The organism is Xanthomonas sp. LF07-6 (genome assembly GCF_034105445.1).
Taxonomy (GTDB): domain Bacteria; phylum Pseudomonadota; class Gammaproteobacteria; order Xanthomonadales; family Xanthomonadaceae; genus Xanthomonas_A; species Xanthomonas_A sontii.
Map to the genome: position 1 here is coordinate 113656 of NZ_JAXGGI010000007.1, position 112095 is coordinate 225750.

The window sequence follows — 112095 nt, forward strand, 5'->3', positions numbered from 1 at the left end:
GGGTGAGCGCTCAGTCGCGCTCGTAGAAGTCGCTGCGGCCGCCGGGCTGGCGCTTGAAGCGGCGGTGGATCCACAGATACTGCGCCGGCGCTTCGCGCACCATCGCCTCGATGGCGGCGTTGACCCGCGCGGTGTCGGCGACCATGTCCTCCGACGGGAAGTCCTGCAGCGGCGGCGCGATGCGCAGCACGTAGTCGGCGCCTTCGCGGCGGTGGAAGTACGGCACCACCGCGCAGCCGGTCAGCCGCGCCAACTGATGGGTGGCGGTGATGGTGGCCGCGGGCATGCCGAAGAACGGCACGAACACCGTGTCCTTGCCGCGCATGTCCTGGTCCGGCGCGTACCACAGGAAACCGCCGCGCTTGAGATGGCGCACGCTGCCGCGCAGGTCCTCGTTGGCGAACATCGCGGTGGCGTAGCGCAGACGGCCGCGCTTGACCGCCCATTCGAACACCGGATTGCGGTGGCGCCGGTACATGCCGGCCAGCGGCACGTACTGGCACAGCAGCCGGCCACAGATCTCCAGGGTCATGAAGTGGCCCGACACCAGCAGCACGCCGCGGCCCTGCGCCTGCAAGGCCTGCAGGTGTTCAAGGCCCTCGATGCGGGTGCGCCGGCGGATCGCGCCGATGCCGCCCCACCAGGCGCGGGCGAATTCGAACACGCCCACGCCCAGCGCATCGAAGCTGTCGCGCAGCAGGCGTTCGCGCCAGGCATCGCTCTGCTCCGGGAAGCACAGTGTCAGGTTCACCTCGGCGGCGTGGCGGCGGGTGCCGGCCAGGCGCAGCGCCAGCCAGCCGATGCCGCGACCCAGGGCGCGCTGCAACAGCCAGGGCAGGCGCGCGGCGATCACCGCCAGGCCGAGCAGCAGCCAGGTGGGCCAGTGGCGGGGCGAGCGTGGCGGCGGTGCGGCCTGGGTGGCGGACGCGGGCGGAGTGGGGGCGGCAGACATGCGCCAAGTTTAGCCGGGCGCGCGCACGACCGCGTCGGCGTGCGCTGCGGCGCGCGTGGCGATCGTCTGCCGCCGCCTGCTTGCAACCGGCTATGCTGTCCGGATGCGCAACGATTTCATCGAGCGGCTGCTGCGCGGCCTGTACTCGGCCGTGCTCTATCTGCTGCTGCCGGTCACCGTCTATCACCTGGTCTGGCGCGGTTTCCGCGTGCGCCAGTACTTCCAGCGCTGGGACGAGCGCTACGCCTCGTATTCGCAGGCGCGCGGGCGGCCGCGGGTGTGGCTGCATGCGGTCTCGGTGGGCGAGGTCAACGTCGCCGCGCCGGTGGTCAATGCGCTGCGCGCGCAGCGCCCGGACATCCGCTGGGTGATCACCACCATCACCCCGACCGGTTCGGAGCGGGTGCGCGCGCTGTGGGGCGACGCGCTCGATCATGTGTATCTGCCCTACGACGTGCCCGGCAGCGTCGGCCGTTTCCTGCAGCACTTCCGCCCCAGCCTGGCGCTGATCCTGGAAACCGAGCTGTGGCCGAACATGCTGTTCGGCTGCCGCGACCGCGGCATTCCCGTGTACGTGCTCAATGCGCGGCTGTCGGCGCGTTCGTTGCGCGGCTACCGGCTGCTGCGGCCGTTGATCGGGCGCGCGCTGCGCACCGTCACCTGCGTGGCGGCGCAGTCGCAGGAGGATGCCGAGCGCTTCGTCGCGCTGGGCGCGCGTGCCGAGCAGGTGCGCGCGTTGGGCAACCTGAAGTTCGACATCGCCGCGCCTGCGCACTTGCCGGAGGTCGTCGCCGCGTTCCGCGAGCGCGTGCCGGCGACGCGTCCCGTGTGGATCGCCGCCAGCACCCACGACGGCGAGGAAGCGGCGGTGATCGAGATGCACCGGCAGTTGCGCCGGCAGTGGCCGGACCTGCTGCTGCTGTGGGCGCCGCGGCATCCGGAGCGCTTCGCCAAGGTCGAGGCGCTGGCGCGCGACCAGGGCTGGCGCGTGGCCACGCGCCGCCAGCAGCAGTGGCCGGGCACCGAGGATGCGGTGTTCGTGATCGATACGTTGGGCGAGCTGATGGGGTTCTATGCGTGTGCCCAGGTGGCTTTCGTCGGCGGCAGCCTGCAGCCGATCGGCGGCCACAATCTGCTGGAGCCGGCGGCGGTCGGCACGCCGTCGGTGACCGGCCCGCACCTGCATAATTTTTCCGAGATTTCGCGGCGCATGCGCGAAGCCGGGGCGGTGGCCATCTGCGAGGACGCCGGCGCCGTGTGCGCGGCGCTGCAGTCCCTGCTGGGCGATGCCGAGGCGCGCACGCGCATGGCCGAGGCCGGCTGCGCGCTGGTCGCCAACGGCCGCGGCGCGCTGCAGCGGACCCTGCAGTTGATCGCGCCGCACCTGCCGCCGTTGGCGGGCGATGCGGGCGTGGAGGACTGACGCGTCGTAGAGGTGCGCGGGCATATCCGTCGCAGCGGGTATCGCCATGACGGGCTGTTCATGGGAAGTCCCGTCGCGGCTGAAGCCGTTCCTGCGGCTCCTGCGCATGACATGCGTCGTTACTCGAGGTGCCCTGCAAGTCGCGACGCATGGCTCTCGCCATCCCTCTCCTCCCATCGCGCAGCGCGTCGGGACTAAAGTTCCTCCCACAGGAGGCTGCCGCCATTCGCCCCACGCCTCCATAAACAAAAACGGCGGACCCGAAGGCCCGCCGTTTCGGCGGCAAGCGCGTGTGCGTGCGCTTACTGCGTGCTGTTGGCGGAGTTGAGCTTGGATTCGGCGCTCTGGGTCAGCAGCGCGTTGATCGACTGCACCTCGGCCACGTCCAGCGAGCCGAGCGCCTGGCTCAGCAGCAGACGGTTCTGCAGGAAGTTGTAGCGTGCCTGCGCGTAGGCCAGCTGCGCCTGGTACAGGGTGCGCTGGTTCTGCACCACGTCCAGCACGGTGCGGGTGCCCACTTCCAGGCCGACCTGCGAGGCATCGAACGCGGCCTGCGCCGAGACCACCGCCAGGCGCCGCGCCTCGATCTCGCTGATCCCGGCCACCACCGTCTGGTAGGCGTTGCGGGTGTTGCGGTCGAGCGCGCGCTTCTGCAGTTCGTAGGTGTCCTGAGCGATGTCGCGCTGCGCCAGCGCCTGGCGCACGCCGGACTGGGTGGCGCCGCCGGCGAAGATCGGGATGTTCAAGGTCAGGCCGATGGTGTTGCTGTCGGCGCGCGGGGTGCTGCCGCTGCCGGAGACGCTGTTGCCCCAGTTCGCATCGCGGCCGGCGCTGGCCGACAGGCTCAGCGTCGGCAGGTGCCCGGCGCGTGCCGCCGAGACGCTGGCCTCGGCCGCCTGCACCTGGTACTGGTAGGACCGCAGCGACGGGTTCTTGTCCAGCGCCGAGGCGATCAGGCTGTCGATGTCGCCGCCGGTGGCCGGCAGCTGCGGACGGAAATCCTCCGGCAGGCCGCGCAGGTCGCGCACCGGCTGGCCGGTGATCTGGGTCAGCGCCTGGTACAGGTCCTGCAGCGAGTTGCGCGCATTGATCGTGTCGGCGCGGGCCTGGTCGTACTCGGCGCGGGCTTCGTGCACGTCGGTGATCGGCGCCAGGCCCACTTCCAGGCGCTTGTCGGCATAGTCGAACTGCTTCTTGGCGGCGGCTTCGTTGGTCTCGGCGGCGACCAGCGATTCGATCGCCACCAGCACGTTGAAGTAGGCCGCCGAGGTGCGCACGATCAGGTCGTCGTTGGCCGAATCCAGGGTGTAGTCGGCGGCCAGACTGCGCGCCTTCTGCGCGCGCAGGTTGGAGAACTGGGCGAAGTTGACCAGGGTCTGCTGGCCCTGCACGGCGTAGCTGCGGCTCTTGCCGGTGCCGGCCAGTTCGCCGCCGCCGCGCTCGACTTCGCTATGGTTGCGTTGCAGCGACGCGCTGCCGTTGATCTGCGGCAGCAGGGCGGCGCGCGCCTGCACTTCGCCTTCCTTGTCGTACAGCCGGGTCGATTCCGCGGAGGCCAACTGCGGGTCGCTGTTGCGGGCCATTTCGTAGACTTGCAGCAGGTCCGTGGCGTTGGCGGCCAACGGAAACAGCGCGGCGGCCAGCGCCAGGACGAGGGATCGGCGGATCATTGCGGCTTCCTTGATGGATCAGAATGTGAACTGGGGGACTGGCGCTGCGCCTCGCAGGTAGTACGCCAGGTCGGTTTCGAACAGCGATTCCGTGCGCGGCGCGCCCGCTTCGGCATGCACCAGCACCGCTTCCATGACCGGCGCGCGGCCGCGGATCGCGAACAGGCGGCCGCCGGGGCGCAGCCAGGCCAGGAACTGGGCCGGGATCTCGGTGACCGCGGCGGTGACGCAGACCACGTCGAAGCGGCGCTCGCTGTTCCAGGCGAAGGCGTCGGCGGTCTCGATGCGGACGTTGCTGCCCAGGCCGGCGGCGTCCAGGTTGGCGCGCGCAGCGGCGGCCAGGGCCGGCTCGATCTCCAGGCTGACCACTTCGCGGCCGAGCTCGCCCAGGCAGGCGCTGACGAAGCCGCTGCCGGTGCCGATCTCCAGCACGTCCTCGCCCGGCTGCAGGTCCAGGGCCTGCAGCATGCGGCCTTCGATGACCGGCTTCATCATGAACTGGCCGTGGCCCAGCGGAATCTCCAGGTCGGCGTAGGCCACGGCGCGGTGGGCCGGCGGCACGAAGGTCTCGCGCGGCAGCCGCGACAGCACGTCGAGCACGCGCAGGTCCAGCACGTCCCAGGGACGGACCTGCTGTTCCACCATTTTTTCGCGGGCTTGGGAGTAGTCGATCGTCATTTCGGGCATCCAACGCGGAGGGCCGGGCATTTTAGCCGGCACGGAGGCCGGGCGTATGCCGCAGCATCGCCGCCGGACGGTCCGGCGCGCAGTGCCGGAAGTCATCGGCCGTCGCGGACAGCCCCACGGCCGGGCTAGCGCGCCGCATAGGCACGCAGGAAGAAGTCGATGCTGGCCTCGACATGGGCGCGGATCCGCTCCTGGCTGGCGTCGCGGCACAGCCCGCACATCATCAGCGAGTACAGCTCGCCCTTGACCAGGCAGAAGAACTGCGAGGCGGCCAGGTCGAGGTCGGCGATGTCCAGCGCGCCGGCGGCGACGTGGGCCTGCAGCAGTTGCGCCAGGTGCTGCTGGGTGCGCTTGGGACCGGCATTCCAGAACATCTCGCGGACGTGGTCGTCGCCGGTGCCCGGGGTCAGCATCATGCGGTGGGTGGCCATCGCCGCCTCGCTGCTGATCATGGCGAAGAAGGCCTGGCCGATGTCCAGCAACTGGGTGCGCAGCGGTCCTTTCAGGGCGTGCCCGAACAGGTCGTCGGGCAGCAGCGCCTGGCATTGCGCGCGCACCGCCTCGGCGAACAGGGTTTCCTTGTCGCCGTAGTGGCTGTAGACGGTGAGCTTGGAGACGCCGGCGCGGGCGGCGATGCCGTCCATGCTGACCCCGCCGAAGCCCAGTTCGGTGAACATTTCCCGTGCCGCTTCCAGGATCGCGGCGCGTTTGCCCATGTCCTTGGGGCGACCGGGCCCGGCGGGACGCGAGGAGGATTTGGCGGAGGCGGCGGACGATTTGCTGACCATGGGTGGCAATACTAGACCAGTCGGTTCGATATTTATACTAGACCCGCTGGTTCATTATTGTGACGCTGCGTTCGGCGGGCGTGGGGGCCGGGCTGCGCAGTGCGCCGGCGGGCACGGGCCGCAGGGCCACGGCATCCAATGCTTTGCTTATGCGCGGCTTACATTTGCCTAACATCGGGCTCATGGTCGCCTAATCGACTGCCCCGACGATGCCGCCATGGCCATCGTCCCCCTCTCCGCTGCTTCCGGTTTCCGCTTCGCCGATCCTGTGCTGGTCGATGCCCTGCATCCCGATCGCGCGCAGGTGGAAGCCTTCATCGCCCGGGTCTACCGCGAGCGCTACGGCGCGGTCCTGCGCGGCTTTCTTCCGCACCTGCTCGCCTACCACGGCGCCGACGGTCGCCTGCAGGCCGCGCTGGGGCTGCGCTGCGCCAGCGAGGGTCCGCTGTTCGTCGAGCAGTACCTGGCGCAGCCGGCCGAGCTGGCGATCGCCGAGCGGATGCCGCGACGGGTGGTGCGCACGGAGTTGGTGGAGGTGGGCAATTTCGCCGCCGAGCACGCCGGCGACGCGCGGGCGATGATCCGCGCACTGACCTGCACTCTGCATGGTGCGGGCCTGCGCTGGGTGCTGTTCGTGGCGACCCGGCAACTGCGCAACGCCTTCGACCGCCTGCACCTGGCCACTGTGGAGCTGGGCGAGGCGCGCGGCCAGGACCTGCGCGACGATCCCAGCGACTGGGGCGACTACTACGCGGCGCAGCCGCGGCTGATGTTCGGCGACATCGCCGCCGGGCACGCCTTCCTGCAGCGCGAGGCGGAACCCCGCCACGGCGTGCTGCCCACGTTCCGCGCCTGCCTGGCGGGGGCGCCGTGAGCACGCCCGGCGTCGCCGACCTGCTGGCCGGCTTGCGCGGCGACGACGCGCGCGTGCTTTACGCCGATGGGGCGCTACGCGAGCGCGATCTGCTCGAGCGCGCACAGCGCCTGGCCGATGCGCTGCAGGGGCATGGGGTGCATTGCGTCGCCAGCCGCCTGGACAACGGCCCCGAGTGGCTGCTGCTGGACCTGGCGATCCGCCTGAACAGCGGCGTGCACGTGCCGCTGCCGACCTTCTTCAGCCCGGCGCAGGTGCAGTACGCCCTGGCCAGCAGCGGTGCGCAGGGGCTGATCGCGGCGCCGGGTCCGGCCCTGGCCGACCTCGGCGGCGAGGCGTTGCGCCTGCCGGAGCCGGGACTGGCCGGCCGGCGCCTGACGCAGGCGCCGGTGGCCCTGCCCGCCGGCACCGGCTGCATCACCTATACCTCCGGCACCACCGGCCAGCCGAAGGGCGTGTGCCTGAGCGCCGACGCGTTGCTGCAGGTCGCCGACTCGCTGGCCGACGCCGCCTCGGCGCTGGCGCCGCGCCGGCACCTGTGCCTGATGCCGCTGTCGACGCTGCTGGAGAACGTCGGCGGCCTGTACGCGCCGCTGCTGTCCGGCGCGCAGATCGCGCTGCCGTCGCTGGCCGAGATCGGCTACAGCGGCGCTGCCGGCCTGGATATCCCGACCCTGATCGCCTGCCTGCACCGCTACCAGCCGCACAGCGTGATCCTGGTGCCGCAGTTGCTGCTGGGGCTGGTCATGGCCGCCGAGCGCGGCGTGCCGCTGCCCGCCTCGTTGCGCTACCTGGCGGTCGGCGGTGGCCGCGTCGGCCCGGGCCTGCTGCGCCGTGCGGCGGCGCTGCAGTTGCCGGTGTTCGAAGGCTACGGCCTGACCGAGTGCGCCTCGGTGGTGGCCTTGAACCGGCCCGAGGCGCAGCGCCTGGGCAGCGTCGGACGGCCGCTGCCGCATGCGCGGGTGCGGGTGGTCGATGGCGAACTGCAGGTCGAGGGCGTGCGCTGCCTGGGCTACCTTGGCGCGCCCGGCCCGGCACCGGGGCCGATCGCCACCGGCGACCTGGGCCATGTCGATGCCGACGGCTTCGTGCACATCACCGGCCGCCGCAAGCATGTGTTCATCACTGCGTTCGGCCGCAACGTCTCGCCGGAGTGGGTGGAAAGCGAACTGCTGCAGCATCCGCTGATCGCCCAGGCGGTGGTGTGCGGCGAGGCGCGCGCGCACAACCTGGCGGTGCTGTGGCCGCGCCGCGCCGGCGAAGACGACGCCGCGCTGCAAGGGGCGCTGGCCGAGGTCAATGCCGGCCTGCCCGATTACGCCCGCGTCGCCGGCTTCGTGCGCGCCGCCGCGCCGTTCAGCGCCGCCGACGGTCTGCTCACCGGCAACGGCCGCCCGCGCCGCGACGCCATCCTGCAGCGCTACGCCGACGCCGTGGCGCAGCGCTACGCCGAACTCGAACCCGATCCCGCCCCAGGAGCCTTCCAATGAGTTTCCATGCCCGGCTGCTCGCCGAGACCCAGGCCGAACGCGCCGACCTGATTGCCATCCCGATCATCCAGACTGCCCTGGCCGGGCAGATCGCCGGCGCCGACTACGTCGCCTTCCTTGGCCAGGCCTATCACCACGTGCGCCATACCGTGCCCCTGCTGATGGCCTGCGGCGCGCGCCTGCCGGCACGGCTGGAGTGGCTGCGCAGCGCGGTGGCCGAGTACATCGAGGAAGAACTGGGCCACCAGGAGTGGATCCTCGACGACCTGGCCGCCTGCGGCGCCGACCGCGCCGCCGCCGCCGCCTCGATGCCATCGGCGGCGACCGAACTGATGGTGGCCTACGCCTACGACACCATCGCCCGCGGCAATCCGGTCGGCTTCTTCGGCATGGTGCTGGTGCTGGAAGGCACCAGCGTGGCGCTGGCCACGCGCGCGGCCGAGAGCATCGAGACCTCACTGGGCCTGCCGCGCAACGCCTTCAGCTACCTGCGCTCGCACGGCGACCTGGACATCGAGCATGCCGGCTTCTTCGAAGGCCTGATGGACCGGCTCGACGATGCCGACGACCAGCGCGCCGTGGTGCATGCGGCCAAGCGCTTCTACGGCCTGTACGGCGACATTTTCCGCAGCCTGCGCGCACAGCCGGCGCTGCCCATGGCGGAGGCCGCATGATGGATCTCAACGGACGCAGTGTGATTCTCACCGGCGCCAGTGGCGGCATCGGCGCCGCCCTGTGCGACGAACTGGTGGCCGCCGGTGCCTGCGTGCTGGCGGTCGGCCGCGACCCGGTGCGCCTGGCGCAGGTCGCCGGCCGGCATCCGCAGGGGCGGGTGCTGCCGCTGCCGCTGGACCTGTCCACGCCGGCGGGGCGCGCGCAGTTGCTCGCCGCCGCCGGGGCCTTGCCGATCCGTCCCTCGTTGCTGCTGATCGCGCATGCGCAGAGCGGCTTCGGCCTGTTCGCGGAGCAGTCCGAGCAGGATCTGCGGCAATTGCTCGACACCAACCTGATGGCGCCGATGTTGCTGGTGCGCGCGCTGCTGCCGTTGCTGCAGGCGCAGCCGCAGGCCACGGTGGTGGCGGTGGGCTCGACCTTCGGCAGCCTGGGGTTCCCCGGTTTCGCCGGCTACAGCGCCAGCAAGTTCGGTCTGCGCGGGCTGTTCGAGGCACTGGCGCGCGAGTACGCCGACAGCCATGTGCGTTTCCAGTACCTGGCGCCGCGCGCCACCCGCACCGCGTTCAATACCGCGCAGGTGGATGCGATGAACCAGGAGCTGAAGGTCGGCGCGGATACGCCCGAGCGGGTGGCGCGCGCGCTGCGCCAGGCGATCGAACGCGGCGACCGGCGCCTGCAGATCGGCTGGCCGGAAAAGCTCTTCGCCCGCCTCAACGGCGCCTTGCCGGGGCTGGTGGACCGCAGTTTGAAAGCGCAGTTGCCCGTGGTGCGCCGGCATGCCGCGCGCGCTCCTTCCCGATTTGGAGATGCCCGATGAACGTCCGTATGCGTGCGCTGTCGTTGTTGCTTGCGCTGTCGCCGCTGGGGGCGGCCGTCGCCGCCGCGCCGATGACGCCGGCGGTGGTCGCGGTGCGCGACCAGTGGGCCCAGGTTGCCTACCAGACGCCGAAGCCGCAGCGCCTGCAGGCCTATGCCAGCCTGGCCGCGCAGGCGGCCGCCGCCCGCCAGGCGGCGCCGCGCGATCCGGCGGCGCTGATCTGGGAGGGCATCGTGCTGTCCAGCGAAGCCGGCGAGCGCGGCGGCCTCGGTGCGCTGGGCCTGGTCAAGCGCGCCCGCAGCGATTTCGAGCAGGCGCTGGCGCTGGACCCGGCCGCCCTGAACGGCGCCGGCTGCACCAGCCTGGGCGCGCTGTACTACCAGGTGCCGGGCTGGCCGGTGGGCTTCGGCGACGACGCCAAGGCGCGCGCGCTGCTGCAGCAGGGCCTGCAGTACGACCCGGACGGCATCGACGCCAATTACTTCTACGGCGATTTCCTGCGCGCGCAGAAGGACTGGAGCGGCGCCGCGGCGGCGCTGCGCAAGGCCCTGGCGGCGCCGCCGCGGCCCGGCCGCGAGGTGGCCGACCACGGCCGCCGCCAGCAGATCCAGGCGGCGCTGCACGAGGTCGAAACGCATCTTGCCAGCCGCTGAGCGGCCGCCCACACTGCGATCATGCGCATCCTGCTGGTGGAAGACGATCTGTCGCTGGGAGAGGGCATCCGCACCGCCCTGCGCCGCGCCGCCTATTCGGTGGACTGGGTGCAGGACGGTGCCGCCGCGCTGGCCGCCATCGGCGATGGCGAGATCGACCTGGTGCTGCTGGACCTGGGGCTGCCGCGGATGGACGGGCTGGAGGTGATCCGGCGCACCCGCCAGCTCGGTGCCGACGTGCCGATCCTGGTGCTCAGCGCGCGTGAGCGGCCGGCCGACCGTGCGCTGGGCCTGGACGTGGGCGCCGACGATTACCTGGGCAAGCCCTTCGACACCACCGAACTGCTGGCGCGCACGCGTGCGCTGCTGCGGCGCAGCGCCGGCCGCGCCACGCCGCAGCTGGAGATCGGCGCGCTGCACCTGGACCCGGAGCGCCTGGCGGTGCGCTGGCGCGGCCGTGCGCTGGACCTGACCCGGCGCGAGTTCGCCCTGCTGTGGCTGCTGGCCGAGCGCCACGGCCGCGCCATCGCCCGCGATTCGATCCAGCAGCGGCTGTACGGCTGGGACGAGGATGTGGCCAGCAACGCGGTGGACGTGCACGTGCACCAGTTGCGGCGCAAGCTCGATCCGGCGCTGATCCGCACCGTGCGCGGGGTCGGCTACGCGCTCGACACCCAGGCCGCGACGGCGGCGCCATGAGTTCGATGCGGCGACGCTTGCTGGGCGGCCTGCTCGGCGTGGTGGTGCCGGTGTTCGCGCTGACCGCGCTGCTGAGCTACCGCGCCGGGCTGCAGGAGGCCGGCGAGATGTTCGATGCCAAGCTGGTGCAGTCCTCGCGCGTGTTGCTGAGCCTGGTCGACGAGCCGCTGGACGATCTGTCGCGGCTGGGCCCTGCCGGCGATGCCATCGTGATCCGCGGCTGGCATGGCCAGGCGCAGGGCGTGGGCGAGGCGCTGGCGTTTCGCACCGGGCACGCCTACGAAAGCAAACTCGCGTTCCAGGTGCGCGACCGCAATGGCCATCTGCTGCTGCGCTCGGACAGCGGGCCGACCCGGCAGCTGGCGCCGCTGCGCGCCGGTTTCGCCGACGTCACCCTGGACGGCGACCGCTGGCGCACCTTCAGCCTGCGCTCGCCGGGCGGGCGCTGGTTCCAGACCGGCGAACAGGCCGATATCCGCGAGGAACTGGCCGAGGACATCGCGCTGGGCACGGCCCTGCCGTTGCTGCTGGCCCTGCCGGTGCTGGTGGTGCTGGTGTGGCTGGTGGTGAGCTGGGCCAGCGGTGCCCTGAGCCGGGTCTCGCAGGCGATCGGCGAGCGTGACCCGCAGCGGCTGGAACCGCTGCCGCTGCAGGGCGTGCCGCGCGAGATCCTCGGCCTGGTCGCCGCGGTCAACGGACTGATGCGGCGCCTGCAGACCGCGCTGGAGCGCGAACGCCGCTTCATCGCCGATGCCGCGCACGAACTGCGCACTCCCATCGCCGCGCTGAAGGTGCACGCCGACAACCTGCGCCAGGCCCGCGACGCCGACGAGCGCAGCGAATCGCAGCGGCACCTGGACGCCAGCGTGCGCCGGGTGGAGCGGCTGGTCGCACAGTTGCTGACCCTGAGCCGGGTCGAGCCGGGGGCTGCCGCCGCGGCGCTGTCGCCGCTGGCGCTGGACGCGCTGGTGGCGTTGCAGGTGGAGGAGGCGCGCGACCAGGCCGCGCGCCGCGGCCAGCACCTGCACCTGCGCCGCAACGACCCGGCACGGCTGCCGGCCAACGAGGCGGCGCTGTCGGCGCTGGTGCGCAACCTGATCGACAACGCGCTGCGCTACGCGCCGCCGCAGGGCCAGGTCGAGGTGGCGCTGTGCGCCGGCCGTGACGGCGTCTGCTTCAGCGTCGAGGATTCCGGCCCCGGCATCCCGGCCGAGGCGCGCGAGCGGGTGTTCGCGCGCTTCCACCGCGAGCTGGGCAGTGGCGTGGAAGGCAGCGGCCTGGGCCTGGCGATCGTGCGCGAGGTGGTGACCGCGCACGGCGGCGAGGTGACCCTGGACGCCTCGCCGACCCTGGGCGGCCTGCGCGTCTGCGTGACCCTGCCGCTGCCCCCGTGAGCCAGGCCTGGGCGTCAGGAACACCCTGACATCGGCGCCGAACAGGCGGTGATAGATTAGCCATCTGCCCACAGGGGGTACCCGCGCGCCGTTGCAGGTGTGATTCGGAAAGGGATGGAACAGGGGGATCGGCGTCACGATAGTCGCGACGGCGCGCACGCGCTGTGTCGCCGCCTGGGCGTGGTGATATGCCTGCTGCTGGCGCTGTGCTGCGCCAGTGCCGCCGCGCGCGCCGAACCGGCCGCGCCGCTGACCGAGCGCGCCGTGCTCGACCGTCCGGTGATCGCGCGCTGGACCATGGAAGAGGGGCTGCCGCACAACCTGGTGCACGCGCTGGCCCAGGACCGCGACGGCATGATCTGGGTGGGAACCTGGGAAGGCGTGGCCCGCTTCGACGGCCGCGCCTTCACCGTCTTCGATCGCCAGAACACCCCGGGCATGGAGTTGTCGGGCGTGTTCGCGCTGCTCGCCGAAACCGATGGCGGCATGCTGGTCGGCACCGCCTACGACGGCGTGTTCCGCTACGCCGCCGGGCGCTGGGAGCATCTGGGCGATGCGCGCGCGCAGCGCCTGCGGGTCACCGCGATGCTGCGCGATGCCGACGGCGCGCTGTGGGTGGGCAGCGAGGACGGCCTGTTCCGGATCGAGGCCGACGGCCGCCTGGTCGATGTCGGCACCGCCGCGGGGCTGCGCCGGACCCGCATCGCTGCGCTGTTGCGCTACCGCGATGCGGTGCTGGTGGGCACCTCGCAGGGGCTGTTCCGCCTGACCGCGCACGACACGCAGGCGCAACGCTGGGGCACGGCGGCGATGCGCACCGCCTCGATCCGGCGGCTAACCCCCGACCGTCACGGCGGCCTGCTGGTGGCCAGCGACGAGGGCGTGTTCTGGCTCGGCGGCAACGGCGAGCTGCAATGGCTGCGGCGCGGCCAGCGCGTCGATGCCGCGCTGCAGGACCAGGACGGCCAGCTATGGATGAGTCTGTCCAGCGGGCAACTGTTGCGGCGCACCGCCAACGGCGCCAGCGACGAAGTCCTGTCGATCTCCGGCGTGGTCAGCCCCGCGCTGATCGAGGACCACGAGGGCCTGGTGTGGGCCGGCAGCACCGACGGGCTGTTCCGTGTCGCCAAGGGCGACGCCGGCGGCCTGACCCGCCAGGACGGGCTCGGCAGCGACTACGTGCGCGTGGTCGAGCAGAACGCCGATGGCACGATCTGGATCGGCCATGCCGCCGGCGTGGACCGCTGGGAGGGCGGCCGTATCCGCGCGGTACGGCTGAGCGAGCGGCCGGGCCGCGATCCATCGGTGCTGGCGCTGGCCGCCGCCCGCGACGGCGGCATGTGGGTGGGCACTTACGACCAGGGCGTGCTGCTGCTGTCGGCCGACGGCACGATCCGGCAACGCCTGGGCGTGGCCGCGGGCGTGCCGCGCTCCATGGTGCGCACGCTGCTGGCCGATGCCGACGGCGGCCTGTGGATCGGCGGCAACGAGGGGCTGCTGTACCGCAAGGGCGATCGCACGCGGGCCTACGGCAGCGCCGACGGCCTGCCCGGGCGACAGGTGCAGGCACTGTACCGCGACCACGCCGGCGTGCTGTGGATCGGCACCAATCAGGGCGTCGCCACGCTCGCGGGCAACGGCACGCTGCAGGCGCGGCCAAGCGGGCAGGGCTTCCCGGCGCAGAACGCCTTCGACTTCCTCGAAGATGCCGACGGTACCCTGTGGGTCGCCAGCGACCGCGGCCTGCTGCGGCTGCGCGGCGGGCAGTGGCGCATCTACGACCATAGCGTCGGTCTGCCGCGCGACAAGCTGTTCCGGCTGCTCGACGACGGCAACGGCAATCTTTGGGCGAACAGCAACCGCGGCGTGCTGCGCATCGCGCGTGCGCGGCTGGCGGAACTGGACGCGGGCCAGCGCAGCACCCTGGCGGTGGACGTGGTCGACCGCAGCGACGGCATGCCCGGCGGGCAGGGCAACGGCAGCAGCGCACCGGCCGGCTGGCGCAGCCGCGACGGTGTGCTGCTGATCCCGACCTCGGCCGGGCTGGCGCTGATCGATCCGGCCCTGCCGAGCCGGCGCAACGTGCGTGCGCCGCCGCTGGTGATCTCGCATGTACAGGTGGATGGCATGGCGCAGCCGCTGCGTGGCGAGTACCGCCTGCACGGCGGTGTCGCCCGGCTCGCGGTCGGCTATGCCGGGCTGAGCTTCCGCTCGCCGGACAAGGTGCGCTACCGCTACCGCCTGCAGGGATTCGACCTGCAGTGGGTCGATGCCGGCAGCAACGAGGAAGCCGTCTACACCAACCTGCCGTCGGGCAGCTATCGCCTGGACGTGCAGGCGATGACCAGCCCGCTGGACTGGTCGCGCAGCGAACGCATCGGCAGCGCCTCGCTGCAACTGCAACTGGTGCCGCCGTTCTGGGAGCGCTGGCCGTTCGTGGTGCTGGCGGCGCTGTGCGCGACCGGTCTGATCCTGTGGTGGTACCGCGGCCGCAGCCGTCGCTACCGGCGCCGCCAGCGCCGGCTCAACACCATCATCGCCGAGCGCACCCACGAGCTGAAGGCCAAGAACCTGGCGTTGAAGCTGGCCAATCTCGAACGCGAGGACCTGGTGCGCAAGCTCGCCTACCAGGCCGGGCACGATGCGCTGACCGGCCTGCCCAACCGGCGCACCGGCGATCCCTATCTCAACACGGCGCTGGAGCGGGCGCTGAGCGCGCGCACGCCGTTGTGCGTGGCGCTGCTGGACATCGACCACTTCAAGAAGATCAACGACGCCTACGGCCACGAGATCGGCGACGAGGTGCTGCGCCGGGTCGGCGAGGCGCTGCGCGACAGCCTCGGCGAGCAGGCGTTCGCCGCGCGCCATGGCGGCGAGGAATTCCTGCTGGTGCTGCCCGGCCTGGACCAGGAGGCGGCGCGCGCGCGCCTGGACGCGCTGCGCCTGCGCGTGGCCGACCTGGTGCTGTACGCCGACGACGGTCGCGCGGTGCGCTTCACCGCCAGCATCGGCTTCGCCTGCCTGTCGCCGGCCCTGCGCACCCGCCGCGACCTGCTGGTGAAGGCCGACAAGCACCTGTACCAGGCCAAGCGCGAAGGCCGCGATCGGGTGGTCGGCTAGGCCGCTGCCGCAACCCGGACGCAGCGCGTCGGTGGCGCGGCGACGAACGTTGCGTGGGAAGCGCGCGCAGGCGCCAGGCAGGCGCCGCGAAGCGCGTGGGGCTTTGCAGTGGGGCGTTGCGCACCGCCGCATCGCTGCGGCGGGCGGGAGACGGCCGGCGCGGGTGCGCCGCCGCGGATCAGGCCTGCAGGCGCTGCAGCACCGCCTGCGTGGCGGCTTCGGTGGAGATGCCCTGGCCGGGCGCGGCGAGATCGGCGGTGAACGCCTGCGCGTCGAGCGCGGCATCCACCGCCTGCTCGATCGCCGCCGCCTCGGCTTCCAGGCCCAGCGAGTGGCGCAGCAGCAGCGCCGCGCTGAGGATGGTCGCGTAGGGGTTGGCGATGCCCTTGCCGGCGATGTCCGGCGCCGACCCGTGGATCGGCTCGTACAGGCCGATGCGGCCGTCGCCCAGCGAGGCCGACGGCAGCAGGCCCAGCGAGCCGGCCAGCATCGAGGCTTCGTCGGTGAGGATGTCGCCGAACATGTTCTCGGTGACGATCACGTCGTACTCGCGCGGCTTGGCCAGCAGGTGCATGGCCATCGAATCGACCAACTGGTGTTCCAGGCGCACGTCCGGGAATTCCTCGCGGCCGATGCGTGCGGCGACGTCGCGCCACAGCCGCGAGGTTTCCAGCACGTTGGCCTTGTCCACCGAGACCACGTGGTTGCGGCGCTGCCGGGCCAGGCGGAACGCGCTGCGCAACACCCGTTCGATTTCCGCGACGGTGTAGCGGCACAGGTCGCTGGCGTCGCTGGCGCTGCGGGTCTTGTCGCCGAAGTAGATGCCGCCGGTCAGTTCGCGCACCACCACGATGTCCACGCCCTGCAGCAGGTGCGGCTTGATCGGAGAGGCGTCCAGCGCCGCCTTGTGCGGCTTGACCGGGCGCAGGTTGGCGAACAGGCCCAGGCCGCGGCGGATCGCCAGCAGGCCCTGTTCGGGGCGCACCTTGGCGTTGGGGTCGGACCACTTCGGCCCGCCGACCGCGCCCAGCAGCACCGCGTCGGCGCCCTGGCAGGCGGTCAGCGTCGCCGCCGGCAGCGGCTCGCCGTGGCGGTCGATGGCGATGCCGCCGATGTCGTGTTCGTGGAACTGGAAGTCGTGGCCGTGGCGCGCGGCGACGGCGCGCAGCACCGCGACCGCGGCGGCGGCGACTTCCGGACCGATGCCGTCGCCGGGCAGGACGACGATGTCAGCGTGCATGGGTGGCCTCGTAGCGTTCGATGTCGGGTTGGCGCAGCAACAGGTAACCCATCTCGTCCACGCCTTCGAGCAGGCAGGTCTGCGAGAACGCATCGAGCGGGAAGGCGTAGACGCGGCCGTCGGGCGTGCGCAGCTCGCGCGCGGCCACGTCCACGGTCAGTTCGTCGTCCGGGCGTTGCATCAGCGTCTGCACGTCGTCCTCGGCCAGCACGATCGGCAGCAGGCCGTTCTTGAGGCTGTTGTTGCGGAAGATGTCGGCGATCTCGCTGCTGACGATGGCGCGCAGGCCAAGGTCGGTCAGCGCCCACGGCGCATGCTCGCGCGAGGAGCCGCAGCCGAAGTTGCGCCCGGCTAGCAGGATCTGGCGGCCGGCGTTGTGCGCCTGGTTGAAGGCGAACTCCGGGTTCGGCGTGCCGTCGGCTTGCCAGCGCCAGTCGTTGAAGGCGTGGCGGCCGAGGCCGGCGCGTTCGGTGGTGGACAGGAACCGCGCCGGGATGATCTGGTCGGTATCGATGTTGGTCTGGCGCAGCACCACGCTGCGCGAGGTGAGGGTGGCGAAGCCGGCCATCACGGGGTCTCCTGGGAAGCGGCGGAGTCGGGGGCGGGCGCCGCGGCGTCGGCCACCGGCGGCAGCGCCGCAGGCGGCACGTGCGGCGGCAGCAGCGGCTGGTGGCGGTGCGCGAAGGCGCGGGTGGTGGTGGCGACGAAGGTCAGCGTGGCCGCGAACGCGGCGATGTGCGGCGCCATCACGCGACCTCCGCGAACAGCGCGCGCGGATCGCTGACCTGGCCGTTGACCGCCGCCCAGGCCGCAGTCAGCGGCGAGGCCAGCAGGGTGCGCGACCCCGGGCCCTGGCGGCCTTCGAAATTGCGGTTGCTGGTGCTCACCGCCAGTTGCCCCGGCGCCACCAGGTCGCCGTTCATGGCGATGCACATCGAGCAGCCGGATTCGCGCCATTCCGCACCGGCCGCGCGCACCACCTCGTGGATGCCCTCGGCCTCGGCCTGGCGCTTGACGATCTCCGAGCCTGGCACCACCAGCATGCGCACGTGCGGCGCCACCTTGCGCCCGCGCAGCACCTGCGCCACCTCGCGCATGTCGCTGAGCCGGCCGTTGGTGCAGGAGCCGACGAACACCACGTCCACCGGCGTGCCGATCAGCGCGTGCCCGGCTTCCAGGTGCATGTAGTGCAGACCCTTCTGCGCCGCCGGATCCTGCGCGGCCGGGATCGGCATGTCCACCGCGATCGCGGTGCCGGGGTGGGTGCCCCAGGTCAGGGTCGGGCGGATGTCGCGCGCGTCGATGCGCACCTCGGCGTCGAAGCGCGCGCCGGGATCGCTGCGCAGCTGCGACCAGCGCTGCACGGCGGCGTCGAAGTCGGCGCCCTTGGGGCCGCGCGGGGTGTTGGCGACCCAGTCGAAGGTGACCTGGTCCGGCGCGACCATGCCGGCGCGCGCGCCGGCCTCGATCGACATGTTGCACAGGGTCATGCGCTGCTCCATGTCCATCGCTTCGATGGTGGAGCCGCGGTATTCCAGCACGTGGCCGGTGCCGCCGTTGACCCCGATCACGCCGATGATGTGCAGGATCACGTCCTTGGCGCCGACGCCCGGCGCCAGCGGCCCGTCGACGGTGATCGCCATGGTCCTGGCCTTGCGCTGCAGCAGGCACTGGGTGGCCAGCACGTGGCCGACCTCGCTGGTGCCGATGCCGAACGCCAGCGCGCCGAACGCGCCATGCGTGGAGGTGTGGCTGTCGCCGCAGACGATGGTCATGCCGGGCTGGGTGAAGCCCTGTTCCGGCGCGATCACGTGGACGATGCCGCGGTTGTCCGAGCCCATGTCGAACAGTTCGATGCCGTAGTCGGCGCAGTTGCGCGCGAGCATGTCCACCTGCGCCTCGGAGGCCGGGGTGTAGTACGGCAGCTTGCCGTCGGCGCCGCGCGGCAGGGTCGGCGTGGAGTGGTCCATCGTCGCCTTGGTGCGGTCGGGCCGGCGCGGCGCCAGGCCGCGCGTCTTGAGTTCGGTGAAGGCCTGCGGCGAGGTCACTTCGTGGATCAGGTGCAGGTCGATGTACAGCACCGCCGGGGCGGCGGCGCTTTCGGGGACGACGACGTGCGCGTCCCACAGCTTGTCGTACAGGGTGCGGGGAGTGGCGGACATTGCGGAACTACCTGGCAGGAAAGCTGGGCGGGGAAGGGGAACGAAGGCGAGCGTGCACGAGGACGATGACCGCGCTGTGGCCGCTCAGGCCAGCGCGTCGGCCGCGGCCGGCGCGCCCTGGCGCTGGCGCAGCACGCGGTTGGCCACGTCCAGCCAGGCCAGCGCGCTGGCCTCGATGATGTCGCGGCTGGTGCCGGTGCCGTCGTACTCGACCTCGCCGTGGCGCACGCTGAGATTGGCCTCGCCGCGCGCGTCGGCGCCGATGCCGACGCTGTGCACCTGGTAGCTGTCCAGTACCAGCTGCACGCCGGTGGCGGCCGACAGTGCGGCGAACAGCGCGTCCACCGGGCCGTCGCCCTCGGCGCGCTCGCTGACCCGCTGGCCGTCCGGATCGGACAGCTCGACCTGCGCGCTGGCGCGCTGGCCGCGGTCGCTGACGGTCATCGACGACAGGCGGTAGCCCTGGCTCTCCGGCGCGTCCTGCATCATCGCCTGCAGGTCGGCGTCGTTGACCACGCGCTGCTGTTCGCACAGCGCCTTGAACGCGTCGAAGGCGATGTTCAGTTCGGCCTCGTCCAGCACGTAGCCGAGCGCACGCAGGCGCTGCTCGACCGCGGCGCGGCCGCTGTGGCGGCCCAGCACCATCTGCGAGGACTCCCAGCCCACGTCTTCCGGGCGCATGATCTCGTAGGTGCCGCGGTGGCGCAGCATGCCGTGCTGGTGGATGCCCGACTCGTGGGCGAAGGCGTTGCCGCCGACGATCGCCTTGTTGCGCTGCACCGGCATGCCGACCAGGCGCTGCAGCAACTGCGAGGTGGCGACGATGCGCGGGGTGTGGATCGCGGTGTCCAGTTCGTAGAACGCGTTGCGCACCTTCAGCGCCATCGCGATCTCTTCCAGCGCGCAGTTGCCGGCGCGCTCGCCGATGCCGTTGATGGCGCATTCCACCTGCCGCGCGCCGCCTTCCACCGCGGCCAGCGAGTTGGCCACGGCCAGGCCCAGGTCGTTGTGGCAGTGCGCGCTGAATACCACGCGGTCGGCGCCGGGGACGCTGGCGATGATCCGCGCGAACATGCCGCGGATCTCTTCCGGGGTGGTGAAGCCGACCGTGTCGGGCAGGTTGATGGTGGTGGCGCCGGCGGCGATCGCCACGCTGGCGACCTCGGCCAGGAAATCCTCCTCGGTGCGGGTGGCGTCCTCGGCCGAGAACTCCACGTCGTCCACGTACTGGCGCGCCAGCGCGACGTGCTTGCGCACCGACTCCAGCACCTGCTCGCGGGTCATGCGCAGCTTGTGCTCGCGGTGCAGCGGGCTGGTCGACAGGAACACGTGCAGGCGCGGATTGGCCGCCGCTTCCAGCGCCCGCGCCGAGGTCTCGATGTCGGCGGCCAGGCAGCGCGACAGCACCGCCAGGGTCGGGCCGCGCACTTCGCGGCCGATCAGCGCCATCGCCTCGCGGTCGGACTGCGAGCTGGCCGGGAAGCCGGTCTCGATGATGTCCACGCCCAGCTCGGCCAGGGCGCGCGCCATCACCAGCTTCTGCGGCGGGGTCATGCTGCAGCCGGGGGATTGCTCGCCGTCGCGCAGGGTGGTGTCGAAAATGCGGATGCGGGGGGTCTGGGAAGAAACGGAAGTGTTCACCAGATGGGTTCCTCTACGGCGGCGTTGGCTTGCGGATGGGGATGCGGGGACGCGGCGATGCGGGCAGGAGCGGGCGGGGCGGGACGTTGGCTACGAAGTCGCTCGGCGCTGCGGCGGCGCGGCTTGCGCGGCGGGCGCGGGCGCACCTCCGACAGCAGCGTCGCCAGCACGCCGGCGTCGATGTTGCCACCGGACACCACCGCGCACTTGCGCTTGCCGGCGACGCGGCGCCCGGCCGCCAGGGCCAGCGCGCCGGCGCCCTCGGCGATGACGTGCTCCTCCAGCGCCAGGCGGACCAGCGTTTCGCGCAGTTCCGCCTCGCGCACGATCACCACATCGTCGAGCAGGCTGGCGCACAGCCGGCGGGTGATGAACCCGGGGATTTTAACCTTGACGCCGTCGGCCAGGGTGGGCACCGGATCCACGGCGCGGACGTCGCCGCGGATCGCCCGCGCCATCGAGTCCACGCCTTCGACCTGGGCGCCGACCACGCGCACGCCCTGCGAGCGCAGCGCCAGGGCCACGCCGGAGGCCAGGCCGCCGCCGCCGATCGGCACGATCACCACGTCCGGGGCGTGCGCGGCCAGCTCGATGCCGACGGTGCCCTGGCCGGCGATCACGTCCGGGTCGTCGAAGGCGGACAGGAAGCGGTAGCCGTTCTGTTCGGCCAGCTCGCGGGCGAAGGCGAAGGCCTCGTCGTAGCTGTTGCCGTGCTGGCGCACCGTGGCGCCCCAGTGCGCGACGCCGGCGATCTTGGTCTGCGGCGCGCCATGCGGCATCACCGTGATCGCCTGCACGCCCAGGCGGTGCGCGGCCCAGGCCACGCCTTGCGCGTGGTTGCCGGCGGAGGCGCAGATCACCGCGCGCTCGTCGCCGCGTTCCAGCCCGGCCAGCAGCGCATTGAGCGCGCCGCGGACCTTGTAGGAGCCGGTGCGCTGCAGGTTTTCCAGTTTCAGCCAGACGCCGAAGCGCTCGGCGTAATGCACCGGCGTCGGCGGCAGATAGCGGCGCAGCCGCGCCTGCGCGGCCAGTACGTCGGCCACGCTGACCGCGACATGGCCTACGTCCGGGTCCTGCGGGGCGGGGATGTTAGACATGCGCTCGGGACCCGGGGCCCGGGACCCGGGACCCGGGAAAAGCGGGTTCCCGGAGAAGAGACCTCCGTGGAAGAAGACACCTCCGCGCAGTCCTGGCTTTCGCGCGTCTCGCGCTGCGCCTGACGTCCGCGGCGACCGCCACGGGTCCCGAGTCCCGGGCCCCGGGTCCCGACCGCCTCATACCACCCCATCCAGCGCGGTCACGCGCACCGATTCGCAGTCGTAGACCTTCTCCATCTGCAGGCGCAAGGTCTCGCCGGGGCGGTTGCCGTCCACCACCAGTTGCAGGTGCCAGCGGCCGGCGTCCTCGGCCACCGGTGCGCCGCTGATCGAGATCGGCGCGAAGCCGCGGCGTTCGGCCATGCCGATCGCGCGCAGCAGGGCGCCGTCGATCGGTTTCAGCACCAGGTCAAGCTGGTAACGCATGTGTCGTCTCCTGGCGCTGGGCAGCGGGATTGCTTTCCAGCATGGTGCTGTTGGCGGTATTCGGCGGCACCAGCGGCCACACGTTGGCGCGCGCGTCGATGGCCACGTGCAGCAGCGCCGGGCCCGGCTGCGCCAGCAGCTCGGCCAGCGCGTCGTCGACCTGGCCACGCGCGGTGATGCGCTTGGCCGGGATGCCGAACACCTGCGCCAGCGCGGCGAAATCCGGGTTGTCCGAGAGGTCGATCTCGCTGTAGCGCTCGGCGAAGAACAGTTCCTGCCATTGCCGCACCATGCCCAGCGAGCTGTTGTCCAGCAGCACGATCTTCACCGGCAGCTTGCAGCGGGCGATGGTGACCAGCTCCTGCACGTTCATCATGAAACTGCCGTCGCCGCTGACCAGCACCACGGTGCGGTCCGGGCAGGCGAACTGCGCGCCCATCGCCGCCGGCAGGCCGAAGCCCATGGTGCCCAGCGCGCCGCTGGTCAGGTGGTTGCGCGGGTGGTTGAAGCGGCAGTGCTGGGCGACCCACATCTGGTGCTGGCCGACGTCGCAGGCGATCACGGTGTCGGCCGGGGCCAGTTCGCTCAGCCGCTTCAGCAGGCCGGGCGCATAGATGTCCTGCCCGGGCGCGTCGTAGCGCGCGCCGAACTTCTCGCGATGGCCGACGCAGCGCGCGTGCCAGGCCTCGCAGGTGCTGGTCGCCGCGGCCAGCGCACGCAGCGCCTGCGCCACGTCGCCGGGCACGGCGATGTCGGCCTGGCGCAGCTTGGAGATCTCGCAGGCGTCGGCGTCCAGGTGGATGACCCGTGCGAACGGCGCGAACTCGGCCAGCTTGCCGGTGGCACGGTCGTCGAAGCGCGCGCCGACCACGATCAGCAGATCCGACTCCTGCACCGCCATGTTGGCGGCGCGGGTGCCGTGCATGCCGAGCATGCCCAGGTAATGCGGATGCGCGTGCGGCAATGCGCCCAGGCCGCGCAGGGTCAGCACGGTGGGGATGCGGGTGGCCTCGACGAACGCGCGGAACGCGTCCACCGCATCGCCCAGGGCGATGCCGCCGCCGCCGTAGATCACCGGCTTCTCGGCGCCGGCGATCGCCGCCAGCGCCTCGGCCAGCACCGCGTCCTGCGGCGCCGGCGGGGTCGGCACCGCCGCCGGCACGTGCGCCGGCAGATGCGCGGCATCGGCCAGCTGCACGTCCTTGGGCAGGTCGATCAGCACCGGCCCCGGCCGCCCTTCGCGGGCGATGCGGAACGCGTCGCGCAGCACCTGCGGCAGGTCGTCCACGTGCCGCACCAGGAAGCTGTGCTTGACGATCGGCAGGGTCAGGCCGAACACGTCCAGCTCCTGGAACGCGTCGGTGCCCAGCAGCGGCGTGGCGACCTGCCCGGTCAGGCAGATCATCGGCACCGAGTCGAGCATCGCATCGGCGATGCCGGTGACCAGGTTGGACGCGCCCGGGCCGGACGTGGCGACGCACACGCCGACCCGTCCGCTGGCGCGGGCGTAGCCGTTGGCGGCCAGCGCCGCGCCCTGTTCGTGGCGGACCAGGATGTGCTTGAGCTGGCTGTCTACCAGCGCGTCGTAGAACGGCATGATGGTGCCGCCCGGATAGCCGAACAGCGTGTCCACGCCTTCGGCTTCCAGGGCCTGCGTCAGCCAGCGCGCGCCGTTGCGGGGCGTGCCGTGAGCGGAGGAGTTCATACGGTGGCGACCTTTCGGTGGAAGCGGGTGGGGGAGCCGCGGATTACGCGGCCTTGGTGCCGCCGGCGGCCGGTGCGGCAGCGGCGTCGCCGTTGAGCCACACCATCTTGGCGCGCAGCTGCTTGCCGACCGTTTCGATGGGATGGTCCAGATCGGCCTGCTTGAACTTCTTGTAGTTCGGCAGGCCGGCGTCGTATTCGGCCACCCAGTTCTTGGTGAAGGTGCCGTTCTGGATGTCGGTCAGCACGTCGCGCATGCGCTCCTTGGTGGCCGCGTCGATCACCCGCGGGCCGCTGACGTAGTCGCCGTACTGCGCGGTCTCGGAGACGAACTCGAGCATGCGGGTGATGCCGCCTTCGTAGAACAGGTCGACGATCAGCTTCAGTTCGTGCAGCACTTCGTAGTAGGCGATCTCCGGCTGGTAGCCGGCTTCCACCAGCACTTCGAAGCCGGCCTGCACCAGCGACGAGGCGCCGCCGCACAGCACCGCCTGCTCGCCGAACAGGTCGGTCTCGGTCTCTTCCTTGAAGGTGGTCTTGATCAGGTTGGCGCGCGCGCCGCCCAGGCCGGCGGCGTACTCCAGCGCGAACTGCTCGGCCTTGCCGCTCTTGTCCTGGTACACCGCCCAGATGCACGGCACGCCGCGGCCGATCTCGTACTCGCGGCGCACCAGCGCGCCCGGGCCCTTCGGCGCGACCAGCACCACATCCAGGTCGGCGCGCGGCTTGATCATGTCGAAGTGCACGTTCAGGCCGTGCGCGAACAGCAGGCACGCGCCCTGCTTCATGTTCGGCGCCAGCACTTCTTCGTACAGCTTCTTCTGCACCATGTCCGGGGTCAGCACCGCGACCAGGTCGGCGTCCTTGACCGCCTCGGCGGGGCTCTTCACCACGAAGCCGTCGGCCTGCGCCTTGGCTTCGGTCGGGCCGCCGGCACGCAGGCCGATGGTGACGTCGAAGCCGGACTCGCGCAGGTTCAGCGCGTGCGCGCGGCCCTGGCTGCCGTAACCGACGATGGCGATCTTGGTGGTGGGCTGGGCGGAACTGGTCATTGTGCGGATGTCCTTGAACGGTGTTGGAGTGGAGAGGGGTCTTGCATTCGTGGTCACTGAAACGAAAAACCCCGCGCCGTTGCCGGTGCGGGGTCTGATCGAATCCTGGCTGCTTGTCGCTTACACGCCGGTTCGTCCCGCACTTGTGGGCGAGGTAATAAGCACGAGTACGAGGAGCGACGCAGCAGCGTCCGCGCGCAATGCGGCGGGCTGGTGGGTCGACTTCGGGCGGGTGTGGCGCTGCAACATGCAGCGAGATAACCATGGGCTTTGCGCGACTGTCAACTGTGTTGCGGGCCTCCGCGGGCGAATGTGCCGAAAGCCGCGCCAGCACTGCATGGTTACGCATGAAACGGAGGTGGAGCAGGCGACGAATGGCGCCAATTGCGCGGAAATCCGGCCTTTGCGATGGCGCGATGTGAGCGCCTGCGCGGCGGCACCCGCCGCACTCGGGTACGGTGGGCGTCCCCTGTTCTCCGGAGAGCCGCGCATGTCCGTTTCGCTTCCTTCCCTGGCGCGCCTGGCGCTCGCGCTGGCACTGGCGACGTCGGTGCCGGCGCAGGCCGCCGACCGCATCACCGGTCAGCCGTTCGCCACGCGCTCGGAAGTGATCGCCCCGCACGCCATGGCCGCCACCTCGCAGCCGCTGGCCACGCAGATCGCACTGGAGACCATGCGTGAGGGCGGCTCGGCGGTGGATGCGGCGATCGCCGCCAATGCCGCGCTGGGGCTGATGGAGCCGACCGGCAACGGCGTCGGTGGCGACCTGTTCGCCATCGTCTGGGATCCGAAGACGCAGAAGCTGTACGGTTACAACGGCTCCGGCCGTTCGCCGAAGGCGCTGACCCTGGCCGAGTTCCAGCGCCGCGGGTTGAAGGAGATCCCGGCCACCGGTCCGCTGCCGGTCTCGGTGCCCGGTGCGGTCGACGGTTGGTTCGCGCTGCACGAACGTTTCGGGCGCAGGACGATGGCGCAGAACCTGGCGCCGGCGATCCGCTACGCCCGCGACGGCCATCCGGTGGCCGAGACCATCGCCTACTACTGGGATCGCTCGGTGCCGCGGCTGTCGCAGTACCCTGGCTTCAAGGAGCAGTTCACCATCGACGGCCACGCCCCGCGCAAGGGCGAGCTGTGGAAGAACCCGAACCTGGCCGACACCCTGCAGCAGATCGCCGACGGCGGCCGCGACGCGTTCTACAAGGGCCCGATCGCGCGCACCATCGATGCCTACTTCAAGGCCAACGGCGGCTTCCTGCGCTACGAGGATCTGGCCAGCCACCACGGCGAATGGGTCGAGCCGGTGTCCACCAACTACCGCGGCTACGACGTGTGGGAACTGCCGCCCAACAGCCAGGGCATCGCCGCGCTGCAGATGCTTAACATCCTGGAGGGCTACGACTTCTCCAAGATCCCGTTCGGCTCGGCCGAGCACGTGCACCTGTTCACCGAAGCGAAGAAGCTGGCCTTCGCCGATCGTGCGCGCTTCTACGCCGACCCGGCGTTCCAGCCGGCGCCGCTGGCGCGGCTGATCTCCAAGGACTACGCCGCGCAGCGGCGCGCGCTGATCTCGATGGACCGCGCGCTGAAGGAAGTGCAGCCGGGCACGCCGAAGCAGTTGGAAGAGGGCGACACCATCTACCTGACCGTCGCCGATGCCGACGGCATGATGGTGTCGCTGATCCAGTCCAACTACCGCGGCATGGGCAGCGGCATGGCGCCGCCGGGGCTGGGCTTCATCCTGCAGGACCGCGGCGAGATGTTCGTGCTGCAGAAGGACCATCCCAACGGCTACGCGCCGGGCAAGCGTCCGTTCCAGACCATCATCCCCGCGTTCGTGACCAAGGACGGCAAGCCGTGGCTGAGCTTCGGGGTGATGGGCGGGGCGATGCAGCCGCAGGGCCACGTGCAGATCCTGATGAACCTGATCGATTTCCACATGAACCTGCAGGAGGCCGGCGACGCGCCGCGGATCCAGCACGATGGCTCCGCCGAGCCGACCGGGCAGGCCACGCCGATGCGCGACGGCGGCGAGCTGAACCTGGAAACCGGCTTCGCCTACGACACCATCCGCGAACTGATGCGCAAGGGCCATCGGGTGATCTTCGCCGACGGGCCGTACGGCGGTTACCAGGCCATCGCGCGCGACCCGGACAGCGGCGTGTACTACGGCGCCTCGGAGAGCCGCAAGGACGGGCAGGCTGCCGGTTATTGAGGGACGCCGCGCGCGGCGGCGTTCATTCCTGTGCGCGGGGCGCCGCCGCGTCTGCGTCGTCCCGCGCCGCCTGTTCGCGCGCGATCCAGGCCTCGATCATGTGCCTGGCGCGTTGCGCCTGGCGGCGTTGGCGGTTGGACTCGGCATCGAGCACGCGGTACAGCGATACGATCACCAGCACCATCAGCAAGGCGAACGGCAGCGCCGCGATGGTGATCACGCCCTGCAGCGCATCCAGGCCGCCGGCCAGCAACAGCACCGCGGCGATCAGCGCCACCGCCACGCCCCACACCAGCTTGCGCGCCAGCGGCGGGTCGCCGGCCTCGTCGGTGGACATGCTGGCCAGCACCAGCACCGCCGAATCGGCGGAACTGACGAAGAAGATCATCAGCAGCAACAACGCCACGCTCGACAGCAGCAGCGACCCCGGCAGGCTGTCGAACAGGGTGAACAGCACCGTCTCGTAGCCGTTGTGCAGCGCCTGCAGCATGTCCACGTGGCCGAACAGCTGCGACCACAGCGCGGTGCCGCCGAACACCGAGAACCACAGGAAGCCGAGCAGGGTCGGCGCCAGCACCACGCCGACGACGAATTCGCGCACGCTGCGGCCGCGCGAGACGCGGGCGATGAACGCGCCGACGAATGGCGCCCAGGCGATCCACCAGGCCCAGTAGAAGATGGTCCAGTCGGCCACCCAGCGGTCGCCGGAGAACGGCGACATGCGCAGGCTCATCGTCACCAGTTGATTGAGGTAGGCGCCCAGCGTGGTGGTGAAGGTGTCGAAGATGAAGCCGGTGGGGCCGAGCACCAGCACCGCGGCCAGCAGCAGTGCCGCCAGCGCCAGGTTGATGTTGGACAGCCACTTGATGCCGCGTTCCACACCGGTGCTGGTGGACAGCATGTACAGCACGAAGGCCACGCCGATCACCGTCAACTGCAACGGCACCCCGGCGTGCACGCCGAACACGCGCTGCACGCCGGCGGCGATCTGGATGGTGCCGAAGCCCAGGGTGGTCGCCACGCCGACCGCGGTGGCCACCACCGCGGCGATGTTTACGCACTGCCCGATCCAGCCGCGGTGATGGCGGCCGATGACCGGCTGCAGGATGTCGCTGATCAGCCCGCGGCCGTTGCGGTTGTACTGGAACCAGGCCATCGCCAGCCCGATCAGCGCATACACCGCCCAGGGATGCAGGCCCCAGTGGAAGAAGGCGTAGCGCATCGATGCGCGTGCCGCCTGCATGCTCTCCGGCGCCAGCCCTTCCGGCGGTTTGAGGAAATGCGAGATCGGCTCGGCCGCACCCCAGAACACCAGGCCGATGCCCATGCCGGCGGCGAACAACATCGACAGCCAGCTCCCGCGCGAGAAATCCGGCTCGGCGTCTTCGCCGCCGATCCGCAGGTTGCCGAAGCGGCCGAACGCCAGGTACAGCAGGAAGCTCAGGGTCAGGAACACGATCAGCAGGTACAGCCAGCCGGCACTGCGGATCACGTCCGTCAGCGCGGTCTGCACCACGTCATTGAAGGGGCCGGGGGCAACGCCGGCGATCAGGACCAGCAGCGCCACCAAGGCGATGGAAATGCGAAACACCATGGGGGCGTGTCTCCAGTCGTGGAACGGATGAGAGGCGCTACGGCCGTCAGACCGACCCACGGCAAACGGGCGGGGAGACGACGCAGCGGGTCTGCACCGGCGTCGCGTCGCGCCCATGGCGTGTGGCCTGCCGCGTCGCAGTGCCGGTGCACTGCACGGTCGCGCCACATCGAACGTTTGGCGCCAAATCCAGGAGCGGTCGGGCGTTGCGATGGCCCCATGTTCGCGAAGACGACGTCATGGTCGTGTCGTCGGCAGGTCTGCCGATGCGCATCCCTTGCATGATGGTGATCCCGGTTGGAGCGTGTGTCGCTGCGAGGACGCGGCAGGAGCCGATACCATGGCCGCAGCACTGAGGAAGACGCCGATGGCCTTGTTCTCACGCAGTCCCGATGCCGACGCCGCGCCCATTGCCGGTTTGCCGGATGCCCCGATCGCGCTGTTGCGGCTGGAGCCCGACGGTCGCGTGAGTGCCGCCAACCGTGCCGCCCTGGACCTGCTGGGCGTCTCGGCCGAAACGCTGCTCGGCGCCGCCAGCGAGGCGGTCTGGGGCTTGCCGCTGTCCGCCCTGGTCGACAGCGAAGGCAGTTGGCAGGCGCCGGGGGGCGATCCCGCGCGCCGCGTGCGCTACCAGCGCGACCGCGATCGTGGCGGTCAAGGCTGGCTGCTGTCGCTGCCGCATCCGGAAACCGCGGCACTGTTGCGCGACGTCGCGCTGCTCGCCGAGGGCCAGCCGCAGGGTGCGACCAGCCCGGCGCTGCAGGCGGTGGCGCAGCGGATCCAGGAGGGCGTGACGGCGCAGGCGCTGCTCGATCGGGTCGGCGAGCGGCTGACCGGCTGCGATCTGGATCTGGGGCTGCACACGCCGCTGTCGGCGCAGGAGGCCGAGGCGATGCCGGGGCGGCGCCTGTCGGCCGGTTTCGGCAACCTGGCCGAGGCGATCCGCCAGGCGGTGGCGCTATCGCTGCAGATCGCCGCCGACGTGCCGCACGTGGTCGCCGAGAACGACGAACTGGCGCGGCAATCGCAGACCCAGCTCGATGCGCTGCAGACGGTGCTCGCCACCACCCGGCAATTGCTGCAGAGCCTGCACGAGATGGATCGCGACCTGCGCGCGGTGATCGCGGTGGCGGCCAGCGCAGACGACAGCGCCCGCCAGGGTGTGGAGGCGGCGCGCATCCTCGGCCAGGCGATGCAGGAGGTGGCGCGGCGTTCGGCGCGCGCCAACCAGGTCATCGAGGTGATCGATGCGGTCGCGTTCCAGACCAACATCCTCTCGATCAACGCCAGCATCGAAGCAGTGCATGCCGGCCCGGCCGGGCGCGGTTTCGCGGTGGTCGCCACCGAAATCCGGCAACTCGCCGAACGCGCTGCCACCGCGGCACGCGACGTGCGCAGCATCATCGGCGAGACCGGCACCGCCCTGCAGGACAGTGCGGCCTCGGCGCAGCGCACCGAGCAGGTGCTGGGCGGCATCGGCGCGTTGCTCGGCCGCGCCAGTGCGGCGATGGAGGCGGTGGCCGGCCGCATCGCCACGCAGAGCGGAGAGATCGGCGGCATCGACCGTGCCATCGAGCACGTGGTCGGACTCAGCCGCAGCAATCTGCAGCACGCCGCGCAGGTGGTGCAGCGCAGCGCCGACCTGGCCGCGGGCAGCGACACCCTGCACGACTGCGTGAATCTGTTCCGGCTGCCCGCCGATCCGATGCGCCAGCCACGGCATGCGCGCGTGCGCGATCTGGCCCAGGCCGCTGCGGTCAGCGTCGGCCTGGCCTTCGAGGCAGCGCTGATGCGCGGGCGCATCGGCGAGGAGGCGCTGTTCTCCACCGAGTACGTGCCGATCCCCGGCATCGACCCGCCCAAGTACCGCACCGCATTCGATGCGTTGTGCGACGAGCTGTTGCCGCCGCTGCAGGAGCCGCTGCTGGCCGCGCATCCGTGGATCGTGTTCGCGATCTGCGCGAACGTCGACGGTTACGTGCCGACCCACAATCTGCGCTTCAGCCAGCCGCTCAGTGGCGACCGCGCGCGCGACCTGATCGGCAACCGCAGCAAGCGCATCTTCGCCGACCGGGTCGGCCGCAATGTCGGCCGCCACACCGAGCCCTATCTGCTGCAGGTGTATCGGCGCGATACCGGGCAGATCCTGTTCGACCTGTCGGTGCCGGTGCATGTCCGCGGGCGCCACTGGGGCGGCTTGCGCGTGGCCTACATGCTGGAATGAGCCGGCGCGCGCGTTGGCACAAAAATGCCGCCGGCAGTGCCGGCGGCGATGAGAGAGAGCTCTGATTCTTGTGCGCGCAGGCTAGGCCGGCCACGTGGCCGCGGTTTGTCGCCGGCGCCGCCGCGTGTGGCGGTGCTGACACATGCGCGCGGCGGCTGTGCCGGCGTTCAGCCGCATCGGTTGGCGGCGAGCGGCGGAAACGGGTCTAATAGCCGCAGAAGCGGGGGTACCGTCGGCGCAGGCCGCGGTTGAGACAGTCCCTTCGAACCTGATCCGGTTGATACCGGCGTAGGGAAGCTTCGCAAGTCCGCTGCGGGCGCGTGCGCGTCCGGGGCGGGCCCGCGCCGCCGCTTCGTCCGAGATGCGAGTCCGCTCGCACCCGTCCCGCTTCCCCTGCGGGTCACTTGAACCAGGACGAACGCCGATGAACGCCGTACCCAATCCGCTGCAGCAGCAGACCGACACCTTGTCCGCGGCGGTGACCCGCCCGATCCCCGGTTCGCGCAAGATCTTCGTGCAGGGCTCGCGCGCCGATCTGCAGGTGCCGATGCGCGAGATCGCGCTGACCCGCACGCCCACCGTGTTCGGCGGCGAGGCAAATGCCCCGGTCACCGTCTACGACACGTCCGGGCCGTACACCGACCCGCAGGCACGGATCGATCTCGGCGCCGGCCTGGCGCCGCTGCGCGCCGCCTGGATCGCCGAGCGCGGCGACAGCGTGGCGCTGGCCGGGCTCAGTTCGCAGTTCGGGCGCGCGCGCGAGGACGATGCGCGCCTGCAGGCGGTGCGCTTCCCGGCGAGGCGTCTGCCGCGACGCGCCCGCGACGGCGCCAACGTCACCCAGATGCATTACGCACGGCGCGGCATCGTCACCCCGGAAATGGAGTTCGTGGCGATTCGGGAGAACCAGCGCCTGCAGGATCTGCGCGATGCGCAACTGCGCGCGCAGCATCCCGGCGAAGCGTTCGGCGCCGCCATCCCGCGGCAGATCACGCCCGAGTTCGTGCGTGACGAGATCGCCCGCGGACGCGCCATCCTGCCGTGCAACATCAACCATCCGGAAAGCGAGCCGATGATCATCGGCCGCAACTTCCTGACCAAGATCAACGCCAACATCGGCAACAGCGCGGTCAGTTCCGGCATCGCCGAGGAAGTGGAGAAACTGGTGTGGGCGATCCGCTGGGGCGGGGACACGGTGATGGACCTGTCCACCGGCAAGCACATCCACGAGACCCGCGAATGGATCGTGCGCAACTCGCCGGTGCCGATCGGCACCGTGCCGATCTACCAGGCGCTGGAGAAGGTGGATGGCCGCGCCGAGGAACTGACCTGGGAGATCTTTCGCGACACCCTGATCGAGCAGGCCGAACAGGGCGTGGACTACTTCACCATCCATGCCGGCGTGCTGCTGCGCTACGTCCCGCTGACCGCCAAGCGCGTCACCGGCATCGTCTCGCGCGGCGGCTCGATCCTGGCCAAGTGGTGCCTGGCGCATCATCGCGAGAACTTCCTCTACACCCACTTCGAGGATATCTGCGAGATCATGAAGGCCTACGACGTGGCCTTTTCGCTGGGCGACGGCTTGCGCCCGGGTTGCATCGCCGACGCCAACGACGCCGCCCAGTTCGGCGAACTGGAAACGCTGGGCGAACTGACCAGGCTCGCCTGGAAGCACGACGTGCAGACCATGATCGAGGGCCCCGGCCACGTGCCGATGCAATTGATCAAGGAGAACATGGACAAGCAACTGCGCGAGTGCGGCGAGGCGCCGTTCTACACGCTGGGGCCGCTGACCACCGACATCGCGCCCGGCTACGACCACATCACCTCGGCGATCGGCGCGGCGATGATCGGCTGGTTCGGCACCGCGATGCTGTGCTACGTCACGCCGAAGGAGCATCTGGGCCTGCCCAACCGCGCCGACGTGCGCGACGGCATCATGGCCTACAAGATCGCCGCGCACGCCGCGGACCTGGCCAAGGGCCATCCCGGCGCGCAGGTGCGCGACAACGCCTTGTCCAAGGCGCGCTTCGAGTTCCGCTGGGACGACCAGTTCCATCTCGGCCTGGATCCGGAGAAGGCGCGCGAGTTCCACGATGAGACCCTGCCCAAGGACGCGCACAAGCTGGCGCATTTCTGTTCGATGTGCGGACCGCACTTCTGTTCGATGAAGATCACCCAGGACGTGCGCGACTACGCCGCCGAGCACGGGGTCGAAGCGGAAGCGGCGCTGCAGGCCGGCATGGCCGAGAAGTCGGCGCAGTTCCTGGCGGCTGGCGCGCAGGTGTACCGCGCCGAGTGAGCGCACGGCGGTCGGCGCCGCAGGGCGCCGCCGCTACTGCCGACATGGACCTGGCCGTGCGTGGGGGTGCGGCGTGCGCCGCGATCATGACGACGGCGTCATCCACGCGCGCGTCTATGATGCGCGCTGGTCGCCACAGGGAATGTCTCATGCTGCGCTATGCGTTCGCGCTGCGTCGCCATCCGTCCGCGCTGTTGCTCGCGGTGCAACTGCTGGGCGTGCTGCTGTATCCCTGGATGGAGGACACCGCGGCCGGGCGCGCGCTGTTCGGCGCTTTCGGCATCGTGGTGCTGGCGCTGGCGTTGTGGGTGGTCAACCGCGGACCCTCGGCGCTATGGATCGCCTGTTGCCTGGCGCTGCCGTCGGTGGCGCTGTCGATCGCCGCGGCGCTGCTCGGCAACCCGGCGATGACCGCCTGGGCGCAGTTGCTGGAAAGCCTGCTGTACTTCTATACCGCCGGCAGCCTGATCGCCTACATGCTGCAGGACCACGTGGTCACCCGCGACGAGCTCTATGCGGCCGGCGCCACCTTCACGCTGCTGGCCTGGGCCTTCGCGTTCGTCTTCGCGGTGTGCCAGCAATGGCTGCCGGGCAGCTTCACCGCGGCCGTGGACGCGGCCTCGCCGCGGACCTGGATGGAATTGCTGTATCTGAGCTTCAGCGTGCTCTCGGGCGTGGGCCTGAGCGATGTCGTGCCGGTGCAGCCGTTCGCCCGCGCGCTGGTGATGATCGAACAGTTCGCCGGCGTGATGTACATCGCCCTGGTGGTATCGCGATTGATTGGGCTCAGCGTCACACGCCACATGAAGACGTGAACGTCGCGTAAAAAAAGCGCGCCCAGGGGCGCGCAGTCATGGAGCGATTATGTGAATTTCGTCGGCGGAGAGAGAGCCTGAATGCGTCGTCGCGGCTAGCGGCGGCGATGACTAGAGTAGAATCCAGTGACATGCAGTGCTTGGCGGCATCCGCTGCCTCGCTTTGCCGAGTTTGCTCTTTGGCTCTCGCTGCGAGCCGCACGTGGCTGCGTCGCCGCCGCATCTGCGACACTTCCGTCACGGCGTTTTCCTCGTTGTCCAACACCATGTCTTCTTCATCGTCCGCCACATCGACGCTTCCGCAACGGATGCAGGTCGGCGATTGTCTGGTGCTGCTGTCCTTGCGGGAAGTGCATGCGCCGCGCGCGCGCCGGCCGCAACGGCTCACGCCCAAGGCGATGGGTGTGCTGCGGGTGTTGCTGGCGCAACCGGGCCAGGTGGTGGAGCGCGAGGCGCTGTTGGCGCAGGTCTGGCCGGACACGCAACCGACCAACGATGTGGTGACGCAGGCCATCACCCAATTGCGCAAGGCGTTCGCGGCCGGCGTGCGCGGCGAGGCGCCGGTGTACATCGAGACCCTGGCCAAGACCGGCTACCGCCTGGTGGCACCGATACAGGCCTTGCCGGATGTCGAGGCCGAGGCGGGCGCGGCGGCGGCTCCATCGCTGGACACGGACGCCGCCGCGGAGACGGCTGCGGCGCGTGTTCCGGCCATCGCCCCTGCGGCGCGGCGGCGCGCGCCGTCATGGCTCGCCGCCGCCGCCGGTGCGGCGGCGATGCTGGTGCTGGCGCTGGCCTGCTGGTGGTGGTTCGCACGCCCCGAGGCCGTGCCCGCCGACAGTGCCGAGCAGGAACGCGTGCTGGGCAGCCCCAAGCGGCCGTACCGGCTGATCACCGCCATGTCCGGCTTCAAGCTGGAGCCGGCGCTGTCTCCGGATGGCGCGCAGGTGGCCTATGCCGCACGCGCCACCGGCAGCGACGGCACCCAGTTGCTCATCCAGCCGACCAGCGGCGCCGCCGGCAGTACGCCCCCGCGCTCGCTGGGCGTCCCGGCCCGCGGCGCCTCCGACCGCCTGCCCGCCTGGTCGCCCGACGGCACGCACATCGCCTTCGCTCGACTCGGTGCCGACCGCCAGTGCCGGGTGATGCTGGTGCAGGCCGACGGGCGCACGCCCGCGCGCGAAGTTGCGCGTTGCGACGACAGCGAATTGCTCAGCTTCGACTGGACGCCGGATGGCCGCGGCCTGGTGTTCGGCAGCATGAACGGGCGTCAGCCGGCGCGCGGCATCCGCGTGCTGGATCTGGGCAGCGGGCGCTGGACGGCGCTGGATTATCCGGTCGCCGCCGGCGATTTCGATTACGCGCCGCGCTACTCGCCGGACGGCAAATGGATCGCCTTCGTGCGCAATCCGCAGATGGGCGGGCTGTGGCGGATGCCAGCGGCCGGCGGCACCGCCGAGCCGTTGACCCACGAATTCGCCGAGATCCGCGGCTGGGACTGGGCGCGCGACGGGCAGGGCATCGTGTTCGGGCGCCGCGTCGATGGCGAGACCCGGCTGTACCGGCTGGACACGCAGACCCGGCGCCTGCGCGACCTGGGGTTGAGCGATGCGCAGGCGCCGCGGCTGGCGCGCGACGGCGGCAGCCTGGCGTTCGTGCACCGGCGTCCGCAGTTCGCCGTGTACCGCATCCGGGCGGGAGCGGCGGATGTGTCGCGCGAGCGCCAGCGGCTGTTCGCGTCCACCGGCCGCGACGGCCAGCCGAGCATCGCGCCCGACGGGCGCCAACTCGCCTTCACCTCCGATCGCGACGGCAGCTACGCGCTGTGGTGGGGCGATGTGCGCCAGCCGACCTCGTTGCGGCTGATCGAGGGCGTGCGGCCGGAGACCCGGCAGCCCCTGGCGTGGTCGGCCGACAGCCAGGCGCTGCTGGTCAGCGGCCGCGATGCGCAGGGGCATTCGGCGATCTATGAGGTCCGGCCGCAATCCGGCAGTGTGGCGGCCTTGCCGGTGCCGGCCGGCGAGCCGCTGCAGGCGTTGTACACCGCCGAACCTGGTCAACTGCTGGTCCTGCTGGGCGAGAACGGCCGCACCCGCCTGCAGTTGTACGACCGGCGCGCGGTGCCCTGGCGGCCCTTGGCGACCTTGCCGGATGTTTCCCAGGTCCGCGCTGATCCCGCCACTGGGGAGATCCTGTTCACCCGGCTCGCGCGCAGCGGCCTGTGGCGCGTCGATGCCAGCCTGGACTTGGCCAGCGTGCGTGTCGTGGACGACAGTCTGCCATCGCTGTGGCGCTACCGCAGCTGGGCGCTGGGCCCCGAGGGTGCGGTGCATTACCTGTTCCAGACCGGCGAATGCGCCAGCCGCATGGCGCGGATCGACGGTGGCCTCGCTGCAAGCGTGTGCCTGGACCGCGACCACTTCAGTGCGGTCAACGGCTTCAGCATCGATCCGCGCAGTGGCGACGCCTATGTGGCACTGGCGGTCGAGGATGGCAGCGAGATCGGCTTCATGCGCGTGCACGAGCAGCCGGAATGGTTCTCGACCATCTCGCACAACTGGCTGATCCGGAAGGAAAAATAGGCTTCGTAAGTTGTTCGTAAGGGCGTCGTGGCGATTTCGGACAACTATCGCCAAGACGTCCTGACCTGCCGCCACATTCGGCAAAGACTGCGCACCGGTTTACGTCAAGCAGGTGCTCGGATGCGGCAATCTTTCCTGGTCGATCATGGACAACAACTGGTGCTGGACGCCGACGACGCGCCGGCGGGTCCGGCCTGCCTGGGCGCGGCGCGCCTGGCCAGCGTGCAGGCCTCGGCGAATGCCTTCACGGTCTGGCTGCAGTTGCGTGGCAGCGCCTGGATCGAGGCCAAGGAGGGGCGTTTCGCCCTGCGCCGCGGCCAGTGGCTGGCCTTCGAACGCGACTCGCGGCCGATGCTGCAGACCGACCGCGACGGCCTGTGCATCGGGCTGAGCCTGGATGGCGAGGCGCTGAAGGCCTTGGGCCGGATGGCCGACGAGACCTTGTATGCGGGGCGCGGCGAGTTGTCGCTGCGCGAGACGCGGACCGCCTTGCGCCTGTGGCGACAGGCGGCGGCGCGGCCCGGCGATGCGTTGGCGATGCGGCCGGTGCTGCTGCATCTGGCCTCCATGCAGGGCGAGTTGTCGCGCCGCGTGCAGCGTTGTCCCGGGCGCTCGCGGATGCGCAAGCGCCAGGTGTTCGGGCGCATGCAGCGTGCGCGGCTGTATCTGGACGGCCATCGCGACCGCGTGGTGCGGATCAGCGAACTGGCCGAGCTGACCAACTTCTCCGGCTGGTACCTGTCCAAGACGTTCCAGAGCCTGTACGAGGAAAGCCCGCAGGCGTTGTCGGCGCGCCTGCGCCTGGAGCGCGCGGCGGACCTGTTGCGCGACACCACCATGATGATCGGCGAGGTGGCCGCCGCCAGCGGATTCGACAACTGCTGCAGCTTCGCGCGGGCGTTCCGCGCACGCTTCGGTGTCTCCGCCTCGCAATATCGCCATGGCAGCACCGTGCCGCCAGAATCGGCAAAGTCTGCAGGCGACAGCGGCAAAGCAGCCGCGCTCACCGGAACGTAACGTGCCGAGGGCGTCTTAACACGCCCCTAACGTTACCCTGGAGAGATTGATGAACCTTCGCACTCCCGCAGTGCGGCTGGGCTTGCTGCCCGCCAGCATCGCGATCGCGTTGACGCCGGCGATTGCCGGCGCGCAAGAAGCCGCCGCCTCGTCCACCACCACGCTGGACCGGATCGAAATCACCGGTTCGCGCATCCGTAGCGCCGACGTCGAAACCCAGCAGCCGATCCTGACCCTGGACCGCCAGGCGCTGGAGCGCCAGGGCTACACCTCGGTCGCCGACGTGCTGCAGAACCTGACCTCGGCCGGTTCCCCGGCGATCTCGCGCGCCGATGCGCTGGCCTCCGGCGAAAACGTCGGCGGCTACTACGTCGACCTGCGCAACCTCGGTGCCGCGCGCACCCTGGTGCTGCTGAACGGCAAGCGCCTGGGCGCGACCACCTCCGGCCTGCAGGACCTGAGCCAGGTCCCGATGGCGGCGATCGAGCGCATCGAAGTGCTGAAGGACGGCGCCTCGTCGATCTACGGCTCCGACGCCATTGCCGGCGTGGTCAACGTCATCACCCGCAAGCGCTTCGACGGCGCCGAAGTCTCGGCCGAGTTCGGCCAGTTCGGCGAAGGCGACGGCAAGACCTCGCAGTACTCCTTCACCATCGGCACCCAGGGCGAGCGCGGTGGCGTGGCGCTGACCGCCGAGTATTCCAAGCAGGATCCGGTGTTCGCCAAGAACCGTTGGTTCAGCCGCGACGGCAGCCGTGGCCCGAACTCGACGCCGAGCGGCTGGAGTCCGATCAGCCAGAACGGCAGCTGGTGCAACCCGCTGACCGTGGATTGCTCGGATCCGGAAGTCGCTGTGTGGCAGACGCTGAACCAGGGCGGCAACCCGAACAATCCGGCCGACTACCACCCGCTGACGGCGGCCGAGCGTGCCAACTCCAACCAGCAGATGATGGTGCAGACCGGCATCGAGCGTAAGTCGGTGTTCGCCAACGCCAACTACGACCTGACCGACTCGATCGTCTTCAACGCCGACGTGCTCTACAACGAGCGCACCACCGATCAGCAGATCGCCGGCTATCCGTACCAGTCCGCCGCGTTCGGCACCCCGCTGGCCGGCGACAGCGCGTTCAACCCGATCGGCCAGGACATCGACTTCCGCCGCCGCCTCTGGGAAGTGCCGCGTACCACCGAGAGCAAGCTGAAGACCACGCGCTTCGCGCCGACCATCAGCGGCTCCTTCGAGTTCGCCGACAAGAGCTGGGACTGGGACGTCGGTGCGCTGTGGAACCGCAACGAGAGCACCAAGACCGGTCACGGCGACATGAGCCTGATCGCGGCGCGCCAGGCGCTGGGTTCGTCCTTCATCAACGCCAATGGCGTCGCCCAGTGCGGTACCGCCGCCGCGCCGGTGTCGCTGAGCGCCTGCCGCCCGTGGAACCCGCTGCTGCCGTACGGCGTGGCTGGCCCGGGTTCGCTGGCCGATGCGGACACCCAGGCGTTCCTGTTCCCGTACTTCACCGATACCGGCCTGACCAAGACCACCAGCTACACCGCCAACCTGAGCGGTACCCTGGCGACGTTGCCGGCAGGCGACCTCGGCATCGCGGTCGGCTACGAGCACCGCAAGGAAGAAGGCCGCTTCTCGCCGGACGCCTTCGCGCAGTCGGGTGAGAGCACCGGCCTGGGCGCCAAGACCACCTCCGGCAACTACGATCTGGACGAGTTCTACCTCGAGTTGAACGTGCCGATCCTGGCCGACATGGCGTTCGCCAAGCAGCTGACCCTGAACCTGGCCAGCCGCTACTCCGACTACAGCAACTTCGGCGACACGGTGAACTCCAAGTTCGGCTTCACCTGGAAGCCGATCGACGAGTTGCTGGTCCGTGGCACCTACGCCGAGGGCTTCCGCGCCCCGACGATCAGCGATCTGTACGGCGGCCTGAACAGCAGCTTCGAGTCGTACATCGATCCGTGCGGCGTGGGTGCGCCGAACAGCGTCAACGGCAATGCGGCGTGCAGCGCGGCCGGCGTGCCGGTCGGCTACACCCAGCTGGGCCAGGGCTACGTGCCGTGTTCGACCCTTCCTTGCCAGACCCCGGACGAGTTCATCAGCGGCTCCAACCCGAACCTGCGTCCGGAGACCTCCACCAGCAAGACCGCCGGTCTGGTGTGGAGCCCGCGCTGGGTGCAGGGCCTGGACATCTCGCTGGATTGGTACCGCTACGAGATCAAGGACATGATCATCGCCGATAGCGTCGACCGCATCCTGCGCGACTGCTACGTGCTGGGCAATGCCGAGCGCTGCGCCGGCGTGACCCGCGCCGCCGACGGCCACATCTCGGCAATGACCTACGGTGTGGCCAACCTCGGCCAGATGGAGACCGAAGGCTACGATCTGGGCATCCGCTACCGTCTGCCGGAAATGGCGTTCGGCAAGATCATGATCGACTGGCAGACCAGCTACGTCAGCAAGTACGACGAAGCCGGCCAGAACGCCGCGGGCGACAACATCACCATCGGCAGTGTCGGTACTCCGGGCATCTTCCGCGTGCGTTCCAACCTGGGCGTGAACTGGACGATGGGCGACTTCGGTGTGAACTACACCCTGCGCTACTACTCCGGCATGAAGGAAAAGTGCATCTCGCGCGCCGCTGACTACTGCGATGCGCCGGACCACTTTGCCAATGGCGAAGCCGATCCGCTGCGTCACACCGGTGCCAACACCTTCCACGACCTGCAGGTCAACTGGAGGGCGCCGTGGGACGCGACGATCGCCATTGGTGCGAACAACGTGTTCGACCACCGCGGTCCGCTGATGTACTCGGCCCCGGACAGCAGCTTCGCCTACTACGGCGGCTTCGACATCGGTCGCTACGTGTACATGAAGTACACCCAGCGCTTCTGATCGAGCTGTTTGCGTGACACGAAGACGGGCCGCAAGGCCCGTCTTTTTTTGTGCCTGCGCGGCGTGTGTGACGTGGCGTGCCGGGCGGCGGGCAGGCGGTTGGCGAGCTGGGGCGTGGCGCATGGCCGGTGCTTCCTCGCGTTCGCGTCGCTGCCAGTGGTCCGGCGACCGGTGGCGATGCGACGCAAGGCGACTTGGCATCGCGTGCCGGCGTCATGAACTCGCTGTGGCCGAATGCAACTGCTCCTACGTCAGCGCGCGTCGCGCCGTCGTGGGGGATGGATGCCCTCACGTAGTTCCTCTCGCGGCCACTACACGCTGCGAGGGACAGGGGGAAGCGACTCTCGCCTTGACGCGGGATGGGGCAATCGACGCACCACTGCAGGGGCGCGCGGCGGACCATCGCGCGGATTGGGCGGCTGGCGAGCCGCGATGGCGGCGCGAGAGGCGCCGAAAGACGCGTGCCAACGGCAGCGAGGACGCCGGCGAAGTGCAGAAGGCACCATCCGGCGCACGCGGCGGCAGGCCGCGCGCGCCACGGTCGGGCTCAGGCAGAGGTCAGTCCCATCAGGTTCTCGGCATGCTCGCGCCAGCTCGGCAGCTTGTTGAGCATGCCGGTCTTGGAGAGGTACTCCTCGTCGACCTCCGAGCCGCTGGCCAGCGCCATCGCCACGTGCACCGCGCCGGTGACCCAGAAGCTGCGGGTGCTGGAACGCTGCGGCTGGCGATGGAAGGCCACCGCCTCGATGATCGGCATCGGCAGGCCCCACAGGCCCAGCAGGTAGGCACCGGCTTCGGCATGGCCCGGCCGGGTATCGTTGGCATCGGTGGGCGGCTCGCGCTCGTCGCGCACGCCCGGCAGCAGCAGGCCGATGTCGGCCAGCAGCGCCGCGGTCGAACCCAGTTCCACGCTGGAAGCCGGCAGCATCTTCGCGGCCAGCTTGGACGCCAGCAGCGAGCGCTGCTGCAGCGCGTTGCGCTCGACGTTGGACAGCGCCTGCACCGAGAACACCTCGCTGGCCAGGACCAGGTCGCGCAGGGTGGCGGTGCCCAGCCGGGTGACGGCGGTACGCAGGTCGGAAATGGTGCGGCCGTTGGAGAAGAACGCCGAATTGCACAGCTGCAGCACCTTGGCCGCGATCGCCGGGTCGGCCGAGACCAGCTTGGCCAGGTCGGCGGCGTTGCTGCCTTCGTCCTGCTCCAGCGCATGCATCAGGCTCAGGTACAGATGCGGCGGCGAGGGCAGCTTCTCGATGCGGCCGATGCTGGAACGCAGGCGCGGGTTGCCCAGCAGTTCCTGCAGTTCCTCCAGGCTGGTGACCGCCTCCAGCAGCATTTCCGGGGACAGCGGCAGCGGCAGGAACCGGTGGGCCACGCCGATGATCCGCGCCGGCGGCGCGCGATTGCTCTGTTCGGCCTCGATCAGCGCGATGCGGATGGTTTCCGGGCTCAGCGTGCGGATCTGGCCGAGCAGGGTGGCGGTGGTCAGGTCCGGCAGCGTCGGCGCGGCGATCACCGCATCCAGGCGCACCGTGGCCGCCGCGGCGATCGCGGCATTGCCGTCGGCAACGCTCTGGACCTGCCAGTCGTCGCCAAGATCGCGAATGTATTCAGTGACTTCGGACGGAAGGCTGGCTTCGTCGCCGACGAACAGGATGCGCAAGAGTCTGTCCCCCAAGAAGAGCCGGATCGCGGACGGACCGGGCTCGGTGATGCCATGGCGCAATGTACCGCAAACCCCGAAGGGCGGCGCCCCGGCAACGGCAAAACGTGAAACGGATCAGCCACGGCGGGGCGGCAGCGCCCCGCCGTGGCGGCGGCTCAGGCGCCGGCTTCGAATCGGGTCACGGACTCGCGCAGGATGCGCTTGGCTTCCTCGGCGTTGCCCCAGCCGTCGAGCTTGACCCACTTGCCCTTCTCCAGGTCCTTGTAGTGCTCGAAGAAGTGGCCGATGCGCTCCATCCAGTGGCCGGACACCTGGGTGATGTCCTCGATGTGCGCATAGCCCTGGAACACCTTGGCCACCGGCACCGCCAGGATCTTCTCGTCGCTGCCGGCCTCGTCGCTCATCTTCAGCACGCCGACCGGGCGGCAGCGCACCACGCAGCCGGGCACCAGCGGCAGCGGCAGCACCACCAGCACGTCGGCCGGGTCGCCGTCGCCGCACAGGGTATTGGGCACGTAGCCGTAGTTGCACGGGTAGCGCATCGGGGTGGAGAGAATGCGGTCGACGAAGATGGCGCCGCTGGCCTTGTCCACTTCGTACTTGACCGGCTCGGAATCCTTCGGGATTTCGATGACGACGTTGATTTCTTCCGGCAGGTTCTTGCCGGAGGTGACCAGTTCCAGACCCATGCGCTAGCTCCAGTGGAGTGGCTTCTAAAGAGGCAGGCATTCTAGTCGGTTGGCTGTTGCAATGCAGCGCACGGCGGTTCGGAGGATTCCTACAGCGGTTTCGGACTCCATACCGGCCCGCATGGGGCGCATTCCGATGGTGCCGGAATCGGGTGGCGGCGATCCTGTGGCCACTGTCCCCACCCAAGGAGCAAGACGATGAACGGAATCCGGCAATCGATGCTGCCGCTGCTGGCGGTGCTGGTCCTGGCCTGCGGCGCTGCGCAGGCGCAACAGGCGCAACCGGCCTACGTGGATGCGATGGACTATCCCGCCCCGGGCGAGGGCTGGGAGGCGTTCTCCGACCTGGAGCGACGGCTGGCGCACGACTTCGACCAGCTCTGCGGCGACACCTTCTGCGAAGGCGACTACAGCGACTACCGGCCGCTGCGCTATCGCTGCTCGGTGCGCCAGCGCGACGGGGTGATCGGGGAGTGCATCTGGAGCTTCGGCGCCAGCGAGGCCAGTATCGATGCGGGCACCGGCCGGGTCGTGGTCGATGCGCGGCTATGGCACTGCCGGACCCCGCTGCAGCCGCAGACCCGGCTGCACGCGCTGTATGCGGCGCTGTCGGGCGAGCGGCCGCTGTTCGCGCCGCTGCCGCACAGCGAGCACAGCATCAACGACGGCCTGATCGACTGCCTGTAGCGGCAAAGGACGCGCAGCAGGCGCCGGCATGTCGCCGACGCCCGCTGCGCGTGTGGCTACAGCAGCGGCACCAGCAGCAACGCCACGATGTTGATGATCTTGATCAGCGGATTGATCGCCGGGCCGGCGGTGTCCTTGTACGGGTCGCCGACGGTGTCGCCGGTCACCGCGGCCTTGTGCGCCTCGCTGCCCTTGCCGCCGAAATGGCCGTCCTCGATGTACTTCTTGGCGTTGTCCCAGGCGCCGCCGCCGGTGGTCATGGAGATGGCCACGAACAGCCCGGTGACGATGGTGCCGATCAGCAGGCCGCCGAGCGCGCGCGGGCCCAGCAACAGGCCGACCACGATCGGCACCGCCACCGGCAGCAACGAGGGCACGATCATTTCGCGGATCGCCGAGCGGGTCAGCATGTCCACCGCGCGGTCGTACTGCGGCTTGCCGGTGCCCTGCATGATGCCGGCGATCTCGCGGAACTGCCGCCGCACTTCCTCCACCACCGCGCCGGCGGCACGGCCGACCGCTTCCATCGCCATCGCGCCGAACAGGTAGGGGATCAGGCCGCCGATCAGCAGGCCGATGATCACCGTATGGTCCGATAGATCGAAGGCGAAGGTTTCGGTGGGGTGCGCGGCGCGCAGGTTGTGGGTGTAGTCGGCGAACAGCACCAGCGCCGCCAGCGCCGCCGAGCCGATCGCATAACCCTTGGTCACGGCCTTGGTGGTGTTGCCGACCGCGTCCAGCGGGTCGGTGACCGCGCGTACCTCCGGCGGCAGTTCCGCCATCTCGGCGATGCCGCCGGCGTTGTCGGTGATCGGGCCGTACGCATCCAGCGCCACGATCATGCCGGCCATCGACAGCATCGCGGTGGCGGCGATGGCGATGCCGTACAGGCCCGACAGCGCGAACGCGCCCCAGATCGCGGCGCACACCGCGATCACCGGCAGCGCAGTGGACTTCATCGAGATGCCCAGGCCGGCGATGATGTTGGTGCCATGGCCGGTGGTCGAGGCCTGCGCCACGTGCTGCACCGGCTTGTACTGGGTGCCGGTGTAGTACTCGGTGATCCACACGATCAGCCCGGTCAGCGCCAGGCCGATCAGCGCGCAGCCGTAGAGCTTGCCGGCACCGGCGGCGGTGTCGCCCATCAGTTGCTGGGTCACCGGCCAGAACGCCAGCGCCGCCAGCACCGCCGAGACCACCACGCCCTTGTACAGCGCGCCCATGATCGAGCCGCCCGGGCGCACGCGCACGAAGAAGGTGCCGACGATCGAGGCGACGATCGACACCCCGCCCAGCACCAGCGGATACAGCACCGCGTTGCGCCCCGCCTCGGCGGCCATCAGCCCGCCCAGCAGCATCGTCGCGATCACCGTGACCGCGTAGGTCTCGAACAGGTCGGCGGCCATGCCGGCGCAGTCGCCGACGTTGTCGCCGACGTTGTCGGCGATCACCGCCGGGTTGCGCGGATCGTCCTCGGGGATGCCGGCCTCGACCTTGCCGACCAGGTCCGCGCCGACGTCGGCGCCCTTGGTGAAGATGCCACCGCCCAGGCGCGCGAAGATCGAGATCAGCGAACTGCCGAAGGCCAGGCCGACCAGCGCATGCAGGCTGTCGCCCACGCTGTGTCCCAGCCATTGCAGCAGGCCGTAGTAGCCGGCCACGCCGATCAGGCCCAGCCCGACCACCAGCATGCCGGTGATCGCGCCGCCGCGGAACGCGACCGCCATCGCCGGCGCCAGCCCGCGCCGCGCCGCTTCGGCGGTACGCACGTTGGCGCGCACCGACAGGTTCATGCCGATGTAGCCGGCGACCCCGGACAGCACCGCGCCGATCGCGAAGCCGCCGGCGGTGTACCAGCTCAGGAACACCCCGACCAGCACCAGCAGGACCGCGCCGGCGATGGCGATGGTCAGGTACTGTCGGTTGAGGTAGGCGCGGGCGCCTTCCTGGATCGCATCGGCGATCTGCCGCATGCGTTCGTTGCCGGCGGGCTGCGCCAGGATCCAGCGCGTGGAGACGATGCCGTAGAGCACCGCCAGAGCCGCGCACGCCAGTGCCACGGTGACCGCATATCGTTCCAGCATGACCCCTCCCAAGGATGTGGATGGCGCCCAAGCGCTGGACATACCGGGGGATCACACCGTAGGAGCTGAAGCATGCAACGACTCCGCGGCCACAACGCGCGCCGCTGGTGCGTATCGCAATGTCATCTGGCCTGAACGTGGGCGAGTATGCGCCTGCCTCCGTGATGCCGCCAGCGACCAGGCAGGGCGTCTCACTTTTGGCGTGCGGTTCAGTCTGTGCGTGGCAGCGTGGCGCATCGCTTCCCAGGAGCCCTCCGATGCAATCGACGATTTCCCCAAGGCTGCGCGCACGCGCCTCGATCCTGGCCCTCGGCCTGTGTGCGCTGGCGCCGCTGGCCGCTGCAGCCGCCGACCCGACCCCGGAACTGCAGCGCCCGGCCAGCGCGCCGCAGGCGGTGGGCGTGGTGCATACCATCCGCCAGATCCCCGAGGCCTGCGTGCGCTTCGAGGGCGAGTACACCGGCGATGCGGCGCAGCCCTACCGCTTCTCCGCGGTGCGCAGCAGCCCGACCTGCCAGCCGCGCGCCAGGCTGGTCGAGTTCGATCAGGCCAAGCCCAGCGAGGCCACCGGTTGGAAGTTCAACGATCTGATCCGCGTGCCCAGCGCCGCCTGTCCGTCGCAGCAGGCGGTGGTGCGGGTGTGGCGCAAGCCGGTGGCGCTGAACACCGAGCGCGATGGTCAGGGCCAGTCGCGGATCTATCTGGAAGAGGCCAAGCAGCAGGCGGCCGCCGGCAAGGTCCCGCAGGTGCCGCAGTTCACCGCGCAGATGACGGTGGAAGGCAAGGCCTGCCGCTGAGCGGGAGGATTGCCGAGCCGCCTCGGCCGTCACGCCCTGCATCGCGCAGGCAGGGCGGCCGCGACCCGCGCTGCGTATGCGCCACGGTAACGTGGCTGTCGTGAGGCCGCACAGGCACGGCGCATGCGATCCCTCGACGCCTGCGTAAAGCAGGATCCAGGACAGGCTTGGCGGCTTTGCGCTTTGCGTTGCTGTCGCACTTCTTGACCGTCGCCGATCCGTCGCATGCGGCGCGCGCGGAGCCTCAGGTCGGCACGTTGCCGGTGTGCCGTCGCCGCCATTCGTCGGCGACGTCGCCCATGGTCTTGGCGACGCCATTCCTGATCCAGGCCATGAACGCGCGGTCGAACGCGAAGCCGTCGCCGCACATGGTCACGAGGAAGCGGCGCACGTTCTGCGTGTTGCGATAGTGCTCGTCCACCGGCGTCGCACGGGTGATGGGGTCGCTGTGCCAATCGAAGCGCACGTGGCCGCACGCGCTGCTTGGGTCTTCGTGCGTGTTGCGCATCCTGGTGGCCTCGTCTTCTCTCAAGCTGCAGGCAATCCGACATCCGTGGTGGATGCGCCAGGACCCCTGCAGCGTCCTGTCGCGTCCCCCGATCGGTCCGGCGCAGCGCCTGCAGAGGCTGGCGCCAACGGCGACATCCCGCGCGCGACGGCATGCGCCGATGACGTCATGCCGATCGTGCGCCCGCGCTGTCAGCCCTCCCAGGCCGGCAGCTTCTTCTTCACCGCCACGTTCTTCAGCGCCACGTACTTGGGCAGGCCGTCCGTGCCGTAGGGCAGCGGCGCCTCGCCGCGGATCAGCGGCTGCAAGTAGCGGCGCGCCTTGTCGGTGATGCCGAAGCCATCCTTGCGCAGGAAACCGGCGGGCATCTTCTTCTCGTGGTTGGCGACCTTGTGCAGTGGCGCCGCCTCGATCTTCCAGCGGTACGGCGCATCGCTGCTGCGCACGATCGCCGGCATCACCGCGTTCATGCCCTTCAGCGCGAACTGCACCGCGGCCTTGCCGACCGCCTGCGCCTGCTCCCAGTCGGTGCGCGAAGCCAGGTGGCGGGCCGAACGCTGCAGGTAGTCGGGCAGGGTCCAGTGCACCTTGTAGCCGAGTTCGGCCTTGACCTTGCCGGCCAGGTAGGACGCCACGCCGCCGAGCTGGCTGTGGCCGAACGCATCGGTGCCGCCGCCGGCATCGGCGACGAAGCGGCCGTCGGCGGTCTGGATGCCTTCGCTGGCCACCACCACGCACCAGCCGACCTTGTCCACCACCTTGCGCACCTGCGCCAGGAAGGCGGCCTCGTCGTAGGCGCGTTCGGGGAACAGGATGATCTGCGGCGCGTCGCCCGGCGATTGCGCGGCCAGTCCGGCGGCGGCGGCCAGCCAGCCGGCATGGCGGCCCATGGCCTCGTAGACAAATACCTTGGTCGAGGTTTCGGCCATCGCCGCCACGTCCAGCGCCGCCTCGCGCACCGACACCGCGGTGTACTTGGCCGCCGAGCCGAAGCCCGGGCAGGTGTCGGTGACCGCCAGGTCGTTGTCGATGGTCTTGGGCACGCCGATGCAGTGCAGCGGGTAGCCGAACGCCTGCGCCAGCTGCGAGACCTTCCACGCGGTGTCGGCCGAATCGTTGCCGCCGTTGTAGAGGAAGTAGCGCACGTCGTGCGCCTGCAGTACCTGCAGCAGGCGCTCGTATTTGGCGCGGTCGGCCTCCAGCGACTTGAGCTTGTAGCGGCACGAGCCGAACGCGCCGCCGGGTGTATGGGCCAGCGCGGCGATCGCCGCCGCCGACTCCTTGGAGGTGTCGATCAGGTCCTCGCGCAGCGCGCCGAGGATGCCGTTGCGCGCGGCCAGCACCTTGACCTTGCGCGCCCGCGCTTCGCCGATGACGGCGGCGGCGCTGGCGTTGATGACGGCGGTGACGCCGCCGGACTGGGCGTACAGCAGGGTGCCTTGGGCCATGGTCGGGGTTCGCTCCTGGGGTGGGGACATTGCCGGGACATTGCCCGGATGCGGTAAGCTGGGGATCTAGCGGTGCAGCGCAGGCGTGGCCCCCGAGTCTAACGCCGCCGGCCGCGCACGGTACTTTCCTCGAGGAGTCAGGTTGATGCGATTGGTTCTGTTGGGACCGCCCGGATCGGGCAAGGGCACGCAGGCGGCCCGCCTGAAGGACAAGCTGCAGATCCCGCACATCTCCACCGGCGATCTGCTGCGCGCCGAAGTCGCCGCCGGCACCCCGTTGGGCGTGCAGGCCAAGGAAGTGATGGCGCGCGGCGACCTGGTCTCCGACGACATCCTGCTCGGCATGCTCGAATCGCGCCTCGGCCGCGACGACGTGCGCAACGGCTTCATCCTCGACGGCTACCCGCGCAACCTGGCCCAGGCCGGCGCGCTGGACGAACTGCTGGCCAAGCTCGGCCAGCCGCTGGACGCGGTGGTGCAGCTGGACGTGGCCAACGAACTGCTGGTCGAGCGCATCGCCGGCCGCGCCAAGGCCGAAGGCCGCGAGGACGACAATCCCGAGTCGGTGCGCAAGCGCCTGCAGGTCTACACCGATTCGACCGCGCCGGTGATCGGCTTCTACGACAAGCGCGGCACGCTGGCGCGAGTGGATGGCGTCGGCTCGCTGGACGAGGTGCTCGCCCGCATCCTGGCGGCGATCGGCCGCTGAGGCGGCCCGGCACGCCGGCGCCCGCCGCGGGTGCCGGTCGTGCAGACGGCGCCGTACCGGTGGCGGTGCGCCTCCCGTCACGACGCGCCACGCCCGCCCGTACGAGCGGTTTCCGCCGCGACACGCATACCTGGTAAGGCACGCCGCGGCTGAAACCGCTCCTGCGGCGGTAAAGCGACGTAAGGACATGTCCTGCTGCGCTGCGCACAGCGAGTGGCCACCGTGGGCGCGCATCCCGCCTGCCAATGGAGGGCAGGGATCGGGGAAAGAAGGTGCCAGCGAACGGGCTTGCTCAGAGCCCCACGACATGAGCTCCCTTGGGGATGGTCTCTTGGGGAGTAGAACCACAGGGTGTCGAGGCTGGCCCGTTCATTCTCGGCGTCGGCTCCCGACTTGCCTATCGGGGACTTTCCTCAGCGGATGTGGGGGATTCCCTACTTGACGGCGCCGCGCCACGATTGCCCCGGATCGGTCCCACGGCCTGCCTGCCACGGCCAACGGCCGCACCTGCGCCGGTTTGCGTGCGCCGGGGGATCGGCGACAATCCGGCCATGAGCAAGATCCATATTCTCGGCATCGCCGGTACGTTCATGGGCGGTGTCGCCGCGCTGGCGCGCGAACTCGGCCATGCGGTCGAGGGCAGCGACCAGGCGATCTACCCGCCGATGTCCACGCAGCTGGAACACCTTGGCATCGCGCTGAAGCAGGGCTACCTGCCCGAGCACATCGCCGCGGACTGCGACCAGGTGATCGTCGGCAACGCGCTGTCGCGCGGCAACGCGGCGGTGGAGGCGGTGCTCGACGCCGGGCGCGCCTACACCTCGGGTGCGCAATGGTTGAGCGAACAGGTGCTGCCGGGGCGCGACACCCTGGCCGTGGCCGGCACTCACGGCAAGACCACCACCACCAGCATCCTGACCTGGCTGCTGCAGGCCGCCGGGCGCGAGCCGGGCTTTCTGATCGGCGGAGTGGCCGAGGATTTCGGCGTGTCCGCGCGGCTGGGGTTGCCGGTCGCCCAACCCTCATCCGGCGCTGCGCGCCACCTTCTCCCGGAGGGAGAAGGACATCAGGAGCCGGCCCTGGAGGGCCGCCCGCTGTTTGTGGTCGAGGCCGACGAGTACGACACCGCGTTCTTCGACAAGCGCAGCAAGTTCGTGCACTACCGGCCGCTGGTGGCGATTCTCAACAACCTCGAGTACGACCACGCCGACATCTTCCCCGACGTCGCCGCGATCCAGCGCCAGTTTCACCATCTGGTGCGGACCGTGCCGCGCCGCGGGCGGCTGATCGTCAACGGCGAGGACGCGCACCTGCGCGAGGTGCTGGCGATGGGCTGCTGGACCCCGGTGGAGCGCTTCGGCTTCGATCCCGGCTTCGACTGGAGCGCGCGTCTGATCGCTGCCGACGGCAGCCGCTTCGCGGTGCTGCACCAGGGCCGCGAACTGGGCGAGGTGGACTGGCCGCTGCTCGGCCGCCACAACGTGATGAACGCGCTGGCCGCGCTGGCCGCCGCCCATGCGGTGGGCGTGGTGCCGGCGCAGGTGATGCCGGCGCTGGCGCGCTTCCGCAGCGTCAAGCGGCGCCTGGAAGTGCTCGGCCAGGCGCAGGGCATCACCGTTTACGACGACTTCGCCCACCATCCCACCGCCATCCGCACCACGCTCGAAGGCCTGCGCGCCAAGGTCGGTGCCGCGCGCATCGTGGTGGCGATGGAGCCGCGCAGCAATTCGATGCGGCTGGGTGCGCATGCCGAAGCGCTGGCGCCGTCGCTGGAGGCCGCCGACGCGGTGGTGTTCCTGCAGCGGCCGGAACTGGCCTGGGATGCGGGCAAGGTGATCGCCGCGGTGCGCGGCGAGGCCTGCGCGGCGCCCGACGTGGACGCCCTGCTGGCCGCGCTGCAGGCGCAGGCGCGCGCCGGCGACCACGTGGTGTTCATGTCCAACGGCGGCTTCGACGGCGCGCCGCGTCGCTTCCTGGCCGCGCTGCAATGAGCGTCGTCGGGCACGGCGGAGCTGGCGCGTGAGCGCGCAGCGGAGCACGCTGCCGCTGTTCCCGCTGCACGCGGTGCTGCTGCCCGGCGCCTCGATCAAGCTGCGGGTGTTCGAGCGCCGCTACCTGGACCTGGTCCGCGAATGCGGGCGCAGCGACAGCGGCTTCGGCGTGTGCCTGATCCTGGACGGCAGCGAGACCGGCGCCCCGGCGGTGCCGGCGGCGTTCGGCACCGAGGCGCGCATCGTCGATTTCGATGTCGGCGCCGATGGCGTGCTGGTGCTGAGCCTGCGCGGCGCGCGGCGCTTCCACGTGCTGCGCAGCCGGGTCCGCGACAACGGCCTGGTGGTCGGCGACGTGGAATGGCGCGAGGCCGATGGCGACGACGAACTGCGTCCGCAGCATGCGCTGTTGGCGACCGTGCTCGACAGCATTCTCGACCAGGCCGCCGCGGTGTATCCGCTGGCCGGCCCGCGCCAGCTCGACCAGGCCGCCTGGGTCGGCTGGCGCATGGCCGAACTGCTGCCGCTGGACGAGCGCCAGCGCCTGTCGCTGCTGCAGGAAGACGACCCGCACGCGCGACTGGACCAGTTGCTGGCCTGGATTCCCTGAGCGAGGCAGGCGAGGGCGGTGTCGCCGTCCTGGCCTGACGTGGAGCGCGGCGGCCGGCATCCGTGCGGCGCTGCGCCATCATCGCCACGATCGCCGCGCGTTGTTCTCGATGGGTCATGCCACAGGCGGGCCACGTGCGCGCCGCAGCCGGCATTCAGCGCGCCGCTAGCAGGCGCGGGCCACGCTTGGCAGCGATCGGCGGCCGCGCCCGGCCGCCGGCAACGGCATCCCGCCCTGGCGGCCTGACGTCCTATCCACGCACGATCGAGGACTTCGTATGAAGCGTTCCTTCCTGCTGTTGTTGCTGTCCGCCGGCGGCTGTCCGAGCCTGCCCGCCATCGCCGCCGAGACGGCCCCCGCGCCCGCAGCCGCAGCCGGCCAGGCCGACTGCCCGCGCGGTTCCATCGCCCTGGTCACCGGCAATGCCGATCAGGTGTCGCCCAAGACCTGCCTGGCGCCGTCGATGAAGCCGTTCGCCCTGCAGCGCGGGCAACTGTTCGCTGTCACCCTCTCCGAAAACGGGTCGACCGGCAGTGCCTGGGCCTTGCGCAGCTTGCCCGCGCCGCTGGCGCTGCTCGACATCGAGCATGCACCCGGCACGGCCTGCGCCACCGGTCGCATGGGTTGCCCCAGCACTGTTACCTACACCTTCAAGGCCACCGATCACGGCAGCGGCGCGATCGAGCTCGTCTACTCGCGGCATTGGGAGGACCGTGCCACCGACTCGCGTTCGATCCGGGTCGAGGTGAAGTAGCCGCCATCGCCCGCCGCCGGCGCCTGCAGCGCAGCGCAGCGCCGGTGTGGCACCGATCGGTTCGAGAGGGATTGAGGCGTAACGCCGCCGCCGCTCAGGGCGACGGCGGCGCTTCGCCTTCGCTGCGTACCAGCAGCACCGGGATTTCGCTGCGGCGGTGCATGTCCTTGCGCGTGGGCAGCGCGTGCAGCGCCTCGGTCACCGCATTGAGCGCCGGATCGGCGCCGCGCAGCGGCCGCCACAACCCGATCAGGTTGAAGTGGCGCTCGTAGCGCAGGCTCTGCGCGCTGCCCAGCCACAGCGGCACGTTGCCCGGCTGCAGGCGCGCCGGCGCCGGCCACAGGCGCAGCGCGTACAGCTCGTCCGGATTCGGGCCGGGGCGCAGCATCAGCAGCGATTCGACCCGCGTGTCCAGCGTCGCCGGCAGCACCGGCACCTGCGCCGGCGTGGCCTTGTAGTCGAGCAACTGCAGCGCCTGCTGCCAGCCGGCCTGCGGCTGCACGCGCCAGCCGGCCGCTTCGAGCTGGCGCTGCAGCGGCGCCAGCGGCCCGGCCACCTGGATGTCCAACGGCCAGCGTTGGTCGTCGTCGAACTCGTTGCGCCGCGACGGCAGGGTGCGCCAGTCGTGCTGCCACCAGGCCGCGTCCGCCAGTTGCGTGACCTGCGGCGGCGGCGGTTCGAACTTGGCCAGCTTGCGTTCCAGCTGGCGCGGCGCGTACCACAGCGCGGCGATCGCGAAGCCGCCGTAGAACAGCCAGGCCAGCGGCTTCATCCAGAACCCGCGGTTGAAGCGGCGGCGGTAGGCGATGCCCAGCACCAGCAGCCAGAAGATGCCGAACAGCATGCCGCCGACCACGTCGCTGAGCCAGTGCGCGCCCAGGTACAGGCGGGCGAAGCCGATCAGGGTCACCACCGCGCCGGACAGCAGGTACGGCCACACCCGCGAGCGCCCGGGCAGCTCGCGCGCGATCAGTACCGCGAAGAAGCCGAAGCTGATGGTGGCCATGGTCACCGCCACCGAGGGGAAGCCGAAACCGCTGCTGGCCGCCGGCGGCCGCACCACGTGCACGGTGGTGCCGAGCAGCTTGGTCAGGGCCAGGCCGAACGCCAGCGCCGCCAGCCAGTGCGCCGCGGCCATCCAGCGCCGGCGCCAGGCCAGGTAGAGCAGGCCCAATGCGGTCGGCGGCAGCAGCACCTGCCAGTCGCCGAGCGAGGCCAGTGCGGTCATCGGATAGTCGGCCAGCGGGTTGCGCAGGGCCAGCATCAGGTCGTGCACGGCCAGGTCCAGGCGCAGCGGCTCGCCGTGCGCCACCACCACCATCAGCAGCGCGAACCAGCCCCAGCCCAGCGCCAGCAGCATCACCGCCAGCATCGCCAGCGGCACCGATTCGCGGCGCTGCGGGTCGAACACCGCGATCGAGTAGCGGCCCAGCACCGGGTGCCGGCGCGACCAGTCCAGGCCGCGCGCCAGCAGTGCGTCCATGTGCCCGGCCGACCAGCGGTAGCCGTACAGCACGATGGCCCACACCAGGCCCAGCGCCAGCGCCAGCAGGCCCAGCACCAGGAACAGGCGCCCGGCGACCGCGGCCACCGCGTCGTAGGCCTGGCCCAGCAGCCAGCCCGGTCCCAGGAACAGCAGCGACCAGGTCACCGCGGCCACGCTGCTTGGGAGCAGATAGCGCCGCAGCGGCATCTTCATCATGCCCGCCACTGCCGGCACGAACGGACGGATGGCGCCGACATAGCGCGCCACCAGGATGCTCTTGAAGGCATTGCGGCGAAACATCGCCTCGCCGCGGTCGAGCAACTGCGGATAGCGCTTGAACGGCCAGTAGTTGCGCAGCTGATGGCCCCAGCGATAGCCGACCCAGTAGCTGAGCGCATCGCCGATCAGCGCGCCGAGCGCGGCGCTGACCACCGCGTATGGGCCGGAGATCTGGCCCAGGCCGATCAGCACGCCGATCGCGAACAGCAGCGGCAGCGCCGGCACCAGGGTGCCGAGGATGATGACCGCATCGCAGAACGCGATGGCGAAAATGACCGCGCCGGCCAGGATGGGGTGTGCTGCGATCCACTCCAGCGTGGCATCGGTCCATGAGGCATTCATCGGGCAAGTATAGAGGGAGCACGATGACGGTCCGTTAGCGCCGGGGTGCCGTGTCGGGCGACCGGCCTTGCGCAACCGGGCCGCCCGGCAGACCTGGTCTGCCGTCGGGCGCGTCGTTGTCGCCGTCCCGTGCCGGGGATGGCAGCGCCGCCGCGCCGAAGCCGGTGCGTGACGCCGTCGCTTCGCAGGGCGGCGGCGTCACGCACGCGCGGCGTGCGGTGGCGCCTGGCACGACGCCCAGGTGAGCAGCACCGGACCAGGTGCCTGCCTGGAGTGACGGGCGACCGTGCAGACCCGTCAAACCGCGTCGCACGCTCTACACTGGCCGGATGCCTGCCCCCGCTTCCCGCACCGTCCAGATCCTCAAGGCCGACAGCTTCGGCCGCATCCTGCTGCTGGGCGAGGGCGAGGCGCGCTTCGTCCGCCGCGACCTCACCGCCTCGCCGTGGTGGCTGCGGCTGCCCGCATGGTGGCTGGCGCGGCGCGAGGCGCTCGCCTTGCGGCAGCTGGACGGCATGGCGGCGACGCCGCAGCTGCGCGGCTGGGACGGCACCTTCCTGGATCGCAGTTATCTGGACGGCGCGGCGATGTACCAGCGGCCGCCGCGCGGCGACCTGGCCTATTTCCGCGCTGCGCGGCGCCTGCTGCAGCAGGTGCATCGGCGCGGGGTGGCGCACAACGACCTGGCAAAGGAGGCCAACTGGCTGGTGCTGGCCGACGGCAGCCCGGCGCTGATCGATTTCCAGCTGGCCGTGCGCGGCGCGCCGCGTTCGCGCTGGATGCGCCTGCTGGCGCGTGAAGACCTGCGCCATCTGCTCAAGCACAAGCGCATGTACTGCGCGCACGCGCTGACCCCGGTCGAGCGGCGCCTGCTCAAGCGCCATTCCTGGGTGCGCGAACTGTGGTTCGCCAGCGGCAAGCCGGTCTATCGCTTCGTCACCCGGCGCCTGCTCAAGTGGGAAGACAACGAGGGGCAGGGGCCGAAGCCCTGAAAGGCCGGGAGTGGGGAATGGAGAATGGGGAATGGAAAAAGCGGACCGCGCGCGCGTCTGGTCTCACGGGTACGCAGCGATAAGGCGCTAAGCTTTTCCCATTCCCGATTCCCCATTCTCCATTCCCACTCCAATGACCCTCAAAGGTAAAACGCTCCTAATCACCGGCGCCTCGCGCGGCATCGGGCTGGCGATCGCGCTGCGGGCGGCGCGCGATGGCGCCAATGTGGCGATCGCAGCGAAGTCGGCGGTGCCCAATCCCAAGCTGCCCGGCACCATCCACACCGCCGCGGCGGCGGTGGAGGCGGCCGGTGGGCGCGCGCTGGCGCTGAAGTGCGACATCCGCGAGGAGGAGCAGGTGCGTGCGGCGGTGGCGGCGACGGTGGAGGCCTTCGGCGGCATCGATATCCTGGTCAACAACGCCAGCGCGATCTGGCTGCGCGGTGCGCTGGACACGCCGATGAAGCGCTTCGACCTGATGCAGCAGGTCAACGCGCGCGGCAGTTTCCTGTGCGCGCAGGCCTGCCTGCCGCACCTGCTGCGCAGCGCCAATCCGCACATCCTGACCCTGGCGCCGCCGCCGTCGCTGGACCCGAAGTGGTGGGCGCCGCATACCGGCTACACGCTGGCGAAGATGGGCATGAGCTTCGTCACCCTCGGCCTGGCCGGCGAGTTCGGCCCGCAGGGCGTTGCCGTCAATGCGCTGTGGCCGCGCACGTTGATCGCCACCGAGGCGCTGAACATGATCCCTGGCGTCGAGGCCGGCAACGGCCGCCGCCCGGAGATCATGGCCGACGCCGCGCACGCCGTGCTGACCCGGCCGGCGGCCGGTTTCTATGGCCAGTTCCTGATCGACGACGCGGTGCTGGCCGAGGCGGGCGTGCACGACCTGTCCCGCTACGCGCTGGATCCGTCGCAGCCGCTGCTGCCGGATCTGTTCCTGGACTGAGACCCGGCGTGGCCGTGGTGCCGGGTGTGCCGCGGCCGCGCGTTGCGGGCGTTGCGGGCGTTGCGAGGCCATGATCGCAACGCGCCGGCTACGCGCGGCGACGCGTTGCAAAAACGCTCTGTTCCATCCGATCGCGTTCGCTGCCGCGATGACCACGCGCGGCGCGGCTATGCTGCCCGGGTCTTGATGCCACCGCCGCCCATGCCCGCTCCAGTCGCCGTCGCCCTGCCGCGTCTTCCCGAGTCCCGCCACGCCATCCACGCCGATCTCAGCGACAACGAGCGGCACATGCTCGATCGCCTGCGCCTGGCCGGCACCGCCACCCGCGCCGATCTCAGCCGCAGCACCGGGCTGACCGTGCAGTCGGCGGTGCGCCTGGTCGACGCGCTGGCCGAGCGCGGCCTGGTCGCGATCGGTGCCTCGCTGGCGCACGCGGGCCGCGGCAAGCCGGGCGCGGGCATCGCGCTCAATCCCGGCTACGGCCATACCGTCGGCTATGCGATCGCGACCGATGCGCTGTCGCTGGCATTGCTGGATTTCAGCGGGCAGATCCGCGGCACCGCCGAACATGCGCTGCGCTCGACCGAGCCGGCCGCACTGCTGGCGCAACTGCGCGAGGCCGATGCGGCGCTGACCGCGGCGGCCGGCGCCGGGCTGGGTCCGCGCCTGGGCGCGGGGGTGGCGATGACCGGCTTCTTCGTCGAGGACGGTGTGCACATGAATCCGCCCGAGCCGCTGCGCGCGCTGGGCGAGCTGTCGATCGGCGACTGGCTGGCCGAGGCGCTGGGCCTGCCGGTGTGGGTGGACAACGACGGCACGGTGGCGGCGGCGGGCGAGAGCCTGCTCGGCATCGGCCGCCAATACCGCGACTTCGCCTATCTGCACTTCAATTACGGCCTGGGCGGTGGCGTGGTGATCGACGGCACCTGCCTGCGCGGCGCGCACGGCAACGCCGGCGAATTCGCCGGCATGCTGCCGCAGCAGGGGCTGGAGCGCGGCACGCTGGAACTGTTGCGGCAACTGCTGGCCGAGGACGGCATCGCGCTGCCCGACATCCGCGCGCTGCTGGCCGCCTACGATCCGGCGTGGCCCGCGATCGAGCGCTGGATCGCGCGGGTGGCGCCGGGCCTGTCGCTGATCGTGTCGGCGATCGTGGCGATCTTCGATCCGCAGGCGGTGGTGTTCGGTGGGCGCATGCCGCGCGAGCTGGCGACGCGGCTGATTCCGCACGTGCGCATCGACAACCAGCCGCGCCGCGGCCAGGCGCGGCCGTTGCCGCGGCTGCTGCCGGCCGCCGCCACCGCCGATGCCAGCGCGGTGGGCGCGGCGGCGCTGCCGTTGAAGGCCTGCTATTTCCGCTGAACCGGTCCCGCCGCGGCGTCGCCATGCCTGCACGCCGCCGGCGCTACCCTATGCGCCCTTTCCGCGCGCCATTGCGGTACGGCACGCGTCCCATCCCCCACCCTCGGAGTTGTCACGATGAAATACCTGCACGCCATGATCCGCGTCCACGACCTGGAGAAGACCAGCAAGTTCTTCACCGAAGGCCTGGGCCTGCACGAAACCCGCCGCATCGAGAACGAAGCCGGCAAGTTCACCCTGGTGTACTTCGGCGCGCCGGAGAACCCGGAAGCCGAGGTCGAACTGACCTACAACTGGGGCTCGGACGAGGACTACGGCAGCGCCCGCAACTTCGGCCACCTGGCCTTCGAGGTCGACGACATCTACGCCCTCTGCGCGCACCTGCAGTCGCTCGGCGTGACCATCAACCGTCCGCCGCGCGACGGGCGCATGGCCTTCGTGCGCAGCCCGGACCTGATCTCGATCGAGCTGCTGCAGAAGGGCGAGGCGCTGGCGCCGGCCGAGCCGTGGGCGTCGATGCCGAACACGGGCGTCTGGTAAGGGCTCAGGGCACCGTCTCGGGCAACGCCTGGCCGCAGCCCCGGCAATAGCCGGCGTTGCGGTCGTGGCCGTGCAGGCCGCAGTGCGCGCAGGTGCGTCGATCCGGCGCGCGGCTGCGGTCGGCATCGCGCAGGCTGTTGGCCAGTTCGGCGGTGTAGATGCCGGTGGGCACGGCGATGATGCTGTAGCCGATCAGGATCAGCACCGAGGTGATGGCGCGGCCCAGCGGGGTGAGCGGGGCGATGTCGCCGAAGCCGACCGTGGCCATCGTCACCACCGCCCAGTACATCGCGGTGGGGATGCTGGTGAAGCCGTTGGCCGGGCCTTCGACCACGTACATCAGCGCGCCGAAGATCACCACCAGGGTGATCACCGTGAACAGGAACACGAACACCTTGCGCCGGCTGCGCCACAACGCATCGACCAGCAGGCTGCTTTCCTCGACGTAGCGGGTCAGCTTGAGGATGCGGAACAGCCGCAGCACCCGCAGCACGCGTACCACCAGCAGCGTCTGCGCGCCGGGCAGCAGAAACGAGATGTAGGTGGGCAGGATCGACAACAGGTCGATCACGCCCCAGAAGCTCAGCGCGTAGCGCAGCGGCCGCTGCACCGTGGCCAGGCGCAAGGCGTACTCGGCGGTGAACAGCACGGTGAAGCCCCACTCCAGCACGTACAGCGCGCCGGCGTAACGGCTGTGCAGCGCCGGCACGCTGTCGACCAGGATCACCGCGACGCTGGCCAGGATCGCCGCGACCAGCAACAGGTCGAAGTTGCGCGAAGGCGTGGTGTCGTGCCGATAGATGATGTCGAACCAGCGGCGCCGCCAGCCGTGCTCGGTCGCCGGGGCGAGCGGGGAATCGAGGAAAAATCGCATGCGCCCATGCTACCCGAGCCGCCTTGCGGTCGCGGGCGCGCGCGCCGCGGCAGGCGGCGTCCTGATCGGATGCGACGCGGCTGCCGGAGAGCCCCCTGTGGGAGGGGCTTCCGCCCCGACGCCGTCGCGCTGACGCATCGGGACTGAAGTCCCTACCACATGTCGAGCAACGGCCTGGCGGGGTTGCTGCGGCACGCGCGCGGGCGGCGGCGGTGTGGCACAGCAGCCTGCCGCCCCGTCGGTCCAGGCGGCGGCCGGCAGTCCCCGGCCGAGCGCTGCCGGCGGTCTTATAATCGGCGCTTTCCCCGCAGGACTGCCTCGATGACCGCTTCTTCCGCCGCGGAGCTGATCGCCCTCGGCCAACGCTACGCGCTGCCGATCTACCGTCCGCGCCAACTGGTGCTGGAGCGCGGCCAGGGCGCGCGGGTGTGGGACAGCGAGGGACGCGACTACATCGACCTGTCCGCCGGCATCGCCGTGTGCGGGCTCGGCCACAACGATCCGGACCTGCAGGCGGCGCTGCTCGAACAGGCCGGCAAGCTGTGGCACACCAGCAACGTGTTCTACAGCGAGCCGCCGCTGCGCCTGGTCGAGGAACTGGTGGTGGCCTCGCGCTTCGCGGAGAAGGCGTATCTGTGCAATTCCGGCGCCGAGGCCAACGAGGCGGCGATCAAGCTGGTGCGCAAGTGGGCCACCGCCCAGGGCCGTCCGCCGCAGCGGCGGGTGATCGTCACCTTCCGCGGCAGCTTCCACGGCCGCACCCTGGCCGCGGTGACCGCCACCGCGCAGCCCAAGTACCAGGAAGGCTACGAGCCGCTGCCCGGCGGTTTCCGCTACGTCGACTTCAACGACATCGTGCAACTGGAAACGGCGATGGCCGCTGGCGACGTGGCCGCGGTGATGCTGGAGCCGGTGCAGGGCGAGGGCGGGGTGATGCCGGCGGCGCCGGGCTTCCTGGCGCAGGTGCGGGCCCTGTGCGACCACCACGGCGCGCTGCTGGTGCTGGACGAGATCCAGTGCGGCATGGGCCGCACCGGCACCCTGTTCGCGCACTGGCAGGACCAGGTCGTCCCCGACATCGTGACCCTGGCCAAGGCGCTGGGCGGCGGCTTCCCGATCGGCGCGCTGCTGGCCGGGCCGAAGGTGGCCGAGACCATGCAGTTCGGCGCGCACGGCACCACCTTCGGCGGCAACCCGCTGGCCGCGGCGGTGGCGCGGGTGGCGCTGCGCAAGCTGGCCTCGACGGCGATCGCCGCCAACGTGTCGCGGCAATCGGCGGCGCTGCGTGCCGGCCTGGCGGCGCTCAACGACGAGTTCGCGTTGTTCTCGCAGGTTCGCGGCCGCGGGCTGATGCTGGGTGCGGTGCTGGCGCCGGCGCATGCCGGACAGGCCGGCGCCATCCTCGACCACGCCGCCGCGCATGGTTTGCTGACCCTGCAGGCGGGCCCGGACGTGCTGCGCTTCGTGCCCGCGCTCAACCTCACCGATGCCGAACTGAGCGAAGGCCTGGCGCGCTTGCGCAGCGCGCTGCGCGCCTACCTCGCCGCGCGCTGAGCCGGCGACTCAGCCCAGGCCGTGCCGCGCCAGCGCGCGGCGCAGGGCGCGCGCGCCGCTGGCGGTTTCCGCGGCCATGCCGATCGCGCGGGCGCCGCGCACGTTGACGAACAGGTCGTCGATGAACAGCGCCTGCCGCGGGGCAACATCGAAGTGCGCCAGCGCGTGCCGATACACCGCCGCGTCCGGCTTGCGCCCGCCCAGGCTGCCGCTGCACAGCACGCGCCCGTGCAGCAGCGGAAACAGCGCGGGCACGATCTGCGGCATCGCCTGCGCCATCAGCGCACCGTTGTTGGTCAGCACGCCGATGGCCAGGCGCTCGGCCAGTGCCAGCACCTGCGCGACCGCACCGGCGTCGGCGCGGCTGGCCGCCACCCGCGCGGCGATCCACGCGTCCGCGTCCACGACGGCGCCCAGGCCCGCGCTCAATCGCTGCAGGTAGGCGGCGGTGTCGAGTTCGCCGCCGTCGTAGGCGGTCTCCAGTCCGGAACCGAACAGGACCTCGCGGACCTGTGCGGCCTCGCAGCTGTAGTGCGCGGCCAGCGTGGCGATGCGGTCGGCACGCGTGTAGCGCGCCAGCACGCCGTCGAAATCGAGCAGCAGCAGCGCCGGCCGCGCGCGGGTCATTGCGGACATGAGGAGGCCTGGGTGAGTGGCGGCTGGCGTGGCGCGGGAGCAGCGAAGCTCACGCCGCTCTGCGGGGTCGCCGCCGCGTGCCGATGATGCAATGCGCCATCGCTTCTCGTTGACAAGCCATCGCGGGCCGGCGGACAGTCGGGGCACGCCGCCACGCGCGCGACCTGCCGTGGCGCAGTGTTGTCTTTCTTGCCGAGGAACCCGCCTTGAACACCAAGTTTCCATCCCTGCTGCTCGTCCTTGCCGGCCTCGCGTTCGCGCCTGCCGCCTGGGCCAAGACCTGCGCGGTGACCATCACCGGCACCGACCAGATGTCCTACGACCAGACCCAGATCAAGGTCGCGGCCGATTGCACCGAGGTGGCGGTGACGCTCAAGCACAGCGGCAAGCTCGCCGCCGCGGTGATGGGCCACAACTGGGTGCTGACCAAGACCCCGGATTTCCAGGCGGTGGCCAATGCCGGCACCAGTTCCAGCCTGGCCGACAACTACCTGCCCAAGAACGATCCGCGGATCATCGCCCACACCAAGGTGATCGGCGCCGGGCAGTCGGACACGGTCAAGTTCTCCACCGCCAAGCTCAGCAAGGGCGGGGACTACACCTTCTTCTGCTCGTTCCCGGGACACTGGGCGGTGATGAAGGGCAAGTTCGTGTTCGGTTGATCCAGCGCAGCGGCGCGGCGCCGGCCATCGGCGCCGCGCGTTGTCGTCATGCCAGGGTCGTGGCACCGGCATCTCAGCCGGCGGCGACCACCGCGAACGCCTCGCGCGCCGCGGCCAGGGTGGCCTCCAGCACGTCCTGGTCGTGCGCACTGGAGACGAAGCCGGCCTCGTAGGCCGACGGCGCCAGGAACACACCGCGCTCCAGCATCGCGTGGAAGAAGCGGTTGAACGCGGCGGTGTCGCAGGCAGTGGCCTGCGCATAGGTCTCCACCTTCTCGGTGGTGAAGAACAGCCCGAACATCGCGCCGACCTGGTTGGTGGTGACCGCCACGCCGGCCGCCGCCGCAGCGGCTTCCAGGCCGGCGCACAGCTGCGCGGTGGCCGCGTCCAGGCGCTGGTGGAAGCCCGGTTCCTGGATCAGTTCCAGCATCGCCAGCCCGGCGGCCATCGCCACCGGATTGCCGCTGAGCGTGCCGGCCTGGTAGATCGGCCCGGACGGCGCCACCTGCCGCATCAGCTCGGCGCGCCCGCCATAGGCGCCCACCGGCATGCCGCCACCGATGATCTTGCCGAAGGTGGTCAGGTCCGGCGTGACTCCGTAGTGCGCCTGCGCGCCGCCCAGGGCGACGCGGAACCCGGTCATCACCTCGTCGAAGATCAGCAGCGCGCCGTGCTGCGTGCACAGGTCGCGCAGGTGCTGCAGATAGCCCGGACGCGGCGGGATGCAGTTGGCGTTGCCGACCACGGGCTCGATGATGACCGCGGCGATCTCATGGCCGATCTCCTCGAACAGCGCAGTAGCGCCCTCGGCATCGTTGTAGGCCAGGGTGGCGGTGAGTTCGCTCAGGCCGGCCGGCACGCCCGGCGAGGTCGGCACGCCCAGGGTCAGCATGCCGCTGCCGGCCTTGACCAGGAACGAATCGCCGTGGCCGTGGTAGCAGCCTTCGAACTTGACGATGCGGTTGCGCCCGGTGGCGCCACGCGCCAGCCGCACCGCCGACAGCGTGGCTTCGGTGCCGGAGTTGACCATGCGCACCATCTCGCAGGACGGCACCAGCCGGGTGATGGTCTGCGCCATCGTCACCTCGGCCGGGCACGGCGCGCCGAACGACAGCCCATCGCCGATCGCGCGCTGCACCGCCTCGCGCACCGCCGGGTGGTTGTGCCCGGCGATCATCGGCCCCCACGAGCCCACGTAGTCGATGTAGCGGTGGCCGTCGACGTCGTACAGGTACGGGCCATCGGCGCGCTGCACGAAGAACGGCTCGCCGCCCACCGACTTGAAGGCGCGCACCGGCGAATTGACGCCGCCGGGAATCAGCGACTGCGCTTGGGCGAACAGGGCATGCGAGCGGGAATGGGACATGAGCGGAAATCCTTGGCGATGCTGGCCAGGCCGACCGGCCGGGCGCGGAGCGAGGCCGTCTATTGTCGCGGCTGCCGCCGGTGTACGCCATGTCGTCGATCCTGCCGCAGCCGGCGCCGCGCAGTGATAAGCCCCTCTCCCATCGGGAGAGGGGTTGGGGTGAGGGTCCGGTGCGAAGCGACGCGCGATGTTTGGGTGCATGAGGCTTCGCCCGTACCCTCATCCGCCCCTGCGGGGCACCTTTCCCCGAAAAGGGGGCCATGGTCCCGGAGGGAGAAGGAAGAGGCCAAAGCCCCTCTCCCATCGGGAGAGGGGTTGGGGTGAGGGTCCGGCGCGAAGCGACGCGCGATGTTTGGGTGCATGAGGCTGCGCCCGTACCCTCATCCGGCCCTTCGGGCCACCTTCTCCCGGCGGGAGAAGGGAGCGGCTAGCCCCTCTCCCTCCGGGAGAGGGGTTGGGGTGAGGGTCCGGCGCGCAGCGACGCGCGGTGTTTGGGTGCATGAGGCTGCGCCCGTACCCTCATCCGCCCCTTCGGGGCACCTTCTCCCGATGGGAGAAGGGAGCGGCTAGCCCCTCTCCCACCGGGAGAGGGGTTGGGGTGAGGGTCCGGCGCGCAGCGACGCGCGATGTTTGGGTGTACGAGGCTGCGCTCGCACCCTCATCCGCCCCTTCGGGGCACCTTCCCCCGAAAAGGGGGCCATGGTCCCGAGGGGAGAAGGGAAGCGCTAGCCTCAGTCGAAACACGCCCTGTACGCGGCCAGCGCCGCGCGCGGATCGGGCGCATCGAACACGCCGCTGATCACCGCCAGCAGATCGGCACCGGCCGCCGCCAGCGGACGCGCGTTGTCCGGCGTGAGGCCGCCGATCGCCACGCGCGGCAGGCCCAGCGCTGCCGCATTGCGCAGCAGGTCAGGCGTGGCGCGGCGCGTGGTGACCTTGCTGCGGGTGGGGAAGAAGGCGCCGAAGGCGACATAGCTGGCGCCAGCCGCCGCGGCGTTGCGGGCCAGGGTCAGATCGTCGTAACAGGAGGCGCCGATCAATGCCTGCGGCCCGAGCGCGGCGCGCGCGGCGGCCAGATCGCCGTCGTCCTCGCCCAGGTGCACGCCGGCCGCGCCCACCGCCTGCGCCAGCGCGACGTCGTCGTTGACGATCAGCGGCACGCCGGCCTGTGCGCACAGCGTTTGCAGCGCCGCGGCCTGCTCGCGCCGTTGCGCCGCGTCGGCGCGCTTGTTGCGGTATTGCAGCCAGGTCACGCCCTGGTCCAGCAGCGGCGCCACCCGTGCCAGCAGACGCGCGCCGTCGGCCTCGTCGGGGGTGATCAGGTACACGCCGCGCGGCGCCGGGGATGCGTTCATGGCCAAGCCTTCCGATGCGTCGGCGGCGATGGGACAATGCCGTTCCGACTGTGACCTGCGATTATCCAATGAGCGACGCCAGCGCCACCACCTATCGCACCTGGATGTGCGTCGTCTGCGGGTTCATCTACAACGAGGCCGACGGCCTGCCGGAAGAAGGCATCGCCCCCGGCACCCGCTGGGACGACGTGCCCGACACCTGGACCTGCCCGGACTGCGGCGTGACCAAGGACGATTTCGAGATGGTGGAGATGGATTGACGGCTGGGATTGGAGAATGGGGAATCGGGAGTGGGACAGCGACTCCCGTGCCTTGTAGGCTTCACGCGACGGCCAGTTCAGGGCTGGCAGGCAGACATCGCGAGGCCGGGTTGTCGGATCGCAAGGCCGATACTCGGGAGAGCCGCATGTCCGCCGACGTTCGATGATCGATTCGGTCGGTTATCCATGACGGCTTGATCAGGTCAGCAACCTCTGAGCCTCAGGGCATGCGCTTTTCCCATTCCCGATTCCCCTCTCCCCATTCCCAGCGTCAATGCATCCGCTGCGCGCGCGCGCTCAGTTCCACCAGGCGCTCGCGGATCGGCAAGGCGTCGGAGGCTTCGGGGTTCAATTGCAGATAGCGGCCCAGGTCGCGCCGTGCGCCGGGGACGTAATCCATCTGCAGGTAGGCCATGCCGCGGTCGCGCAGGGCTTCGGGCTGGTCGGGCATCAGCTTGAGCACGCGGTCGGCGCTGCGTGCGGCGCGGTCCCACTCGTCGCGTTCGGCATACAGGCCATGCAGGTTGCGCAGGACCCGGGCAAGGATCGCGCGGTGCGGCGCCGGGTCCAGGATCTGCAGCAGCGCGCGGTCGTCCGGGCTTTCGCCGCCCATGTGCGGCCGCGCGCGCTCGCGCAGTTCCTCCACCGCCAGCGGGCGCCCGCCGTTGAACGGGTCCATCACCAGCAGGCCGTCGTCCACCGGCAGGCGCACCAGGAAATGCCCCGGGAAGGACACGCCGTCGAGCGGGATGTCCAGGCGCCGCGCCACGTCCATCTGCACCAGCGCCAGCGAGATCGGGTTGCCCAGGCGCCGCTCGAACACCTGGTTCATGTAGCTGTTGCGCGGGTCGTAATACTCGTCGTGGTTGCCGCTATAGCCCAGTTCTTCGAACAGGTGGCGATTGATCGCCGCCATCTTCAGCGGCCACTGCTCGATCATCGCCACCTCGTGCCGCAGGTGGTCGGCATGACTCTGCGCCAGGGTGTCGTAATGGGCGGCATCCAGCTCCGGATACTCGTCGCGGGCGATCAGCAGGGCGGTCGCCAGCAGCGGCAGGGCATCGTCATCTAGTGCGGCCAGGGTATTCCAGCTCGGCAATGTCAATGGGGCGGCCATGGCCCAAGACTGGCGGCAAAGCCGGGTCCGATCAAGTCCGGCCGTTCCCGACAGCGGTGTCGGGTTCAGCGCCGTGGTCGCGGGGCCTTTTCCCGACGCCGCCGGCACCGTTGACGGATCAGTGGCCCTGCGGAATTCCCGGGCCGAAACGCAGTTCGGTGCCGTCCTGCAGCTTCAACTGCTCGGCCTGGCCGGCGTTGAGTTCGAGCACGTAGCGCGCCGGCGCGTTGCTCGGGTAGGGCGGGCAGGCGTCGCCGGCCGAGCACGGCGGCACGTCGCGCTGCTGCGCCACCAGCTTGCGCTGGTTGTCGAAGTACAGGATGTCCAGCGGGATCTTGGTGTTCTTCATCCAGTACGCCTGCGGTTCCTCGCGGTCGTGGATGAACAGCATGCCGTGGTCGGCTTCCATCTGGTCGCGGAACATCAGCCCGCGCGCGCGCGTTGCATCGTTCTGCGCCAGTTCCACTTCGTAGCGATGTCCGCCCAGTTCCACCCAATGGTCGCCACCGGCGCTGGCGCAACCGCTGAGGGCAAGCAGGAGAAGGACGCAGAGCGCGCGGAAGAGGGACATGGGCGGACCAGGGCAGGGAGGACAGCGCGCACCTTGTTGCATGGTGCGTGTGGCGTCAAGAGCGGGGATTGGGGATTCGGGATTGGGGATTCGCAAGAGCCAGGATTCTCGCTTTTACGAATCCCCAATCACGAATCCCCAATCCCGCGCGCGCGCCAGCGCGCGTCAAAAGACGCGCGGCGGCTCGCCACCGACGATCACCACGTCGGCCGGGCGGCGTGCGAACAGGCCGACGCAGACCACGCCCGGGATCTGGTTCAGTTCGCGCTCGAGCGCCACCGGGTCGGTGATCGACAGGTGGTGCACGTCCAGCACCACGTTGCCGTTGTCGGTGATCACGCCGTCGCGCCAGACCGGCTGGCCGCCGGTGCGCGCCAGGATCTCGCGGGCGACCAGGCTGCGCGCCATCGGGATCACTTCGATCGGCAGCGGGAACGCGCCCAGGGTCTGCACCTGCTTGCTCGGGTCGACGATGCAGATGAAGCGCTCGCTGGCCTCGGCGATGATCTTCTCGCGGGTCAGCGCGGCGCCGCCGCCCTTGATCAGGCACTTGTTCGGATCGCACTCGTCGGCGCCGTCCACGTACAGCGACAGGTTGCCGGTCTGGTTCAGCTCCAGCACCTCGATGCCGTGCTGGCGCAGGCGCGCGGTGCTCTGCTCGGAACTGGACACCGCGCCCTTGATGCGGTGGCCGATGCGGCCGAGCGCGTCGATGAAATAGGCGACGGTGGAACCGGTGCCGACGCCGACGATCATCCCGTCCTGGACGTAGTCGATGGCTTTCTCGGCGGCAAGACGCTTGGCTTCTGACATTTGGAGAGCTCGGGAGTGGGGATTCGGGATTGGGGATTCGTGAAAAGCGGGTCGGCGGATGGGGCCGGGCGAATCCCCAATCCCCACTCCCGAATCCCGGCTATTCGAGCGAAAGCAGCAGCTTCCACTGCGCGGCGCTGACCGGGAACACGGACAGGCGGTTGCCGCGGGCGACCAGCGGGAAGCCCTCGCCCAGCGCATCGGCGTGCTGCTTGATCTCGTCCAGGGCGATGGTGCGCGCCAGCTTGCGTTCGAACGCCACGTCCACCAGGTACCAGCGCGGCTGCTCCTGGGTGGCCTTGGGGTCGTGGTAGTCGGAGGACGGGTCGAACTGGGTGGCGTCGGGATAGGCCTGGCTGGCCACGCGCGCCACGCCGACGATGCCCGGCACCTTGCAGTTGGAGTGGTAGAACAGGATGCCGTCGCCGACCTTCATGCCGTCGCGCATGAAGTTGCGCGCCTGGTAGTTGCGCACGCCGTTCCAGGGTTCGGTGCCGACCCGCTGCAGGTCGTCGATCGAGAAGGCGTCCGGTTCGGACTTCATCAGCCAATAGCGGGTGCGTGCGGTCATGCGGGGGAATCGGGCGCGGTCGACAGGGTGAGGGATTCGGTGCAGACCGCGTCCAGCGCCACGTCCCAGGCCGCCAGCGGCAAAGCCGCGACCTGTTGCGCGTCGAAGGCGGCCCCGACCAGCCAGGGCGGCGGAGCCTGCCGCTGGCGGAAAGCGAAGCTGCGATCATACCAGCCGCCTCCCATGCCCAGGCGGCCGCCGGCGGTGTCGAAGCCGACCAGCGGCGTCACCACCAGCGCCATCTGCGCCGGCGCCAGGGTCGTGGCCGGGTCGACGTCGGGTTCGGGGATGCCATAGCGGTTGGCGCGCAGCGGTTGCCCGGGGCGCCACGGCGCGAAGCGCAGGGTGTCGCCGCTGAGCATAGGCAGGCAGTACTGCACCGCCTCCGGCAGCGACAGTTGCCAGCGGTGCAGGGCGATCTCCCCGTCCATCGCCCAGTAGCCGCCGACATGGCCGTGCTGCGGCGCGAACGGCAGATCCAGCAGTCGCTGTGCCAAGGCATCGGCGGCGGCCAGGCGCACGGGCGCGGTGAGCGCGCGGCGGCGCGCGCGCAGGTCCTGGCGCAGGGAGTCGCGGTCGTCGGCGGTCATCGGGCGGGCGTGGCGAGGGAGGCCGCTATTGTCGGCGGCGGCGCGCGCACTGACCAGGGCGCCGCCGCGACGATCACGCGTAGAGCGCCACCGTCTGCCGGCCCCACAGCACCAGCCGCCCGGCCGTATCCCAGATCTGCATGTCCTGCAGCGAGTAGCCGTCCTCGGCATGCAGGCTGGCCGAGCGCAGCAGGAACCAGTCGCCGGCGCTGGCCGGCTGCGGGAAGTCCAGGGTCCAGGTCATCGAGCTGACCGGTGCGGGTGCGGTGAAGCAGGTCATCGCGGCCGGCGGCAGGCAGTCGCCCAGTGCGACCAGAGCCACGCTTGGGTCCACGCCGGCGGCGTCGCGATGGCGCGCCCAGACCAGCAACTCCGGATCGGCCGCGGCGGACAGCGGCAGCGCGCCGCCGGCCAGGCGCATGTCGAAGTTGGCGACGAAGGCCGGCGTCGCCGCGCTGTCGGCGATCGGCGTCGCTTCGTCGGGACCGACCACCGCCGGCCGTGCCGGCAGGAAGTCGTGGGCGATGCGGCTGGCGCGCGGCTGCGCGAACAGCAAGGCCGCGCGCAGGGCGACCTGCCCGTCGGCCAGACAATCGACGCCCACGGAGGTGGCGGACTTGCCCTGGCGCAGCACCTGCGCATCGAAGCGCAGGCTGCCGTCGGCCGGACCGACGAAGCCGATGTGCGCCGACTTCAGCGGCGGCAACGCGGACGGCGCCGTGCGCAGCGCGGCCTGCAGCGCCAGCGCCGCGGACAGGCCGCCGAAGGCGGTGCGGCCTTGTCTCCAACTGGCGGGGACGTCGAATCCCGCGGCGGGGTCGAAGCGGTCGAGGATCTGGGCGAGCGTCGGCAATCCGGGATCTCCGTGATGGGGCGACCAGTATCCCGGGTTTCGGTCGGTGCGAGAACGCGTGGCACCTGCAATGCGCCGGCGACGACGGCGTGGTGAAGGCGCACGCTGCGGGCGCACAAAAGGAAACGGCGCCTTGCGGCGCCGCTTCCTGGAAAAATTGCATTCTCCGCCGTGACGATGCGTGCGAAACGACCTTGAACCCGGGGTTCAAGTGGGATGGCTGGAGAATCATCGGGCTTCCCGCTACGAGGCGGACCTGCACTCCCGATTCCGTCGCCACCCCGTGGTCGTCATTAAGGGACAAGGCGAATGTTTGCACACGCTGTCGTTCACAGCAGAGAACGCAAGTGGAGTATAGCGCCGTGATCGCGCTTGGCTAGTCCGTTCGTCGGTCCTTCGGTACGTTGCAATTCACGTTGATGATCGCAGCGCCACGTGCGGATCAGCGCGTCGTATCGACCACGCTGTCCAGGCGCCGATTGAGATCGGCGAGTGTGCGCGCCATCTCGCGTTCGTGCTTGGCCTGTTCGTCGCGCAGTTGCTGCAACTCGTGCGCCAAGTTCAGTGCCGCGAGGACGGCGACGCGGTCCACCGCGGCCATGCGGTTGCTGCCGCGCACCTCGCGCATCTTCGCGTCGAGCAGGCGCGCGGCGGCGAGCAGGCCGTCGCGTTCTTCGGCCTCGACGCCGACGGTGTATTCGCGGTCGAGGATGCGGACGCTGACCGGCTCGCTCACGTGTGCTGCTCCAGGGACTTCAGTCGGGCGATCATCGCTTCCACGCGCGAACGCGCCTGTTCGTTCTTGGTCAGCAACTGCGAGCGCTCGCCGATCAGGTGTTCCTGCTGCTGGCGCAGGCTGCGGTTCTCGTCGGACAGGCGCTGGCAGCGCTCGACCAGCGTTTCCACGCGTGCGGCAAGGGCGCGAAGCTCGGCGAGGGCGTCAGGGCTGTCCATGGCGCTCACGATAGGCATGCGCCCGAGGGGCGGTCAAGACGCCGCGCGGCGGCGCCATGGCCGGCGCTCAGGCAGGCAGCCGCAGCGGTTGCTGCAGCAGGCGCAGGCAGGCGTCCGGCTCCAGCGCCGGCGCCACCAGGTGGCCCTGGATCTCGTCGCAGCCGTGCGCGCGCAGGAACGCCAGCTGCCCGGCGTCCTCGACGCCCTCGGCCACCACCTTCAGCGCCAGCGAGTGGCCCATCGCGATGATGGTGCTGGTGATCGCCTCGTCGTCCGGGTCGCGGGTGAGGTCGCCGATGAATTCCTGGTCGATCTTCAGGGTGTTGATCGGCAGCCGCTTCAGGTAGGCCAGCGACGAATAGCCGGTGCCGAAGTCGTCGATGGCCAGGGTCAGCCCCAGCTCGCGGCAGGCGCGCAGCAGCGCGGCGTTCTTGCCGACCTGCGACATCACCACGCTCTCGGTCAGTTCCAGTTCGATGTTGGCCGCCGGCACGCCGGTTTCGGCGAGGATCCCGGCCATCAGTTCCGGCAGGTTGCCGCGCTCGAGCTGGATCGCCGAGACGTTCACCGACATGCACAGATCGGTCAGCCCCATCCGCCGCCAGTCGCGCAACGCGCTGCAGGCCTGGCGCAGCACCCACTCGCCGATCTCCAGGATCAACCCGGTCTCCTCGGCCAGCGGGATGAACTGGCTCGGCGAGACCGGCCCGAAATCGGCGCTGTGCCAGCGCAGCAGCGCTTCCACGCCGACCACCCGCTGCGTGCGCAGCGAGTAGCGCGGCTGGTAGACCAGCTTCAGTTCCTGATCCAGCGGGATCTTGCGCAGCGTGCTGGCCAGGGTGGCGCGGTGGCGGGTGGCTTCGTCCATGCGCGCCGAGTACACCTGCGCGTTGCGGCGCCCGGCGGCCTTGGCCTGGTACATCGCGGTATCGGCGTGCTTGAGCAGCTCGCTCGGCAGCAGCGCGTGCTGCGGGAACAGGGAGATGCCGATGGAGGTGGAGACCGCGACCTCGCGGCGTTCGTCCAGCCGCAGCGGCGCCTCGAACGCGGCCAGCACGCGGGCGGCCACCGCCTCGGCCTCGCCCTGGCTGACGATGTCTTCGACCACCACGGTGAATTCGTCGCCGGCCAGGCGCGCCACCGTGTGCTGCGGTCCCACCGCCTGCTGCAGGCGTTCGGCCACTGCGCGCAGCACGCGATCGCCGACCGCGTGGCCGAGCGAATCGTTGATGTCCTTGAAGCGGTCCAGATCCAGGAACAGCACCGCGACCGAGCCGGCCTGGCGCCGCGCCCGCACGATCGCCCGCGCCAGGCGTTCGGACAGCAGCGCACGGTTGGGCAGGCTGGTCAGCGTGTCGTAGTTGGCCAGATAGCGCAGTTCCTGCTCGGCGCGCTTCTGCTCGGTGATGTCTTCCAGTACCACCACCTGGAAGCTCTGGCGGCCGTCGGCGTCGACCACGGTATTGCGGCGCAGGTGGCAGAGGATTTCCTGGCCGTCCTTGCGCCGCTTCCAGGCCTCGCCGCGCCAATGCCGGCCGTGGTCGGCCACCGGGGCCGCCGGCGTTTCCGGCGCGTGGTCGATCAGCGCCATCGGCTGGCCCAGTACCTCGCGCTCGCTGTAGCCGGTGATGCGGGTGAAGGCCGGGTTGACCGAGATGAAGCGGCGGTCCTCGTCGAGCACGGCGACGGCCTCGCCCATGCTGCGCAGCACTTCGGCGGCGATGCGCCGTTCCAGGTCGGCCTGGCGGTGCGAGGTGATGTCGCGTGCGGTGCCGGCGAGCCGGCGCGGCGCGCCGCTGGCGTCGTAGTCCACCACGCGGCCGCGCACCCGCGCCCAGTGCCAGACCCCGTCGCCGGCCAGGTCCACCCGGTACTCGGCGGTGTAGATCGCGGTCAGGCCCTGCAGGTGCTCCTGCAGCACCTGCCGCGCCTGCTGCATGTCGTCGGGATGGATCCGTAGTGGTTCGTTCTCGCGGATCACCAGGCCGATGTCCTGCGCGTGCGGCGTGGCCTCGTCGGCGCGCATCAGCCGCAACCTGCGCTGTTGCAGGTCGTAATCCCAGAAGTGTTCGCCCGAGGCCCACAGCGCCAGCTTCAGGTGCTGGTCGCGTTGTTGCAGTTGCGCGTGCCGTTGCAGTTGCTCGCGCAGGCGCCGACGCGAACGCAGCGCGAACAGCGCCGCCACCCCGCCGGCCGCCAGCGCGGCGAGCGCGACCAGCGGCCATGCGGCCAGCAAGGTCTCGCCGAACAAGGCGAGGCCGGTTCTTTCCGCAGCTCCTGCAGCAACGTGCTCCAATGGCATGGCGGAAAGTGACTTCTGTCAAAGAACGGGTGGTGGAGTGTAGGCGCGTGCCGGAAGCCACTACAAGCGGCGGCGCACACGCGGTTGCTACACTGCGCAGTCCCGATTCCGCCGCAGGCCTCGACAGGCCCGCGGCCAGCGCCCGACAGGCTTGCTCCATGACCGAACTTCCCACTGCCGACCAGATCGCCGATGCCAGCCGGACGCTTGGCCTGGCTGCGTCGGCGGCCGAACTGCACGGCGGCCTGTGCGGCTGGCTGGCCGGTGGCGGCGCCGAATTGCCGGCATGGCCGGCGGCCGTGCTCGCCGACGCCAGCCTCGCCGCGCCGCGCCCCGGCGATGCGCTGGACCGCCTGCGCGAGGCCACGACCGCGCAACTGAACGACCGCGATTTCGGCTTCGACCTTGTGCTGGCCGATGCCGGCGCGCCGCTGCCCGAGCGCGCCGACGCGCTGTTCGACTGGTGCCGCGGCTTTCTCGGCGGCTTCGGCCTGGCCGCAGGGGCCGCGCCGCCGCTGTCCGAGGAAGGGCAGGAAGCGCTGCAGGACGTGGCGCGTCTGGCCCAGGCCAGCGCCGACGATTTCGACAGCGGCGACGAGGACGAGGACGCGCTGGCCGAGATCGAGGAGTTCGTGCGCGTGGCGGTGCTGCTGCTGCACAGCGACTGCGTGCTCGGCCCGCGCCACCGGCAGCGCCTGAACTGATGAAGCGGCTCACCGGGATTTCCTCCGGCGAGTACGTGCGCCGGCGCCGTCATTTGATGGACATGGCCGGCGAGCAGGCCATCCTGGTGCTGCCCAGCGCACCGGAGCGGGTGCGCAGCCACGACACGCACTACCCGTACCGGCAGGATTCGGACTTCTGGTATCTGTGCGGGTTCGCCGAGCCGGACGCGGTGCTGGTGCTGGTGCCCGGTCGCCGCCATGGCGAGGCGCTGTTGTTCTGTCGCGAACGCGACCCCGAGCGCGAAGCCTGGGACGGCCCGCGGGCGGGCCAGGAAGGCGCGGTCGAGCGCTATGGCATGGACGATGCCTATCCGATCGACGACCTCGATGAGATCCTGCCCGGGCTGCTGGAAGGCCGCTCGCGGGTGTATTACCACTTCGGCCGCGACGTCGATTTCGACCTGAAGCTGATCGGTTGGGTCAAGCGCGTGCGCGAGCAGGTGCGGCATGGCGCGCAGCCGCCGCACGAGTTCCTGGAACTGGGCCATCTGCTGCACGAACAGCGCCTGTTCAAATCGCGCGACGAGATCGCGCTGATGCAGGTCGCTGCGGACCTGAGCGTGGCCGGGCACCGCGCGGCGATGCGGCTGGCGCGGCCGGGCGTGCACGAATACCAACTGCAGGCCGAGATCGAGCGCGAATTCCGCGCCGGTGACGCCTGGCCGGCCTACGGCAGCATCGTCGGCAGCGGCCACAACGCCTGCGTGCTGCATTACCGCGCCAACGCCGCGCGCCTGCGCGACGGCGACCTGGTGCTGGTCGATGCGGGCGCCGAATACCGCGGCTATGCCGCCGACATCACCCGCACCTTCCCGGCCAACGGCCGCTTCAGCACCGAACAACGCGCGCTGCACGACCTGGTCGGTGCCGCGCACGCCGCCGCGCTGGCGCAGGCGCGCCCGGGCGTGGCCTACGAGGCCGGACACCTGGCCGCGGTGCAGACCCTGACCGAAGGCCTGCTGCGGCTGGGCCTGCTCAAGGGCAGCGTCGAGCAGAACCTGGCCAGCGGCGACTACCGGCGCTTCTACCGGCACAAGACCGGGCACTGGCTGGGCCTGGACGTGCACGATGTCGGCGACTACCGGCTGGCCGGCGAATCGCGCCTGCTCGAGCCGGGCATGGTGTTCACCATCGAACCCGGCCTGTACGTGTCGCCGGACGACAAGGACGTCGACCCGAAGTGGCGGGGCATCGGCATCCGCACCGAGGACGACGTGCTGATCACCGACGACGGCCATCGCGTGCTCACCGATGCCCTGGCGCGCAGCGCCGAGGAGATCGAGGCGTGGATGGCTGGGAATGGGGAATAGGGAAACGGGAAACGGGAATGGGAAAAGCGGTCGCCGCGCGCGGAAAGGTCGGCTAGCAGACCTGGCGCGTTTGCCGTTGCGAATCCCCAATCCCGGCGGCGGCCGTCAGGCCGCCGCGGCAGACTGACGCCGCCCCCTTGCGTGCAGGCGGCCGGTTGCGCACAGTGACCGGCTGAACAAGGGGGATTCATGAAGATGTGGATGCGATGCCTGCTGGCGGCAGGACTGTGCGTGGCCGTCGCAGCGCAGGCGCACGCGCAGCAAGTGGCCGCGCCGGCGGCGCCAGCCGATGCTGCGCCCGCGGCGACGCAGGCACCTGTGCCTGCTGCGGTGCCCACGCTGGCGCTGGACGATCTAGAGACGTTGCTGTCGCTGCGCGCTGCGCCGGAGGCCCGCGCGCAGATGCTGGCGCAGGTCGTCGCGCTGGCGGGTAAGGGCGATGGCGCCTCGGCGTACGTGTTGGGCGTGCTCTACCGCAATGGCGAGGCGCATCCGGCGCATCTGGTGCCGCGCGACCTGGACACGGCCCGCTACTGGCTGGAGCGCTGCCTGGGCATGCCGCGCTGCCCGCTGCTCGCGTTGGCGTCGCTGGCCGAGCTGGAACTGTCCGCCGGCAATGCCAAGCCGGCGCTGCAATGGGCGCAGGGCTGGGTGGCGCTGGACCGCGAGTTCACCACGCGGGCGCGCGAGATCGAAGGCCGCCGTGTGCGGCCCAGTCAGCGCAATCGCGATACCGCCTACCATGCCTACCTCCTGGAGCGCTGCTATGCGGCGATGCCGAGCGGCGACCGCGACGCGATCGGCCTGGCCTGGTTCAACGCGTTCCGCGTGCAGTGGGGCCGGGTCCTGGACCGGATGCTGTTCGCGCAGCTCGATGCGCTGCAGGCGCAGGATGGCGAGGAGGCTGGCGGGCTGACTGCGCGTGCCGAGAATCAACGGCGCAAGACCGTGCTGGACAGCCCGATGGACCTGCCGGTCACGCCGGCGTTGAGCCTGTTCCTGATGCGCGGCGATCCGCAGGGCGGACGTCCCGAGTCCGCCCTGGTGCTGGAGGCGCTGCCTTCGCCGAACGCGGCACGTGGACTCGAAGCGCTGGCACGCGATTTCAAGACCGCGCCGTATCCGGCCGCCGCCGGGCAGCGCCGCTACGACCTGATCCCGATGAGCTTCAATCGCGGCCCGTACGCGCTGACCGGCAAGTGACCGTGGCGGCGGCCATCAGGCCGCCGCAAACACCGGCCGCGTCAGGTTCTCGGGTGCGTCCTCGGTGCACGCCACTTCGTCCTCGATGCGGATGCCGCCGTAGGGCTTGAACTGCGCCACCCGCGCCCAGTCGACGCTGCCGCCATGGCCGGCCTGCTTGAGGTCGTCGAGCAGCATGTCGATGAAGTACAGGCCCGGCTCGATCGTCACCACCATGCCAGGTTCCAGGGTGCGGGTCATCCGCAGGTAGGGATGGCCGTCGGGGCGTTCGATGCGGCCGCCGCGGTCGCTGGCGGCGAAACCGGCGACGTCGTGCACCTGCAGGCCGATCGGGTGGCCCAGGCCGTGCGGGAAGAATGCGGCGCTGACGCCGGTGGCCACCGCGGTTTCCGGCGACACGGTGAGCACGCCGGCGTCCTTCAGCACGCCCATCAACGCCAGGTGCGCGTCCAGGTGCAGTTGCCGGTAGTCGACGCCGGCGCGCACGTGCTGGCCCATGCGCTGCTGCGCGGCGTCCACCGCGTCGATCAGCGCCTGGAACTCGCTGTCGCGATCGGCGGCGTAGGTGCGGGTGATGTCGCTGGCGTAGCCGTGTGCCGAGGCGCCGGCGTCGATCAGGAAGCTGCGCAGCGGCGTCGGCGCCTGCCGCTGCAGTTCGGTGTAGTGCAGCACGGCGCCGTGTTCGTTCAATGCCACGATGTTGCCGTACGGCAGTTCGTTCGCGTCCTGGCCGACCGCGGCGCAGTAGGCCATGTGGATCTCGAACTCGCTGCGGCCGTCGCGGAACGCGGCCTCGGCGGCGCGATGGCCGCGCACCGCCGAGTGCTGCGCCTGGCGCATCAGTGCCAGCTCGTACGGCGTCTTGTAGGCGCGGTGGTATTCCAGGTAGTCCAGCACCGCCGGCGGGTTGTTCGGCACGTAGGCGCCCAGCGCGCTCTGCGGCTCGCCGAGGATCGCGCTGCGCGCGGCATCCGGCAGCAGCGCCAGCGCTTCGTCCGGGGTGCGGATCAGATGGATGTCGCAGTGCTCCACCCACCAGCCGCTGGGCGCATCCGGCACCACGTGCCAGTAGTCGCGCGGCTGGTGGAAGATCACCTGCGGGCGGCGCCCCGGCGTGTACACCAGCCAACTGTGCGGCACCCGCGTCAGCGGCAGCCAGGCCTTGAACTGCGGGTTCACCGCGAACGGATAGTCGCGATCGTCGAACACCTGGTAGTGCAGGGTGCCGCTCGGGACCACCAGGTGGTCGAAGCCACCGCGCGCCAGCGCTTCGTCGGCGCGTCGGGTCAGGGTGCGCAGGTGGTCGGGATACAGGGCGCTTGGATCGTGCTGGGGCATGGTGGCGGACTCGTTCGGCGATGCGGAAACGGGGGCGCCAAGTGTGCCGGAAACGGTGCAGGCGTGTGGACGCGCACGGACGGCCTATGCATGGCATGCGATGCCGAAGCTACGCCGGCGATGCGGGGCTTTGTCGATCTGCCGGATACTCTTTGCGGCCGATCGCGCAACGGTCGCGGATGGCCGCCGCAGGAGCGGCTTCGGCCGCGACCGAGGCGTTCCCGGGAATGCCGGTCGCGGCTGATCCGGTCACAGGGATCAGTAGCCGCACCTGCGAGGTTGATGCCGCTAGCCGCCGGTCGCAGCGTTGATCCACTGCCGCAGCAGGTCGCGATGCGCGGGGGAAATGGTCAGGAAGCGGAAGCCGGCCCAGGCCTGGCCCGGTGCGTGCGAGGGTTCGCTCCACAACAGGTGCGCGCCGATATCGATCTGCACGTCGCGGTCGGCGTGCGGTATCGCGAAGCGCAACTGGTACAGCGCGTCCTCGTGCAGCGGTGCCGAGGCGAGCAGCAGCATGCCGTGTTCGGAGACGTTGCCGAGGCGGCCGACCACGGCGTCTTCCATCAGGTCCAGCACCGGCACCATGTCCGGAACCTGGAGGCGCGGCGATCGGCGAGCGTCTGCGCTCATGCGCCCTCCATGGCGTCGTCGGCGGCGGGAACGCCGGCCAGGGTGCGCAGCGCGCGCACCGCGGCCTGCCAGGCGCGGTCGATCAGGCGGGCGCGGTCCTCGCTGACGATGCGCGCCTGTCCCTGCGCCAGCAGCCGCGCCAATCCGTCGAGCGTGTGTTCGGCGGCCTTCTGCCCGCGCTGGTTGACGAACAACGCGCGCTCGGTGATCGGGCTGTACCAGGACAGGCGCTGCCGCTTCAGGTCGCCTTGCTGGTTGACGACGAATTCGAACCAGGTGCCGAACGGCAGAGTACGCAGCCGCGCATACGCGGCCTGTTCGGCCTCGTTGCGCGGCGGCAGCGAGGGGCGCTCGCCGTCCTCGCCCTGCTCGCCGAGGCGGGTGCGCGCCTTCAGCCGCACGCTGAGTTCGGTGCGCGAGGTGGTGGCGTCGGTGCCGCCGGGCGTGGACAGGCGACGAGCGATGGCCTCGGCTTCCTGCTGGTGGTAGCCCACCTGCAGCAGCGCCTGGCCCACGCGCTCGGCCAGGGCGGCATCGGAGGCGCCCTCGCTGCGGCAGGTGACCTCGGCGATGCGCTCGGCCAGGCCGATGCGCTCGCGCCAGGTCTCCGAGTCCTCGCCCTGACGCAGCAGGGTCAGCACCAGCACGTCGGACCAGGCCTGCTGCAGCAGGGTCTGCACGAAACCCGGCGGTTGCCGGGCGCTGCACAGCGCCTCCAGGGTGGCGGTCGCGGTCTGCTTGGCCAGCTCCAGCCGTTCCTTGCCGCGCGCGGCCTCGACGTGCCGGCGCTCGGCGATCTCGGCCTTGTGCGCCAGGCTGCGCTGCTGCGCCTGGATCTCCTGGTGGGCCTGCTCGAAGACGGTCTCGTCGCCTTCGTACTCCTCGATCACGCGGTCCACGGCCTGGTTGAGCTTGAGCAGCAGCGTCGGATCGCTGTCCTCTTCGCCCAGCCAGGTGGCGCCGGATTCGGCGACGGCATTGAGCAGTTCCCGCGCCGGGTGCCGGCTGCGCGCGAAGAACGCCGGATCCTGCAGCGCGGCGCGCACCAGCGGCACCTGCAGGCGTTCCAGCAGCGCCGCGGCCGGCGCGTCGGGGCGTACCTCGCGCTCGATCTCGCCGTACAGCAGGCCGAGCAGGTCGAAGGTGTCGGCCTGCTGCGCTGCCAGGGTCGCCTGCGCGCCGTGGGTGGCGCGCAGCGCCTGCAGCAGGGCGGTCTGCACGTCGCGCAGGTGGCGGCGTCCGCGCAGCCCGCCCAGGGTGCTGTGGGCCGGCGGCTGCGCCTGCAGTTCGCCGAGGGCCTCCAACAGGCTGGCGGTCGGCACCGGGGCCGCACCGGCGGCGCTCGCCGGCCGCGCCGGAAGCGCGGCGGCACCGGCGGTCTCAGTCGTGGGCGCCGCCGCGGCGGGCACGGCCTTGGCGCGCGCCGCGGTCAGCAACTGGCGCAGGGTGGCCAGGTCCGGGCCGCTGGCGGCCGGTTCCGCGGCGCCGGCCGCCGCGCCCGCTGGCGGCAGCGGTGCCGTCGCGGCAGGCCCCGGCGGCACGCCCATGGCGGGTGCGGCTTGACCAGGAGTGCTGGCGTTCCCGCGGGGGCCGCTGCCGGCAGCGGGCGGCACCGCGGCGCCGGGCATGCGCGCCGCGCGCCGCGTGCCCGGGTCGACATTGGTGCTGCGCGCCACGTAGGGCAGATAGATCAGGCCGGGCAGCACCCCGGCGTGGGTCAGCAGGACATTGGCCCGTTCCACCATCTCGCCGTAGCGCGCCAGCACCTGCCGTTCGAAGGCGCGATACAGCGCCAATTGCGTGTCCAGGCCAAGGCCCAACGCTTCGCCGGCGGTGCGCAGCAGCCGGCACAGTGCGTGCGGTCCCAGCGGCAGTTGCTCGATCTCGAAGGCGGGCCGCGCCGCCAGCACGCCAAAGCGCTGGCCGAGCAACTGCAGCGGGATATTGCAGCGGATCGCCTCGCGGCGGGCGATCTCGTGCAGCACGATGTCGCGGTCGATATCCACGTCGGCGACCAGGGTCAGCATCTGCCCGGCACCTGCCTTGGCTACTCGCGGCGCAGCGGCCGTCGCCAAGGGGCTGCGGATCCCGGCCAGCCCGGCTTCCAGCTGCACCTGGTAGAACGGCGCCAGGCGCCCGCGCTGCGCGCGCACGCGTTGCGCCTCCTGGAACAGGTCCTGTTGCACCTGGCCATTGCGGGCGCGCCCGGCCTGCTCGAGCAGGTCCTGCTCCAGCTCGTCCAGGGTCGCCTGCAGCGGCAGTTCCAGGGCCTGCCACAGCAGGCTGTTCAAGGCCAGCAGGATGTCGCGCACGCGCGCCGGCAGGGCGGCGCTGGCAAGCGTCGCTGGCGGGGCCGACATGGTCGCAGACAGGGGCATCCTGTGATCGCCGTTATACTTTTCTGCGCGGTATGTAGCACGATCCGCCGCCGCAACCAAGGCGGGCGGCGCGGCTCAGGGCAGGAACAGGGCGATCACGTCGTTGGTGAACCGCCGTCCCAGCTCGGTCGGGACGGCGTGGCCGGCGTCCACCCGCAACCAGTCGCGGGCCTGCGCGGTGGCCAGGGCCGAGGCGATCGCCTGCAGCGGCAGGCCGGTGCGGGCGCTGAAGTCGCGCAGCGCGAAGCCGTCGTTGAGGCGCAGGGCGTTGAGCATGTACTCGAACGGGCGCCGCTCCGGCGCGATCCACTCGTCGCCGCCGATCGCCGCCGGCGTCCCCGCCGCGTCCAGGAACGCCTGTGGATGCTTGTGCTTCCAGCGCCGCAGGATGTTCTGTTCGGCGCCGGAGCTGATCTTGCCGTGCGCGCCAGCACCGATGCCGAGATAGTCGCCGAAGGTCCAGTAGTTGAGGTTGTGCGCGCAGCGGTAGCCGGCGCGCGCATAGGCGCTGACCTCGTACTGCGCGTAGCCGGCCTCGGCCAGCAGGGCCTGGCAGCGCTCCTGCATGTCCCAGGCGTCGTCGTCCTCGGGCATGCCCTGCGGCGGTCGCGCGGCGAACACGGTGTTCGGTTCCAGGGTGAGCTGGTAGTGGCTCAGGTGGGTCGGCTGCAGCGCCAGCGCCCGCGCGATGTCGCGCTCGGCCTCGGCCAGGGTCTGCTGTGGCAGCGCGTACATCAGGTCCACGTTGACATTGGCGTAGCCGGCGTCCTGCGCCAGCTTCACCGCACGCTCGGCCTCGGCGCCGTCGTGGATGCGGCCCAGCCGCTGCAGGGCCGCGTCGTCGAAGCTCTGGATGCCGAAGCTGAGGCGATTGACCCCAGCCGCCAGGTAGCGGTCGAAGCGGCCATGCTCGGCGGTGCCGGGGTTGGTCTCCAGGGTGATCTCCAGGCCCGGCGCGAAGCGCAGCCGGGCGCTGGCCGCCTGCAGGAAGCGGTCGATCGCCTCGGGCGGAAACAGGCTGGGCGTACCGCCGCCGAAGAATACGCTGTTGACCACACGGCCCCAGACCAGCGGCAGGTCCTGGTCCAGGTCGCGGATCAGCGCATCAACGTAGCTGTCGAACGGCAGCGCGCCCTTGGCCGCGTGCGAGTTGAAATCGCAGTACGGGCATTTGCGCACGCACCACGGCAGGTGCACGTAGAGCGACAGCGGTGGCGGCACCAGCGCCGGGGTGTCGGCGTGCGCGGACGGATCCGGGCAGGCGGTGCCGGGCGGATGCTGGCAATGGTCGTGGGCGTGCGGCATGGCGGGCGGGAATCTGGAAACGGACATGCGGGCGGTGCGGGCGCCGGAGGGTTCAGGGCTTGGCGCAGCGGCGCAGGGCAGTCTGCGCGCGCCGCGGTGTCCTGACTGGCCCGGTGCCTGCGCGCGGTGCGGTCACTCGGCGGGATGCGCCGCAAGATGGTCCGCCAGGCGCTGCTTGAGCTGCTGCAGGGCGAGGGCGCGGTGGCTGATGCGGTTCTTCAGCGCCAGCGGCATCTCGGCGGCGGTCTGGCCGTGGTCCGGATCCAGGAACACCGGGTCGTAACCATGCCCGCCGGTGCCGGCACGCGCATGCGCGATGCGGCCGCGCCAGCGGCCTTCCACCAGCAGCGGCTGCGGATCCTCGGCATGCCGCAGCAGCACCAGCACGCAGTAGAAATGCGCGCCGCGCTGCGCGTCGGGGACATCGCGCAGCGCGTCCAGCAGCTTGTCGATGTTGGCCTGCGCATTGCCGTGCTCGCCGGCGTAGCGCGCCGAATACAGGCCCGGCGCGCCGTGCAGCGCGTCCACGCAGATGCCGGAGTCGTCGGCCAGCGCCGGCAAACCAGTGACGCGGGCGGCGTGGCGCGCCTTGAGCAGCGCGTTCTCGACGAAGGTCAGGCCGGTCTCATCGGCATCGCTGACGCCGAGCGTGGATTGCGCGATCAACTCGACCCCCACGTCGTCGAGCAGGGCGTGCAGTTCTTCGAGCTTGCCGGCGTTGCTGCTGGCCAGGACCAGTTTCATGCGATGGGCTCCAGCAGATCCCAGGTGTTGCCGTACAGATCGCGGAACACCGCGACCGTGGCGTAGGGTTCGTGGCGAGGGGCTTCCAGGAATTCCACACCGGCGGCCAGCATCGCCGCATGGTCGCGCTGGAAGTCGTCGGTGTGCAGGAAGAAGCCGACCCGGCCCCCGGTCTGGTCGCCGATGCGGCTGCGCTGGGCATCGTCGCTGGCGCGCGCCAGCAGCAGCGCCGCGCCGCGCGCATCGCCGGGCCCGACCACGACCCAGCGCTTGTGGCCCTGGTCCACGTCCTCCAGCACCTGGAAGCCCAGCTTGCCGGTGTACCAGGCGATGGCCTCGTCGTAGTCGGCCACCACCAGGGTGACCAGGGCCAGGCGCCGGTTCATTGCGCCAGGGCGGCGCGCTGTGCCGCCAGCAGTTCGCCGATGCCGCGCTCGGCCAGGCCGAGCAGCGCGTCCAGTTCGTCGCGGCGGAAGGCGTGGCCCTCGGCGGTGCCCTGCAGCTCGATGAAGCCGCCGCCATCGTTCATCACCACGTTCATGTCGGTGTCGCAGTCGCTGTCCTCGGCGTAGTCCAGGTCCAGCACCGGCACGCCGCGGTACACGCCGACCGAGACCGCGGCGACCGCGCCCAGCACCACCGGCTTCTTCAGGTCGCCGCGCTTTTGCAGCCAGTTCACCGCATCCACCAGCGCCACGTAGGCGCCGGTGATGGCGGCGGTTCGGGTACCGCCGTCGGCCTGCAGCACGTCGCAGTCCAGGGTGATGGTGCGCTCGCCCAGCGCCGTGCGGTCGACGCAGGCGCGCAGCGCGCGGCCGATCAGACGCTGGATCTCCAGCGTGCGTCCGCCCTGCTTGCCGCGCGCGGCTTCGCGATCGGAACGCGAGTGGGTGGCGCGCGGCAGCATGCCGTATTCGGCGGTGACCCAGCCTTCGCCCTTGCCGCGCAAGAAGCCCGGCACGCGGTTCTCGACGCTGGCGTTGCACAGCACGCGGGTGTCGCCGAAGCTGACCAGGACCGAGCCTTCGGCGTGGCGGGTGAAGGCGCGTTCGATGCGGACCGGGCGCAACTGATCGGCCGTGCGGCCGCTGGGACGGGAGAAGGACATGCAGGGGTTCCGGGAAGGGCGGGGCCGTGCGCGGCCTGTGACCGCGTCGGTGAGGCAGGAAAGGGCGCTAGGTTAACATTCGCCCCCTGTCCGCACCGGAACACCGCATGATCCGCAGCATGACCGCCTATGCCGGCGCCGAGCGCATCACTCCCTGGGGCACGCTGGGATGCGAGCTGCGCTCGGTCAACCACCGTTTCCTGGAAGTCGGCGTCCGCCTGCCGGAAGAACTGCGCGCGTTGGAGCCGCAACTGCGCGAACGCGTCGCCGCGCGGATCAGCCGCGGCAAGCTCGACCTGATGCTGCGCCTGCGCGCGCCGGAAGCAGCGCAGACCCTGGCGGTGAACGAGGCCCTGGTCGAGCAACTGGGTGTGCTTGCGCAACGGCTGGGAGTGCGTTTCCCGCAGATGCAGGTGCAGTTCGTCGACCTACTGCAGCTGCCCGGCGTGCTGCAGGGGCAGACAGCCGATCCGGCGGCGCTGCAGGCGCAGGCGCTGGAACTGCTGGACGAGGTGCTGGCCGAGTTCGTCGCCGCGCGCGAGCGCGAGGGCGGCAAGCTGGCCGCGGCCATCGTCGAGCGCGTCGATGCGGTGGAACGCATCGCCGGCGAGGTGCGCACGCTGATCCCCGCCATCCGCGACGGCCAGCGCGCCAAGCTGGCGGCGCGCCTGGCCGATCTGCCGCATCCGGTCGATCCCGGCCGCGCCGAGCAGGAACTGGTGCTGTGGCTGCAGAAGCTCGATGTGGACGAGGAACTGGACCGGCTCGGCAGCCATATCAAGGAACTGCGCCGCGTCCTGCGCCAGCCGGAACCGGCGGGCCGGCGCCTGGACTTCCTGCTGCAGGAGTTCAACCGCGAGGCCAACACCCTGGGCTCGAAGTCGGTGGACAGCCGCACCTCCAACGCCGCGGTGGAACTGAAGGTGCTGATCGACCAGATCCGCGAGCAGGTGCAGAACCTCGAATAGCCGGGAATGGGCGATCGGGAATGGGGAATCGTCAAAGCGGGTACGATTCACCCCCAGCCCGGCTCGGCGCTGTTCCCATTCCCCATTCCCGACTCCCCATTCCCAAGAACATGCGCGGCACTCTCTACATCGTGGCGGCCCCGTCCGGCGCCGGCAAGAGCAGCATCGTCAACGCCACCCTGGCGCGCGACCCGCAGATCGCGCTGTCGATCTCGTTCACCTCGCGCGCGCCGCGGCCGGGCGAACGCCATGCCGAGCACTACCATTTCGTCTCCGCCGACGAGTTCCAGCGGATGATCGATGCCGGCGACTTCTTCGAGTACGCCCGCGTGCACGGCGACTGGAAAGGTACCGCGCGGCAGTCGGTGGAGCCGCAGCTGGCCGCCGGCCACGACGTGCTGCTGGAGATCGACTGGCAGGGCGCGCGCCAGGTGCGGGCCAAGGTGCCGGATGCGGTCAGCGTGTTCATCCTGCCGCCGTCGCGCGAGGCCCTGGAGCAGCGCATGCGCAAGCGCGGCCAGGACAGCGAGGCGGTGATCGCGCAGCGGCTGGCCGCCGCGCGCGAGGAGATGTCGCACTACGCCGACTTCGACTACGTCATCGTCAACGAGCATTTCGACACCGCGGTGGACGAGATGTGCGCGATCTTCGTCGCCAGCCGCCTGCGCCGGCCGCAGCAACAGCAGCGCCATGCCGCGCTGATCGATACCCTCCTGCAGGAACAGCCAACTGGCTGATTCCAAAGGGAACTGAATGGGGTGGGGTTGATCTCGGGCGGTTGCCGCCCTACAATCCCCGCCCTTTCCCTCATTCGAACGCGTGGCCGCCGCCGGCCCGCCGGGAGCCCGCATGGCCCGCATCACCGTAGAAGATTGCCTGGAAGTCGTTAACAACCGTTTCGAACTGGTCATGATGGCGTCCAAGCGCGCCCGCCAGCTCGCCAACGGCGTGCAGGCCACCCTCGACAACACCGAGTCGGCCGACAAGCCGACCGTGCTGGCGCTGCGCGAGATCGCCGCGCGCAAGATCGACAACGCGCTGATCGACGAGGTCGAGAAGGCCGAGCGCGAGCGCGCCGAGCGTGAAGCCCTGGAATGGGCCGCGGCCGAAGTGGTGGCCGACGAGGACATGTCCAAGAACGACGACTGATCGCGTCCCGCGTCGCGATCGTCCTGCGAACAGCCCGCATCCGCGGGCTGTTTCGTTTTGCGGGTTTGCCGTCCACGCGCCGCTGGCATAGTCTTTCCGCATGAACCCAGGCCCTTCTGCCCAGGTCGCCCACGCCGCGCCATCGTCGGCCGACGCGGCGGTCCCCGACTACGTCCTGCAGCTCGAACGCAGCGCCAGCTATCTGCCGCCCGAGCAGATCCCGCTGCTGCGCCGCGCCTGGGAGGTCGGTGCGGCCGCGCACGCGGGGCAGACCCGCAAGTCCGGCGAGCCCTACATCACCCATCCGGTGGCGGTGGCCGGTGTACTGGCCGAACTGGGCCTGGACGTGGAGGCACTGATCGCGGCGATCCTGCACGACACCATCGAAGACACGCCGCTGACCCGCGCCGAGCTGGCCGCCGAGTTCGGCGAGGCGGTGGCGGAACTGGTCGACGGCGTCACCAAGCTGGACAAGCTCAAGTTCCGCGACCGCCAGGAAGCGGCCGCCGAAAGTTTCCGCAAGATGCTGCTGGCGATGTCGCGCGACCTGCGCGTGATCATGATCAAGCTCGCCGACCGCCTGCACAACATGCGCACGCTGGGCGCGCAGAGCGCCGAGGCGCGCAGCCGCATCGCCCGCGAGACCCTGGAGATCTACGCGCCGATCGCCCAGCGCCTGGGCATGAGCCTGATGAAGTCCGAGCTGCAGAACCTCGGCTTCCGCGCTCTGCATCCGTGGCGCCACGCGATCATCGAAAAGCACATCCGCAGCCAGCCGGTGGTGCGCCGCGAGTCGATGGCGCAGGTGGAGGTGCAGTTGTCGCAGCGTCTGGCCAAGGAAGGGCTGGAGCACCGGCTGGTGAGCCGGATCAAGACGCCGTGGAGCATCTACAACAAGATGCGCGACGAGAACAAATCCTTCGACCAGGTGATGGACGTGTTCGGCTTCCGGTTGGTGGTGCGCGGCGTGCCCGACTGCTACCACGCCCTCGGCGCGGTGCATGCCACCTTCAAGCCGCTGGATGCGCGCTTCCGCGACTTCATCGCCATACCCAAGGCCAACGGCTACCAGTCGCTGCACACGGTGCTGTTCGGGCCCTACGGCTCGCCGATCGAGGTGCAGATCCGCACCGAGGAAATGGACCTGATCGCCGAGCGCGGCGTCGCCGCGCACTGGACCTACAAGTTCGGCGGGGACTCGCCCAACAGCGCGCAGAGCCGCGCGCATGCGTGGATCGTCGAGCTGATCGAATCGCAGCGCGCCGCCGGCTCGTCGCTGGAGTTCCTGGACAACGTCAAGGTCGACCTGTTCCCGGACGAGGTCTACCTGTTCACGCCCAAGGGCAAGATCCTGGCGCTGCCGCGCAATTCCACCGCGCTGGACTTCGCCTATGCGGTGCACACCGACGTCGGCAACCGCGCGGTGGCCTCGCGCGTGGACAAGAAGCTGGTGCCGCTGCGCACCAAGCTGGTCAGCGGACAGACGGTGGAAGTGATCACTGCGCGCTCGGCCACGCCCAAGCCGCAGTGGCTGGAGTTCGTGGTCAGCAGCAAGGCGCGCACCGCGATCCGCCACCAGCTCAAGCAGCTCGAACACGAGGACGCGGTGCAGCTCGGTCATCGCATGCTCGATCGCGCACTGGAGGCGATGGACAGCTCGCTGGAGCGGCTGCCCAAGGGGCGCCTGGATTCGTTCCTCAGCGAGCACCGCTACCCGCGCCTGGAGGCGCTGCTGGCCGACGTGGCCCTGGGCAACTGGATGCCCAACCAGGCCGCGCAGGCGCTGATGGCGTATGCCGAACTGCGCGGCGGCGGCCATTCCAAGCACTCGCAGGAAAAGATCCTGATCAACGGCACCGAGCGCGGCGTGGTCAGCTTCGCCAACTGCTGCCAGCCGATTCCCGGCGACGAGATCATGGGCTACCACACCGCCGGCAAGGGCATCGTGGTGCATCGCCTGGACTGTCCGAACCTGGCCGAACTGCGCAAGTCGCCCGAGCGCTGGGTGCCGATCGGCTGGGATACCAGCGTCATCGGCGACTACGACACCGCGCTGGTGGTGGACGTGGAGAACCGCACCGGCGTGCTCGCGCAACTGGCCGCGGCGATCGCGCAGAGCCAGTCCAACATCGAGCGCGTCGACTACCTGGACCGCGACTTCAACGCCGCGGTGCTGCGCTTCAACATCCAGGTGCGCGACCGTAACCACCTGGCCGAAGTGATGCGCCGGCTGCGGCGCTTGAATGCGGTGCAGAGCGTGCGCCGCCAGTAGGCGGTGCCGGGCGGAATGGGTCGGGAGTTCTTGTGGGAGGGACTTCAGTCCCGACGCGTGATGGTGTCAGGCGGCTTTCTGCTTCACTCGTCGCGGCTGAAGCCGCTCCCACAAGGAATGGACTGGGGCTTCGTGCCAGTGCCCGTGATCGGGCATCGTCCGCGCCGCCTGCCAACGCGGCTGCATGACAGTCGACGCCTGCGAAAGAACGCTTGGTCGCGATCCTGTCACGGTCATGCTCCCCAATCCCCAATCCCCAATCCCCAATCGCGCACGCCAGCTAAACTAGGCGGACATTCTTCCAACGGAGTCGCCATGTCCCGCCAGATCATCCATACCGACCGTGCACCGGCCGCGATCGGCCCGTATTCGCAAGCCGTGCGCGCCGGCAACACCGTGTACTTCTCCGGGCAGATCCCGCTGGATCCGGCCACCGGCGAGATCGTCGCCGGCGACATCGCCGCGCAGGCGCGCCGCGCGTTCGACAACCTGCAGGCGGTGGCCGAGGCGGCCGGCGGCTCGCTGGACCGCATCGTGCGCCTGGGGCTGTACCTCACCGACCTGGCGCAGTTCGCGCAGGTCAACGCGGTGATGCAGGACTACTTCCAGGCGCCGTTCCCCGCGCGCTCCACCATCGAAGTCTCGGCGCTGCCCAAGGGCGCGGGCTTCGAAGTGGACGCGGTGATGGTGCTGGACTGATCCCCCGCCGTGCCGCGCGTGCAGGTTCCGGCGCCGGCGCTGTCGGCGGCAGGCGAGGCGCCGCTGACCACGCTGCCCGGCGTCGGTCCCAAGCTGGCGGAGAAATTCGCCGCGCGCGGCCTGTCCACCCTGCAGGACCTGTGGCTGCACCTGCCGCTGCGCTATGAGGACCGCACCCGCCTGACCACGGTGGCGGCACTGCAGCCGGGCGTGCCGGCGCAGGTCGAGGGGCGGGTGCAGGCGGTGGACCGCGGCTTCCGCTACCGGCCGATGCTGCGCGTGGCGGTGGCCGACGAGTCGCGCGGCACCCTGGTGCTGCGCTTCTTCCAGTTCCGTGCCGCGCAGGCGGCGCAGTTCGCGGTCGGCGCGCGCTTGCGCGCCTTCGGTACGCCCAAGCCGGGCCAGCACGGGCTGGAGTTCGTGCATCCCAGCTACCAGATCCTCGGCGAGGGCGACGATGCGGCGCTGGGCGATCGCCTGGATCCGGTGTACCCGGCGGTGGAGGGTGTCGGCCCGGCGACCGTGCGCCGGCTGATCGGCCAGGCGCTGGACCGGCTGCCGGAGGAGGCGGCACTGGAACTGCTGCCGGCGTCGCTGCTGAGCGAACTTGGCCTGCCGTCGCTGCGCAGCGCGTTGCTGGTCGCGCATCGGCCGCCGCCGCAGGCCGACCTGGCCGCGCTCGCCGCCGGCCTGCATCCGGCGCAGCAGCGCCTGGCGCTGGAGGAACTGCTCGCGCATCACCTGAGCCTGCGCCGCCAGCGCATCGCCATGCAGTGCCAGCCGGCGCCGTCGCTGCGCGGCCGCGGGCTGCTGGCCAAGCGCCTGCAGCAGTCGCTGCCGTTCCAACTGACCGGCGCACAGCAACGCGTGTTCGCGCAGATCCGCACCGACCTGGAGCGGCCGGCGCCGATGCTGCGGCTGGTGCAGGGCGACGTCGGCAGCGGCAAGACCGTGGTCGCCGCGCTGGCGGCGATGCTGGCGGTGGACAAGCGCAAGCAGGCGGCGCTGGCCGCGCCCACGGAACTGCTCGCCGAACAGCATCTGGCCAACCTGCGCGGTTGGCTGGAGCCGCTGGGCGTGCGCGTGGCCTGGCTGGCCGGCAAGGTCACCGGCAAGGCGCGCAGCGCGACCCTGGCGCAGATCGCCTCGGGCGAGGCGCAGGTGGTGGTCGGCACGCACGCGCTGATGCAGGAGGCGGTGCGCTTCCACGACCTGGCCCTGGCCATCGTCGACGAGCAGCACCGCTTCGGCGTGCACCAGCGCCTGGCGCTGCGCGACAAGGGCGCTTCCGGCGCAGGCGTGCCGCATCAACTGGTGATGACCGCCACGCCGATCCCGCGCACCCTGGCGATGGCCGCCTATGCCGATCTGGACGTTTCCTCGATCGACGAACTGCCGCCGGGGCGCACGCCGGTGCAGACCATCGTGCTCAACGCCGAGCGCCGTCCCGAGCTGGTGCAGCGCATTCGCGTGGCCTGCGCCGAAGGCCGCCAGGCCTACTGGGTCTGCACCCTGATCGAAGAGGCCGAGGACAACGAGAAATCCGCGCAGGGCGGCGGCGCCGGCAACCGGCTCGAGGCCAGCGCCGCGCAGGCCACCTTCGAAGCGTTGTCGGCGCAGTTGCCGGAACTGCGCGTGGGCCTGGTCCACGGACGCATGAAGCCGGCCGAGAAGCAGGCGGCGATGCGCGCGTTCAAGCAGGGCGAGATCGACCTGCTGGTCGCCACCACCGTCATCGAGGTCGGCGTGGACGTGCCCAATGCCTCGCTGATGATCATCGAGAACGCCGAACGCCTGGGCCTGGCGCAGCTGCACCAGTTGCGCGGGCGGGTCGGGCGCGGCGCGGCGGCGTCGAGCTGCGTGCTCATGTACCAGGCGCCGCTGTCGGTGATGGCGCGGCAGCGTCTGGAAACCATGCGCCAGACCAACGACGGCTTCGTCATCGCCGAGAAGGACCTGGAACTGCGCGGTCCCGGCGAACTGCTCGGCACCCGCCAGACCGGCCTGGCCGCGTTCCGCGTGGCCGACCTGGCCCGCGACGCTGGCCTGCTGCCGCGCGTGCACGCGCTGGCCGACCGGCTGCTGGAGGAAGCGCCGGTCCTGGCCGACCGCATCGTCGCGCGCTGGGTCGGTGGGGCGGTGCGGTTCGCCGGGGCCTGAGGGGCTGGGATTCGGCATGGGGGATGACCAGCCATTCGGCTGTTGAAAGCGGGGATTCGTAAAAAGCGGCCGCCCCTACGACAAACAGCGGTGGCGTTGCTTTTGCGAATCCCTAATCCCGACTCCCCAATCCCGTCTTCTTCCCATGCCTGCGCCGCAGTGCCAGACTCGGCGGCCGAATGGACGAGCGAAGCGACGCATGAGCGACAAGATTCCCCTGTTGATCGATACCGACCCCGGCGTGGACGATGCGCTGGCGCTGTTGATGGCGTTCGCCGATCCGCGCCACGAGGTGGTCGGGCTGACCATCGCCGCCGGCAACGTCGGGCTGCGCCACACCGTGCGCAATGCGCTGAAGCTGTGCGAGGTGGCCGGCCGCGAGGATGTGCCGGTGTTCGCCGGCTGCGCCGATCCGCTGCTGCACCCGTCGGTGGACGCCGGGCACGTGCACGGTCAGGACGGTTTCGGCGACGTCGACCTGCCGCCGGCCGCGCGCGGCGCCGAGGCCGAGCATGCCGCGCTGGCGATCCTGCGCCTGTCGCACCAGTACGCCGGGCGCCTGCTGCTGGTCGCGCTGGGGCCGCTGACCAACATCGCGCTGGCGCTGAAGCTGGACCCGACCCTGCCGCAGCGCGTCGGCCGCTTCCTGGTGATGGGCGGGGCGATCACCTGCCACGGCAACATCACCCCGGCCGCCGAGTTCAACATCGCCTTCGACCCGGAAGCCGCGCACATCGTGTTCAAGGCGTTCCCGCACATCGAAGTGGCGGATTGGGAGGCGACCGTTGCGCACGGCCTGCCGCACCGCGAGGTCGAGCAGTGGCTGGCGGTGGATGCGCCCAAGGCGCGCTTCTACGAACTGATCTCGCGCAAGACCCGGCTGTGGTCGGAAGACGCCCGCGGCGAGCACTGGTATGCCGCCGACGCGCTGGCGATGGCCTGGGCGCTGCAGCCCGACGGCGCCGAGGAGGTGCAGTCGCGGCCGATGCAGATCGAGCTGTCCGGGGTGCACACCCGCGGCGCCACCCTGGTCGACTGGAACCGCCAGCTGGGCCTGCCGGACAACGCGACCATGCTCATCCGCTACGACCACGCGCGGTTCCTGGGCCTGGCCCGCGCGGCGGTCGGCGCCGGCTGAGCCTGGCGGTCCCGCCCGGTTCCGGGCGGGGCCCCAGTGGTAGAACAGCCGCGAGCCGTCACCTCACTTGCCATCACGTAAACGTTGCGTGCAGGGCGGCAGGGCTGTTATAGTTTCCCTCTTGTCCAGCAGCCACCTACGGTGCGAGCCCATGAAGGCCGACATCCATCCCCAGTACCGCGACGTCGTGTTCCACGATGTCACCTCCGATTTCAAGATCCTGACCCGTTCGACCATGTCCTCGAAAGAGACGGTCAAGTGGGAGGACGGCGAAGAGTATCCGCTGATCAAGGTCGAAATCTCCTCGGCTTCGCACCCGTTCTACACGGGCAAGCACAAGGTCATCGACACCAGCGGCCGCATCGACAAGTTCCAGAAGCGCTACGCGCGCTGATCGGAACCGTCGAACGGATGTAAAGCGACGGCCGCTTGCGCGGCCGTTCTGCTATCTGCTTTCCTCTCCCGGCGTTGACGCGCCGGTGTCATCCTTCCGTGAAAGTGCGGCGAGGATGCAACGCTGTGTCGCTTTCCTTCCGCCATCGTGCAACGTGGGTGGTGAGCGACGACGCAAATGCTGCTGTGCGATAATGGCGCGATCCGTGGCGATTGCCGTGGACTTCCTTCACGCGTCTGTTCGCAACGTAATCGGACAGGCGCCTTCCATCGAGGAGCGCACACTGTGTCCGATCTTGATCAGGTCACGTTGAACGCCGGCGACAAGTCGGTCGTTCTTCCGGTACTCAAGCCTACCCTGGGCAACGATTGCGTCGACATTTCCAAGTTGACCAAGGAGACCGGTCTCTTCACCTACGACTCGGGCTTCACCGCGACCGCCAGCTGCAAGTCGGCGATCACTTACATCGACGGCGACAACGGCGTGCTGCTGTACCGCGGCTACCCGATCGAGCAACTGGCCGAGAAGTCCAACTTCCTCGAAGTGGCCTATCTGCTGATGAACGGCGAGCTGCCCACCGCCGACGAATTCAAGAAGTTCGACCACGAAGTGACGCATCACACGATGATGCACGAGTCGCTGAAGAACTTCCTCGGCGGCTTCCGCCACGATGCGCACCCGATGGCGATGATGGCCGGTACCGTGGCCTCGCTGTCGGCGTTCTACCACGACACCCTCGACCTCAACGATCCGGAGCAGCGCCGCTTGGCCGCGATCCGCCTGATCGCCAAGGTGCCGACGATCGCGGCCGCCGCCTACCGCTACTCGATCGGCTGGCCGATCCGCTACCCGCGCAACAACCTCGGCTATGTCGAGCGCTTCCTGCACATGATGTTCGAGGTGCCGAGCGAGCAGCTGCAGATGAACCCGGTCGTGGCCAAGGCCCTGGACCTGCTGTTCATCCTGCACGCCGACCACGAGCAGAATGCCTCGACCTCGACCGTGCGTCTGGTCGGTTCCACCGGCGCCAACCCGTACGCCTCGGTCGCCGCGGGCATCACCGCGCTGTGGGGCCCGGCGCACGGCGGCGCCAACGAAGCCGTGCTGAAGATGCTGGAAGAGATCGGCACCGCCGACAACGTCGAGAGCGCCGTGGCCAAGGCCAAGGACAAGAACTCGAGCTTCCGCCTGATGGGCTTCGGTCACCGCGTGTACAAGAACTTCGACCCGCGCGCGAAGATCATCCGCGAGATGACCCACAAGGTGCTGGGCGAGCTGGGCGTCAACGACCCGCTGCTGGAAGTGGCGCTGAAGCTGGAAGAGGCCGCGCTGAAGGACGACTACTTCGTGCAGCGCAAGCTGTACCCGAACGTCGACTTCTACTCGGGCATCATCTACAAGGCGCTGAACATTCCGGTGGAGATGTTCACCGTGATGTTCGCCATTGCCCGTACCGCCGGCTGGGTCTCGCATTGGCTGGAGCAGCAGGTCGACCCGGAAATGAAGATCGGCCGTCCGCGCCAGATCTACACCGGCTACGACAAGCGCGACTACACCAGCGCCGACAAGCGCTGATCGATCGCCGTAAAGGCTGTCCGGAACGCCCCGCCTCGCGGGGCGTTTTTCGTTTGTGGCGGGGGCCGAAGCGGGGAGGACGATTGGTAGTAGCCTGTCGCGCCACTGCAGGCCGCGACACGGGGCGCCAGCCAGCTGTGCGGCGCCCGCGGCATCCTGACGCGGTGGTCCGCTCAGCCGGACTGGTAGTCGGCGATGTCCTGCTCGGTCAGCAGTTGCCGCAGTTGCGGCATCGAGGCGCGCCGCATCGGCTTTTCGTCCACCTGCGACAGCGGCGCCTGGCGCAGCGCGTCGTAGGGCAGCACGGTCAGGTCGAAGGTCAGCTCCTCGGCGGTGAACAGCCACACCGGGAAGTCCTCGCTGCGCTCGCGGTCCAGGCGCAGGCGGCGGCTGCGCAGTTCGGCCGGGATCCGGTGTTCTTCGAGAAAACGTGCCACCGCCTCGGTGTCGTCGCTGTGCAGGTGCAGTTGCACCGGACTGTTGGCGTCGGCGGTACCGTCGTGCACCGGTCCGGCCAGGCGTGGCGCGAAGGCGTGCAGGAAGTCCATCGCGCGCAGCGCCGCCTCGCGGCGCCGGCGCAATTCGCCGGCATGGTCGGGGCCGGCGAACAGCCGCTGGTACTCGCGCAGGGCGTCCTCGATCTCGCTGTTGCGCGGCAGCGAGGCGTCGTCGTGGATGCCGAGCCGGTCGGCGGCCTTGAGCTTGGCCTGGTGGAAATCGCGGATGCCGCCTTCGGCCATCAGCCGGGCGGCTTCATGCGCCAGCCGGCGGCGGCGTTCGTGCGTGCGGGTCCGGGCGTGTTGCCGAGCGTGGTGCATGGTGCGCCTCCCCTCAAAGCCTGCCCCGACTGTACCGCAGCCCTGCGAAATTCGGGTGTAGCAGCCGCCCCTGCCTGAGGCGGCGTCCGCCGGGCGAGGCGCGCCCGGCGGGAACTGCCCCGGCGAGCGCCGGGGCGGCGGACGCGACACGATCAGAAGATGTCGAATGCCGCGTCGTCGGTCTTCTGGTCCTGCAGGCTTTCGTCGAACTGCTGGATGCGGTCCATGTCCTCGGTCTTGACCCATTCCGTGGCGCCGTTGAGGCTGACCTGGACCATGCCGCCCGGCGGATCGTTGCGGGCGATCGGCTGATCCTTCAGCGCGACCCGCATGTAGTCGATCCAGATCGGCAGCGCCGCCTTGCCGCCGTATTCGCGGTAGCCGAGCGAGCGGTAGTCGTCGCGGCCGACCCACACGGTGGTCACGTACGGGCCGCCGAAGCCGGAGAACCAGGCGTCGCGATGGTCGTTGGTCGAGCCGGTCTTGCCGCCCACGTCCTCGCGGCCGAGCACCTTGGCGGCGGTGCCGGTGCCGCGCTGGACCACGTCGCGCATCATCGACACCAATTGATAGGCGGTGCGCTCGTCGATCGCGCGCGGCGCCACCTTGGCCTCGGGGTCGGCGGGCTTCTCGGCTGCAGCCGCCGTGGCCGCGGGCTCTGCCGGCTTGGCCGCCGGCGGCGGCGTGGCCGCGCCGAAGTTGAAGCCGTCCACCACCTGGCTGACCGGTGCGGCGTTGCCGCCGACGCTGCCGCAACTGCGGCAGGCGGTCAGCGGATGTTCCTGGAACAGGACATTGCCGTCGCGGTCGGTGACCTTGTCGATGATCCAGGTGTTGACCAGCGAGCCGCCGTTGGCGAACACGGTGTACCCGCGCGCCACCGACAGCGGGGTCAGCGAGGCGGTGCCCAGCGACATCGACAGGTTCGGCGGCAACTCGGCTTCCTGGAAGCCGAACTGGCTGATGTACTTGCGCGCGAAGTCCACGCCGATGGCGTCCAGCAGGCGCACCGAGACCAGGTTGCGCGACTGCACCAGCGCCTCGCGCAGGCGCATCGGGCCGCGGAAGCCGCCGCCGTCGTTCTGCGGCGACCAGGTCTTGCCGCGGCGGTCGCGGAACACCACCGGTGCGTCGAGCACGATCGAGGCCGGGTTGAAGCCCTTCTCGAACGAGGCCGCGTACAGGAATGGCTTGAAGCTGGAGCCTGGCTGGCGGCGCGCCTGGGTGGCGCGGTTGAACTTGTTGCCGGCGTAGCTGAAGCCGCCGACCATGGCGCGCAGCGCGCCGTTGTTGGCGTCCAGCGACACCAGCGCGGCCTGGCCGCGCGGGATCTGGGTGATCTCCCATTCGCCCGGCTTGTCGCCTTCCTGGATGCGCACCAGGTCGCCGCGCTTGAGCAGGGTGGCGGGGCTGCGCCCGGTCCAGCGGCTGGCGGCCACCGGCAGCACCAGCTCGGTCTTGTTGGCGAGCACCACGGTGGCGCTGCCGTCGCTGCCGGTGCCGGCGACGATGCTGGGCAGCATCCCGCCCTGCGCGTAGACGCCGCTCAGATGGCTGGCCAGCGCCGCCGCATCGGCAGTGGCGGGGACGTCGAAGTGCTTCTCGACGCCATGCCAGCCATGGCGACGATCGTAGACGACCAGGCCCTGGCGCACCGCATGGTTGGCGGCGGCCTGCAGGGTCGCATCGATGCTGGTGTAGACGTGGTAGCCCTTGTCCAGCACGTCGCCGCCGAAGCGCGCGATCATCTCCTGGCGCACCAGCTCGGCCACGTAGGGGGCCTCGACCTCGACCGGGCGCTCGTGCGGCGCGGCGTGCATCGGCACCGCCTTGGCCGCCTCGGCCTCGGCCGGGGTGATGAAGCCCAGCGCGGCCATGCGGCTGAGCACATAGTTGTCGCGGCGCTGCTTGGCGCGCTCGGGGTTGCTGATCGGGTTGCCGCTGGAGGGGAACTTGGGGATGCCGGCCAGCGAGGCCATCTCGTCCAGGCTCAGCTCGTTGAGCTTCTTGCCGTAGTAGTACTCGGCGGCGGCGGCGACGCCGTAGGCGCGGTTGCCGAAGAAGCTCTTGTTGAGATACAGCTCGAAGATCTCGTCCTTGGTCAGTTCGGCCTCGATCTTGCGCGCCAGCAGGATCTCCGCCAGCTTGCGGGTATAGCTGTATTCCGAGCTCAGGAAGAACTGGCGGGCCACCTGCTGGGTGATGGTGGAGCCGCCCGGCACGCGCTTGTCGTTGGTGGTGGCCAGCAGCCACACCGCGCGGGCGATGCCCTTGTAGTCGACCCCGCCATGCTCGTAGAACCGGGCGTCCTCGGTGGCCAGGAAGGCCTGCTTCAGCCGCTCCGGCACATCTTTCATGGTGATGGGGTAGCGCCGGGTCTCGCCGAACAGCGCCATCAGCTTGCCGTCGCTGGAGTAGACGTACATCGGCTCCTGCAGTTCGACCTTGCGCAGGGTCTGCACGTCCGGGAGCTTGGAGGAGACGACGTAGTACAGCCCGCCTGCCACGGCGGCGCCGACCAGGCCAAGGAGGACGAACAAGACCAGCGCCCAGCGCAGCCAACGACGAAAACGGGGCATCGCGAGAGATTCCGATTGCAGATTTCTTGGGCGCAGAGTATAGAGTACGCCGGGGAACGGCTGGGGCCGGTTCCGGGGATGCGACGGGTTTGCTGCCGCAGGTCATGCCGTGACACGGATCGCGACATGCAGCCGGGCGGTTGCCAATTGCAAAAAATTTGTTATTAATGCGCTGGCGCAACATTGGCGTCCAAGTGCCCGCCGGCAGGGGAAAATCCGTGGGGCTTATCCCAAAGAGTCAGCAGCCGCTGATCGGCATCGACATCAGCTCGACCGCGGTCAAGCTGCTGCAGCTTTCGCGTAACGGCAACCGGTTCCGGGTCGAGCATTACGCCGTCGAACCCTTGCCGCCCAATGCCGTGGTCGAGAAGAACATCGTCGAGGTCGAGGCGGTGGGCGAGGCGATCCGCCGCGCCGTGACCCGGTCCGGTACCCGCGCCAAGCATGCCGCGGCCGCCGTGGCCGGTTCGGCGGTGATCACCAAGGTGATCCCGATGCCGGCCGAGCTGGATGAGAGCGAGCTGGAAGCCCAGGTCGAGCTGGAGGCGGTGAACTACATCCCGTACCCGATCGACGAAGTGAACCTGGATTTCGAGGTGCTGGGCGTCATCCCCAACAACCCCGAGATGGTGCAGGTACTGCTGGCCGCCTCGCGCTCGGAGAACGTGGAACTGCGCCAGTCGGCCCTGGAACTGGGCGGGCTGGTGGCCAAGGTGATGGACGTGGAGGCCTTCGCGGTCGAGAACGCCTTCGCGCTGGTGGCCAGCGAGCTGCCGGTGGCCGCCGACGGCATCGTCGCCCTGGTCGACATCGGCGCCACCATGACCACCCTCAATGTCCTGCGTGGCGGGCGCAGCCTGTACAGCCGCGAGCAGGTGTTCGGCGGCAAGCAGCTGACCGACGAAGTGATGCGCCGCTACGGCCTGACCTACGAGGAAGCCGGCATGGCCAAGCGCCAGGGCGGGCTGCCGGAAAGCTACGAGGTCGAGGTGCTGGAGCCGTTCAAGGAAGCCACGGTGCAGCAGATCAGCCGCCTGCTGCAGTTCTTCTATGCCGGCAGCGAATTCAACCGCGTCGACCACATCGTCCTGGCCGGCGGCTGCGCCGCCCTGGCCGGATTGCCGGAGATGGTGGAGGAGCAACTGGGCGTGGCCACGGTGGTCGCCAACCCGTTGGCGCAGATGACCCTGGGGCCGAAGGTGCAGGCGCATGCGCTGGCCCAGGACGCGCCGGCGCTGATGATCGCCACCGGCCTGGCGCTGAGGAGCTTCGACTGATGGCGAAGATCAATCTGCTGCCCTGGCGGGCGGAACGGCGCAAGCAACGCGAACGCGAGTTCTATTCGATGCTTGGCCTGGCCGCGTTCGCCGGGGTGCTGCTGGCGGGGCTGATCTGGTTCTACTACGACCTGCAGATCAGCGGCCAGAACGAGCGCAACGCGTATCTGCAGGCCGAGATCGAGAAGGTCCAGGCGCAGAACAAGGAAATCGACACCCTCGACGAGAAGAAGCGCCGCCTGCTGGCGCGCAAGCAGGTGATCGAGGAACTGCAGGCCAAGCGCTCGCAGATGGTGCACCTGTTCGACTCGCTGGTGCGGACCATTCCCGACGGCGTGGTGCTGACCTCGGTGAAGCAGGAAGGCGACATGCTGACCCTGGAGGGCCGCTCGCAGTCCAACGCGCGGGTCAGTACCTACATGCGCAACCTCGAGGGCTCGGGCTGGATGACCAATCCGGAGCTGACGGTGATCGAGGCCAAGGCCCAGGAGAAGGAAGCCAAGGGTCCGATCGTCGATACCAAGGCGCTGCCGTACGTGTTCACGCTGCGGGTCAAGCTGCCGGTGCCGGGCGAGAGCGCCGATCCGGCCGCCGCCGGGACGGCACCTGCGGGTTCCGCTGCGCCCGGAACACCTGGCGCAGCCTCCGCGGGCGGCGCGCCTGGCACGCCGCCGGCGCAGGCTCCGGGCGCTCCTGCGCCTGCACCTGCCGCGGGCAGCCCTGCCGCACCGGCGCCGGCCACCGCGCCGGCACCCGCCGCCACGCCAGCGAAACAGGGACCGGCGTCATGAGCAAGAAATTCAACATCAAAGAGCTGGATTTCAACAACATCGGCAATTGGCCGCAGCAGGCCAAGATCGTGTTCTGCGTGCTGGTGACCCTGTTCATCCTGACCCTGTCCTGGTTCCTGCTGATCAGCAGCAAGAGCGACGAGTTGCAGGCGCTGGAGCAGAAGGAAACCGAACTGCGCGCCTCCTTCGAGAAGGAGCAGAGCCGTGCGGTGAACCTGCAGCCGCTGAAGCAGCAACTGGTGCAGATGGAGCAGGTGCTGCAGCAGATGCTGCGGCAGCTGCCGAGCAAGACCGAGATGCCCGACCTGATCATCGACATCTCGCAGACCGCGCTGTCCAGCGGCCTGACCAACGAGTTGTTCCAGCCGGGCCCGGAGTCGCCGAAGGAGTTCTACGCGGAGAAGCCGATCGCCCTGCGCATGGTCGGCAGCTACCACCAGTTCGGCGCCTTCGTCAGTGGCGTGGCCTCGCTGCCGCGGGTGGTGATCCTGACCATGCACGACATCAACCTGAAGCCGCGCGACAAGAGCAACGGCATCACCGCGCGCGGCGAGCTGGAGCTGTCCGGTACGGTCAAGACCTATCGCTACCTGGACGACAAGGAAATGGCCGACCAGGAACAGGCCGCGGCGGCCGCGAAGAAGGCCGGCAAGCAAGGCGGTGGCGCATGAGCCGGCAGCATCGGGTGGTCAGGATTCTCGTTGCGGGCGCGCTGGCGCTGGTGCTTGGCGCTTGCGGCCGCACCATCACCAGCACGCCGGGCGATGCGCCGAATCTGGAGAACTGGGTGAAGGAAGTGCGCGCGCGACCGGCGCAGCCGCTGGAGCCGTTGCCGGTGATGCAGCAGTTCGAAACCTTCGAGTATGCGGCGCAGGGCCTGCGCGATCCGTTCAGCGATGCCTGGGCCAGTCCCGACGGCAGCAGCGGCCTGCGCCCGGATCCGAACCGCCGCAAGGAACCGCTGGAACAGTTCCCGCTGGACAGCCTCAACATGGTCGGCACGCTGGGCAGCGGCGCGGGCCAGGTGGCGCTGGTGATGGCGCCGGACAAGGTGACCTACCGCGTGCGTCCGGGCGTGTACATGGGGCAGAGCGATGGCCGCGTGACCGGGGTGCACGAGGATCGCATCGATTTGATTGAACTGGTGCCGGATGGCGCCGGCGGCTGGCTGGAACGTCCCGCCTCCGTCGCGCTGGACGATCAATGATTGATTATGGGGATAGCACGATGACTTTTTCCAAAGCCCTGAGCCTGCGCCCCATCCGGCGCCACGCGACGATGCGGCTATGCGCGTTGGGGTTGGCGGCGATGCTCGGGAATGCGGTCGTCGCCAGCGCGGCGCCGCCCGCCGCGCCTGTTGCCGCGTCTCCCGCACCTGCGGCGGCGCCGGCCAAGCTCACGGTGTCGAAGATCGACTTCAAGCGCGGCGACGGCGGTGCGGGGCGGCTGATCCTGTCCTTCAACGGCACCGGCGCCAGCCCGGACCTGCGCACCCAGGGCAACAGCGTGGTGGTCGATGTCGGCAACGCCACGCTGCCGCCGGAGTTGCAGCGTCCGCTCAACGTCACCGACTTCGCCACGCCGGTGCAGCGCATCGATGCCAAGCCCTATGCGGGCGGCGCCGAGCTGGTGTTGAACACCAATGGCGCGTTCGAATCGCTGGCGTACCAGTCGGGCAACGAGTACGTGGTCGAGATCACTCCGCGCGCCGCCGCGCCGGCGGTGGGTGCGGTCACCGCGACCACGGTCAGCCAGGCCGCCGCGCAGGTGGCCGCCCGCGGCTACAGCGGCAAGCCGGTGACCTTCAACTTCCAGGACGTGCCGGTGCGCACGGTGCTGCAGTTGATCGCCGAGGAGTCCAATCTCAATATCGTCGCCTCCGACACCGTGCAGGGCAGCGTCACCCTGCGCCTGGTCAATGTGCCCTGGGACCAGGCGCTGGACATCGTGCTGCGCGCCAAGGGCCTGGACAAGCGCCGCGACGGCAAGGTGATCTGGGTCGCGCCGCAGCAGGAGCTGGCCAAGTTCGAGCAGGACAAGGAAGACGCGCGCATCGCGATCGAGAACCGCGAGGACCTGATCACCGACTACGTGCAGATCAACTATCACAGCGCCACGGCGATCTTCAAGGCGCTGACCGAGGCCAAGGGGATCGGCGGCGGTGGCGGTGGTGGCAGTGGCGGCGCGGGTGGCAGCGGCAACAGCCAGAACGACAATGGTTTCCTGTCGCCGCGCGGGCGCCTCGTCGCCGACGAGCGCACCAACACGCTGATGATCAGCGACATCCCGAAGAAGGTCGCGCAGATGCGCGAGCTGATCAACGTGATCGACCGCCCGGTCGACCAGGTGCTGATCGAGGGCCGCATCGTCATCGCCACCGATACCTTCGCACGCGATCTGGGTGCCAAGTTCGGTGTCGGCGCGACGCGCACCTATGGGGACAATGTCGCTACGGTCGGAAGCAACGCGGCTGGCGGCGGCGTCAATACGCGTGGTCTCAACGTCGATCTGAGCGGTCCGACCTTCACCAGCGCGCAGACCCTGCCCAGTCTTGCCTACACCCTGCTCGGCAAGAACTTCAATCTGGACCTGCAGCTGTCGGCATTGCAGGAAGAGGGGCGGGGCGAAGTCATTTCCAATCCGCGCATCGTGACCTCCAACCAGCGCGAGGCGGTGATTCGGCAAGGTAAGGAAATCGGCTATGTCACCATTACCGGTGGAACCGCCGGAACTGCGGCGACGCCCAACGTACAGTTCAAGGAAGTGCTGCTGGAGCTGAAGGTCACCCCGACCATCACCGACGATAATCGTGTGTTCTTGAACATGAACGTCAAGAAGGACGAAGTCGAACGCTACGTGGTCTTGCAGAACTACGGCACCGTACCGGAAATCAACCGCCGCGAGATCAATACCGCGGTGCTGGTCGACGATGGGCAGACGGTGGTCATCGGCGGTGTCTACGAGTTCAACGACCGTAGCAGCATCTCCAAGGTGCCGTTCCTGGGCGACGTGCCGTTCCTGGGCAATCTGTTCAAGAAGCGTGGCCGCAACAAGACCAAGGCCGAATTGCTGATTTTCGTGACCCCGAAGGTGATGCACGTGGCCAAGCGTCCGCCGGCCTAAATGCCGCGGACAAGGCGGGAAACCTTCGACGGGAGAGGCGCAAGCCTCTCCCGTCGGCGTTTGCGCCCATCGATGAGGAAATCCTGAATTCGCAGCACGCGGCGTCCGCCGTGCGCGGAACCATTTTCACCGGCGATCGGTCAGACTGCGCAAATGAACACTCCATCCCCGACCCTCGATTCCCCGCCGGCCGCGCCCGAGCAGCAGCGCCTGCACGCCGCGTTCGTCGCCCTGCGCGACGGCCTGTCCCAGACCATCGTCGGCCAGTCGGCGCTGGTGGAGCGCCTGCTGATCGCGCTGCTTGCCGATGGCCATCTGCTGGTCGAAGGCGCGCCCGGCCTGGCCAAGACCACCGCGATCCGCGCCCTGGCCTCGCGCCTGGAAGCGGATTTCGCCCGTGTGCAGTTCACTCCCGACCTGCTCCCGGCCGACCTCACCGGTACCGAGGTGTGGCGCCCGCAGGAGAGTCGCTTCGAGTTCCTGCCCGGGCCGATCTTCCATCCGATCCTGCTCGCCGACGAAATCAACCGTGCGCCGGCCAAGGTGCAATCGGCCCTGCTCGAGGCGATGGGCGAGCGCCAGGTCACCGTCGGCCGGCACACCTATGCGCTGCCGAAGCTGTTCCTGGTGATGGCGACACAGAACCCGATCGAGCAGGAGGGCACCTTCCCGCTGCCGGAGGCGCAGCTGGACCGCTTCCTCATGCATGTGCGGATCGGCTACCCGGAAGCGGCCGCGGAGGCGGAGATCCTGCGGCTGGCGCGCGAGCGCGCCCGCGAGACGCTGGAGGCCGGCGAGGCGCCGCCGCCGCGTATGCCGCTGGAAGACGTATTCGCGGCACGCCGTGCGGTGCTGGCGCTGCACATGGCACCGCCGCTTGAGCGCTACCTGATCGAACTGGTGCTGGCCTCGCGCGATGCAAGCGGCTACGACGCCGCGTTGGCGCGGCGCATCGCCTGGGGCGCGAGTCCGCGCGGTTCGATCGCATTGGAGCGGTGCGCCCGCGCCCGCGCCTGGCTGGCCGGACGCGATTTCGTCACGCCCGACGACGTGCGCGCGGTCGCCGCCGATGTACTGCGGCACCGCGTGCTGCCCAGCTACGAAGCGACCGCCGAAGGCTGGGACGGCGATCGTCTGGTCGCCGCCCTGCTGGACAAGGTGCCGCCGCCGTGACCGGACGCCGCCAGGTACGGTTGTTGCCCGCCGCCCGGCTCCGCGCGGAGTAACGACGATGGCACCGCAGCCGACTGCGCCGGGCATGCCGCACGCTGCCGCGCCGGCCGAGGCGGGCATCCGTCCCAGCCTGGCCGAGCTGGTCGCCCTGCGCGCCGCGGTCGCACGCATGCCGCCGCCGCGCCGAGGCCGCCATGGTCTCAGTGGCGCCGCCCCGTCGCCGATGCGCGGGCGCGGCATGGAGTACGCCGAGTCGCGCGAGTACGTGGCCGGCGACGACGTGCGGCACATCGACTGGCGGCTCACCGCGCGCAGCGGCCGCACCCACACCAAATTGTTCCAGGCCGAGCGCGAACGGCTCAGCCTGATCGTCGCCGACACCGCGCCGTCGCTGTACTTCGGCACGCGCGTGCGCTTCAAGTCTGTGCAGGCGGCGCGTGCCGGGGCGGTGGCCGCGTGGGCGGCGCAGCGCCAGGGCGATCGCCTGGCCGCTTTGCGCGGCAGCCGCAGCGAAGCGCCGGTGCCGCCCGCCGCCGGGCCGCGCGGCGTGCTGCGCGTGCTCGATGCACTGGCGCGCTGGTATGCGCAGCCGCCGCAGGACGATGCCGGCCTGAGCATGGCGCTGGATCACGCGGCCAAGCTGCTGCGCCCGGGATCGCGCCTGACCGTGCTGGCCGATCCGGCCAGTGCGCAGGCCGTGCCCGCCGCGCGCTGGGCCGGGCTGGCGCTGCACAACGAAGTGGAGTTGCTGCTGCTCGCCGATCCGCTGGAAGTGCATCCGCCACGCGCCGCGCTGCCGTTCTGGGCAAGCGGCCGCCGCGTGGAGGTGGATCTGCTGGCGAGCACCGCGCAACAGCGCTGGCGCGCGCAATTCGTGCAGCCGTTGGAAACCCTGTCGGCGGAACTGCCGGGCCGCGGCGTGCAGGTGCGGGTATTGCTGAGCGACGCGCCCAGCGAGTCGTGGTTGCTGCCGGTGCAACGGGGGGCGTCGGTATGAGCCCGCAGCAACTGCCCCTGCGCGATGTGCATCTGCCGCCGGCACCGGCCTGGTGGCCGCCCGCACCGGGCTGGTGGATGCTGGCGGCGGTGTTGCTGCTGGCGCTCGGCGTGGCATTGTTGGTATGGATGCGCCGGCGCCGGCGCGAGCAGCGCTGGCAGCGTCAGTTCGATGCGGCGACGCGCACGGGCGAACCGCCGGCGCAGGTGGCCGCGGTCTCGGAGCTGCTCCGGCGCGCGGCACAACGTCGCGATCCCGCCGCGGCAGTGTTGCAGGGAGAGGACTGGCTGCGGTTTCTGGATGGTGGCGACACGCGCCAGGCGTTCTCCACCGGCCCGGGCCGTGTGTTGCTCGACGGCGGTTACCGGCCCAGCGTGGACCCGGCGCAGGTGCAGGCGCTGCTGCCGCTGGCGCGGCGCCGCTTCCTGGCGTTGATGGCGGCGCGGCGTGGAGGACGTCGATGAGCCTGGTGTCGTCGTCGTGGCAGAGCCTCAGCGACCTGCTGGCCGGCTTCGCCTGGCCGTGGATGTGGCTGGCGATGCCGCTACCCTTGCTGGCCAATCTGCTGCTGCCGGCACGGCGCGGCAATGCGCCGGCCTTGCGCGTGCCCTATGGCGAGCGCCTGCAGGCCGTGGCCGCTGCGCCGGCACGCGGCGGGCTGTGGCGCGCCAGCGTGTGGCTGGCGTGGCTGGCCTGGTTCTGCCTGTGCGCGGCGGCGGCGCGGCCGCTGCAACTGGGCGAACCCATCGCGCCGCCGCAGCAGGCGCGGCAGCTGATGCTGGCGGTGGATCTGTCCGGCAGCATGAGCGAGCCCGACATGACCCTGGGCGGGCGCGTGGTCGATCGGCTGACCGCGGCCAAGGCGGTGCTGGCCGACTTTCTCGATCGCCGCGATGGCGACCGCATCGGCCTGCTGGTGTTCGGCCAGCAGGCGTATGCGCTGACCCCGTTGACTGCGGATCTGGCCACGGTGCGCGACCAGTTGCGCGACAGCGTGGTCGGCCTGGCCGGGCGCGAGACCGCGCTGGGCGATGCGATCGCGTTGGCGGTCAAGCGCCTGCGCGAACAGCAGCAGGGCGAGCGGGTGCTGATCGTGCTCACCGATGGCGTCAACACCGCCGGCGTGCTCGATCCGCTGAAGGCCGCCGAACTGGCCAAGGCCGAACACGTGCGCGTGTACACCATCGCCTTCGGTGGCGATGGCGGCATGTCGCTGTTCGGTCTGCCGATCCCCGGCAGCGGCGGCGACGACCAGGTCGACGAGGACACGCTGCGCAAGATCGCGCAGGACACCGGCGGGCGCTTCTTCCGCGCCCGCGACACCGCCGAGCTGGCCTCGATCTATGCCGAACTGGACCGGCTCGAGCCGGTACGTTCGGCCGGTCCGGCGGTGCGGCCGCGGATCGAGCGCTACGCCTGGCCGCTGGCGGCGGCGCTGGCGCTGGCGTTGCTGTCCTTCATCTGGCCCTGGAGGCGGCAATGACCCGCGCGATGGAGTTCCTCCAGGCATTGCACCTGTTGCGCCCCGAATGGCTGTGGGCGCTGCTGTTGCTGCCGTTGCTCGGCTGGAGCTGGTGGCGCCGGCGGCGGCGCCATGACATCTGGCGGCGCACGGTGGACCCGCATCTGTTGCCGCATCTGCTCGCGCGTGGCGATGCCAAGGGCAGTGCTGGCCTGTTGCTGGGCGCGCTGGGCTATGCGCTGGCGGTGCTGGCGCTGGCCGGACCGAGCTGGCGTCAGGAACAGCAGCCGCTGTGGCAGGCGCGCACGCCGTTGGTGATCGCGCTGGACCTGTCCGCGCAGATCGACGCGCGCGATCTGCCGCCGTCGCGGCTGCTGCAGGCGCGGGCCAAGCTGGCGCGGCTGCTGCACGAGCGCGCCGGCGGCGAAGTGGCCTTGCTCGCGTATGCCGGCGAGCCTTACACGGTGGCGCCGCTGACCGATGATGCGGCGAACGTGGGCCTGTTCCTCGACGCGCTGTCGCCGCAGGTGATGCCGGTGGCGGGGCAGCGCACCGACCTGGCGATCGATTGGGCGGCGCAGTTGCTGCGCCAGGCCGGCTTCTCCCGCGGCGACATCCTGGTGCTCAGCGACCAGGCCGACGCGCAGGCGCAGCAGGCCGCGGCGCGCGCGGCCAGGCAGGGCTATCACGTGTCCGCGCTGGGGCTGGGCACGGCGCAGGGCGCCGCCTACCGCGACGACCAGGGCCGGCTGTCGCACGCGCAATTGGATGCGGGTGCGCTGCGCGCGCTGGCGGAAGCGGGCGCGGGCCGCTATGCGGCGTTGACGCCAGACGATACGGATCTGCGCGCGCTGGGCGTGCTGCGGCCGCAGGAAGCGGACGCCACGGCGGCCGACGAAAGCCATGGCCGCGTGTGGCTCGATCAAGGCTATTGGTTGCTGCCGCCGCTGATGCTGCTGGCCTTGCTCGCGTTCCGCCGTCGCGGTGGCGCCGCGGTGCTGTTGCTGGTGTTGGCGCCGCTGGCGATGCCGCTACCGGTGCATGCGCAGGCTCAGGCGCCAGCGCATGCACAGACGCCGACACTCGGTCCTGTCGCAGGCGGGTGGTGGGAACGTGCCGACCAGGTCCGCCAGCAACGGCTCGATGCAGGCGTGCAGGCCTACCGCAAGGGTGATTTCGCCGCCGCGCAACAGCAGTTCGAAGGCATCGACAGCGACGCCGGCTGGTACAACCTCGGCAATGCGCTGGCACGGCAGGGCCGTTACGACGAGGCGATCGACGCCTACGACAAGGCGCTGAAACTGCATCCGCAGATGGCCGATGCGATCGCCAACCGCGCCGCGGTGGAGGCCGCGCGCAAGCGCCAGTCGTCGCAGGACTCCAAGTCCGGCCAGCAGGGCAAGGACGGCAAGCAGCAGAAGAGCGGGCAGTCGCAGAACGGCCAGCAACAGAACGGTCAACAGCAAAACGGTCAACAGCAGGCGGGTCAGCAGCAGAACGGCGCCCAGCAGAACCCGCAGCAGAAGAACCAGCAGCAAAACGGCCAGCAGCGCGACGGCCAGCAGGGACGCGATGGCGCCAAGGACGCGCGGCAGGCGCCGCCGAAGCCGGGCGATGCACAGGCGCAACAGCAGGCCGATGCGGCGCAGCGCCAGCAGATGCAGCAGGCGATGGCACAGCAGGGCGGCACCGACAAACAGGCCGCCGAGCGCGCCGCTGCCGCCGCGAACGAGACGCCGCAGCAACGCGAGCAGCGTCAGGCGGTCGAGGCGTGGCTACGGCGGGTGCCGGACGATCCGGGCAATCTGCTGCGCGCCAAATTCAGGCTGGAACACGAACGCAGGCAGCGGGAACAAGAACCATGATCCACTTCAAGCGACTCGGCCAGGGGGCCCGCGCCTGCGCGGTGCTGATGGTGTTGGCCGCGCTGCTGCTGGCGCTGCCGGCGGCTGCCGCCACGCGCGCGTGGCTGGATCGCGACAACGTCGGCGCCGGCGAGGGCGTGACCCTCAACATCGAGACCGACCAGGCGGCGGCCACGCCGGACTACGCGCCGCTGCGCGCGGATTTCGCGCTCAGCAACGAGGTCAAGAGCCGGCAGATGCAGATCGTCAACGGCGCGGTCTCGTCGAAGTCCTTGTTCGGGGTGATGCTGACGCCGCGCAGCACCGGCACGCTGGAGATTCCGTCGCTGCAGGTCGGCAACGAACGCACCGCGCCCTTGCGGCTGGAGGTGGCCGCGGCCAGTGCCGCGGTGCCGGCCACCGCCAATGCCGACGTGCCCGCGCAGGTGGGCAACGCCGACGTCTTCGTGCAGACCGTCGTCGACGATGCGCGGCCCTACGTGCAGCAGAGCGTGGGCGTGGTGGTGCGGCTGTATCTCGGTGTGCCGCTGAGCTCGGGCGAGCTGGACCTGGACGCGCCGGCCGGCGCGTCGCTGCAGCGCGTCGGCGACGACATCCAGAACCGCCGTCAGATCGACGGGCGCATGTACACGGTGGTCGAGCGGCACTACCTGCTGGTGCCAGAGCGCAGCGGCTCGCTGCTGTTGCCGGGCGCGCGTTTCAGCGGCCGCGGCCCCACCGGTTTCTTCGACGACTACTTCGGCCGCGGCGGCGAACTCAATGCGCGCGGTACCGCGCAGACCCTGCAGGTGCGCGCGCAGCCGGCCAATGCGCCGCAGCCGTGGCTGCCGCTGCACGAACTGCGCCTGCGCTACACCGCCACGCCGCAGCGTGCCAAGGCCGGCGAGGCTGCCGACATCGTGGTCGAGGCCACGGCACGCGGCGCGACCCAGGCGCAGTTCCCCGAACTGCCCACGCCCAGTGTCGATGGCGCGCAGGTGTTCGCCGAGCCGCCGCAGGTGCAGGAACGCTTCGTCGATGGCGGGCCGCAGGTGACCGTCACCCGTCGCTACTCGATCGTGCCGCAGGCGGCCGGCCCGTTGCTGGTGCGCGGCCTGCGCATGCCGTGGTGGGACGTGGGCGCCGGCGCCGCGCGCGAGGCCAGCCTGCCGGACCTGACCCTGCAGGTGCAGCCCGGACAGGGCGTGCCCGCGCCGGCTCCCGCCCCGGTCACCCCCGCGGCGCCGACGCTGAGCGTGGTTCCCGCTGACACCGCGGTGGCGCCGACGCATACCCTGCGCGGGTGGCTCGCGTCGTCGCCGCTGTGGATGGCGCTTGCCGCGGGCTTCGCGGTGCTGTGGCTGGCGACCCTGGTCTGGGCCTGGCGCCGCTTGCGCCGTGCACGCGGCGTTGCAGCGCTGCCGGGCTCGGCAGCCAACGCTGCGCCGGGTGCGACATCGGCACCCGCGACGGCGCGCGCCGCATTGCCGGAATTGCGCAAGGCCCTGGACAGCGGCGGTCTGGACGAGGTCGCGGCGATCCTGTGCGCGCAGGCCGGCGTCGCCGACCTGGATACGGTGGTGCAGCGTCTGGACGATCCGGCGCAGCGCGATGCGGTGCTGCGCATGCAGCACGCACGCTGGGGCGGTGGCGGCGATGTGACCGGTGCGCGCGCCGCGTTGCGTCAGGCGTTCTGGGCCGGACCGCGCTGGCGCGCTACGTCGCGCAAGCAAGACAAGGACGAGCTGCCGCCGCTGTATCCGCGCGACGCCTGAATCCATCGTTGTGCCTTCTGCGAGCACTTGCAGCGATGCAGTGTGACGAAAACGTCGTGGTGTGATCGCTGTCGTGCCTGGTCCAGTGAAGCGCGATAGATTTGGTGGCGCTGCCGGAAGCAGCGCCACTTAGGAGGATCGCAACATGAAAAGGGTTTTCATATTGGCTGTATTGACTGCCTGCTGTTTAGGTGCCGCGCCGTCGGAGGTAAGGGCCGCCAACTCTTCGATCGGTCCCCTGGCAACGTGCGGAGGAATTAGCAGCCAAGTGTTCGCAGGTGGGTACGTTGTCAATCGCACATGTGATGGTTCGAACATAAGCGGCTTCGGGACGACGCTGGACGACGCCGTAAGCAATGTTAATGAGTTCTCGAAGTTGCTGGATCAAGGATTGAGTTGTTCATACGGGAGTTTTCAGGCCACTCCAGGTGCATTCAATACCAACTTCAACTGTTCCCTGAAAAATGCCGGTGGAGGGCTCGGGAGATCGGGGCAGATTGCTGGTATCGGTACCACGGCAACCGACGCTGGGAATAACGTGCTGGACTTTGCGAAGTTGTATGCGGCCTCATCGGGCTACCAATGTTCGTCCGCGCAAATCCAGCTGTTGAATGGTGGGTTCATTACCGATTTCTCGTGTGCTTACCCGAATACGGGTGGTGGGTTGGGAAGGTCGGATACGATCAGTGGCATTGGATCTACTTCAACGGAAGCGGCCCAAAATGCCAGGGGCTTCGCCGAGTTGGCGGCATCAGTCAAGCGCGTATGCCGCACGACATCTGGTTCGATCCGCCTCAATGGCGTCATCTTTGAGGTCACTTTCACCTGCTCAAATACGGGGCGGGCGGTCGTGGGCTATGGAAGTACGCTGACCTCGGCAGGTAGGGATGCATTGATGCAGGCACAGTCCCAGTAAGGCCTCGATAACGTGAATGATGCGAATGGCGTGACCCAGCTTCGCGCCATTCGCGTCTTCAGTGAGCGTGGGGAGCCGCTTCGCAACTACCTGCGTTTGTGTGCGAGCGCAGCTGTGGCTGGCGGAGCGTGGTTGCTAAGCCTGTTGTCGCGACGGCGCCGATAGAAGGCGGCCTTGCCATGCAATCGCACTAGGCCCGTTTGTTCGATGCTTGCTCATGGTTTGTTAAGCTGGGAGTTCCTCCTTGCAAGGCGCACACCATGACCCATACCCCCGTGAAGGCCGAAACCGGCATGCCGTTGCATTGGAAAATGGCGATCGGCTTCGTCCTGGGGCTGGTGCTGGGGCTGGTGGTGCACATGAGCGTAGGCGGCGATGCGGCCTGGGTGCAGGCGCTGACCAAGTACCTCACCACGCCTTTCTCCAAGCTGTTCCTCAACCTGATCTTCATGCTGATCGTGCCGCTGCTGTTCTCGGCGCTGGTGATGGGCATTTCGGAGATGGGCGACATCCGCGCGCTCGGCCGGATCGGCTGGAAGACGCTGGGCTACACGGTGGTGCTGTCGGGTGTGGCGGTGCTGCTGGGTCTGGTGCTGGTGAACGTGCTCAAGCCGGGCATCGGCGTGGATCGCGAGCTGGCGCAGCAACTGCTGCAGCAGAACGTGGAGCGCACCGCGCAGATCGTCGACCAGAGCAAGCACCAGCCGCACGGCATGGACATGCTGCTGTCGATCGTGCCCGACAACGTGGTCGAAGCCGCGTCCAGCAATGGCGCGATCCTGTCGCTGATGTTCTTCGCGGTGATGTTCGGCGTGGGCATGGTGCTCAGCGAAGACGCCAAGGTGGCGACGCTGCGCCGCGGCATCGAGGGCGTGTTCGAGATCTCGATGACCCTGATCGGGCTGGTGATCCGCCTGGCGCCGTATGCGGTGGCCTGCTTCATGTTCAACCTGGCGGCATTGTTCGGCTTCGAGTTGTTGGTGCGGCTGGGCGCCTACGTGGGCGTGGTGGTGCTGGCGCTGGGCCTGCACATGGTGGTGAGTTACGGCGTGGCGGTGCGCCTGGCCGGGCGCTCGCCGCTGTGGTTCTTCCGCGCCACCCGCGAGGCGACGGTGATGGCGTTTTCCACCGCGTCCAGCAACGCCACCCTGCCGACCGCGCTGCGCGTGGCCGACCAGATGGGGCTGCCGCACAAGGTCTCGCGTTTCGTGCTCACCGTCGGCGCCACCGCCAACCAGAACGGCACCGCGCTGTTCGAGGGCGTGACGGTGATCTTCCTGGCGCAGTTCTTCGGCGTGGAGCTGAGCATCGCGCAGCAGTGCATGGTGATGCTGGTCTGTATTCTCGGCGGCATCGGCACCGCCGGCGTCCCGTCCGGCTCGCTGCCGGTGGTGGCGCTGATCTGCGCGATGGTCGGGGTGGACCCGGTCGGCATCGGCATGATCCTGGGCGTCAACCATTTCCTGGACATGTGCCGTACCGCGCTGAACGTGACCGGCGACCTGGCCCTGACCACAATGGTGGCCAACGGGGAGGATGGCGGGGATTCGGGAGTCGGGATTCGGGATTGATGAAGGTGGCAGCGTCGCGGCCTGAACCGGCCACGCGTGAGAGCGGCCTCAGCCGCGATGGGCCTTGCGGTGAACGCCTGTCGCAGC

At 70.1% G+C, this 112095-nt stretch carries 96 protein-coding genes, 1 other RNA gene, 1 pseudogene and 1 riboswitch (1 of these 99 only partly in view); of the genes and pseudogenes, 55 read left to right on the plus strand and 43 right to left on the minus strand.

Annotated features, from left to right (window positions below; genetic code table 11):
* On the plus strand, positions 1-6 hold the final stretch of the coding sequence (locus SLW56_RS12800) for an O-antigen ligase (RefSeq protein WP_320694950.1). The gene continues 1350 nt to the left of window position 1, outside the view; 6 of the gene's 1356 nt are visible here — the last part of the coding sequence; the start codon falls outside the window, past its left edge; it ends in the stop codon at positions 4-6.
* Between the two features lie 4 nt (positions 7-10).
* Here the strand turns inward: SLW56_RS12800 and SLW56_RS12805 are convergent, their stop codons facing one another.
* Complete coding sequence (locus SLW56_RS12805; protein WP_320694951.1) at positions 11-952, minus strand: LpxL/LpxP family Kdo(2)-lipid IV(A) lauroyl/palmitoleoyl acyltransferase; 942 nt, start codon at positions 950-952, stop codon at positions 11-13.
* A 103-nt stretch (positions 953-1055) separates the two neighbouring features.
* Here SLW56_RS12805 and waaA point away from each other — a divergent pair, with 103 nt between their 5' ends.
* Entirely contained in the window at positions 1056-2375 is a 1320-nt protein-coding gene (waaA, locus tag SLW56_RS12810; protein ID WP_152235858.1) for a lipid IV(A) 3-deoxy-D-manno-octulosonic acid transferase, read from the plus strand.
* A 302-nt stretch (positions 2376-2677) separates the two neighbouring features.
* On the opposite strand, the gene SLW56_RS12815 is transcribed toward waaA, so the two are convergent.
* The 3 genes from SLW56_RS12815 to SLW56_RS12825 form a co-directional block, all read right to left on the minus strand.
* A complete protein-coding gene (locus SLW56_RS12815) occupies positions 2678-4045 on the minus strand; it encodes a TolC family outer membrane protein (protein ID WP_017911135.1) in 1368 nt (455 codons plus the stop codon).
* 18 nt (positions 4046-4063) lie between these two features.
* A complete protein-coding gene (locus SLW56_RS12820) occupies positions 4064-4723 on the minus strand; it encodes a protein-L-isoaspartate O-methyltransferase (RefSeq protein WP_010344493.1) in 660 nt (219 codons plus the stop codon).
* A gap of 134 nt (positions 4724-4857) precedes the next feature.
* Positions 4858-5520 carry a TetR/AcrR family transcriptional regulator gene (locus SLW56_RS12825; protein ID WP_026143842.1) on the minus strand — a complete coding sequence of 221 codons (663 nt, stop codon included), beginning with the start codon at positions 5518-5520 and terminating at the stop codon, positions 4858-4860.
* Positions 5521-5737: 217 nt separating this feature from the next.
* Between SLW56_RS12825 and SLW56_RS12830 the strand changes: the two genes are divergently transcribed.
* The 8 genes from SLW56_RS12830 (at position 5738) to SLW56_RS12865 (ending at position 15242) form a co-directional block, all read left to right on the plus strand.
* Positions 5738-6394, plus strand: coding sequence for a thermostable hemolysin (locus SLW56_RS12830; protein ID WP_043094822.1), 657 nt, complete (start codon positions 5738-5740; stop codon positions 6392-6394).
* Positions 6391-7884 (plus strand): AMP-binding protein, encoded by a 1494-nt coding sequence (locus tag SLW56_RS12835; protein ID WP_320694952.1) that lies wholly within the window; start codon positions 6391-6393, stop codon positions 7882-7884. The genes SLW56_RS12830 and SLW56_RS12835 overlap by 4 nt, the downstream gene beginning before the upstream one ends.
* Entirely contained in the window at positions 7881-8558 is a 678-nt protein-coding gene (locus SLW56_RS12840; protein ID WP_043094824.1) for an iron-containing redox enzyme family protein, read from the plus strand. The genes SLW56_RS12835 and SLW56_RS12840 overlap by 4 nt, the downstream gene beginning before the upstream one ends.
* Positions 8558-9376: an SDR family oxidoreductase gene (locus tag SLW56_RS12845; RefSeq protein ID WP_017917188.1), complete on the plus strand. Its 819-nt coding sequence runs from the start codon at positions 8558-8560 to the stop codon at positions 9374-9376. The genes SLW56_RS12840 and SLW56_RS12845 overlap by 1 nt, the downstream gene beginning before the upstream one ends.
* Positions 9377-9384: 8 nt before the next feature.
* On the plus strand, positions 9385-10029 hold the full coding sequence (locus SLW56_RS12850; protein ID WP_267084222.1) for a tetratricopeptide repeat protein: 645 nt from the start codon (positions 9385-9387) through the stop codon (positions 10027-10029).
* 21 nt (positions 10030-10050) lie between these two features.
* Positions 10051-10728, plus strand: a complete 678-nt coding sequence (locus tag SLW56_RS12855) for a response regulator transcription factor (protein ID WP_010344484.1) — start codon at positions 10051-10053, stop codon at positions 10726-10728.
* Positions 10725-12122 carry an ATP-binding protein gene (locus tag SLW56_RS12860; protein WP_232764321.1) on the plus strand — a complete coding sequence of 466 codons (1398 nt, stop codon included), beginning with the start codon at positions 10725-10727 and terminating at the stop codon, positions 12120-12122. The genes SLW56_RS12855 and SLW56_RS12860 overlap by 4 nt, the downstream gene beginning before the upstream one ends.
* A 114-nt stretch (positions 12123-12236) precedes the next feature.
* Positions 12237-15242, plus strand: a complete 3006-nt coding sequence (locus SLW56_RS12865; protein WP_320694953.1) for a diguanylate cyclase — start codon at positions 12237-12239, stop codon at positions 15240-15242.
* Between the two features lie 178 nt (positions 15243-15420).
* Here SLW56_RS12865 and leuB read toward each other — a convergent pair whose 3' ends face one another.
* From leuB to ilvC, 9 genes are all read right to left on the minus strand, one after another.
* On the minus strand, positions 15421-16482 hold the full coding sequence (gene leuB / locus SLW56_RS12870; protein WP_150410666.1) for a 3-isopropylmalate dehydrogenase: 1062 nt from the start codon (positions 16480-16482) through the stop codon (positions 15421-15423).
* Positions 16472-17050 carry a 3-isopropylmalate dehydratase small subunit gene (gene leuD, locus SLW56_RS12875; RefSeq protein WP_017914017.1) on the minus strand — a complete coding sequence of 193 codons (579 nt, stop codon included), beginning with the start codon at positions 17048-17050 and terminating at the stop codon, positions 16472-16474. Before leuD ends, leuB begins: the two co-directional genes overlap by 11 nt.
* On the minus strand, positions 17050-17229 hold the full coding sequence (locus SLW56_RS12880) for a hypothetical protein (protein WP_267092772.1): 180 nt from the start codon (positions 17227-17229) through the stop codon (positions 17050-17052). The genes leuD and SLW56_RS12880 overlap by 1 nt, the downstream gene beginning before the upstream one ends.
* Positions 17229-18644, minus strand: coding sequence for a 3-isopropylmalate dehydratase large subunit (gene leuC, locus SLW56_RS12885; RefSeq protein ID WP_295941586.1), 1416 nt, complete (start codon positions 18642-18644; stop codon positions 17229-17231). Before leuC ends, SLW56_RS12880 begins: the two co-directional genes overlap by 1 nt.
* Before the next feature lie 84 nt (positions 18645-18728).
* Positions 18729-20285 carry a 2-isopropylmalate synthase gene (locus tag SLW56_RS12890; RefSeq protein ID WP_026144683.1) on the minus strand — a complete coding sequence of 519 codons (1557 nt, stop codon included), beginning with the start codon at positions 20283-20285 and terminating at the stop codon, positions 18729-18731.
* Positions 20282-21382 (minus strand): threonine dehydratase, encoded by a 1101-nt coding sequence (locus SLW56_RS12895; RefSeq protein WP_152235849.1) that lies wholly within the window; start codon positions 21380-21382, stop codon positions 20282-20284. The genes SLW56_RS12890 and SLW56_RS12895 overlap by 4 nt, the downstream gene beginning before the upstream one ends.
* A gap of 177 nt (positions 21383-21559) precedes the next feature.
* Complete coding sequence (locus SLW56_RS12900; RefSeq protein ID WP_017910519.1) at positions 21560-21808, minus strand: ACT domain-containing protein; 249 nt, start codon at positions 21806-21808, stop codon at positions 21560-21562.
* A complete protein-coding gene (gene ilvG / locus SLW56_RS12905; protein ID WP_017911171.1) occupies positions 21792-23513 on the minus strand; it encodes an acetolactate synthase 2 catalytic subunit in 1722 nt (573 codons plus the stop codon). The genes SLW56_RS12900 and ilvG overlap by 17 nt, the downstream gene beginning before the upstream one ends.
* A 43-nt stretch (positions 23514-23556) precedes the next feature.
* Entirely contained in the window at positions 23557-24564 is a 1008-nt protein-coding gene (gene ilvC / locus SLW56_RS12910) for a ketol-acid reductoisomerase (protein WP_010343386.1), read from the minus strand.
* 490 nt (positions 24565-25054) lie between these two features.
* Here ilvC and ggt point away from each other — a divergent pair, with 490 nt between their 5' ends.
* Complete coding sequence (gene ggt / locus SLW56_RS12915; protein WP_295841082.1) at positions 25055-26776, plus strand: gamma-glutamyltransferase; 1722 nt, start codon at positions 25055-25057, stop codon at positions 26774-26776.
* A gap of 22 nt (positions 26777-26798) precedes the next feature.
* Here ggt and SLW56_RS12920 read toward each other — a convergent pair whose 3' ends face one another.
* Positions 26799-28370 carry a BCCT family transporter gene (locus SLW56_RS12920; RefSeq protein WP_017914891.1) on the minus strand — a complete coding sequence of 524 codons (1572 nt, stop codon included), beginning with the start codon at positions 28368-28370 and terminating at the stop codon, positions 26799-26801.
* 367 nt (positions 28371-28737) lie between these two features.
* Here SLW56_RS12920 and SLW56_RS12925 point away from each other — a divergent pair, with 367 nt between their 5' ends.
* From SLW56_RS12925 to SLW56_RS12950, 6 genes are all read left to right on the plus strand, one after another.
* Complete coding sequence (locus SLW56_RS12925; protein WP_267084221.1) at positions 28738-30594, plus strand: methyl-accepting chemotaxis protein; 1857 nt, start codon at positions 28738-28740, stop codon at positions 30592-30594.
* A 212-nt stretch (positions 30595-30806) separates the two neighbouring features.
* Positions 30807-30907: riboswitch (TPP riboswitch) on the plus strand.
* A gap of 111 nt (positions 30908-31018) precedes the next feature.
* Entirely contained in the window at positions 31019-32896 is a 1878-nt protein-coding gene (gene thiC, locus SLW56_RS12930; RefSeq protein ID WP_267084063.1) for a phosphomethylpyrimidine synthase ThiC, read from the plus strand.
* Positions 32897-33045: 149 nt separating this feature from the next.
* Complete coding sequence (locus SLW56_RS12935) at positions 33046-33711, plus strand: ion channel (RefSeq protein ID WP_017910513.1); 666 nt, start codon at positions 33046-33048, stop codon at positions 33709-33711.
* 329 nt (positions 33712-34040) lie between these two features.
* Positions 34041-36293: a winged helix-turn-helix domain-containing protein gene (locus SLW56_RS12940; protein WP_295910205.1), complete on the plus strand. Its 2253-nt coding sequence runs from the start codon at positions 34041-34043 to the stop codon at positions 36291-36293.
* A 120-nt stretch (positions 36294-36413) separates the two neighbouring features.
* Complete coding sequence (locus tag SLW56_RS12945; protein WP_026144680.1) at positions 36414-37310, plus strand: helix-turn-helix transcriptional regulator; 897 nt, start codon at positions 36414-36416, stop codon at positions 37308-37310.
* 49 nt (positions 37311-37359) lie between these two features.
* Positions 37360-40215, plus strand: a complete 2856-nt coding sequence (locus tag SLW56_RS12950) for a TonB-dependent receptor (protein ID WP_320694954.1) — start codon at positions 37360-37362, stop codon at positions 40213-40215.
* Between the two features lie 547 nt (positions 40216-40762).
* On the opposite strand, the gene SLW56_RS12955 is transcribed toward SLW56_RS12950, so the two are convergent.
* Positions 40763-41878, minus strand: a complete 1116-nt coding sequence (locus SLW56_RS12955; RefSeq protein WP_267099649.1) for a response regulator — start codon at positions 41876-41878, stop codon at positions 40763-40765.
* A 158-nt stretch (positions 41879-42036) separates the two neighbouring features.
* Positions 42037-42570 carry an inorganic diphosphatase gene (gene ppa, locus SLW56_RS12960; RefSeq protein WP_017917485.1) on the minus strand — a complete coding sequence of 178 codons (534 nt, stop codon included), beginning with the start codon at positions 42568-42570 and terminating at the stop codon, positions 42037-42039.
* A gap of 198 nt (positions 42571-42768) precedes the next feature.
* On the opposite strand from ppa, the gene SLW56_RS12965 reads away from it, so the two are divergent.
* Entirely contained in the window at positions 42769-43257 is a 489-nt protein-coding gene (locus SLW56_RS12965) for a hypothetical protein (RefSeq protein ID WP_267099648.1), read from the plus strand.
* Between the two features lie 56 nt (positions 43258-43313).
* Here SLW56_RS12965 and SLW56_RS12970 read toward each other — a convergent pair whose 3' ends face one another.
* Positions 43314-45341 (minus strand): sodium-translocating pyrophosphatase, encoded by a 2028-nt coding sequence (locus SLW56_RS12970; protein ID WP_017910504.1) that lies wholly within the window; start codon positions 45339-45341, stop codon positions 43314-43316.
* Between the two features lie 257 nt (positions 45342-45598).
* On the opposite strand from SLW56_RS12970, the gene SLW56_RS12975 reads away from it, so the two are divergent.
* The gene (locus SLW56_RS12975) at positions 45599-46138 is read left to right on the plus strand and encodes a hypothetical protein (protein WP_148829579.1); all 540 of its coding nucleotides are present in this window, start codon (positions 45599-45601) and stop codon (positions 46136-46138) included.
* 244 nt (positions 46139-46382) lie between these two features.
* On the opposite strand, the gene SLW56_RS12980 is transcribed toward SLW56_RS12975, so the two are convergent.
* The gene (locus SLW56_RS12980; protein WP_295914556.1) at positions 46383-46646 is read right to left on the minus strand and encodes a DUF6434 domain-containing protein; all 264 of its coding nucleotides are present in this window, start codon (positions 46644-46646) and stop codon (positions 46383-46385) included.
* A gap of 191 nt (positions 46647-46837) precedes the next feature.
* Entirely contained in the window at positions 46838-48094 is a 1257-nt protein-coding gene (locus SLW56_RS12985) for a 6-phosphofructokinase (RefSeq protein ID WP_267092759.1), read from the minus strand.
* A gap of 145 nt (positions 48095-48239) precedes the next feature.
* Between SLW56_RS12985 and SLW56_RS12990 the strand changes: the two genes are divergently transcribed.
* The 4 genes from SLW56_RS12990 to SLW56_RS13005 all read left to right on the plus strand — a co-directional run bounded on the left by SLW56_RS12990 (position 48240) and on the right by SLW56_RS13005 (position 52158).
* Complete coding sequence (locus tag SLW56_RS12990) at positions 48240-48803, plus strand: adenylate kinase (RefSeq protein ID WP_010343370.1); 564 nt, start codon at positions 48240-48242, stop codon at positions 48801-48803.
* Between the two features lie 551 nt (positions 48804-49354).
* A complete protein-coding gene (mpl, locus tag SLW56_RS12995) occupies positions 49355-50794 on the plus strand; it encodes a UDP-N-acetylmuramate:L-alanyl-gamma-D-glutamyl-meso-diaminopimelate ligase (RefSeq protein WP_320694955.1) in 1440 nt (479 codons plus the stop codon).
* Between the two features lie 28 nt (positions 50795-50822).
* Positions 50823-51404: an LON peptidase substrate-binding domain-containing protein gene (locus SLW56_RS13000; protein WP_152180999.1), complete on the plus strand. Its 582-nt coding sequence runs from the start codon at positions 50823-50825 to the stop codon at positions 51402-51404.
* Between the two features lie 277 nt (positions 51405-51681).
* Complete coding sequence (locus SLW56_RS13005) at positions 51682-52158, plus strand: protease inhibitor I42 family protein (RefSeq protein ID WP_320694956.1); 477 nt, start codon at positions 51682-51684, stop codon at positions 52156-52158.
* A 94-nt stretch (positions 52159-52252) separates the two neighbouring features.
* Here SLW56_RS13005 and SLW56_RS13010 read toward each other — a convergent pair whose 3' ends face one another.
* Positions 52253-54265: a bifunctional DedA family/phosphatase PAP2 family protein gene (locus SLW56_RS13010; RefSeq protein WP_017910496.1), complete on the minus strand. Its 2013-nt coding sequence runs from the start codon at positions 54263-54265 to the stop codon at positions 52253-52255.
* Positions 54266-54594: 329 nt separating this feature from the next.
* Here SLW56_RS13010 and SLW56_RS13015 point away from each other — a divergent pair, with 329 nt between their 5' ends.
* The 4 genes from SLW56_RS13015 (at position 54595) to SLW56_RS13030 (ending at position 58108) form a co-directional block, all read left to right on the plus strand.
* Positions 54595-55257, plus strand: a complete 663-nt coding sequence (locus SLW56_RS13015) for a serine/threonine-protein kinase (protein ID WP_267099643.1) — start codon at positions 54595-54597, stop codon at positions 55255-55257.
* Positions 55258-55390: 133 nt separating this feature from the next.
* A complete protein-coding gene (locus SLW56_RS13020; RefSeq protein ID WP_267084054.1) occupies positions 55391-56206 on the plus strand; it encodes an NAD(P)-dependent oxidoreductase in 816 nt (271 codons plus the stop codon).
* Between the two features lie 201 nt (positions 56207-56407).
* Positions 56408-57568: an ROK family transcriptional regulator gene (locus SLW56_RS13025; protein WP_193312543.1), complete on the plus strand. Its 1161-nt coding sequence runs from the start codon at positions 56408-56410 to the stop codon at positions 57566-57568.
* Positions 57569-57685: 117 nt separating this feature from the next.
* Complete coding sequence (locus SLW56_RS13030) at positions 57686-58108, plus strand: VOC family protein (RefSeq protein WP_242160544.1); 423 nt, start codon at positions 57686-57688, stop codon at positions 58106-58108.
* Between the two features lie 4 nt (positions 58109-58112).
* Here SLW56_RS13030 and SLW56_RS13035 read toward each other — a convergent pair whose 3' ends face one another.
* Positions 58113-58982 carry an ion transporter gene (locus SLW56_RS13035; protein WP_017913432.1) on the minus strand — a complete coding sequence of 290 codons (870 nt, stop codon included), beginning with the start codon at positions 58980-58982 and terminating at the stop codon, positions 58113-58115.
* Between the two features lie 321 nt (positions 58983-59303).
* Here SLW56_RS13035 and SLW56_RS13040 point away from each other — a divergent pair, with 321 nt between their 5' ends.
* On the plus strand, positions 59304-60536 hold the full coding sequence (locus SLW56_RS13040; protein WP_320694957.1) for an acetylornithine transaminase: 1233 nt from the start codon (positions 59304-59306) through the stop codon (positions 60534-60536).
* Positions 60537-60545: 9 nt separating this feature from the next.
* Here SLW56_RS13040 and SLW56_RS13045 read toward each other — a convergent pair.
* Positions 60546-61215: pseudogene (locus SLW56_RS13045) on the minus strand (HAD-IA family hydrolase).
* Positions 61216-61378: 163 nt separating this feature from the next.
* Here SLW56_RS13045 and azu point away from each other — a divergent pair.
* On the plus strand, positions 61379-61834 hold the full coding sequence (gene azu, locus SLW56_RS13050) for an azurin (protein ID WP_017910448.1): 456 nt from the start codon (positions 61379-61381) through the stop codon (positions 61832-61834).
* Positions 61835-61907: 73 nt separating this feature from the next.
* On the opposite strand, the gene hemL is transcribed toward azu, so the two are convergent.
* Together hemL and thiE are read right to left on the minus strand one after the other, a co-directional pair.
* Positions 61908-63200, minus strand: a complete 1293-nt coding sequence (gene hemL / locus SLW56_RS13055; protein WP_320694958.1) for a glutamate-1-semialdehyde 2,1-aminomutase — start codon at positions 63198-63200, stop codon at positions 61908-61910.
* Positions 63201-63931: 731 nt separating this feature from the next.
* On the minus strand, positions 63932-64555 hold the full coding sequence (gene thiE / locus SLW56_RS13060; RefSeq protein ID WP_152235830.1) for a thiamine phosphate synthase: 624 nt from the start codon (positions 64553-64555) through the stop codon (positions 63932-63934).
* A gap of 14 nt (positions 64556-64569) precedes the next feature.
* On the opposite strand from thiE, the gene SLW56_RS13065 reads away from it, so the two are divergent.
* Positions 64570-64815 carry a rubredoxin gene (locus tag SLW56_RS13065; protein WP_223875626.1) on the plus strand — a complete coding sequence of 82 codons (246 nt, stop codon included), beginning with the start codon at positions 64570-64572 and terminating at the stop codon, positions 64813-64815.
* Between the two features lie 271 nt (positions 64816-65086).
* On the opposite strand, the gene SLW56_RS13070 is transcribed toward SLW56_RS13065, so the two are convergent.
* The 10 genes from SLW56_RS13070 to SLW56_RS13115 all read right to left on the minus strand — a co-directional run bounded on the left by SLW56_RS13070 (position 65087) and on the right by SLW56_RS13115 (position 72535).
* Entirely contained in the window at positions 65087-65932 is an 846-nt protein-coding gene (locus SLW56_RS13070) for a SirB1 family protein (RefSeq protein ID WP_026143558.1), read from the minus strand.
* Positions 65933-66050: 118 nt separating this feature from the next.
* The gene (locus tag SLW56_RS13075) at positions 66051-66503 is read right to left on the minus strand and encodes a DUF192 domain-containing protein (RefSeq protein ID WP_152240006.1); all 453 of its coding nucleotides are present in this window, start codon (positions 66501-66503) and stop codon (positions 66051-66053) included.
* Between the two features lie 165 nt (positions 66504-66668).
* Entirely contained in the window at positions 66669-67316 is a 648-nt protein-coding gene (rpiA, locus tag SLW56_RS13080; protein ID WP_320694959.1) for a ribose-5-phosphate isomerase RpiA, read from the minus strand.
* A gap of 100 nt (positions 67317-67416) precedes the next feature.
* Entirely contained in the window at positions 67417-67887 is a 471-nt protein-coding gene (locus SLW56_RS13085) for an EVE domain-containing protein (RefSeq protein ID WP_017910441.1), read from the minus strand.
* Entirely contained in the window at positions 67884-68477 is a 594-nt protein-coding gene (locus tag SLW56_RS13090) for a 5-formyltetrahydrofolate cyclo-ligase (protein ID WP_267092748.1), read from the minus strand. The genes SLW56_RS13085 and SLW56_RS13090 overlap by 4 nt, the downstream gene beginning before the upstream one ends.
* Positions 68478-68550: 73 nt before the next feature.
* A complete protein-coding gene (locus SLW56_RS13095; protein WP_267122071.1) occupies positions 68551-69330 on the minus strand; it encodes a thioesterase family protein in 780 nt (259 codons plus the stop codon).
* Between the two features lie 159 nt (positions 69331-69489).
* A non-coding RNA gene (gene ssrS / locus SLW56_RS13100) (6S RNA) lies at positions 69490-69674 on the minus strand.
* A gap of 98 nt (positions 69675-69772) precedes the next feature.
* Complete coding sequence (locus SLW56_RS13105) at positions 69773-70066, minus strand: cell division protein ZapA (RefSeq protein ID WP_152240002.1); 294 nt, start codon at positions 70064-70066, stop codon at positions 69773-69775.
* Positions 70063-70284, minus strand: a complete 222-nt coding sequence (locus SLW56_RS13110; RefSeq protein WP_017910437.1) for a TIGR02449 family protein — start codon at positions 70282-70284, stop codon at positions 70063-70065. The genes SLW56_RS13105 and SLW56_RS13110 overlap by 4 nt, the downstream gene beginning before the upstream one ends.
* Positions 70285-70351: 67 nt before the next feature.
* Positions 70352-72535 (minus strand): GGDEF and EAL domain-containing protein, encoded by a 2184-nt coding sequence (locus tag SLW56_RS13115; protein ID WP_295963344.1) that lies wholly within the window; start codon positions 72533-72535, stop codon positions 70352-70354.
* Between the two features lie 209 nt (positions 72536-72744).
* Between SLW56_RS13115 and SLW56_RS13120 the strand changes: the two genes are divergently transcribed.
* From SLW56_RS13120 to SLW56_RS13130, 3 genes are all read left to right on the plus strand, one after another.
* On the plus strand, positions 72745-73290 hold the full coding sequence (locus SLW56_RS13120; protein ID WP_043094872.1) for a YecA family protein: 546 nt from the start codon (positions 72745-72747) through the stop codon (positions 73288-73290).
* Positions 73290-74621 (plus strand): aminopeptidase P N-terminal domain-containing protein, encoded by a 1332-nt coding sequence (locus SLW56_RS13125; RefSeq protein ID WP_152240000.1) that lies wholly within the window; start codon positions 73290-73292, stop codon positions 74619-74621. Before SLW56_RS13120 ends, SLW56_RS13125 begins: the two co-directional genes overlap by 1 nt.
* Positions 74622-74822: 201 nt before the next feature.
* Positions 74823-75824, plus strand: a complete 1002-nt coding sequence (locus SLW56_RS13130) for a hypothetical protein (RefSeq protein ID WP_152239999.1) — start codon at positions 74823-74825, stop codon at positions 75822-75824.
* Between the two features lie 15 nt (positions 75825-75839).
* Here SLW56_RS13130 and pepQ read toward each other — a convergent pair whose 3' ends face one another.
* From pepQ to rph, 7 genes are all read right to left on the minus strand, one after another.
* A complete protein-coding gene (gene pepQ / locus SLW56_RS13135; protein ID WP_152239998.1) occupies positions 75840-77162 on the minus strand; it encodes a Xaa-Pro dipeptidase in 1323 nt (440 codons plus the stop codon).
* Positions 77163-77450: 288 nt separating this feature from the next.
* Positions 77451-77792 (minus strand): PilZ domain-containing protein, encoded by a 342-nt coding sequence (locus SLW56_RS13140; RefSeq protein WP_026143711.1) that lies wholly within the window; start codon positions 77790-77792, stop codon positions 77451-77453.
* Complete coding sequence (locus SLW56_RS13145) at positions 77789-80170, minus strand: DUF1631 domain-containing protein (RefSeq protein WP_320694960.1); 2382 nt, start codon at positions 80168-80170, stop codon at positions 77789-77791. The genes SLW56_RS13140 and SLW56_RS13145 overlap by 4 nt, the downstream gene beginning before the upstream one ends.
* Before the next feature lie 75 nt (positions 80171-80245).
* Positions 80246-81475: a radical SAM family heme chaperone HemW gene (hemW, locus tag SLW56_RS13150; RefSeq protein ID WP_320694967.1), complete on the minus strand. Its 1230-nt coding sequence runs from the start codon at positions 81473-81475 to the stop codon at positions 80246-80248.
* Between the two features lie 132 nt (positions 81476-81607).
* Entirely contained in the window at positions 81608-82219 is a 612-nt protein-coding gene (rdgB, locus tag SLW56_RS13155) for an RdgB/HAM1 family non-canonical purine NTP pyrophosphatase (RefSeq protein WP_152239995.1), read from the minus strand.
* The gene (locus SLW56_RS13160; RefSeq protein WP_017907633.1) at positions 82216-82605 is read right to left on the minus strand and encodes a VOC family protein; all 390 of its coding nucleotides are present in this window, start codon (positions 82603-82605) and stop codon (positions 82216-82218) included. The genes rdgB and SLW56_RS13160 overlap by 4 nt, the downstream gene beginning before the upstream one ends.
* Positions 82602-83327: a ribonuclease PH gene (rph, locus tag SLW56_RS13165; protein WP_010343098.1), complete on the minus strand. Its 726-nt coding sequence runs from the start codon at positions 83325-83327 to the stop codon at positions 82602-82604. Before rph ends, SLW56_RS13160 begins: the two co-directional genes overlap by 4 nt.
* Positions 83328-83434: 107 nt before the next feature.
* On the opposite strand from rph, the gene SLW56_RS13170 reads away from it, so the two are divergent.
* The 9 genes from SLW56_RS13170 to SLW56_RS13210 all read left to right on the plus strand — a co-directional run bounded on the left by SLW56_RS13170 (position 83435) and on the right by SLW56_RS13210 (position 93682).
* Complete coding sequence (locus tag SLW56_RS13170; RefSeq protein WP_043094881.1) at positions 83435-84295, plus strand: YicC/YloC family endoribonuclease; 861 nt, start codon at positions 83435-83437, stop codon at positions 84293-84295.
* A gap of 110 nt (positions 84296-84405) precedes the next feature.
* Complete coding sequence (gmk, locus tag SLW56_RS13175) at positions 84406-85032, plus strand: guanylate kinase (protein ID WP_017909850.1); 627 nt, start codon at positions 84406-84408, stop codon at positions 85030-85032.
* A 112-nt stretch (positions 85033-85144) separates the two neighbouring features.
* A complete protein-coding gene (rpoZ, locus tag SLW56_RS13180; protein WP_010343101.1) occupies positions 85145-85444 on the plus strand; it encodes a DNA-directed RNA polymerase subunit omega in 300 nt (99 codons plus the stop codon).
* A gap of 100 nt (positions 85445-85544) precedes the next feature.
* On the plus strand, positions 85545-87716 hold the full coding sequence (locus SLW56_RS13185; RefSeq protein ID WP_295862733.1) for a bifunctional (p)ppGpp synthetase/guanosine-3',5'-bis(diphosphate) 3'-pyrophosphohydrolase: 2172 nt from the start codon (positions 85545-85547) through the stop codon (positions 87714-87716).
* A gap of 315 nt (positions 87717-88031) precedes the next feature.
* Positions 88032-88415 (plus strand): RidA family protein, encoded by a 384-nt coding sequence (locus SLW56_RS13190; RefSeq protein WP_010341827.1) that lies wholly within the window; start codon positions 88032-88034, stop codon positions 88413-88415.
* A 9-nt stretch (positions 88416-88424) separates the two neighbouring features.
* On the plus strand, positions 88425-90575 hold the full coding sequence (gene recG / locus SLW56_RS13195) for an ATP-dependent DNA helicase RecG (RefSeq protein WP_320694961.1): 2151 nt from the start codon (positions 88425-88427) through the stop codon (positions 90573-90575).
* Positions 90576-90774: 199 nt separating this feature from the next.
* Positions 90775-91713, plus strand: a complete 939-nt coding sequence (locus SLW56_RS13200; RefSeq protein WP_017914112.1) for a nucleoside hydrolase — start codon at positions 90775-90777, stop codon at positions 91711-91713.
* Between the two features lie 151 nt (positions 91714-91864).
* Positions 91865-92107 carry a type B 50S ribosomal protein L31 gene (locus SLW56_RS13205; RefSeq protein WP_010341537.1) on the plus strand — a complete coding sequence of 81 codons (243 nt, stop codon included), beginning with the start codon at positions 91865-91867 and terminating at the stop codon, positions 92105-92107.
* 285 nt (positions 92108-92392) lie between these two features.
* Positions 92393-93682 (plus strand): citrate synthase, encoded by a 1290-nt coding sequence (locus tag SLW56_RS13210; RefSeq protein WP_026143410.1) that lies wholly within the window; start codon positions 92393-92395, stop codon positions 93680-93682.
* 173 nt (positions 93683-93855) lie between these two features.
* Here SLW56_RS13210 and SLW56_RS13215 read toward each other — a convergent pair whose 3' ends face one another.
* Complete coding sequence (locus tag SLW56_RS13215; RefSeq protein ID WP_017909856.1) at positions 93856-94500, minus strand: hypothetical protein; 645 nt, start codon at positions 94498-94500, stop codon at positions 93856-93858.
* Positions 94501-94652: 152 nt separating this feature from the next.
* Positions 94653-97079, minus strand: a complete 2427-nt coding sequence (locus tag SLW56_RS13220) for a penicillin-binding protein 1A (RefSeq protein ID WP_148830004.1) — start codon at positions 97077-97079, stop codon at positions 94653-94655.
* Positions 97080-97297: 218 nt separating this feature from the next.
* Between SLW56_RS13220 and SLW56_RS13225 the strand changes: the two genes are divergently transcribed.
* The 13 genes from SLW56_RS13225 (at position 97298) to SLW56_RS13285 (ending at position 112008) form a co-directional block, all read left to right on the plus strand.
* Positions 97298-98356: a pilus assembly protein PilM gene (locus SLW56_RS13225; protein WP_017908825.1), complete on the plus strand. Its 1059-nt coding sequence runs from the start codon at positions 97298-97300 to the stop codon at positions 98354-98356.
* Positions 98356-99147, plus strand: a complete 792-nt coding sequence (locus tag SLW56_RS13230) for a PilN domain-containing protein (RefSeq protein WP_320694962.1) — start codon at positions 98356-98358, stop codon at positions 99145-99147. Before SLW56_RS13225 ends, SLW56_RS13230 begins: the two co-directional genes overlap by 1 nt.
* On the plus strand, positions 99144-99818 hold the full coding sequence (locus SLW56_RS13235; protein ID WP_017914107.1) for a type 4a pilus biogenesis protein PilO: 675 nt from the start codon (positions 99144-99146) through the stop codon (positions 99816-99818). Before SLW56_RS13230 ends, SLW56_RS13235 begins: the two co-directional genes overlap by 4 nt.
* On the plus strand, positions 99815-100354 hold the full coding sequence (locus tag SLW56_RS13240; protein ID WP_026143551.1) for a pilus assembly protein PilP: 540 nt from the start codon (positions 99815-99817) through the stop codon (positions 100352-100354). Before SLW56_RS13235 ends, SLW56_RS13240 begins: the two co-directional genes overlap by 4 nt.
* Positions 100355-100374: 20 nt before the next feature.
* Positions 100375-102270 carry a type IV pilus secretin PilQ family protein gene (locus SLW56_RS13245; protein WP_267095567.1) on the plus strand — a complete coding sequence of 632 codons (1896 nt, stop codon included), beginning with the start codon at positions 100375-100377 and terminating at the stop codon, positions 102268-102270.
* 153 nt (positions 102271-102423) lie between these two features.
* Positions 102424-103443, plus strand: coding sequence for a MoxR family ATPase (locus SLW56_RS13250; RefSeq protein ID WP_017914104.1), 1020 nt, complete (start codon positions 102424-102426; stop codon positions 103441-103443).
* Between the two features lie 58 nt (positions 103444-103501).
* The gene (locus SLW56_RS13255; RefSeq protein WP_267102055.1) at positions 103502-104440 is read left to right on the plus strand and encodes a DUF58 domain-containing protein; all 939 of its coding nucleotides are present in this window, start codon (positions 103502-103504) and stop codon (positions 104438-104440) included.
* Entirely contained in the window at positions 104437-104904 is a 468-nt protein-coding gene (locus tag SLW56_RS13260) for a DUF4381 family protein (RefSeq protein ID WP_153750743.1), read from the plus strand. Before SLW56_RS13255 ends, SLW56_RS13260 begins: the two co-directional genes overlap by 4 nt.
* Positions 104901-105923: a VWA domain-containing protein gene (locus tag SLW56_RS13265; protein ID WP_295910243.1), complete on the plus strand. Its 1023-nt coding sequence runs from the start codon at positions 104901-104903 to the stop codon at positions 105921-105923. The genes SLW56_RS13260 and SLW56_RS13265 overlap by 4 nt, the downstream gene beginning before the upstream one ends.
* A complete protein-coding gene (locus SLW56_RS13270; protein WP_320694963.1) occupies positions 105920-107767 on the plus strand; it encodes a tetratricopeptide repeat protein in 1848 nt (615 codons plus the stop codon). The genes SLW56_RS13265 and SLW56_RS13270 overlap by 4 nt, the downstream gene beginning before the upstream one ends.
* Before the next feature lie 47 nt (positions 107768-107814).
* Positions 107815-109521 carry a BatD family protein gene (locus SLW56_RS13275; RefSeq protein WP_279364010.1) on the plus strand — a complete coding sequence of 569 codons (1707 nt, stop codon included), beginning with the start codon at positions 107815-107817 and terminating at the stop codon, positions 109519-109521.
* Between the two features lie 145 nt (positions 109522-109666).
* Positions 109667-110437 (plus strand): hypothetical protein, encoded by a 771-nt coding sequence (locus tag SLW56_RS13280; protein ID WP_295910245.1) that lies wholly within the window; start codon positions 109667-109669, stop codon positions 110435-110437.
* Between the two features lie 260 nt (positions 110438-110697).
* Positions 110698-112008 carry a dicarboxylate/amino acid:cation symporter gene (locus SLW56_RS13285; RefSeq protein WP_320694964.1) on the plus strand — a complete coding sequence of 437 codons (1311 nt, stop codon included), beginning with the start codon at positions 110698-110700 and terminating at the stop codon, positions 112006-112008.
* Positions 112009-112095 lie beyond the last annotated feature (87 nt).

What these genes read in the sequence shown, in the direction of transcription:
- SLW56_RS12805 (WP_320694951.1), bottom strand. Translation starts at nt 952, where the DNA reads ATGTCTGCCGCCCCCACTCCGCCCGCGTCCGCCACCCAGGCCGCACCG.
- waaA (WP_152235858.1), top strand. Translation starts at nt 1,056, where the DNA reads ATGCGCAACGATTTCATCGAGCGGCTGCTGCGCGGCCTGTACTCGGCC.
- SLW56_RS12815 (WP_017911135.1), bottom strand. Translation starts at nt 4,045, where the DNA reads ATGATCCGCCGATCCCTCGTCCTGGCGCTGGCCGCCGCGCTGTTTCCG.
- SLW56_RS12820 (WP_010344493.1), bottom strand. Translation starts at nt 4,723, where the DNA reads ATGACGATCGACTACTCCCAAGCCCGCGAAAAAATGGTGGAACAGCAG.
- SLW56_RS12825 (WP_026143842.1), bottom strand. Translation starts at nt 5,520, where the DNA reads ATGGTCAGCAAATCGTCCGCCGCCTCCGCCAAATCCTCCTCGCGTCCC.
- SLW56_RS12830 (WP_043094822.1), top strand. Translation starts at nt 5,738, where the DNA reads ATGGCCATCGTCCCCCTCTCCGCTGCTTCCGGTTTCCGCTTCGCCGAT.
- SLW56_RS12840 (WP_043094824.1), top strand. Translation starts at nt 7,881, where the DNA reads ATGAGTTTCCATGCCCGGCTGCTCGCCGAGACCCAGGCCGAACGCGCC.
- SLW56_RS12845 (WP_017917188.1), top strand. Translation starts at nt 8,558, where the DNA reads ATGGATCTCAACGGACGCAGTGTGATTCTCACCGGCGCCAGTGGCGGC.
- SLW56_RS12850 (WP_267084222.1), top strand. Translation starts at nt 9,385, where the DNA reads ATGCGTGCGCTGTCGTTGTTGCTTGCGCTGTCGCCGCTGGGGGCGGCC.
- SLW56_RS12855 (WP_010344484.1), top strand. Translation starts at nt 10,051, where the DNA reads ATGCGCATCCTGCTGGTGGAAGACGATCTGTCGCTGGGAGAGGGCATC.
- SLW56_RS12860 (WP_232764321.1), top strand. Translation starts at nt 10,725, where the DNA reads ATGAGTTCGATGCGGCGACGCTTGCTGGGCGGCCTGCTCGGCGTGGTG.
- SLW56_RS12865 (WP_320694953.1), top strand. Translation starts at nt 12,237, where the DNA reads ATGGAACAGGGGGATCGGCGTCACGATAGTCGCGACGGCGCGCACGCG.
- leuB (WP_150410666.1), bottom strand. Translation starts at nt 16,482, where the DNA reads ATGCACGCTGACATCGTCGTCCTGCCCGGCGACGGCATCGGTCCGGAA.
- leuD (WP_017914017.1), bottom strand. Translation starts at nt 17,050, where the DNA reads ATGGCCGGCTTCGCCACCCTCACCTCGCGCAGCGTGGTGCTGCGCCAG.
- SLW56_RS12880 (WP_267092772.1), bottom strand. Translation starts at nt 17,229, where the DNA reads ATGGCGCCGCACATCGCCGCGTTCGCGGCCACGCTGACCTTCGTCGCC.
- leuC (WP_295941586.1), bottom strand. Translation starts at nt 18,644, where the DNA reads ATGTCCGCCACTCCCCGCACCCTGTACGACAAGCTGTGGGACGCGCAC.
- SLW56_RS12895 (WP_152235849.1), bottom strand. Translation starts at nt 21,382, where the DNA reads ATGTCTAACATCCCCGCCCCGCAGGACCCGGACGTAGGCCATGTCGCG.
- SLW56_RS12900 (WP_017910519.1), bottom strand. Translation starts at nt 21,808, where the DNA reads ATGCGTTACCAGCTTGACCTGGTGCTGAAACCGATCGACGGCGCCCTG.
- ilvG (WP_017911171.1), bottom strand. Translation starts at nt 23,513, where the DNA reads ATGAACTCCTCCGCTCACGGCACGCCCCGCAACGGCGCGCGCTGGCTG.
- ilvC (WP_010343386.1), bottom strand. Translation starts at nt 24,564, where the DNA reads ATGACCAGTTCCGCCCAGCCCACCACCAAGATCGCCATCGTCGGTTAC.
- ggt (WP_295841082.1), top strand. Translation starts at nt 25,055, where the DNA reads ATGTCCGTTTCGCTTCCTTCCCTGGCGCGCCTGGCGCTCGCGCTGGCA.
- SLW56_RS12920 (WP_017914891.1), bottom strand. Translation starts at nt 28,370, where the DNA reads ATGGTGTTTCGCATTTCCATCGCCTTGGTGGCGCTGCTGGTCCTGATC.
- SLW56_RS12925 (WP_267084221.1), top strand. Translation starts at nt 28,738, where the DNA reads ATGGCCTTGTTCTCACGCAGTCCCGATGCCGACGCCGCGCCCATTGCC.
- thiC (WP_267084063.1), top strand. Translation starts at nt 31,019, where the DNA reads ATGAACGCCGTACCCAATCCGCTGCAGCAGCAGACCGACACCTTGTCC.
- SLW56_RS12935 (WP_017910513.1), top strand. Translation starts at nt 33,046, where the DNA reads ATGCTGCGCTATGCGTTCGCGCTGCGTCGCCATCCGTCCGCGCTGTTG.
- SLW56_RS12945 (WP_026144680.1), top strand. Translation starts at nt 36,414, where the DNA reads ATGCGGCAATCTTTCCTGGTCGATCATGGACAACAACTGGTGCTGGAC.
- SLW56_RS12950 (WP_320694954.1), top strand. Translation starts at nt 37,360, where the DNA reads ATGAACCTTCGCACTCCCGCAGTGCGGCTGGGCTTGCTGCCCGCCAGC.
- ppa (WP_017917485.1), bottom strand. Translation starts at nt 42,570, where the DNA reads ATGGGTCTGGAACTGGTCACCTCCGGCAAGAACCTGCCGGAAGAAATC.
- SLW56_RS12965 (WP_267099648.1), top strand. Translation starts at nt 42,769, where the DNA reads ATGAACGGAATCCGGCAATCGATGCTGCCGCTGCTGGCGGTGCTGGTC.
- SLW56_RS12970 (WP_017910504.1), bottom strand. Translation starts at nt 45,341, where the DNA reads ATGCTGGAACGATATGCGGTCACCGTGGCACTGGCGTGCGCGGCTCTG.
- SLW56_RS12975 (WP_148829579.1), top strand. Translation starts at nt 45,599, where the DNA reads ATGCAATCGACGATTTCCCCAAGGCTGCGCGCACGCGCCTCGATCCTG.
- SLW56_RS12980 (WP_295914556.1), bottom strand. Translation starts at nt 46,646, where the DNA reads ATGCGCAACACGCACGAAGACCCAAGCAGCGCGTGCGGCCACGTGCGC.
- SLW56_RS12985 (WP_267092759.1), bottom strand. Translation starts at nt 48,094, where the DNA reads ATGGCCCAAGGCACCCTGCTGTACGCCCAGTCCGGCGGCGTCACCGCC.
- SLW56_RS12990 (WP_010343370.1), top strand. Translation starts at nt 48,240, where the DNA reads ATGCGATTGGTTCTGTTGGGACCGCCCGGATCGGGCAAGGGCACGCAG.
- mpl (WP_320694955.1), top strand. Translation starts at nt 49,355, where the DNA reads ATGAGCAAGATCCATATTCTCGGCATCGCCGGTACGTTCATGGGCGGT.
- SLW56_RS13005 (WP_320694956.1), top strand. Translation starts at nt 51,682, where the DNA reads ATGAAGCGTTCCTTCCTGCTGTTGTTGCTGTCCGCCGGCGGCTGTCCG.
- SLW56_RS13010 (WP_017910496.1), bottom strand. Translation starts at nt 54,265, where the DNA reads ATGAATGCCTCATGGACCGATGCCACGCTGGAGTGGATCGCAGCACAC.
- SLW56_RS13015 (WP_267099643.1), top strand. Translation starts at nt 54,595, where the DNA reads ATGCCTGCCCCCGCTTCCCGCACCGTCCAGATCCTCAAGGCCGACAGC.
- SLW56_RS13020 (WP_267084054.1), top strand. Translation starts at nt 55,391, where the DNA reads ATGACCCTCAAAGGTAAAACGCTCCTAATCACCGGCGCCTCGCGCGGC.
- SLW56_RS13025 (WP_193312543.1), top strand. Translation starts at nt 56,408, where the DNA reads ATGCCCGCTCCAGTCGCCGTCGCCCTGCCGCGTCTTCCCGAGTCCCGC.
- SLW56_RS13030 (WP_242160544.1), top strand. Translation starts at nt 57,686, where the DNA reads ATGAAATACCTGCACGCCATGATCCGCGTCCACGACCTGGAGAAGACC.
- SLW56_RS13035 (WP_017913432.1), bottom strand. Translation starts at nt 58,982, where the DNA reads ATGCGATTTTTCCTCGATTCCCCGCTCGCCCCGGCGACCGAGCACGGC.
- SLW56_RS13040 (WP_320694957.1), top strand. Translation starts at nt 59,304, where the DNA reads ATGACCGCTTCTTCCGCCGCGGAGCTGATCGCCCTCGGCCAACGCTAC.
- hemL (WP_320694958.1), bottom strand. Translation starts at nt 63,200, where the DNA reads ATGTCCCATTCCCGCTCGCATGCCCTGTTCGCCCAAGCGCAGTCGCTG.
- thiE (WP_152235830.1), bottom strand. Translation starts at nt 64,555, where the DNA reads ATGAACGCATCCCCGGCGCCGCGCGGCGTGTACCTGATCACCCCCGAC.
- SLW56_RS13065 (WP_223875626.1), top strand. Translation starts at nt 64,570, where the DNA reads ATGCGTCGGCGGCGATGGGACAATGCCGTTCCGACTGTGACCTGCGAT.
- SLW56_RS13070 (WP_026143558.1), bottom strand. Translation starts at nt 65,932, where the DNA reads ATGGCCGCCCCATTGACATTGCCGAGCTGGAATACCCTGGCCGCACTA.
- SLW56_RS13075 (WP_152240006.1), bottom strand. Translation starts at nt 66,503, where the DNA reads ATGTCCCTCTTCCGCGCGCTCTGCGTCCTTCTCCTGCTTGCCCTCAGC.
- rpiA (WP_320694959.1), bottom strand. Translation starts at nt 67,316, where the DNA reads ATGTCAGAAGCCAAGCGTCTTGCCGCCGAGAAAGCCATCGACTACGTC.
- SLW56_RS13085 (WP_017910441.1), bottom strand. Translation starts at nt 67,887, where the DNA reads ATGACCGCACGCACCCGCTATTGGCTGATGAAGTCCGAACCGGACGCC.
- SLW56_RS13090 (WP_267092748.1), bottom strand. Translation starts at nt 68,477, where the DNA reads ATGACCGCCGACGACCGCGACTCCCTGCGCCAGGACCTGCGCGCGCGC.
- SLW56_RS13110 (WP_017910437.1), bottom strand. Translation starts at nt 70,284, where the DNA reads ATGGACAGCCCTGACGCCCTCGCCGAGCTTCGCGCCCTTGCCGCACGC.
- SLW56_RS13120 (WP_043094872.1), top strand. Translation starts at nt 72,745, where the DNA reads ATGACCGAACTTCCCACTGCCGACCAGATCGCCGATGCCAGCCGGACG.
- SLW56_RS13125 (WP_152240000.1), top strand. Translation starts at nt 73,290, where the DNA reads ATGAAGCGGCTCACCGGGATTTCCTCCGGCGAGTACGTGCGCCGGCGC.
- SLW56_RS13130 (WP_152239999.1), top strand. Translation starts at nt 74,823, where the DNA reads ATGCGATGCCTGCTGGCGGCAGGACTGTGCGTGGCCGTCGCAGCGCAG.
- pepQ (WP_152239998.1), bottom strand. Translation starts at nt 77,162, where the DNA reads ATGCCCCAGCACGATCCAAGCGCCCTGTATCCCGACCACCTGCGCACC.
- SLW56_RS13140 (WP_026143711.1), bottom strand. Translation starts at nt 77,792, where the DNA reads ATGAGCGCAGACGCTCGCCGATCGCCGCGCCTCCAGGTTCCGGACATG.
- SLW56_RS13145 (WP_320694960.1), bottom strand. Translation starts at nt 80,170, where the DNA reads ATGCCCCTGTCTGCGACCATGTCGGCCCCGCCAGCGACGCTTGCCAGC.
- hemW (WP_320694967.1), bottom strand. Translation starts at nt 81,475, where the DNA reads ATGCCGCACGCCCACGACCATTGCCAGCATCCGCCCGGCACCGCCTGC.
- rdgB (WP_152239995.1), bottom strand. Translation starts at nt 82,219, where the DNA reads ATGAAACTGGTCCTGGCCAGCAGCAACGCCGGCAAGCTCGAAGAACTG.
- SLW56_RS13160 (WP_017907633.1), bottom strand. Translation starts at nt 82,605, where the DNA reads ATGAACCGGCGCCTGGCCCTGGTCACCCTGGTGGTGGCCGACTACGAC.
- rph (WP_010343098.1), bottom strand. Translation starts at nt 83,327, where the DNA reads ATGTCCTTCTCCCGTCCCAGCGGCCGCACGGCCGATCAGTTGCGCCCG.
- SLW56_RS13170 (WP_043094881.1), top strand. Translation starts at nt 83,435, where the DNA reads ATGATCCGCAGCATGACCGCCTATGCCGGCGCCGAGCGCATCACTCCC.
- gmk (WP_017909850.1), top strand. Translation starts at nt 84,406, where the DNA reads ATGCGCGGCACTCTCTACATCGTGGCGGCCCCGTCCGGCGCCGGCAAG.
- rpoZ (WP_010343101.1), top strand. Translation starts at nt 85,145, where the DNA reads ATGGCCCGCATCACCGTAGAAGATTGCCTGGAAGTCGTTAACAACCGT.
- SLW56_RS13185 (WP_295862733.1), top strand. Translation starts at nt 85,545, where the DNA reads ATGAACCCAGGCCCTTCTGCCCAGGTCGCCCACGCCGCGCCATCGTCG.
- SLW56_RS13190 (WP_010341827.1), top strand. Translation starts at nt 88,032, where the DNA reads ATGTCCCGCCAGATCATCCATACCGACCGTGCACCGGCCGCGATCGGC.
- SLW56_RS13200 (WP_017914112.1), top strand. Translation starts at nt 90,775, where the DNA reads ATGAGCGACAAGATTCCCCTGTTGATCGATACCGACCCCGGCGTGGAC.
- SLW56_RS13205 (WP_010341537.1), top strand. Translation starts at nt 91,865, where the DNA reads ATGAAGGCCGACATCCATCCCCAGTACCGCGACGTCGTGTTCCACGAT.
- SLW56_RS13215 (WP_017909856.1), bottom strand. Translation starts at nt 94,500, where the DNA reads ATGCACCACGCTCGGCAACACGCCCGGACCCGCACGCACGAACGCCGC.
- SLW56_RS13220 (WP_148830004.1), bottom strand. Translation starts at nt 97,079, where the DNA reads ATGCCCCGTTTTCGTCGTTGGCTGCGCTGGGCGCTGGTCTTGTTCGTC.
- SLW56_RS13230 (WP_320694962.1), top strand. Translation starts at nt 98,356, where the DNA reads ATGGCGAAGATCAATCTGCTGCCCTGGCGGGCGGAACGGCGCAAGCAA.
- SLW56_RS13235 (WP_017914107.1), top strand. Translation starts at nt 99,144, where the DNA reads ATGAGCAAGAAATTCAACATCAAAGAGCTGGATTTCAACAACATCGGC.
- SLW56_RS13240 (WP_026143551.1), top strand. Translation starts at nt 99,815, where the DNA reads ATGAGCCGGCAGCATCGGGTGGTCAGGATTCTCGTTGCGGGCGCGCTG.
- SLW56_RS13245 (WP_267095567.1), top strand. Translation starts at nt 100,375, where the DNA reads ATGACTTTTTCCAAAGCCCTGAGCCTGCGCCCCATCCGGCGCCACGCG.
- SLW56_RS13250 (WP_017914104.1), top strand. Translation starts at nt 102,424, where the DNA reads ATGAACACTCCATCCCCGACCCTCGATTCCCCGCCGGCCGCGCCCGAG.
- SLW56_RS13255 (WP_267102055.1), top strand. Translation starts at nt 103,502, where the DNA reads ATGGCACCGCAGCCGACTGCGCCGGGCATGCCGCACGCTGCCGCGCCG.
- SLW56_RS13260 (WP_153750743.1), top strand. Translation starts at nt 104,437, where the DNA reads ATGAGCCCGCAGCAACTGCCCCTGCGCGATGTGCATCTGCCGCCGGCA.
- SLW56_RS13265 (WP_295910243.1), top strand. Translation starts at nt 104,901, where the DNA reads ATGAGCCTGGTGTCGTCGTCGTGGCAGAGCCTCAGCGACCTGCTGGCC.
- SLW56_RS13270 (WP_320694963.1), top strand. Translation starts at nt 105,920, where the DNA reads ATGACCCGCGCGATGGAGTTCCTCCAGGCATTGCACCTGTTGCGCCCC.
- SLW56_RS13275 (WP_279364010.1), top strand. Translation starts at nt 107,815, where the DNA reads ATGGTGTTGGCCGCGCTGCTGCTGGCGCTGCCGGCGGCTGCCGCCACG.
- SLW56_RS13280 (WP_295910245.1), top strand. Translation starts at nt 109,667, where the DNA reads ATGAAAAGGGTTTTCATATTGGCTGTATTGACTGCCTGCTGTTTAGGT.
- SLW56_RS13285 (WP_320694964.1), top strand. Translation starts at nt 110,698, where the DNA reads ATGACCCATACCCCCGTGAAGGCCGAAACCGGCATGCCGTTGCATTGG.